The sequence below is a fragment of the Streptomyces sp. NPDC101234 genome, from assembly GCF_044767525.1.
GTDB lineage: Bacteria > Actinomycetota > Actinomycetes > Streptomycetales > Streptomycetaceae > Streptomyces > Streptomyces sasae.
Map to the genome: position 1 here is coordinate 1 of NZ_JBIWOA010000028.1, position 113,221 is coordinate 113,221.

Consider the following 113,221-nt stretch of genomic DNA (forward strand, 5'->3'; position numbering starts at 1 on the left):
CCGGCACCTGCACCACCTGCCACCAACCCCTGCCCAGAACAACCCCCACCAGCCAGAACCCGAGAGCCAGAGCAACTTAACGGAGTCCTACTAGGCGGTCATCCAAGCGATCGTCCAGGCGGTCATCGCCTTGCGCACACGTCCTGCCGGATCCGCTGGATCCGGCAGGAGGCATGGGCGGGCGGGGCTCCTACTTGGCGAGGAACGACAGCAGCGCCGCGTTCACCTCGTCGGCGTGCGTCCACAGCAGGCCGTGCGGGGCGCCCTCGATCTCCACGTACTCGGCCGACGGCAGCAGCGCGTGGAACGGCCGCCCGGTCGCGTCGATCGGCAGGATGCGGTCGCCGGTGCCGTGCAGGATCAGCGCGGGGACGTCGACCTTCGCCACGTCGGCGCGGAAGTCGGTGATCCACGTCGGCACGCAGGCCGCGGACGCGTGGGCGGAGGCACCGGCCGCCACGTTCCAGCTGTTGCGGAGGGCCTCCTCGCTGATCCGGCTGCCCAGCGTCTCGTCCAGGTTGTAGAAGTCCTGGTAGAACGCGGTGAAGTAGGCGTACCGGTCCTTGGTGACCGCGTCCAGGATGCCGTCGAAGACCGCCTGGTCGACACCGGTCGGGTTGTCGTCGGTCTTGAGGAGGAAGGGCTCCAGGGAGGCCAGGAAGACCGCCTTGGCGACCCGGCCGGAGCCGTAGGTGCCCAGATAGCGGCCGACCTCGCCGGTTCCCATGGAGAAGCCGACCAGGACCGCGTCGGTCAGGTCGAGTGCGGTGAGCACCTTGTCGAGGTCGGCGGCGAAGGTGTCGTAGTCGTAGCCCGTGGTCGGCTGCGAGGAGCGGCCGAAGCCGCGGCGGTCGTAGGTGATGACCCGGTGTCCGGCCGCCAGCAGGACCGGCAGTTGCTTCTCCCAGGAGTGGCCGTCGAGCGGGTACCCGTGGATGAGTACGACGGGCTGTCCGGTGCCGTGGTCCTCGTAGTAGAGCTCGATCGGCGCGCTGTTCTCTTCGCCAACGGTGATGTACGGCATGTTGGTTCGCCCTTCTTGCGTTCGGGAGCTCCAGCACATCACCGGTGCCGGAGCGCTGCCAGGCAGAAGCGCAGGCAGAAGTGCAGGCGGAAGTTCCGGTGAAGATCGTTTGTTGTAATTGTCACGATGACCAGACTTTCCTCTTCCGGCGTGCCTTCTGACGCCACCGCGTTCGGTGCGGTGCTGCGCTCCCTGCGCCGCGCGGCCCGGCTCACCCTGGAGGAGTTGTCGCACGCGTCCGGTGTCAGTGTCCGCGCGCTGGGCGACATGGAGCGTGGCCGCAGCCGGGGCCCGCAGCGCCGTACCGTCGACGCGCTCGCCGCCGCCCTGGAGCTGGACGTTGAGCAGCGGCAGCGGTTGCAGCGGCTGGCCGACGCCGGCCGGGAACGCGGCGGTACGGCAGCCCCGCCGTACCTTCTGCGCACGGTCGCGGACTTCACCGGGCGGGAGCAGGAACTGGCCGATCTGGCGGCGCTCGCCCGCGGCGGCCGTACCCGCGCGGTGGTCCTCTTCGGGCCGGGCGGCCAGGGCAAGACGACCCTCGCCGCACAGGCGGCACGGGAGCTGGCCGCCGAGCACTTCCCGGACGGCTGCGTCAGCGTGCAGCTGCACGGCATGAGCGACACCCCGCTGCCTGCCGCCGAGGCCCTGGTCCTGCTGCTGACGGCCCTCGGGCTGCCGCCCGACCGGATCCCGGTCGACCCGACGGCCCGCGAGGCCGTCTACCGGGCCACGCTCAGCACCCGGCGGGTGCTGGTCGTCCTCGACGACGCGGCCGACGAGGCGCAGGCCAGGCCGCTGCTGCCGGACGCGGAGGGAGGCTTCGTCCTCGTCACCAGCCGACGCCCGCTGACCGGCCTTGAGGGCGTACGACGGATCCGGCTCGGCGCGCTCAGCGGCAGGGAGTCGGCGACCCTGCTCGAACGCATCCTCGGCACGCCGCGCACCGACGGCCAGTCGGCGGCGATCGACCGCCTCGCGCAGCTGTGCGGGCATCTCCCGCTGGCCCTGCGGATCGTCGGCAACCGCCTCTCCAGCCGCCCAGCCTGGACCCCCGCCCGGCTGGCCGACCAACTCGCCGACGAGGAACGGCGGCTGGGCACCCTGGTCGCGGGCGACCTCGCCGTACGCGGCGCGCTCGCCCTCTCCTACCGTCAGCTCACCGCTCCCCGCAGACTGCTGCTGCGCCGCCTCGCCCTGCTCCCCGGCCATGACACCGGCCCCCACCTGGCCGCCGTACTCACCGGCGCCGACGACCAGTTCGCGGTCCAGGACGCCCTCGACCTGCTGGTCGAACGGGGCCTCCTGGAGGAGACCACGCCGGGCCGCTACGCCCTGCACGATCTCGTACGGCTCTTCGCGCGCGAGCAGCTGAGGGCCGAGGAGGAGCCGTCGGTCGTCGAGGCCACCGCTCTGCGCATGGCGGACTGGCTGCTGCGGTCGGCCTCGGCGGCGGGCCGCTGGTTCGAGGCACCCGGCGCGCCCGAACCGTGGCCCGGCGACACCCCCGCCTTCGCTCCGGTCTCGGCCGAGGAGGCGGAGGACTGGCTCGGCACCGAACGCGCCCACTGGACGGGCGCGTTGCCGCTCATGTCCGAGGCGGGGCGGTACGCGGAGATCCTGCACACGGCCCGCACCCTGTACTGGTTCTCCGACCGCTGGGACGCCTGGCCCGAGTGGCGCACCCTGTTCAGCTACGGTCTGCGCTCCGCCACCGCGCTGGGCGACCCGGCGGCCGAGGCCCACCAGCTCAACTGCCTCGCCTGGACGTACGCGGTGCGCGGCGCCTACGAGCAGGCCGAGGAACACGCCCGCCGCGCGCTGGAGCCGGCGACACAGGCCGGTGACACCGGACAGCAGGCCTGGGCCTGGGCCTACATCGCCGGAGCCTGCCTCAACCTGGACCGGCCCGCCGCGGAGGCGGTGCGGGTCGCCGAGGACGCCGTGCGGCTCTTCGAGGTGACCGGCGACCGGGCCGGGCTGGCCGTCTCCCGACGGCTGCTGGGCAGCGCCCTGCGGGAAGCCGGCCGCGCGGAGGAGGCGCTGGCCGTCCATCGGGGCCTGCTCGGGAGGGACGCGGGGAACGTGCCCGGTTTCCAGGAGTACGCGCAGGCGATCCTGCGCTATCAGATGGCCCTCGACCTGCTGGCCCTTCGCCGCTGGTCCGATGCGGTGGAGGCCTTCCGGGCCGGCATCGCCCCGGTCACCCACGGCGGCACCGTCCGCTTCAAGGCCCGTGCGCTCACCAGTTTCGCCACGGCCCTGGAACACTGCGGCGACCTGGCCGGAGCCCGCGCCCGGCTCGCCGAGGCACACCTGCTGTTCAGCGCGGCGGGCGACACGGCCGCCGCGGAACGGACGGCGGCCGAGCTCGAACGCCTCGCGGCCGCTCAGGCGGGTTGACGGCGATCACCCCGGCCGCCCGTACCGCCGTAGGCGGGGGCGACGAAGATGCAGCCGGCCCGCTAGGCCTCCTTTCGGCGTGGGCTCGTGATCACGAACGCCGCCACCAGGAAGGCGGCCAGCGCGACCAGCGCTCCGATGCCGAAGGCGCGGGCGGCGCCATGGGTGAGGATCTCGGCGGGCGTGCCGGCCGTGTGCCGGGTCACCGTGCCGTACACCGTGACCAGGACGGCGAGTCCGAGGGTGCCGCCCAGCCACTGCAGGGTCTGCAGCAGTCCGGAGGCGGCCCCCGCCTCCCGGGGCTCGATACGGGCGAGGATGGTCGCGTTCAGAGGCATGAAGCTCAGGCCGACGCCCGCGCCCAGCAACAGCAGCGGGCCGAGCAGCCCGATGGCGTAACCGTCGCCGGGCCGCAGCCGCCACAGCCAGCCGCCGGCGACGGAGAGCAGGACGATGCCGGTGAGCAGCAACGGCTTGGCGCCGAAGCGGGCCAGCAGCCGCGGCAGCACCCGCACCACCGCGAACATCGTCAGGGTCATGGGAAGGAACGCGAACCCGGCGCGCAACGGGCTGTACTCCAGGACCTGCTGGCAGATGAGGGTGAGGAAGTAGAAGGCGCCGAACATGCCCGCGGGCAGCAGCATGACGGTGAGATAGCCGCCCGCCCGGTCGCGGTCGGCGAACAGCCCGAGCGGCATGATCGGCTGACCGGCCCGGGACTCGATCAGGGCGAAGCCGAAGAGCAGCGCGACCGCGCAGCCGAACCCGAGCAGGGCCTGGGTGTCGCTCCAGCCCTCCTCGGAGACCCGGATGAACGCGTACACCAGCGAGGTCGTCCCGGCCGTCCCGGTCAGCGCGCCGGCCAGGTCGAAGCGGCCCGCGTGCCGCGGGGTCTCGGTCACGAAGCGGGGCAGGGCCAGGAACAGGGCGATGCCGATGGGCACGTTGATGAGCAGGGCCCAGCGCCAGGACGCCCACGAGGTGAGCATGCCGCCCAGGACCAGACCGGCGGAGCCGCCGATACCGGCCATGGAGGAGTAGACACTCAGGGCGTGATGGCGGCGCGGTCCCGGGGGGAAGTTGGTGGTGATCAGGGCCAGGGTGCTGGGGGCGATCAGTGCCGCGCCGACGCCCTGCAGGCCGCGTGCCGCGAGCAGCCAGCCGCCCGCTCCGGCGATTCCGCCGAGCAGCGAGGAGAGCGCGAACAGCAGCGCGCCGGCGCCGAGCGTACGGCGGCGGCCGACGATGTCGCCGACCCGCCCGCCGAGCAGTAACAGACCGCCGAAGGCGAGGGTGTAGGCGTTGAGCACCCAGGACAGGCCGGTGCGGCTGAACCCCAGGTCCTGCTGGATGTCGGGCAGTGCGACGTTGACGACGGTGGAGTCGACGCCGACCATCATGTACGCGGTGACGATGACGAGGAGGGCGGAGCGGAGCCTGGCGGGGTGCGCGGAGGCCGGCGGGGTACCGGCGGTGGTGGACGGGCTGGACGGGGCTGACATGAGCTTCTCCCGTTCTGGACGTCCCCGGATACCGACACCGACGCGGGCACGGACACGGGCATGGGCGCGTACGGGCAGGCGGACTGCCCGGGGAGCACACGGCGATAACCGGGGACTGTCTCCGTTTAGTGCTCGATAAGATACGGAGACGGTCCCCGGTTCGCAAGGAGTAACTGGATGACGCAGGTCAGGCCGATGCGCGCGGACGCTCGCCGCAATTACGAGCGATTGCTGCAGGTCGCCGTCGAGGCCTTCGCCGAGCATGGGGAGAACGCCTCGCTGGACGACATCGCCAAACGGGCGGGCGTCGGCTCCGGCACGCTCTACCGGCACTTCCCGACCCGGCAGGCGCTGCTGGAGGCCGTGTTCGTGGACCGGCTGGAGGGACTGGCGGCGAAGGCCGACGAGTTCGCGGCGGAACTTCCTCCGGCCGCGGCGCTGACGGAGTGGCTGAACGAACTGTGCGTCGCGACCATCCAGGTGCGCGGTCTGAAGGCCCTGCTGGGCTCGGCCGTCACGGACGGCAGTTCGGCCACGGTCACGGCCTGCGGCGTCACGGTCCGCGGCGCGGCGACCCGGCTGGTGGACGCGGCCAAGAAGGAGGGCACCCTGCGTCCCGACATCGAGCCGATCGAACTCCTGCGCCTGGCCCATGGACTGGCCACGGCCTCGGAACTGGCCGACGGGCAGGGCAGGGAGATCCGGCGCTATCTGTCCCTGCTCACGGAGGGGCTGCGGCCGTAGCGCCCACGGCCGCGCACCCGCTCCCGAGCTTTTCCTACAGCGCCTCGGCCCCCGGCTTCACCATGTTCCGTACCGTCCGGGCCTTCACGGACTGTCCGATCGCCGTCATGTCCCACTCCCCGGAGAACTGCCGGACGAGCTTGGCCATCATCACGCCCGTCTGCGCTTCCGCGTTGGTGAGGTCGAAGCGCACCAGTTCCTCGTCGGTCGAGGCGTCCAGGAGGCGGCAGTAGGCCTTGGCGACCTCCGTGAACTTCTGCCCGGAGAAGGAGTTGACCGTGAAGACCAGGCCGGTGACCTCCGGGGGGATCCGGCCGAGGTCGACCACGATCACCTCGTCGTCGCCGCCTCCCTCGCCGGTGAGGTTGTCCCCGGAGTGCTTGACGGCGCCGTTCAGGATGGACAGCTTGCCGAAGTAGCAGCTGTCGATGTGGTTGCGCTGCGGGCCGTACGCGATGACCGACGCGTCCAGGTCGATGTCCTTGCCGCGGAACGCCGGCTCCCAGCCCAGGCCCATCTTCACCTGGGCGAGCAGCGGGCGGCCGCCCTTGACCAGGGACACGGTCTGGTTCTTCTGGAGGCTGACCCGGCCCTTGTCGAGGTTGATCTTCCCGGCGCCGGGGGCGGGGGCGGCCGGCGCGGCGTCCGGCATCGGAGGAGCGGCGGGCGCAGCCGGCTGGACCGCGGGAGCCGGGGGTGCCGCCGCTGCCGGTTCCTCCACCGTCACGCCGAAGTCCGTCGCGATGCCGGCCAGTCCGTTCGCATACCCCTGGCCGACCGCGCGGGCCTTCCACGCGCCGCCCCGCAGATAGATCTCCACGACCACCAGGGCGGTCTCCGTGCCCAGTTGCGGAGGCGTGAACGTGGCCAGCACCGAGCCGTCGTCCGCGTTGCGGATCGTCGCCGTCGGCTCGATGCCCTGGAAGGTCTGGCCTGTGGCGTCGGGGCTCGCGGTGACGACGATCTTCTCGATGCCGGGCGGCACGGCGGCCGTGTCGACGGTGATCGCGTCCGGGGACGCACCGCCGCCGGAGCGGTACGTCACACCCGGGCCGTTCGGCTGGTTGTAGAAGATGAAGTCGTCGTCGGAGCGCACCTTGCCGTCGCCCGTGAGCAGCAGGCCCGACACGTCGAGCCGCACCGGGGCGGCGACGTCCACCGCCACCCGGGAGACGGGGAGAGGGATGTTCGAGCCAGGGGTCATAGCTGTCATGCCGGGTGAACGAACCACCTCGCTTTACCGTTCCCTTAAACTTCTACGGCACCACGACGATCTTCCGTCCCACGCCCGCCGCGAACTGCTCCAGCGCCTGCGGATAGCTGTCGAGCGGCAGCCGGTCGCTGATGAAGACCTCCGGGTCCAGGACCCCGTTCGCGAACAGCTCCGCGGCGCGTTCGTAGCTGTGCAGCACGGCCATGGAGCCGGTGATGGTGATCTCCTGGTTGTAGATGCGGTACGGGTCGATCGTGACCTGGGCCGCGTAGTCGGCGACGCCGAACTGCAGGAAGGTGCCGGCCTTCGACACCCGCTCCAGGCCGTCCTGGATCGCCGCCGCGTTGCCGGTCGCGTCGATCACCACGTCCCAGCCCTGCGGACGGTCCAGCTCGTCGGCGTTCGCCGCGGACGCCGAGACTCCGAGCCTGCGGGCGGTCTCCAGCCGGGCCGGGTTCAGGTCGACCACGTCGACGCTCGCCGCGCCGGTCCGCTTGGCCAGCTCCAGCATCATCAGGCCCATGGTTCCCGAGCCGTAGACCAGGACGTGGGCGCCGAGGCGGGACTTGAGGACGTCGTAGCCGCGCACCGCGCAGGAGAGGGGTTCGACCAGGGCCGCGTCCTGGGTGCGGACGTGCTCGGGGAGTTTCACGCAGTTGGCGACGGGGGCGACCGCGTACTGCGCGGCCCCGCCCGGGACCGTGACCCCGATCGCCGCCCACCGCTCGCAGAGGTTGTTGTGGCCGGCCCGGCAGTAGCGGCACTCGAAGCAGTACAGGGACGGGTCGACCGCGACCCGGTCGCCGATCGCCACCTCGGTCACCTGGGAGCCGACGCCGACCACCTCACCGGCGAACTCGTGTCCCGGCACGATCGGCAGCTTGGGCGCGAACTCGCCCTGGAGGATGTGCAGATCCGTGCCGCACAGGCCGCACGCGGCCACCTCCACGACGACCTCGCGGGGGCCCGGTGTCGGGTCCGGGACCTCGGTGACGACGGCGCGGCCCACGGACTCGATGACGGCGGCCTTCATTTGAGGGCTCCCAACGACAGGCCCTGGACCAGCTTGTCCTGGGCGGCGAACCCCGCGGCGAGCACCGGCAGGGAGACCACGAGCGACGCGGCGCACACCTTGGCCAGGAACAGGCCCTGGCTGGTGATGAAACCGGTCAGGAAGACGGGGGCGGTCTCGGCGACCACGCCCGTCAGGACTCGGGCGAACAACAACTCGTTCCAGCTGAAGATGAAGCAGATCAGGGCGGTCGCGGCGATGCCGGGCAGGGCGATCGGGGCGACCACGCGCCACAGGATCGTCGGCAGCCGGGCGCCGTCGATCTGTGCCGCCTCGATCACCGCGACGGGGACCTCGGCGAGGAAGGACTGCATCATCCACACCGCGATCGGCAGGTTCATGGAGGTGTAGAGGACGACCAGGAACCAGATGTTGTCCAGCATCCCGGTGTTCTTCGCGAACAGGTAGATCGGCAGCAGCCCGGCCACCACCGGCAGCATCTTCGTGGACAGGAAGAAGAACAGGACGTCCGTCCACTTCCGCACCCGCCGGATCGACAGCGCGTAGGCCGCCGGGAAGGCCAGGACGAGGACGAACAGGGTCGAGACAATCGACGCCACCGCCGAGTTGATCAGCGCCGGCCAGGGGCTGGCGCCGCCGCCCGCGCCGAAGAACTCGCGGTAGCCGTCCAGGGTGAGGGCGGCGCCGAAAGACGGCGGGTTGGTCGCCGCGTCCGCCTCGGAGTGGAAGGACGTCAGCGCCATCCAGGCGATGGGGAAGAAGAAGACGATGCCGGCCAGCCAGGCCACCAGGCCGATGCTCAGGCCCCGGTGCTTCCTGACGCGTAGGGCGAGGCTGCTCATGCGCGGGACGCCTCCTCTCGGAACAGGGACGACACCACGCGCAGGGCGAAGGTCGCGATGATGATCGAGCCGATGACCACCAGGACCCCGGCGGCCGAGGCGAGGCCGTTCTCGTGGGCCTGGTAGAAGCTCTGGTAGACGGTGTAGGGGAGGTTGGCGGTGCCGAGGCCGCCGGACGTGATCGTGAAGACCGCGTCGAAGTTCTGGACGATGTAGATGCAGCCCAGCAGGGCGCCGAGTTCGAGATAGCGGCGCAGGTGCGGAAGCGTCAGATGGCGGAAGATCTGCCACTCGTTGGCACCGTCCACCCGCGCGGCCTCGATCTGCTCGGGGTCCCGGCTCTGCAGCCCGGCGAGCAGGATCAGCATCATGAACGGCGTCCACTGCCACACCAGGGCGGCCTCGACCGCCAGCAGCGGGGTACTGGAGATCCAGTCGGGCTGCGGACCGCCGACATAGTGCAACAGGCCGTTGAGCAGGCCGTATTCGGGGTTGTAGAGGACGTGCTTCCAGAGCAGCGCCGCGGCCACCGGGACCACCAGGAAGGGAGCGATCAGCAGGGTGCGGACGATGCCCCGGCCGCGGAACCTGTTGTTCAGCAGCAGCGCGAGCGCGAGGCCCAGCACCAGGCTGACCAGTACCACCGTCACGGTGAGCAGCACGGTCGTCCAGACCGAGTGGCGCAGGTCCGGGTCGGTGAGGACCTGGCGGTAGTTGTCGACGCCGGTGAAGTGGCGGGCCTTCGGGTAGAGGGCGTTCCAGTCGAAGAAGGAGATGACCACCGTGGCCACGAACGGCAGCTGGGTCACGACGATCATGAAGACCAGGGCGGGCAGCAGAGGGGCCCGGGTGGCCCAGACGCGCAGGCGGGCCGAGGGCGGCCGCGAGGCGCGTGCGGGGGTCGCTGCGTAGGGGGCTGTCGTCGCGGTCATCGTCCCTCGTACTCCTTGGAGATCTTCTCGGCGAGCTGCTGGGACTTCTTGAGGGCCGAGTCGACGGACTGCCGTCCGGCGATGGCCGAGCTGATCTCCTGGGAGACCTTGGTGCCGAGATCGGTGAACTCGGGGATGTCGACGAACTGGATGCCGGGCGCGGGCCGCGGCTGCACGCCGGGGTCGTTCGGGCGGGCGCTCTCGATGGCCTCCTTGGTCATCTCCTGGAACGCGGCGGCCGACTTCACGTAGTCGGGGTTGGTGTAGGTCGAGGCCCGCTTGCCCGCCGGGACGTCGGACCAGCCGCTGGTCCGGCCGACCAGGTCCTCGTACTGCTTGCCGGACGCCCAGGACACGAACTTCCAGGCCTTGTCGGGGTTGCGGGAGGCCTTCTGGATGCCCCAGGCCCAGGTGTAGAGCCAGCCGGCGGACCTGGTCTGTTCGACGGGGGCGGGGACATAGCCGAGCTTGCCCTTGACCGGGGAGCCGTCCGCCTCCAGGAGGCCGGCCGCGCTGGTGGCGTCGTACCACATGGCGACCTTGCCCTGGGTCATGTTGTTGAGGCACTCGGCGAAGCCGGACTGCGGGGCGCCCGACTCACCGTGCTCGCGGACCAGGCCGACATAGAACTTCGTCGCGTTCTCGAACCCGGGCGAGGTCAGCCGGGCCTTCCAGTCCTTGTCGAACCAGGTGCCCCCGAAGGTGTTCACGACCGTGGTCAGCGGCGCCATCAGCTCGCCCCAGCCGGGCAGCCCGCGCAGACAGATGCCGCGCATGCCGGGCTGCGCGCCGTCCACTTTCGCGGCGAGGTCGGCGACCTGCTGCCAGGTGGGGTGCGCGGGCATCGTCAGGCCCTTCGCCGCGAACACGTCCTTGCGGTACATCAGGAAGGACGACTCGCCGTAGAAGGGCTGGCCGTAGAGCTTGCCGTCGCTCGCGGTCAGGGACTCGCGCATCGGCTGGAGGATGTCCTGCTCGTCGTAGCCCGGGTCCTTGGCGACATACGAGTCCATCTCGTGCAGCCAGCCGTTGCGGGCGTAGATCGGTATCTCGTAGTTGGACAGGGTGGCCACGTCGTACTGGCCGGCCTGGTTGGCGAAGTCCTGGCTGATCTTGTCGCGGACGTCGTTCTCGGGCAGGACGGTGAAGTTGACCTTGATGCCGGTCTCCTTGGTGAAGCGCGGCGCGAGCTTCTGGAGTTCCGTCATCTGGGGGTTGTTGACCATCAGCACGTTGATCGAGTCGCCGCCGGAACCGGACCCGCCCGCACCGACCCAGCAGCCGGAGAGCAGCGGGGCGAGCAGCGTCCCTGCGGCGGCCATGGCGAGGGTGACTCGCGGCCTCCGTCGGCTCGGGGTTCGCATGGATCGCTCCTGGAGGAATCGGGATATATGGGGCAGTGCGGGGTGTGGAAAGGCCTTCAAGGGGTGAGGGTGGCGGGTCAGACCCGGATGACCTGTGGGCCCAGCAGGGAGTAGCGGTGGGCCTCGGCGCTGGGGAGCAGGGTGCTCGTCACGATCGCCTCCAGGGCGCCGACCTCCGTGAAACGGCAGAAGCTGACGGCGCCGAACTTGGTGTGCACGCCCGCGAAGACCGTCCGGCGGGCAGCCCGGATGGCCTGGGCCTTGACCTCGCCGACGGCGGGATCCGGGGTGGTCAGCCCGTGCTCGCGCGAGATGCCGTTGGCTCCAATGTAGGCGAGATCGAGAACGAAACCGGCGAGCATCTTCGTCGTCCAGTGGTCGACGGTCGCCAGCGTGCCGGCCCGCACCCGTCCGCCGAGCAGCAGGACCGACATGTTCTCGGTCTCGGCGAGCGTGCCCGCCACCGGCAGCGACGCCGTGACCACGGTCAGCGGCCGGTCCGTCGGCAGCGCCTCGGCGATGAGCTGGGGGGTGAAGCCCTCGTCGACGAAGACGGTCTCGGCGTCGCCCAGCAGCTCGGCGGCGGCCGACGCGATCCGCCGCTTCTCCGGGACATGGCTGGTCGAGCGGAAGGCGAGCGTGGTCTCGAAGCCGGCGCTCTCGACGGGATACGCGCCCCCGTGGGTGCGGCGCACCAGGCCGTGGTCCTCCAGTGCGCGCAGGTCGCGGCGGATGGTCTCCTTGGCCACGCCCAGGGCGTCGGAGAGGGCGGTGACATCGACGGAGCCCGTGGCGCGCGCGACCCGCACGATCTCACGCTGGCGCTCTTCCGCCGTGTTCGTGCTCATCCCGTCACCCACTCCCTCGTGGAAACGCCGTGGAACCGCCCGTGGAACCGCCCGTGGAACTGGCCGTATGGCCGCCCGTGGGGGCCCGCGGAACTGCCCGTTCGGGCCATGCAGCAAGTTCTACAGCGGGTGCGCGACGCTGACCAGGCCTGTTGCGGGCCCGATACTGCCCGTGCGTGCCCGTTTGCCGGGCGCGGTGCCCGCCTCGGACCTGCGCGGCTGCCGGGGGAGGGGTGGGAGCGGGCGGCCCGGATGCCCGAATACGACGGCGGGCGGGCCCGTTCGGTGCCCGCCCGCCGTCGTACGTGACCGTTTTCCGCCGCCGCGTGTTTTTCAGTACGGCCGGATCAGTACGGCCAGATCGGCGGGTCGTTCACGAAGCGGCCGCCCAGGTGGGTGTGGGCCGGGTTCTCCGGGTCCAGCTCGCCGTGCTCGGCGATCAGCTTGGCTGCGTACTGTTCGGAGTCGTCCTGGGGTTCGTAGCCGAGCGCCCGTGCGCCGGCCAGGTCCCACCACAGGCGGGTGTTGGCGGAGGAGCCGTAGACGACGGTGTGGCCGACCTCCTCGGCGGTCAGGGCCGCATGGAAGAGCCGGGCGCCGTCGGCGGGGCTCATCCACACCGAGAGCATCCGCACGTCCGTCGGCTCGGCGAAGCAGGAGCCGATGCGGACGGAGACGGTCTCCAGGCCGTGCCGGTCCCAGTACAGCTGGGCGAGGTCCTCGCCGAAGGACTTGGACAGGCCGTAGAAGGTGTCCGGGCGGTGCGGGGTGTCGACCGGGATGAGCGGGTCGCCCGCCCGCGGGGCGAGGGTGTAGCCGACCGCATGGTTGGAGGAGGCGAAGACGATGCGCGGCACGCCGGCCTCGCGGGCGGCCTCGTACAGGTTGTAGGTGCCCTCGATGTTCGAGCGGAGGATCTTCTCGAAGGGTGCCTCCAGGGAGATCCCCGCGAGGTGCAGGACCGCGTCCACACCCCGCACGGCCTCTCGCAGCGCTTCCTTGTCGGAGAGGTCGGCGGTGATCGCGTCCGGCTCGCCCTCGACCGGACGCACGTCGAACAGGCGCAGTTCATAGCCGTACGCCGGGAGCAGGGACCGCATCAGAGTGCCGAGCCCGCCTGCGGCGCCGGTCAGCAGTAGCGTGCGGGGAGTGGGCATCCACGGTCTCCTTGACTTGGCGCCGGTCGCGTACATGCATGATATTCACATTCATGGACACGCTAAGGAGCTGGGGCGCATGGCGTCAAGTGTGCCGTGGAGTGCGGAAATCCGCTCGCATGTTGGTCGTTCGTCTCCTTGACCGGCCCTCGCGGGGGCTCGTAACGTGGTCGCGTTCATGAATATGGACGCCGATCAGAGACATGCATGGACAGGGAGCGCCCGTGACGCCAGCCCCTCTCGCCGCCCGGCTTCGTGACCCGCGCGGGCCGCTCTTCTTCCCCGTCACGGCCTACGGCCCCGACGGCTCCCTCGACCTCGACGCCTACCGCGAGCACGTCCGCAGGGGTGTCGAGGCCGGTGCCGCCGCCGTCTTCGCCTGCTGCGGCACCGGGGAGTTCCACGCGCTGCTGCCGGAGGAGTACGAGGCCTGCGTGGCCGCGGCCGTGACGGCGGCCGAGGGCCGGGTCCCGGTGGTCGCGGGCGCCGGATACGGCACCGCGCTCGCCGTGCGCTACGCGCGTCTCGCCGAGGCCGCGGGCGCCGACGGACTGCTCGCCATGCCGCCCTACCTGGTGGTCGCCGGCCAGGAGGGACTGCTGCGGCACTACCGGGAGGTGGCCGCCGCCACCGCTCTCCCGGTGATCGTCTACCAGCGGGACAACGCGGTGTTCACCCCGCCCACGGTCGTCGAACTCGCCCGCTCCAAGGGCATCATCGGCTTCAAGGACGGCCTCGGCGACCTGGACCTGATGCAGCGCATCGTCAGCGCCGTCCGCACCGAAGTCCCGGGCGACTTCCTCTACTTCAACGGTCTGCCCACCGCCGAACAGACCCAGCTCGCCTACCAGGCCATCGGCATCACCCTCTACTCCTCCGCCGTCTTCTGCTTCGTCCCGGAGATCGCCCTCGCCTTCCACGCGGCCCTGCGCGACGACGACCGGCCCACCCTGGAACGCCTCCTGGACGGCTTCTACCGCCCGTTCGTCGAACTCCGCGCGCAGGGACGGGGATACGCCGTCTCGCTGGTCAAGGCGGGCGTACGGCTGCGCGGCCTGGACGTCGGCGAGGTCCGCCCCCCGCTGCACGAGCCGGGCGAGGACCATGTGAAGCAGCTCGCCCAGCTGATCGAGCGCGGGTACGCACTGCTGGAGGGGGACGCGTGAAGGCGCCGGGAGAAGGGCGTATGAAGGCGTCGGCGTTCGTCTACCCCTGGGACGTCGACGGGGACCCGGAGGCCGCGGACCGTATCGCCGCGCTCGGCGTGGACCAGGTCACCCTCGCCTCCGCCTACCACTCCACCCGCGCACTGACCCCCCGCCACCCCCGCCGCCGTATCGTCACCGCCGAACACGCGGCCGTGTACTACCCGGCGGACGGCGACCGCTGGACGGGCCGCCGGCTCCGCCCGTACCCGGCGGGCGACTGGGCCCCCGGCGACGCCTACGGCGAGGCGGCCGAAGCCCTGCGCGGCGCCGGCCTCGAAGTGCACACCTGGGTGATCCTCGCCCACAACTCCCGGATGGGCGCCGAACATCCGGACACCTCGGTCGTCAACGCCTACGGCGACCGCTACCCCTGGGCCCCCTGCATCGCCCAGCCCGCCACGCGCGCGTACCTGACCGACCTCGCCGCCGAGGCCGCCGTACGCCCGGGCGCGGCCGGCACCGAACTGGAGTCCCTCGGCTGGTACGGCCTCCAGCATCTGCACGCCCACGACAAGACCGCGGGGATCCCGCTCGGCGACGCCGGCCAGTACCTGATGGCACTGTGCTTCTGCCCGACCTGCCGGGCCGGATACGGCGATCAGGGCCTGGACGCCGACGTGTTGGCCGCCGCCGTACGCGAGGCCCTGGAGCCGCTGTGGCGCGGCGCGGGTGACGACGCCGGCTGGCCGACCGTCGAGAAACTGCTCGGCGAGACGGTGGCGGCGGCCACGCGCGCGTGGCGGGACGGACAGGCCCGCACGCTCCAGGAGACGGCCGTCGCCGCGGTGCGGGCGGCGGCCCCCGAGGGCTTCCAGGTGCTGCTGCACGCCGACCCGGTGACCCACCACTGCGGAGCCAACGCCGGTGTGGATCCTGCCCACGTGCTCTCGGTCGCCGACGGAGTCGTGGTCCCCTGCGCGGGCGGTACGGCCCTGCTGGCGCCCTTCGCCGAGCACACGCGCCAGGACACGGTCCTGGCGGCCAACTTCACGGTCGTCTCCGGGATGGGCGGCAGCCCCGGCACCCTCGCCGCGGACGCGTCCCGGGCCCGCGAGCTGGGCGCGACCGAACTGCGGCTCTATCACGCCGGGTTGGCGTCCGACGGCGACCTGGCGGCGGTACGGGAGGCGCTGCGCTGAACCAGGGACCCGGCGGTGGCGAGCAGCGCACCGCCGAGGACCGCCAACAGCAGCCGCCGGTCGACGAGTTCGACGAGCGCGGCCCCGACCGCCAGTCCGATCACGTTCGGTGTGAACATCAAGGTGTCGGCGGTCGCGGTCGCCCGGCCCAGCGCGGCGGCCGGGATCTCCCGCTGTACGGCGGTGTAGGCGGCGATCAGCACACAGGGGAGGCCGAGGCCGCCGGCCAGGCTGCACGCCAGCAGCGCGATGTCACTCGGCACGGCCCGCCCCGCCACCGCCACCCCCGTCAGCGCGATGCCGTACGCGGCGAACCGCCGCTCACCGAGCCGCCGTAGCGCGGGCCCGGAGACCAGCCCGACCGCGACCGAGCCGACGCCCTGCACGGCGTACATCACACCGACATAGGCGGGGGAGCGGCCGAGGGCGGCGACCACGGCGTAGTTCAGGCTGCTGCCGAGCGAGGCGAGACACAGCGTGGCGCCACCGGCGCGGACCAGCGGGCGCAGGGCCGGGTGCGCCCACAGCAGGCGGGCGCCCTCGGCGGTCTGCCGCCGCCAGTTCCCGACGGCCGGCCCGGGGCGCTCCTCGCGCACCCGGAGCAGCGCACACAGCCCCGCCGCCAGTACGAAGGTCAGCGCGTCCAGCAGCGCCACGCTCGGCCCGCCGTACGCCGTGTACAGCGCGGCGCCGGTCAGCGGGGCGACCAGCTTCATGCCCTCCCGGGCGGTCATCCGCAGCCCGTTGAAGTCGCCGAGCAGGGCGGGGTCGACAGCGGTGACGACGAGGGCGGAGGAGGCCGCGTCCTCCACGACGCCCGCGGCGCCGTAGAGGAAGAGGACGGTGAGGAGCAGCGGGACGGAGCCGGGGGAGTCGACCGTCCAGAGGAGGAGAAGGAGGACGGCGAGGGCGAGGTTCGTACAGATCAGCAGGGGCTTGCGGCGGACGCGGTCGGCGAGCGTGCCGAGGACGGGGCCGGCGAGGGTGGGGGCCCAGAGGGTGGCGGTGCACAGGGCGGCGAGGCCGTTGGACCCGGTGAGGTCCTTGACCCAGACGCCCGACACCAGCCAGAGCGCGGAACTGCCGAAGCCGGACACCACGACACCGGTGAGGTAGAGGGTCGCGTTGCGGTCGCGGAGGAGACGGGTCACGGACCAGGAGGTGGTCGTCATGCCTGGTCATCGTGGGCCTAAGGCGGGGGCGCGGGGATCGGGAAGGTGCCCTATCCGGGGCGGCGGGGACGGCGGCGGGAATCCGTCGGAACCTGTCGGCAATGCCCATGGGACGTATACGGCGGCGACCCTGGCGTCGGCCCCATGCACAACATCGCACCGATTCTCATCGGTCTCGTCTACGTCCTTGTGATGTCCCTCATCCGCGAACCGCACCGGCGCCGCTTCAACGCGGTGATGGTGGCCGGCGCGGGCGCCGCGTACCTCAGCGGCGGCGGCCTCGGCGGCTGGGAGTTCGTGTTCACGTCCGTGGCCACGTATGTCGCGTACCGGGGCCTGGACTCCTGGACCTTCATCGGCATCGGCCGGCTGATGCACACGTCGTGGGACATCGTGCACGACATCAAGGGCTCACCGCTGATCCCGTTCTTCCTCGACTCGTCGTTCGGATGCGCGATCTGCGACCCGGTGATCGCGCTGTGGTGCTTCCTGGGCGGGGTGTCGGTGTGGCGGATCGATGAGTTTCGGCGCCCGCTCCGGTCCACCTGCCGAAGGCTACGACCGAATCGTCAGGAGGCACCGGAATGACCGGCACGACCATGATCGACCTCGGCCCGCAGGCGAGGATCGTGGCGGCGCTCGCGGAACGGGTGACGGACGAGCAGCTGGCGGCGGTGACACCGTGCCCGGCCTACGTGGTCCGGCACCTGCTGGGCCACCTGGCAGGACTCTCCGTGGCCTTCCGGGACGCGGCCCGCAAGGACCTGGGGGCGACGACCGCCACGCCTCCCGGCACCGTCACGCCCGACATCGGGCCGGGATGGCGGGCGGAACTGCCGAAGGCGCTCGACGAACTGGCCGAGGCCTGGCGGGACCCTTCGGCGTGGAGCGGTATGACCCGTGCGGGCGGGGTCGACCTGCCGGGGCAGGTGGCGGCGGCGGTCGCCGCCGACGAACTGGTCGTCCACGGCTGGGACCTGGCCCGCGCCACGGGCCTGGCGTACGTCCCCGACCCGGCGGCGCTGGCGGCGGCGTACGGCTTCCTGCAGATGGCGGCGCAGGGCGGCCGCGGTCCCTTCGGCCCGGTCGTGCCGGTACCGGAGACCGCGCCGTTGCTGGACCGCACGGTGGGACTGTCCGGCCGGGACCCGGGCTGGAAGCCGTAAAGGCATGGAAACGGTGAGCGGGCGGGGACCCGGATCCGTACTCTCCTCGCCATGCCACTGAGCCTCACCGTCCTCGGCACCGCCTCTCCGCACCCTCGTCCGGGCCGCCCGTGCTCCGGCTATCTGCTGCGGGGCGGCGGTGCCGAGGTGTGGGTGGACGCGGGCACCGGGACCTTCGCGGAATTGCAGCGGCACACGGATCCGGCGCGGCTGACGGCGATCTGGATCTCGCACCTGCACGCGGACCACAGTGCGGACCTGCTGGCCGCCGCCTACGCGTACGCCTTCGGCGGGATGACGCCGGCCGCACCGATCGTGGTGTACGCGCCGCAGGACTGCGCACAGCGGCTGGCGGCCTTCTTCGGCCGGCCGGACGTGGGCTTCCTGCGCGGGGTGTTCGACTTCCGGCCCCTGTACGACGGCCACATCGTCCAGCACTGGAACCTGCGGCTCGCCGCGCGGGCGGTCGCGCACGGCACGGAGGCGTACGGCCTGCGCGCCGAGTGCCAGGGAAGCGCGCTCGCGTACTCCGGGGACACCGGACCGTGCGACGCACTGACCGAACTGGCCGCGCGCGCGGACGTGTTCCTGTGCGAGGCCGACCTCGACGAGCATCGCGACGGCGAACGGGTGCATCTGACACCGGAGGACGCGGGGCGGGTCGCCCGGGAGGCCGGGGTACGGGAGTTGCTGATCACGCATGTGGGCCCGACGCTGACGCGGGAGATGGCGGCGGCCCGGGCGGAGGCGGTCTTCGGGCGTGGGACGAGTGTGGCCCGGGAGGGGGAGGCCAGGGGGATCTGATTCCCGAGGGCGGTCAGAGCGGCGCGCCGGCCGGGTCCAGCCACGACCGCAGCCCCCGTTGAGCCCTCTTCAGCACCTCACCCGGGAGCAGTTCGTCGGCTCGCTCGATCACCACGAGGTTCCAGTCCTTCCGGACGGCCGCGCCAAGGGTCACCCCACGTTCGCGCCGCAGGTACGCCACCGCCGACGCGAGATCCGTCACCGGGGGCGCCACCCCGTACCGGGCGAGCTTCCCGACGTACCGGTCCAGCCACTGCTCCCCCTCCCTCCCGACGGCCCGGGACAACGCGGTCCCGGCGTCACCGTCGAGAAAGACCATGACCGGGGAGACGGGCGCGAGCACGGTCGTCAGGTCGGTCATGAACGCGTCGATCGTGTCCTCGCCGTGCCCCATGGCCAGCAGCGTCGGCACGAACGGCACCAGGGCGTCGGCGACCACCACGTCAATGCCGCCCGCCCGGACCGAGTCGGCGAACTCGGCGGTCGCCGCGATCAACGTCTCCGCAGTGACGGTGCCGGTCGCCCCGAAAGCCTCGGCCACCGCGGCGAACTGCGGACTGGTCAGGATCTCCTCCTCACGGAAGTGGTCCACCCGCAGCCCCGCTCCGGTCAGCCATCGGGCCAGTCCGCCGCACAGCGTCGACTTGCCCACCCCGGGAGCCACTCCCCACACGGTGATCAGAACCGTCATGGCCGCCGAGCCCAGGCACTTCGGCCGCCATCGCCCACCACCTTTGTCAGAAGCATTGACGAAACACAGCCGTCCTCCTACCTTCATCCGCGTCGTACTTCGTACGTCATATATGAGACGCGATACGCGAGACCAGCTACGTAGGACCAGCTACGTCAGACCAGGTCCCCGGACCCGGTACGTGACCCCGAGAGGCGCGCATGACCTCTGTGCCCATGCCGATCCCGTCCCGCACGCAGTTCGTGCTGGACGCGATCAAACACCGCATCCTCACCGGACAGCTGACACCCGGTCAGGCTCTGGTGGAGACCGAGCTCGCCGCTCAGTTCGGGGTGTCCAAGACCCCCGTGAGAGAGGCGCTCAAGACCCTCGCCGGGACCGGGCTGGTCGTGATGAACCAGTACAAGGGCGTCACGGTGCGCATGGTGGACGCGGACATGGCACGCGAGGTCTACGACGTCCGGCTCCTCCTCGAACCCGAGGCGCTCAGGCGGGCCGTGCAGCGTGGCGCCTCCCTCGACGCCGCCCGCGACGCCCTCACCCGTGCCGACGACGCCACCGACACCGCCGAACGCTCCCTCGCCAACCGGGACTTCCACCGCGCCCTCTACCTCCCGTGCGGCAACCCGCTCCTCGGCCGGATGCTCGACGAGGTCCGCGACCAGGCCGCCCTCGTCTCCGCCGTGGCCTGGGCCGCGTCCCCGTCCTGGGAGCGCGAGGCCGACGAACACCGCGAGATCCTCCGGCTCGCCCTGGCCGAAGACGCCGACGGCGCCGCCCGCACCCTGCACGCCCACATCGCGTCCTTCGTCGAGCGCGCCTACCCCGAAGCCCAGGCAAAGGAAGGCCAGGAATGAGCAGCGTGGCATTCGAGACCCGACGGGCGGCCCTGGCCGACGTCGTGGCCATCCCGGTGACCCCGTTCGCCGAGGACGGCAGCGTCGACCAGGCTGCTCACCGGGCCCTGCTGCGCCGCCTCCTCGACGGCGGGATCCGCACCCTCACCCCCAACGGCAACACCGGCGAGTTCTACGCCCTCACCCCCCAGGAGCGGCAGCTCGTCACCGAGTCGACCCTCGACGAGGCCGGGGAGCGGGCCACGGTCCTCGTCGGCGTCGGGCACGACGTGCCGACCGCCGTCGCCTCCGCCCGGCACGCCCGTGAGCACGGCGCCCACATGGTCATGGTCCATCAGCCCGTCCACCCGTACGTCGCGCAGTCCGGCTGGGTCGACTACCACCGCGCGATCGCCGAGTCCGTTCCCGAACTCGGCGTCGTCCCGTACGTCCGCAACGCCCAGCTCGCCGGCGCCCGCCTCGCCGAACTCGCCGACGCCTGCCCCAATGTGATCGGCGTCAAGTACGCCGTCCCCGACGCCGCCAAGTTCGCCGCCTTCGCCCGTGACGCGGGGCTCGACCGCTTCGTCTGGGTCGCCGGACTCGCCGAGCCCTACGCCCCCTCCTACTTCTCGGCCGGCGCCACCGGCTTCACCTCCGGTCTGGTGAACGTCGCCCCGGCTGTTTCGCTGAACATGATCGAAGCGCTTCGATCCGGCGACTACCCGGCCGCCATGAAGGTCTGGGAACAGATCCGCCGCTTCGAGGAACTCCGCGCCGCCAACGGCTCCGCCGACAACGTCACCGTGGTCAAGGAGGCCCTCGCCGCACTCGGCCTCTGCCGCCGCGACGTCCGCCCGCCCAGCAGGCAGCTGCCCGAGGAAGAGCGCGCCGAGGTCGCCGCCATAGCCGCCGGATGGTCGATATGAACGCGCCGCGAGAGACGGGCAGCCCTCGCAAGGAGCCCGAGGAACTGCGCAGCCACCAGTGGTACGGCACCGACGGCCTGCGCTCCTTCAGCCACCGCGCCCGTACCCGCCAGCTCGGCTACCTCCCCGAGGAGCACCTCGGCAAGCCCGTCATCGCGATCCTCAACACCTGGTCGGACATCAATCCCTGTCATGTGCACCTCCGTGATCGGGCGCAGGCCGTCAAACGGGGTGTCTGGCAGGCCGGCGGGTTCCCGCTGGAGTTCCCGGTCTCCACCCTCTCCGAGACCTTCCAGAAGCCGACCCCCATGCTCTACCGCAACCTCCTCGCCATGGAGACCGAGGAACTGCTGCGGTCGTATCCCGTGGACGGCGCCGTCCTCATGGGCGGCTGCGACAAGTCCACCCCGGCCCTGCTCATGGGCGCCGCCTCCGTCGACCTGCCCACCGTCTTCGTGCCCGCGGGGCCCATGCTCCCCGGCCACTGGCGGGGCGAGGTCCTCGGCTCCGGCACCGACATGTGGAAGTACTGGGACGACAAGCGCGCCGGTCTGATCGGCGACTGCGAGATGACGGAGCTGGAGAGCGGCCTCGCCCGTTCCCCCGGCCACTGCATGACCATGGGCACGGCCTCCACGCTCACCGCCGCCGCCGAGGCCCTCGGGGTCACCGTGCCGGGCGCGTCCAGCATCCCGGCCGTCGACTCCGGGCACGACCGGATGGCCGCCAAGGCGGGGCTGACCGTCGTCGAGCTGGTGCACAAGGGCCGGACGCTCTCCCGGCTCCTCACCCCCGACGCCTTCGAGGACGCGGTCACCACCGTCCTCGGGCTCGGCGGCTCCACCAACGCCGTCATCCACCTCATCGCCATGGCCGGACGGGCCGGTGTCCGCCTCACCCTCGACGACTTCGACCGCATCGCCCGCACCGTGCCCGTCCTCGCCGACGTCCGGCCCGGCGGGCGGACCTACCTCATGGAGGACTTCCACTTCGCGGGCGGCCTGCCCGGCTTCCTCTCCCGCATCCCCGACCTGCTCCACCTCGACCGGCCCACGGTGTCGTACGACAGCTACCGCGAACAGCTCGCCGGCGCCCAGGTGCACAACGACGACGTCATCCGGCCCCGGGACAACCCGGTGGCCGCCGAAGGCGGAGTCGCCGTGCTGCGCGGCAACCTCTGCCCGGACGGCGCCGTCATCAAGCACATCGCGGCCGAGCGGCACCTGCTCAGGCACACCGGTCCCGCCGTGGTCTTCGACGACTACCGGACCATGCAGCGCACCATCAACGACCCGGACCTCGGCATCACCGCCGACACCGTGCTCGTCCTGCGCAACTCCGGGCCCAGGGGCGGTCCCGGCATGCCCGAGTACGGCATGCTGCCCATCCCCGACCATCTGCTGAAGCAGGGCGTGCGGGACATGGTGCGGATCTCCGACGCCCGGATGAGCGGCACGAGTTACGGCGCCTGTGTGCTGCACATCGCGCCCGAGTCGTACATCGGCGGCCCCCTCGCCCTCGTCCGCACCGGCGACTCCATCACCCTCGACGTCGAGGCGCGCATCCTCCGGCTCGACGTGGACGAGGAGGAGCTGGCGAAGCGCCGAGGCGAGTGGACGCCGCCGCCCCCGCGGTACGAGCGCGGTTACGGCGCGCTCTACGACCAGCAGATCACCCAGGCCGACACCGGCTGCGACTTCGAGTTCCTGGCCCGGCCGGGAGAAGTCCCGGACCCGTACGCGGGCTGACCCCCCTTCCCTCTGACGATCGTCGAAGCGCTTCAACCATGTGCATCTAGCAAGCGCTTCCTGTACCCGCTGTAAGTGCCCCATCGCGAACGGAGAACAGGTCATGGCCCAAGCCGCAGCCGTGGCGAAACCGCCCGTGCCACCCCGGCGGCGCCGTGCCTCCGCGACGCCGCGCAGGCTGCCGTATCTGCTGATCGCCCCGGCGGCCCTGCTGATGCTGGGCTTCATCGCCTACCCGGTGCTCAGCGTCTTCTACTACAGCCTGCAGAACTACAACCCGACCAAGCCCTGGCGGAACGGCTTCGCGGGCCTCGGCAACTTCACACAGGCCTTCGCCCACGACCCGCAGTTCTGGGACACACTGACCTTCAGCGCCAAGTGGGTCGTGGTGGAAGTCGGGTTGCAGCTGCTGTTCGGGCTCGCGCTCGCGCTGATCGTCAACCAGACCTTCGTGGGGCGGGCGTTGGGGCGCGCCCTGGTCTTCTCACCGTGGGCCGTCTCCGGTGTGCTGACCTCCGCGATCTGGGTGCTGCTCTACAACTCCCAGACGGGCATCACGCGTTACCTCGCGGACGCGGGGATCGGGTCGTACGGCACCAGCTGGCTCTCCGACACCTCGACGGTCTTCCCGGCCGCGGTGGTCGCCGACCTCTGGCGGGGCGTGCCCTTCTTCGCGATCCTCATCCTCGCCGACCTGCAGTCCGTGTCGAAGGACCTGTACGAGGCCGCCGAGGTCGACGGGGCGAGCCGGCTCAAGCAGTTCTGGCACATCACACTGCCGCACCTGAAGGACGCCATCGTCCTGTCCACGCTGCTGCGCGCGGTCTGGGAGTTCAACAACGTCGACCTGCTCTACACCCTGACGGGAGGCGGTCCGGCGGGGGAGACGACGACGCTTCCGCTCTACATCGCCAACACCAGCGTCGACGCCCACAACTTCGGCTACGCCTCCGCCCTGACCACGGTGGCGTTCGTGATCCTGCTCTTCTGCTCGGTCGTCTATCTGCGGCTGAGCAAGTTCGGAGGCGAGGCGAAGTGATCACCGAGATCGCCCCGGCGGAGGAGAAGCGCATGGCCGCCGCACCCGCCCGGCCGGGGAAGAAGCGCCGCGCCTGGGACGAGGCCCCCCGCTGGCAGATCTACCTCCCCCTGGGGATCTACCTCCTCTTCACCCTGATCCCCTTCTACTGGATCCTGCTCTTCGCCCTCCGCCCGGCCGGCTCCACCTCGCTCGTCCCGTGGCCGGTCACCTTCGACCACTTCCAGAAGGTGTGGACCGAGCGCAGCTTCGCCACCTACTTCACCAACAGCGTCTACGTCGGCATCGCGACCCTCGTCCTGACCACCGTCGTCGCGCTGGCCGGCGGCTACGCCCTCGCCCGGTTCGACTTCAGGCTCAAGCGCGGCTTCATGCTGGCCCTGCTCTGCTCCCAGTTCGTGCCGGGCGCACTGCTGCTGGTCCCGCTCTTCCAGATCTTCGCCAACCTGCGGATGATCAACTCCCTCGGCAGTGTCGTCATCGCCGAGACCGTCTTCCAGCTCCCGCTGTCGATGATCCTGATCAGCGGCTTCATCCGGAACGTGCCGTACTCCCTGGAGGAGGCCGCCTGGGTCGACGGCTGCAACCGGTTCACCGCCTTCCGGATCGTCGTACTCCCGCTGCTGCGGCCCGGGTTGATCGCGGTCGGCTCCTTCGCCTTCGTACACGCCTGGAACCACTTCCTCTTCGCGCTGATGTTCCTGTCCGACCAGAGCAAGCAGACCATCCCGGTCGGCCTCAACACCCTGATGAGCGCGGACAGCGTCGACCTGGGCGCGCTGGCCGCGGGCGGGATCATCGCCGCCGTACCGGTCGTGATCGTCTTCGCCTTCATCCAGAAGTGGCTGATCACCGGCTTCAGCGCGGGGGCGGTGAAGGGATGAGTGCTCCTGTGCGACACCCTGTGCGACACCTCATGCGACACCCCATGAGACACCTCCCTGGCCGACCGGGCCGGACGCTTACCCTGCACGCAAAGATCGGCAACGCAGGGGAGACCTCATGACCATCGACATCGTGCTGGCCGGAGCACGCGGCCACGGCCGCTGGCACCTGGAGAACATCCGGCGATTGCAGGAGAAGGGGGCCGTACGGCTCGCGGGCATCTGCGAGCTGACCCCGCTGGGCGCGGACGAACTGCCGGAGGGGCTCGGGCAGCCCGTCCAGTCCGGCGACTTCGGCGCGCTGCTCGACGAGACCGGCGCCCGTGTCGCCGTGATCTGCACACCGATCCCCACCCACACGGACCTGGCCCTGATCGCCGCCGAGCGGGGCGTGCACCTGCTCCTGGAGAAGCCGCCGGCGCCGTCGTACGCCGAGTTCCGGCGGATGGCCGACGGGGTCGCCAAGGCGGGTGTGGTCTGCCAGATCGGCTTCCAGTCGCTGGGTTCGCACGCCGTGCCCGCCATCCGGAAGCTGATCGCGGAGGGTGCCATCGGTGACGTGACGGGGGTCGGCGGGGCGGGCGCCTGGGCCCGGGCCGAGTCCTACTACCGGCGGGCGCCCTGGGCCGGCAAGCGGCGGCTGAACGGCGTGGACGTCGTCGACGGGGTCCTCACCAACCCCCTCGCGCACGCCGTCGCCACCGGCCTCGCCCTGCTCGGCACCGTCCGTGCCGAGGATGTCACCGGCATCGAGACCGAACTGCTGCGCGCCAACGACATCGAGTCCGACGACACCTCCTGCGTCCGCGTCAGCACCCCGCGCGGCCCCGTCACGGTCGCCGCCACGCTCTGCGCCGAGGAGCCGGGGGACCCGTATGTCCTGGTGCACGGCACCACCGGCCGGATCACCTTCTGGTACAAGCAGGACCGCGTGCTCGTGCAGCGGGCGGGCCACGGCCCGCAGGAGAGCGAGTACGGCAGCACGGACCTGCTGGAGAACCTCGTCGACCACCTCACCACCGGCGCCGAGCTGCTGGTCGAGCCGGACGCGACCGGCGCCTTCATGAAGGTCGTTGAAGCGATTCGACTGGCCGGCGACCCGGTCGCGCTGCCCGCCGACGCCTGGACCTTCCTGGCCGCGGAGGAGCGCCGGGTCGTGACCGGCATCGACGCACTGGTCGCGGCCTCCGCCGACACCCTCGCCCTCTACTCCGAGCTGAGCGCCCCCTGGGCCCCGCCGAAAGAGGTGAGCACATGACGGACAGCGAGACGAAGAGCCTGGTGCTGAAGGCCGCCGGGCGGCCGGTGGCGTGGTACGTGACGCACCACAGGCTCCCGGCCCGGCTCTCCCCGCGCCCCTACCTCCACCCCGTCACCACCCTGGCCGGCACGGCGGTCACCGAGCTGACCCCCGCCGACCACCTCCACCACCTCGGCGTCGGTGTCGCCGTTCCCGACGTCGAGGGGCACAACTTCTGGGGCGGCCGGACCTACGTCCGGGACCAGGGGCCGACCGAGCTGGACGACCACGGCACCCAGCGCCATGTGGCCTTCCAGCTCAGCGACCCGGACGGCTTCGTGGAGGAGCTGCGCTGGGTCGCCGCCGGCACCGACCTGCTGCGCGAACGGCGCACCGTCGCCGCCGTCGAACTCACGGACACCGCCTGGGCGTTGGACTTCACCTTCTCCCTCACCAACGTCACCGACGCCCCGCTCTCGATCGGCAGCCCCGCCACCAACGGCCGCCCCGGAGCGGCCTACGGCGGCTACTTCTGGCGGGCCCGCAAGGAGGCCTCGGCGCCGGACGTGTTCACGGCGGACCGGGCGGGCGAGGAAGCGGTGCACGGCAGGACCGCGGACTGGCTGGCGCTGGCCGGCGCCGACTGGACACTCGTCTTCGCCGGGGCCACCGAGGACACCCGCCGCGCCCCCTGGTTCGTCCGCGCCGCCGAGTACCCGGGCGTCGGCTCCTCGCTGGCGTCCGCCGAGCGGCTGCCGGTCCCGCCCGGCGAGACCGTCGTACGCCGCGTCGTCACCGTCGTCGCGGACGGCCGCCTCGGGCGCGGTGAGGCGACCGCACTGGTCCGGAAGGCGGTGACCCAGTGACGACGTACACCAATCCCGTCCTGAACGCCGACTGGTCCGACCCCGACGTCGTCCGCGTTGGCGACGACTTCTACCTCACCGCGTCCAGCTTCGGCCGCGCCCCGGGGCTCCCGCTCCTGCACTCCCGCGACCTGGTCGACTGGACCCTGGTCGGCCACGCCCTCGAACGCCTGGAGCCGGAGGAGCGGTTCGCCTCCCCGCGCCACGACTGCGGTGTCTGGGCACCCTCGTTGAGGCATCACGACGACCGTTTCTGGATCTTCTGGGGCGACCCCGACCAGGGCGTCTTCCAGGTCAACGCCCCCGAGATCCGAGGCCCCTGGACCCGCCCGCACCTGGTGAAGGAGGGCAAGGGGCTGATCGACCCCTGCCCCCTGTGGGACGACGAGAGCGGCGAGGCGTACCTCGTGCACGCCTGGGCGAAGTCCCGTTCGGGGATCAAGAACCGGCTGACCGGTCACCGTATGCACCCCGACGGCCTGTCGCTGCTCGACGCGGGCAAGGTGATCGTCGACGGGGACCGGATACCCGGGTGGTTCACGCTGGAGGGCCCGAAGCTCTACCGGCACGACGGCTGGTTCTGGATCCTCGCGCCCGCCGGGGGAGTGGCGACCGGCTGGCAGGGAGCCCTCCGCTCGCGGGGTTTCTTCGGGCCGTACGAGGAACGGATCGTCCTGGAGCAGCGGGACACCGACGTCAACGGACCGCACCAGGGCGGCTGGGTGCGGACCCCGGGCGGCGCGGACTGGTTCCTGCACTTCCAGCAGCGGGGCGCGTACGGCCGGGTGGTCCACCTCCAGCCGATGCGGTGGGGTGCGGACGGCTGGCCGGTGATCGGTGACGACGGCGCGCCCGTGGCCGTACACCCGAGGCCCGACCTGCCGGCGCAGCCGCCCGCCGCGCCCGCCACCGACGACGACTTTCCCGGCGGGCGGTTCGGACGGCAGTGGCAGTGGACGGCCAATCCCGGTGCGGGATGGGCCACCCAGCACTCGGGGGACGGGCTGCGGCTGGCGTGCGTGCGCTCGGGGGACGCGCACGACCTGCGGCGGCTGCCGCAGGTGCTGACGCAGCGGCTGCCCGGGACGCCGTGCGTGGTGGAGGTCGAACTGCGGCTGGACAGTACGGAGTCCGGTGCCCGGGCGGGCCTCGCGGTGCTCGGGGACGCGTTCGGCTGGATCGGCCTTGAGCGCGGGTCCGACGGGGGCGTACGGCTCGTGCACCGGTTCGCCGAGGCCGTCGCCGACCGCGAACGGGACGCCTCACCCGGCTGCCCGGCGCCCCAGGGACGGGCGCGGCTGCGGATCGAGGCCGGCGCGGGGGCGCGGTGCCGGTTCTCGTACGACGTGGGAGCGGGCCTCGTGCCCTCCGGCCCGGTGTTCGCCGCCACGCCCTGGCGCTGGGTCGGCGCCCTGCTCGGTCTCTTCGCCGCCGCACCCGAGGGGCCGGGCCATGCCGGGGCGGCCGCCTTCACGCACTTCCGGATCAGCGCCCAGTAGCCAGTCCTTCCGATGGGAGCCGCAATGACGCACCCCCATAGCAAGCGCTTGCCGAGACGGGGAGTCCTGGCCGCCGCGGCCGGTATCGGCGCCGCGATCGGGATCGGTCCGGTCCCCTCGGCCGAGGCCGCCGGCCGGCACCACCCGGCGCCGGACCGCCGCTGGTCCGACCGGGCGCACGGCTTCGCCTCCCTGGCCGGCGGCACCACCGGCGGCGCGGGCGGCAAGGCCGTCACGGTCACCGACCAGGCCTCCCTGGCGCGCTACGCGGCGGCCGAGGAGCCGTACGTCATCCGGGTCGCCGGGCCGATCGCGGTGGAGCCCTTCGGGTCGAACATCGTCGTGGGCTCGGACAAGACCATCGTCGGAGTCGGCACCACCGGCGAGATCGTGCACGGGGAGTTACACCTCAACGCCGGTACGCGCAACGTCGTCATCCGCAATCTGACGATCCGCGACTCCTATGTCGAGGGCGACCGGGACGGCAAGACCCAGGACTTCGACGCGATCCAGCTCGACACCGTCGACCACGTCTGGATCGACCACAACCACCTCACGCACATGGGCGACGGACTGATCGACCTGCGCAAGGACAGCCAGTACATCACCGTCCCCTACAACCGGTTCAGCCACCACAACAAGGCGTTCGGGATCGGCTGGACACCGAACGTCGTCACCCAGGTCACCATCGACCACAACTGGTTCACCGGGACGAAACAGCGCAACCCGTCCGCCGACAACTGCGCCTACGCGCACCTCTACAACAACCACCTCTCCCACCAGGTGGCCGACGGCGACCCGGTGTGGACGTACGGGAACTGGTCGCGCGGCCGCGACCGGATGGTGATCGAGAACAGCTACTACGACGGCGTCCAGCACCCCTACCAGGCCGATGCCACGGCCGAGTTGGTGCAGCGCGGGTCGATTCTCGTGAACACGGGCGGGCGGACCGACGAGTGGGGTGCCGCCTTCGGCCCGCGTGACTTCTACGACTACCGGCTGGACCCGGCCGCCGCCGTCCCCGCGCTGCTCAGGCGCTTCTCCGGTCCGCAGGCGCGGATCGGCCACTGACTCCCCCCACGACTTCATATCTCGATATCTCGCTGGATCCCGAAGAAGAGACCCAAAGAAGAGAGCCGATCAATGAAGAGCAGCATCCGCAGAAGCAGGCGTGCGGCCGTCGCCGTCGCCCTGGGCTCCGTGCTCGCGCTGACCGCCACCGCCTGCGGCGACGACGGCAGCGGCAGCGCGGGGGACAAGGGCGACGAGGGCTCCGGCAAGGGCACGATCACGTTCTGGGACAACAACGGCGGTGTCCGCACCGACGTCTGGAAGCAGATCATCTCCGACTTCGAGAAGCAGAACCCCGACATCAAGGTCAAGTACGTCGGCGTGCCCGCCGCGAGCGTCCAGTCCAAGTACGACACCGCCATCCAGGGCGGCGGACTGCCCGACGTCGGCGGGGTCGGCACCGCGATGCTCGCGGAGGTCGCCGCGCAGGGTGCGCTGGAGTCGCTGGACAGCCGGCTCTCCAAGAGCTCGCTGAACGGCAAGCTCAACGACAAGTTCCTGGAGAGCGTCAAGGCCGCGGGCGGTGACGGCAAGACCTACTCGGTGCCGACGTCCGCGAACAACGGCACGCTCTGGTACCGGACCGATCTGTTCGACGCGGCCAAGCTGGACGCGCCGACCACCTGGACGAAGTTCTACACGGCCGCCGACAAGCTCACCGACAAGGCGAAGAACAGGTTCGGGTACACGATCCGGGGCGGCGAAGGGTCGATCGCGCAGGCGCTGGACGCCACTTACGGGCAGAGCGGGATCACCTCGTTCTGGAACGGCGACAAGACCACCGTCAACGACCCGAAGAACGTCGCCGCACTGGAGAAGTACGTCGGGCTGTACAAGAAGGACACCCCGTCCGCCGACGTCAACAACGACTTCACCAAGATGGTCGCGCAGTGGGACTCCGGCACGATCGGGATGCTGAGCCACAACCTCGGTTCCTACGCCGATCACGAGAAATCGCTGAGCGGGAAGTTCAAGGGGATTCCCAACCCGACCCTGGACGACGGGACACGGGTGCAGGTCTCCAACCCCGTCGACGGTCTCGGGCTGTTCAAGTCCAGCAAGAACAAGGCCGCCGCCTGGAAGTTCATCGAGTTCGCGGCCTCCCATGAGTCCAACAGCAAGTGGAACGAGTCGGCGGGGCAGGTGCCGGCGAACAACGAGGCGGCGCAGGACTCGTGGGTCCAGGCGTCCGAGCCGACGAAGCTGGCCGCCGAGGCGCTGGGCGGGGCCACGACGAAGATCGTGCAGCTTCCTTACTATCTGCCGGACTGGAACACCATTTCCAAGGCCGACAACGAGCCGAACTTCCAGAAGGTGCTGCTCGGGAAGATGACGGCGAAGGAGTTCCTGGACACGCTGGCCGATCAGATCGACAAGGCGCAGGCGGACTGGAAGAAGAACCACTGAGGTCGGGTGGTTTCGGTGCGTGGGGGACTGGCGGTTGGTTGTGGCTGGTCGCGCAGTTCCCCGCGCCCCTAGGCAGGACACCTCAATCCCTGTGTGAAAGGCGACCCACGTGTCCCTTACGCGTAGACAGGTAACATCCGCGGCGCTTGCTGCCATTCCGCTCGCCGGCCGCGGTCCCGGGAGAAGTCACCGCACCCTCTATATCGCCGGTGATTCCACCGCCGCCCAGAAGACCGCCGACGAGGCTCCCGAGACCGGGTGGGGAATGGCGCTGCCGTTCTTTCTCCGGAACGACATCACCGTCTCCAACCAAGCCGTGAACGGCCGGAGTTCCAAGAGTTTCGTCGACGAGGGGCGCCTGGACGCCATCCTCGCCACGATCCGGCCGCACGATCTGCTGCTCGTCCAGTTCGCGCACAACGACGAGAAGTCCGCCGATCCGACGCGGTACACCGAGCCCTGGACGACGTACCAGGAGTACCTGCGGATGTACATCGACGGTGCCCGGGCGCACGGTGCCCGGCCCGTGCTGGCCACCCCGGTCGAGCGTCGCCGGTTCGACGCCGACGGCAACGCCGTGCCGACCCACGGCGACTATCCGGCAGCGATGCGCGCTCTCGCCGAGCAGGAGCACGTGGCGCTGCTCGACATCGAGGCGCTGTCGCTCGCACTGTGGCAGTCGCTCGGGGTCGAGGCGACCAAGACGTACTTCAACTGGACCGCCACCGAGCAGGACAACACGCACTTCAACCCGCCGGGGGCCATCGCCGTGGCCCGGCTCGTGGCGCAGGAGCTGCTGCGCACCCGGGTGCTGGCCCGGCACGACGTCATCCGGCTGCACAAGGACATACCGACCTCCTGGATCACCTGGCCACCCGCATAGCCGAGGAGAACCGCACAGTGCGTACACAGATATGTCATGGACGCGTCATTGGAACGCTGGCCGGCTGCACGGCCCTGGTGCTCGCCATGACCGGGACCGCCCAGGCCGCCGCCCCGCACCGGGCCGCGCCCGACCGGCAGGTACTGGCCGCGAACGACGGCTGGGGCTCGGCCACGACCGGAACCACCGGCGGGTCCGCCGCCGACTCCGCGCACGTCTACACCGTCACCACCTGGGACGAGTTCAAGGCCGCCCTCGCCGACGGCGGCAGCGCGCCGAAGATCGTCAGAGTCGTGGGGACCATCGACGCGGACGGGCCGAGCTGCGACTCGTTCGCCGTGCCCGGCTACGACTTCGCCGCCTACCTCGCCAAGTACTCACCGGAGGCCTGGGGGCGCTCCACCAACCTGGACAACGAGCCCGACGACAGCCCGGAGGGGCTGCGCCGCGCCTCCCAGGCCCAGCAGGACGCCTACATCAAGGCCTATGTCCCGGCCAACACCACGATCGTCGGTGTCGGCAAGGACGCCGGCTTCAAGGGCGCCAGCCTGCAGATCAAGGCCGTCGACAACGTCATCGTCCGCAACCTGACCCTGGAGAGCCCCCTCGACTGCTTCCCGCAGTGGGACCCGACCGACACCGCCGACGGCAACTGGAACTCCGAGTACGACGGCGCGGTGATCTACGGGTCCACGCATGTGTGGATGGACCACAACACGTTCACCGACGGCGACCACCCGGACAGCACCCTGCCCTATTACTTCGGGCGGATCTACGAGCAGCACGACGGTGAGCTGGACATCGTCAAGGGCGCCGACTACGTCACCGCCTCCTGGAACGTCTTCGAGGACCACGACAAGACGATCCTCATCGGCAACAGCGACAGCGCGTCGACCGCGGCCGTCGACCGGGGGCATCTCAGGGTCACCTTCCACCACAACCTGTTCCGGAACCTGGTGGAGCGCGCGCCGCGGGTGCGGTTCGGGCAGGTCGACTCCTACAACAACCACTTCGTCGCCGAGACCGGCTACGGCTACAGCTACGGCATCGGCATGGAGTCCCAACTCGTCGCCGAGCACAACGCGTTCACCCTCGCGGACGGGGTCAGCGCCGGCTCGATCCTGAAGAAGTGGAAGGAGTCGCCGCTCACCGCCGACGACAACTACGTCAACGGCGAGCTGACCGACCTCATCGCCGTCCACAACGCCGACGTCCCCGGCGAGATCCTCCAGTCCGGCACCGACTGGATCCCGGCCCTGCGCACGAGGATCGACCCCGCCCAGGCCGTGCCGCGCATCGTCGACTGCGGCGCGGGCGCCGGCCGACTGCGCTGACGCAGGACCGCTCGGGCCGGGGCGCCCGCAGGAACCCGCCCCGGCCCCACCCCCCCCACGGCAAGGACGTACCGCCACCCACCTCCGTCTCTGTCCCCGTCGCCAAGGAGCACCCGCATGTCCTCGCCCCACCTTCCCCTGTCCAGACGGGGTTTCCTGCTCGCGGGCGCCGGGGCGGGCGCCGCGCTCGGCCTGACCGCCCTGCCCGCGTACGCCGGTGCCCTCCCCGCGTACCCCACCGGTCGCCCCTTCGGGCGGTACGGGTCGCCCGAGCACCGCCGTACTCCGCAGACCCTGTACGTCGACCCGGACGGGCGCGGTGACTTCACCACCGTCCAGGCCGCCGTGACCGCCGCCACCGGCAGCGGCTGGACGCTGGTCCTCGCCCCGGGGGTCTACCGGGAGACGGTCGCCGCCGACACCACCCGCACCGGGGCCACCTGGATCGGCGCCTCGGAGAACCCCCGTGACGTCGTCATCGTCCACGACAACGCGGCCGGCACCCCCAAGCCCGGCGGCGGCACCTACGGCACCACCGGCTCCGCCACCGTCACCGTGCAGGGCGACGGCTTCACCGCCCGCTGGATCACCTTCGCCAACGACTGGCTGCGTGCCGACCATCCGGACATCAGCGGGACCCAGGCCGTGGCCGTCAAGGTGCAGGGTGATCGCAGCGCCTTCCACCACTGCCGGTTCCTCGGCCACCAGGACACCCTGTACGCGGACTCGACGGCCCTCGGCGTCTTCGCCCGCCAGTACTTCGCGCACTGCTACGTCGAGGGTGACGTCGACTTCGTTTTCGGGCGGGCCAGGGCGGTGTACGAGCAGTGCCACTTCCGCACCCTGAACCGGACCGACCTCGCGGCCGCCCCGTACGGGTTCGTGTTCGCGCCGTCGACGGCGGGCGCCAACCCGTACGGCTACCTGGTGTCCCGCAGCCGGATCAGCAGTGAAGCTCCGGACGGCTACTACAAGTTGGCCCGGCCCTGGGTGCCCAGCTCCGACACCACCGCCCGGCCCTCGCTCGTCGTCCGGGACTCCTGGCTCGGCTCCGGCATCGACGCCGTCGCGCCCTACACCGACATGTCGGCCGGCTTCCCCTGGCAGAACCAGCGCTTCGCCGAGTACCGCGACCTCGGTCCGGGGGCCGAGATCACCGTCGCCGGGAACCGGCCCCAACTCACCGACGAACAGGCCGAGTCCGCGACCCGGGAGACCTACCTCGGCGACTGGACCCCGTGGAAGGAGTGCTGACATGCCCACCCGACGCGCACTTCTCGCCGCCGGAGCCGCGGCGGCCATGGGGTCGGTCACGGGCTTCGGCCACGACCGCCGGGTCCTGCACGTCCGGCCCGGTGACTCCGTCCAGGCGGCCGTGGACGCGGTGTCCGGGCCGGGCTGGACGATCGTCGTGCACCCGGGGACATACCGCGAAGTCGTCAACGTGTCTGCGGAGAAGACCGAGTTGACCCTGTGCGGTGCCAGTCGCGATCCCCGTGCCGCCGTCATCGTCCACGACAACGCCAACGGCACGCAGAAGCCGGACGGTTCGGGGACCTACGGCACCGCCGGCTCCGCCACCTTCACCTCGGCGGCGGCCGGGCTGCGGGTCCGCGACCTCACCCTCGCCAACGACTGGCTGCGCGCCGACCACCCGGACATCACCGGGACCCAGGCCGTCGCCGCGTACCTGACCGGGGACCGCACGCATTTCGAGAACGTACGGCTGCTCGCCCACCAGGACACCCTGTTCGCCGACACCACCGGACTCGGCTCCTTCGACCGGCAGTTCTTCCACCGCTGCCACATCGAGGGCGACGTCGACTTCGTCTTCGGGCGGGCCAGGGCGGTGTACGAGCACTGCCACTTCCGCACCCTGCAACGGGACGTGACCTTCACGCCCAAGGGCATGGTGTTCGCCCCCTCGACCGCCCGTGCGAACCCGTACGGGTTCCTCGCCGTCCGCTGCCGGTTCTCCTCCGGCGCGGAGGACGGGGCGTACAAGCTGGCGCGGCCCTGGGTGCCGACGTACGAGACCTCCGCCTGGCCCTCGCTGGTCGTGCGGGACAGCCTCATCGGCCCCGGGATCGACCCCGTCGCGCCCTACACGAACATGCGGGACGCCTACCCCTGGCAGTCCATGCGGTTCGCCGAGTACCGCAACTCCGGGCCCGGCGCGGTGATCACCGTCCCCGAGAACCGGCCCCAGCTCACCGACGCCGAGGCACTGTCGCACACCCCCGCGGCCTACCTCGGCGACTGGAACCCCGTCCGCTCATCCTGATCGACTCACTCTGATCGACGAAAGGACCCGCACGTCATGCGTCGACTCAGCACCTTCACCGCACTCGCCGTGACCACGGCATCGCTCGGGCTCGCCGTCATGGCCACCCCGGCCCACGCGGCGACCGTCGTGGTCAGCAGCACCACCGACCTGACCAGCGCCATCAAGAACGCCACCGCCGGCGAGGTCATCCAGGTCCGCGGCGGCACCTACTACCCGACGGCCACCCTCCAGTCCACCGTCAACGGCACCTCCTCGTCGCCGGTCACGCTCACCGCGTACGGCTCGGAGACGGTCAAGATCGACGGTTCGTCGCTGCCCTCCGGCTCCTGGATCTTCAAGCTGACCGCGGACTACTGGAACGTCTCCAACATCACCTTCCAGAACTCCCCGGACAGCGCGGTCGTCTGCCAGTCCTGCACCGGGACGAACTGGACCAACATCAAGACCATCGACGGCGGCGACTCCGGCTTCACCCTCACCGGCGACGGCACGGTCAACAACACCGTGAAGAACCTGGACAGTTACGGCAACTACGACGCCGCCACACACGGCCAGAACGCGGACGGCGTCGCCATCAAGTTCGGCTCCGGCACGGGCAACCTGGTCACCGGCGCCCGCCTCTACAACAACTCGGACGACGGGATCGACCTGTGGTCGTTCTCCTCGCCGGTCACCATCGAGCACACCTGGTCCTTCGGCAACGGCGTCAACCGCTGGGGCGACTCCGCCTTCGAGGGCAACGGCAACGGCTTCAAACTGGGCGGCAACGGGGTGACCGTCGCCCATGTCGTCAACAACTCCGCCGCCTGGGGGAACGCCGGCAACGGCTTCACCGAGAACTCCAACACCGGCGCGATCGTCATCAACCGCACCACCGCCTACGCCAACTCCAAGTGGGGCTACTACTTCGCCACCAGCGCGGCCCGCCTCGGCAAGAACCTCGCGGTGAGCAACGGCAGCGGGCCGGTCACCAAGGGCTCGTCGGTGGTCTCGGCCGGCAACAACTGGGACTCCGGGATCTCCACCCCGTCCTTCGTCTCCACGGACGCGTCCACGACGTACAACTCCCGCAAGTCGGACGGCTCCCTGCCCGCGACGACCTTCCTGACGACGGGCAGTTCGACCATCGGCGCGACGATGAACTGAACCGGAGACCGGAGAGGACACCGAAGCAGACACCGAAGAAGACAAGGACAACCGGAACGTCTCCGTCCAGGGCGCTTGACCCGGTTTTTGCCTGCCGATGAGATATCGATCAGGCAACGGGTCTCGCGCCCACCCCGGTGACGCGCGTAGAACTCCTGTCATGCATAAGTCACTTCGGATCACGGCGATCGCGGCCGCCTGTGCCGTCGCCGGAGGCGTCGTCTACGGCGCCGGTGCGGCCACCGCCGGTCAGTCGACGGCGAACTCCACCCACGAGCCGTACAACATCGGGCTCCTGGTGAAGGACATCGACACCTACTACGGCACCACCGCCGACGCGGGCGGTGTGTACCAGGCGTCGCCGGACAGCCCGTACGCCAAGGACCTGGCGCGGATGGACGCGGCGGCCGAGCGCCAGATCGACCAGGCCGCACGCAAGGCCCACCACCGGGGCGAGAGGCCCGCGGTCGTCTTCGACATCGACGACACGCTGCTGCTCAGCCTCGACTACGAGAAGCGCTACAACTACACGTACAACTCGACCACGTGGGCCGACTACGTCAACAAGGCGGACCGGCCCGGCGTGTTCGGCAGCGCCGAGCTCGTACGGTACGCGGCGAGCAAGGGCGTCGAGGTCTTCTACAACTCCGGGCTCAGCGAGGCGCAGCGCACCGCCGCCGTCGAGAACCTGAAGAAGATCGGCGCCGACGTCAACCTCGACACCGCGCACATGTTCCTCAAGGACAAGGCCAACCCGCCGTCCTACCTGAACGCCTGCGCCACCCCGGGCACCTGGACCTGCACCACCGTGCAGTACAAGTCCGGCACCCGCAAGCACATCGAGGACGACCTCGGGTACGACATCGTCGCCAACTTCGGCGACCAGTACTCGGACCTCGACGGCGGTTACGCGGACCGCACCTTCAAGCTGCCGAACCCGACGTACTTCGTGTCGTAGCCGGAAGGACGGCAACCCTTTCCGGCCACGGCGGCGACTGGGAGACAGAAACGGGCCGGGGCGGCCCCTCCGGCCCGTTTCGCTCCCCCTCGTCAGTACGTCCCGCCAGGGGCGTCAAGGAAAGGAACGGCCAGTGCGCTTCAGCACCGGACGCCACCGCAGGACGCGTACCCTCTCGATCGCCGCAGCGGTGGCCGTCGCCGCGGGCGCGAGCGGCGTCTACCTCGGCCTGTCGAACGGCGGTGCCCAGGCCGCCACCAGCACGGTCACCGTCTCCACCACCGCACAGCTGGAGTCGGCCGTCGCGGGCGCCGCCGCCGGCACCGTCATCCAGGTGCGCGCGGGCACGTACTACCCGACCGCCACCCTCAAGTCGACGGTCAGCGGCACGAGTTCCGCGCGTATCACCCTTGAGGCCCACGGCACCGAGAAGGTGAAGATCGACGGCTCCAAGCTGCCCGCCGGCTCCTGGCTCACCGGGATCTACGGCAGCTACTGGACCGTGCAGAACCTCACCTTCCAGAACTCCCCGGCCCAGGGCTTCGTCGCCACCTCGTCGACCGGCGGTGTCTTCAAGAACCTGGTCACCGCGGACAACGGCGACTCGGGCTTCACCCTGCGCGGCGACAACACCGTGAACAACCTCGTCCAGAACCTGGACAGCTACGGCAACTACGACAAGGCGGGGCACGGGCAGAACGCCGACGGCATCGCCATCAAGTTCGGCTCGGGCACGGGCAACAAGGTCACCGGCGCCCGTCTGTACAACAATTCGGACGACGGCCTCGACCTCTGGCAGTTCTCCTCCCCGGTCACCATCGAGCACAGCTGGGCCTTCGGCAACGGCAAGAACCGGTGGAACGACTCCGCGTTCGAGGGCAACGGGAACGGGTTCAAGCTGGGCGGCGGGGGAGTCGCCGTCGCGCATGTCGTCAACGACAACGCGTCCTGGGACAACACGCTGAACGGGTTCACCGAGAACTCCAACACCGGGGCGATCGTGCTGAACCGGAACACCGCGTACTCCAACGGCGAGTCCGGGTTCTTCTTCCGGACGAGCAAGTCGCGACTGGCCCGGAACCTCTCCGTCAGCAACAAGGGCGGCCTTCGCACGCTCGGCTCCGCCACCGTCTCCGCGGCCAACAACTGGGACAGCGGGGTGGCCACGCCGGCGTTCAGGTCGACGGACGCGACGACCGCCTACGGGGCCCGTGGCTCCGGCGGTTCGCTGCCCGTCACGACCTTCCTGACCACGAGGTCCAGCACCATCGGGGCGACCATGAACTGAGCCCGCGGAGGGTTCATGGCCCGGTTCACAGTTCCCCGCGCCCCCGCCGCTTCTTCTGGGGGCGCGGGGAACCGTGTCCGGCCGGCCGTTGCGGGCGGCATGTTCCCGGACCTCACCACCGGGGGTCGTGCCGCCGCCCTCGCGGCCGTCGGGGCAGAGCCGGTTCGCCGCCGTGCGGCCGGGCTCGCCCGTCGGTACCTGGTTGCCGCCGCCCGGGAGAAGGTTGCCGCGTTCCCGGAACTTCTTTACGAGTCGCCGTCGGTTGTCGTGTGGGTGGCGAAGTCGCCGGTCACCGCGTACTGCTTGCCGTCCGCGCTTCCCGTGATCGTGTAGCTGTCGTCCTTGGCGTCGCGGCCGCCGCGCTCGTGGTTGTACTGGCCCGCGAACACCCACTGGCCGACCGCGACCTTTGCGTCCGGCTTGAGCGTCCATGTGTAGACCAGGAAGCCGTCCTGCTCGGCCACGGTCTGTGTGAAGTCGGTCTCCGGCAGCGAGCGCCAGGCTCCGCTGTTGGACACCCCGCCGGTCTGCGCCACCTTCAACTGTACGGTGAGCGCGGTCAGTTGCTGAGAGACCTTCAGTGTCACGTCGGACTGCGCCCAGAAGTCGTTGCTGTGCGGGTCCACCGAGCCGTCCGACCACAGCGGGCCGTCCTGCTCGCCCTTCGCGACCGGAGCCGTCGGGGTGGCGGAGGCCGTCGGGGGCGACGAGGGCGCCGAACTCGCCTTGGGGGAGCCGGACTTCGAGGGCGCGTGCGAGGGCGGGGCGGCCGAGTGGGACGGTGCGGGAGTGGCCGCGTCCGGGGTCCCGGAGGGCGTCGGCGACACCGCGACCGTCTTCTCGGTGGGCGTGTCCTTCACGGCCGAGGCGACCGCGTAGCCGCCGACCCCGAGGACAGCGGCGACGGCGGCCGTGGCGCTGACCACCCGGACCCAGCCGAACACGGCCGGAAGGGTGGCGCGATGGCCGGGGCGGGCCGCCTGCGGGGCCATGCCCCGCTCGACCCGGGCCAGGATGCGGGCGCGGTCGGGTTCGTGCGCCTCGGCCGCCTCGTGCAGCCGGGCGCGCAGCTCGTCGTGCACGTCCTGCTGCCTCATCGGTTCCTTCCTCCGCTCTGACCGGCACGCGGCGCCATCGCCGCGTGCACCCGCTGCGGAACACCCTGCTCGCCGAGGAGCTTCTGCAACTCGGCCATGCCCTTCGACGTCTGGCTCTTAACCGTACCCACCGAGATCCCGAGGGCGAGAGCGGTGTCCTTCTCCGACAGGTCGAACGCGTGCCGAAGCACCACACACGCCCGTTTGCGGAACGGCAGGCGGCGCAGCGCCCCCTGGACGTCCACCACTCCGGCGATGTCGGGGTTCTCGGTGCTCTCCTCGCGGTGCGACCAGAACAGGGCGATACGGCGCCGTTCGCGCACGGCGCTGCGGATGCGGGAGCGGGCCAGGTTGGCGACGACACCGCGGGCGTAGGCCACCGGGTGGTCGGCCGCGCGCACCCGGTCCCAGCGGTGCCACAGTGCCAGCAGGGCGTCGGCGGCCAGGTCGTCGGCGGCGTCCGACTCACCGGTCAGCATGTACGCGAGACGGGAGAGTTCGGCGTAGTGGCGTTCGAAGAAGGCATGGAACTCCACGGAGGCGGCGTCGTCGACGACTGTGCCCACGGGTGACCTCTTCTGTCTGGGTGTATGTCATGTAGATGACATGCGAACGGCCGGGGGTGCGCCCCGGCGGGAATCCGGAGCGTAGCAGTGATCGTTTCGTGTGCTCCGTACGGGGGTTCGGTGGTGGTGTGTCCGAGAGTACGACGATGGTTCGGTCCCTCGGAGCCGGTTGAGCCCGATTCCGTAACACGGGGAAAACCTGAAACAGGTTCAACGCGGGAACAATCCAGCCAGCATCCGCACACGTTCGATCAGGCAACGAGGAGTACGACCATGTCCGAGACGCAGAAGGTGGACCGCCCACAGGGCGCCGCGCCACCCGCCGGCAACAGCGTCGACCGGTTCTTCAAGATCTCCGAACGGGGGTCCACCTTCGGCCGGGAGATACGCGGCGGCTTCGCCACGTTCTTCACCATGGCCTACATCCTTGTCCTGAACCCCATCATCCTCGGCAGCGCCAAGGACAAGTTCGGACACAGCCTCGACACCGGCCAACTCGTCACCGCCACCGCGCTGGTGGCCTGTGTGATGACGATCATCATGGGCGTCGGCGGCAACCTGCCCCTCGCCATCGCGGCCGGACTCGGTCTCAACGCCGTCGTGGCCTTCCAGTTGGCGCCGCTGATGAGCTGGTCCGACGCGATGGGCCTGGTGGTCCTCGAAGGCCTGCTGATCTGTGTGCTCGTCGTGACGGGCCTGCGCGAGGCGATCATGAACGCCATCCCGCAGCAGCTGAAGCAGGCGATCGGGGTCGGCATCGGCCTGTTCATCGCGTTCATCGGCTTCGTCGACGCCGGTTTCGTCAGCCGTATCCCGGACGCCGCGGACACCACCGTGCCGGTGCAGCTGGGTGCCGTCGGCCGGCTCACCGGCTGGCCCGTACTGGTCTTCTGTCTTGGCGTGCTCCTGACCATCGCGCTGGTCGCGCGGAAGGTGAAGGGCGCGATCCTGATCAGCATCGTCACGATGACCGTCGTGGCGATCGTCATCGACTCGGTGGCCGACATCAAGAGCTGGGGCCTGACCACGCCGAAGATCCCGGACAAGATCGCGGCCGCGCCCGACTTCGGACTCGTCGGCCACTTCAACCTGTTCGGCGGCTTCGGCAAGGCCGGTGTCCTCACCGCCGTACTGCTGGTCTTCACCCTGATCCTGTCCGACTTCTTCGACGCCATGGGCACGATCGTCGGCATCAGCGCGGAGGCCGGGCTGCTCGACGACAAGGGGCAGGTGCCGGGCATCGGCCGGGTGCTGTTCATCGACGGTGCGGCGGCCGTGGCCGGCGGTATCGGCTCGGCCTCCTCCAACACGGCGTACATCGAGTCGGCGGCGGGTGTCGGCGAGGGCGCGCGGACCGGCTTCGCCAACCTGATCACCGGCGGGATGTTCGGGCTGGCCCTCTTCCTCACCCCGCTGCTCACGATCGTCCCGCTCCAGGCGGCGGCGCCCGCGCTGATCGCCGTGGGTTTCCTGATGATGACCCACGTCAAGCACATCGACTGGGACAAGTACGAGATCGCGATCCCGGCGTTCCTCACCATCGCCGCGATGCCGTTCACCTACTCGATCACGGACGGCATCGGGGCGGGGTTCCTGGCGTACGTGGTGATCAAGGCGGTGCTGGGGAAGGCGAAGGAGGTCAACTGGCTGCTGTGGGCCGTGTCGGCGTTGTTCCTGGTGTACTTCGCGATTGATCCGGTGGAGCAGGTGCTGGGCGTGAAGTAGAGCGCCTCGTAGGGGCGCGGGGCGGTAGCCGATATGCGGCTACCGCCGCGGGGGCGCGACCAGCCACGACGAAACCCGCAGCTGATCGCGCAGAGAACCCCTCAGTTCTTCAACGCCGCCTGCATCATCGCCTTGGCCACCGGTGCCGCCAGGCCGTTGCCGCTGACCTCCGACCTTGCCGCGTCCGACTGCTCGACCATCACCGCCACGGCGACCTCCTTCCCCGTGCTGTTCGACTTGCCGAAGGACGTGAACCAGGCGAACGGCGTCTTGCTGTTGTTCTCGCCGTGCTGGGCCGTGCCCGTCTTGCCGCCCACGGTGACGCCGGAGATCCGCGCGTTCGTGCCCGTGCCCTGCTCGACGACCGTCTGCATCGCGGACTGGAGCTGCTCGGCGGTGGAGGAGCTGACGATCTCCTTGGCGCTCGCGTCGTTGTCGTAGTTCTTGAGCACATCGCCGCCGCTGTCGGTGATCTGGGAGACCATATGCGGGGAGACCAGCTTGCCGCCGTTGGCTATGGCTGCCGAGACCATGGCCATCTGGAGCGGGGTCGCCGTGACGTCGAACTGGCCGATGCCGGAGAGGCCGGTCTGGGCCTTGTCCATGTCCTTCGGGTAGACGCTGGCGTAGGCCCGCACCGGGACGTCCAGTTTGTCGTCGTTGAAGCCGAACTTCTCGGCCATCGCCCGCACCTTGTCCTGGCCCAGGTCGACGGCCATCTTGCCGAAGACGTTGTTGCAGGAGTACTGGAGCGCCACCCGGATCGGGGCGTTCTCGCAGGGCGCCGAGGCGCTCTCGTTCGTCAGCGGCTTCGTGGTGCCCGGCAGGGTGTACGGGTTGGGGCTCACCGTCTTGTCGTCGACGTTCTTGTAGAGCCCGTCCTCCAGTGCGGCCGCCGCGACCACCAGCTTGAACGTCGAACCCGGCGGCAGCGGCTGGCGCAGCGCCCGGTTGGTGAGCGGCTTGTCGGAGTCGGCGTTCAGCGACTTCCAGGCCGCGCCGGCGGTGTTCGCGTCGGTGAGCGTGGAGGGGTCGTACGACGGGGTCGACACGACCGCGAGGATCTTGCCGGTCTTCGGGTCGATCGCGACCGCCCCGCCCTTCTTGTCGCCCAGGGCCTGGTACGCCGCTTTCTGGACGGCCGGGTCGATCGTCGTGATCACATTGCCCGGCTCGGCACGCTGGTCGGTAATCGTGTTCATGACGGTCTTGAGCTGGGTGTCGGTGCCGTTGAGCAGGTCCTGGTAGACACCCTCCAGCTGGGTCGGTGCGTAGGCCTGCGAGGCATAACCCGTCACCGCCGCGTACAGCTTGCCGTTCGTGTACGTGCGCTTGTACTTGAGATCGCTGCTGCCCGACGTCCGTCCCGAGCCGGTGATCGCCTCACCGGCCACGATGATGTTCCCCAGCGGCTCTGAGTACGTCTCGATGACGTTGCGCCGGTTGCTCTTGTCGTCCGCGAGGGCCTGGCCGTCGTAGAACTGCACCCATGTCGCCCTGACCAGCAGAGTGAGCACGAGCAGCAGCGCGAAGACGGACGCCCGCCTGATCGTCTTGTTCATCCCACTCGGACAGACGAGCGAAGGCGGGGTGCGCGTTCCCTGCGAACGGATTTCTCATCGTCCGTTCATTCGGGCGTGGGGTCAGAGCCGGCGGGTCGCCAGCGTCAGACGGTCCCGCGCGTCGAACAGGGCGTCCTTGATCATCTGCTCGTGGGCGGGGGTGAGACGGGCCACCGGGACCGAGCAGCTGATCGCGTCGCGGGCCGGGGTGCGGTAGGGGATCGCCACGCCGAAGCAGCGCAGCCCGAGCGTGTTCTCCTCGCGGTCGATCGCGAAGCCCTGCTCGCGGATCTGGTGGAGTTCCTCGATGAGCTTCTCGCGGTCGGTGATGGTGTGCTCGGTGAGCGCGGGGAGGGTCTCCGGCAGCAGCTTGCGGACCTGCTCGTCGGTATGGGTGGCGAGCAGCGCCTTGCCGAGCGAGGTGGAGTGCGCGGGGAGGCGGCGGCCGACCCGGGTGAAGGGGCGCAGGTAGTGCTGGGACTGACGGGTGGCCAGGTAGACCACGTTGGTGCCGTCGAGACGCGCCAGGTGGATGGTCTCCGTGGTGTCGTCGGAGAGCCGGTCCAGGGTCGGGCGGGCCGCCGCGACCACCTCGTCGCCGTCGATGTACGACGTGCCGACCAGCAGCGCCCGCACCCCGATGCCGTACCGGGTGCCGGTCGCGTCCGTCTCCACCCAGCCCAGCTCCACCAGCGTGCGCAGCAACATGTAGAGGCTGGACTTGGGATATCCGACGGCCTCCTGGACCGCCGCGAGGGAGTGCATACCGGGCCGGCCGGCGAAGTACTCGAGCAATTCCACGGTCCGCACCGCGGACTTGACCTGCGCCCCGCCGCCTGTCTCGCCTGCCGACATCGCCCTTGACCCCTTCGTTGGACGGGAAATAGTCTCCAACAGCATATTCATCATCAGAGACAGCGTTCAGTATATCGAACACCCCTGGTGAATGACCCGGATACTGCGGCAAGAAAACGCAACTCATGGAGGGACCCGCGGTGGCAGCAGCACCAGTCTGGAGTGTCGACCCGCGCACCGGGAAGCAGCGTGAACAGGTTGCGGTGGAGGCCACAGCCGAAGAGGTGGACACCGTCGTCACGGCCGCGCACGCCGTACGAGGCTCCCTCGCCGACCGCACGGTCCGCGCCGCCTTCCTGCGCTCGGCCGCCGCCGGACTCGACGCGGCCAAGGACCGGCTGGTCGAGGCCGCCGACGCGGAGACCGCGCTCGGTCCGGTCCGGCTCACCGGCGAACTCGCCCGCACCGTCTACCAGCTGCGGGCCTTCGCGGACATCGTCGACGAGGGCGCCTTCCTCGACGTCATCATCAACCACCCCGACGCCACCGCCACCCCGCCCATCCCGGACCTGCGCCGCTACAAGGTCCCGCTGGGTGTCGTCGCCGTCTACTCGGCCTCCAACTTCCCCTTCGCCTTCTCCGTCGCCGGCGGCGACACCGCGAGCGCGCTGGCAGCCGGCAACCCGGTCGTCGTCAAGGCCCACCCCGATCACCCGGCCCTGTCCGAGCTGGTCGCCAAGGTGCTGCGCCGGGCCGCCGCGGAGCACGGCATCCCGGAGGCCGTGCTCGGTCTCGTGCACGGCTTCGAGGCCGGCATCGAGCTGATCAACCACCCGCTGGTCGCCGCGGCCGGGTTCACCGGTTCCGTCCGGGGCGGCCGGGCACTGTTCGACGCGGCCGCCGCGCGTCCGGTGCCGATCCCCTTCCACGGCGAACTGGGCTCCCTCAACCCGGTCCTCGTCACGGAGGCCGCGGCCGCCGAGCGGGGCGGTGAGATCGGTGCCGGGCTCGCCGGGTCGATGACCCTGGGCGTCGGTCAGTTCTGCGTCAAGCCGGGCCTGGTCCTGGTGCCGGCCGGCGCGGGCGGTGACGGCCTGGTCAAGTCCCTCACGGACGCGGTCAGCGACACCGACGCGGGCGTCCTGCTCGACCACCGGATGCGCGACAACTTCATCGCCGGGGTCGCCGAGCGCGCCGGACTCCCCGACGTGGAGAGCCCGGTGACGCCGGGGGCGGGCGGCGAGCACACCGTCAGCGCCGGGTTCCTCTCGGTGGCGGCGAGCCGGCTGGCCGAGGCGGGGGCGTACGACCTGCTCCTGGAGGAGTGCTTCGGGCCGGTGACCGTGGTGGTCCGTTACGAGGACCGGGACGAGGCGACGGCGGTGCTCTCGCGGCTGCCCGGAAACCTGACGGCGACGGTTCACGTCTCCGACGGCGAGGCCACGGGGGAGGGGCTCGGGGCGGAGATCCTCGCGGAGCTCACACCGCTGGCCGGTCGTGTGCTGGTCAACGGTTGGCCGACGGGGGTGGCTGTGGCCCCGGCCCAGCAGCACGGTGGGCCGTACCCGGCGACGACGTCCACGTCCACCTCCGTGGGCGGTACGGCGATCGAGCGGTGGCTGCGGCCGGTGGCCTATCAGGGGGCGCCGTCGGCTCTGCTGCCGGCGGAGCTTCGCGACGAGAATCCGCTGGGGCTTCCGCGGCGGTTCAACGGGGTGCTGGAGCGGTGACGCCGTAGGGGTGCGGGTGCGGGTGCGGGTGCGTTGCCGAGTGCCGGTTCGTCGTGGTTGCTCGCGCAGTGCCCCGCGCCCCTGAGGTTCCTGGCCCCTGCGTCGGTTTCAAAGTACTCCTGACACAATCTGCCCATGGACCTGGAACTCCCCGAACTTCCTTTTGCTCTCCGTACTTACGGGCCCGACGGGCACTGGTTCTATGAGGACGGTGTGCTCACCGGGTGGGCCGGGGCCCGGCAGGACCGGTTTGTGTCGCCCACCGGGGAGGCGCTGGATCCCGCCTCCGACGCGCCCCGGCTGCTGGGGGCGCCCGAAGGGGACTTCCAGCTGATCGCCCGGGTCACCGTCGGGTTCGGTGCCGCCTTCGACGCCGGAGTGCTGTACGTCCACGTCGGCGACCGGGCCTGGGCCAAGCTCTGCCTGGAGAACTCCCCGGATGTGCCCACCGTCTGCACGGTGGTCACCCGCGGGCACTCCGACGACGCCAACTCCTTCACCGTGGAGGGAAGTTCGGTCTGGCTGCGGATCAGCCGGACCGGGCGGGCACTGGCCTTCCACGCCTCCCGCGACGGCAAGAAGTGGATCTTCGTACGGCTGTTCACGCTGGGCGGCGAGAAGGAGACGGAGGACGCGCTGGTCGGCTTCATGACCCAGTCGCCGATGGGGGAGGGGTGCGTGGTGACGTACGACCACATCGAGTTCAGGCCCGACTGGCCGGCCGATCTGCGCGACGGAAGCTGAGCGGCGGCGGCGCGGCCGGCACGGAACCGACGCGCGGGGAATGAATCGGGCTGGTTGAAGGTTCAGGTAGTTACAAGACGTCTTATCACTACCTGGAGAGCCGAAGACATGCGCGTCGAGATCTGGAGCGACATCGCCTGCCCCTGGTGCTACGTGGGCAAGGCCCGCTTCGAGAAGGCCCTTGCCGCCTTCCCGCACCGTGACGAGGTCGAGGTCGTGCACCGCTCCTTCGAGCTGGACCCCGGCCGCGCCAAGGACGATGTGCAGCCGGTGCTCGCCATGCTCAGCAAGAAGTACGGCATGAGCGAGGCACAGGCCCAGGCGGGCGAGGACAACCTGGGCGCGCAGGCCGCCGCCGAGGGCCTTGAGTACCGCACCCGGGGCCGCGACCACGGCAACACCTTCGACATGCACCGGCTGCTGCACTTCGCCAAGGAGCAGGGCCAGCAGGACGAGCTGATCCAGCTCCTTTACCGGGCGAACTTCGCCGAGGAGCGGTCCGTCTTCAGCGAGGGCACCGGGCGGCTCGTCGACATCGCCGTGGCGGCCGGACTGGACGCGGCGGCCGTGCGCGAGGTGCTCGCCGACCCGGGCGCCTACGCCGACGAGGTCCGCGCCGACGAGCGCGAGGCCGCCGAGCTCGGTGCGAACGGGGTGCCGTTCTTCGTCCTCGACCGGAAGTACGGGGTCTCCGGCGCCCAGCCCGCCGAGGTGTTCACCCAGGCGCTCAGCCAGGCGTGGGGTGCGCGCTCTCCGCTGAAGCTGATCGACGAGGGTGGAGCGGAGGCCTGCGGGCCGGACGGGTGCGCGGTCCCGCAGCACTGAGAAAGCCGCAGGCCGGGGCGGTCGTATAAGCGTCGCTTAGCGGTTCCACGTAAAAATCCGCAATGGACGGGGGGTTCCGTGGGCCGCAGAGTGGACCCATGGAGACCACGGAGACGTTCGAGAGCCTCGTCCGCGCCGAGTTCACCCCGAAGACCATCTTCCTCAACACCGCAAGCAACGGGCTGCTGCCCGCCCGTGCCGTGGCCGCCCTGCACGAGGCGGCGCTGCTGCGGGCCGAGGGCCGGCCACTGACCGCTCTGTACGAGGACGTGGAGGCCTGCCGGGCCGGGTACGCCCGGCTGGCCGGTGTCCCGGCGAGCCGGGTCGCGGCGGGTGCCTCGGTCGCCGCGCACACCGGTGTGATCGCCGCCTCGCTGCCGGCCGGCGCCGAAGTGCTCACGGCCGAGGACGACTTCACCTCCGTACTGAACCCGTTCCACGTCCGCGGCGACCTCAAGGTCCGCTCGGTGCCGCTGGAGCGCGTCGCCGAGTCCGTCCGTCCCGGCACCGCCCTCGTCGCGGTCAGCGCGGCCCAGTCGGCGGACGGGCGGATCGCCGACCTGCCCGCGCTGCGCGAGGCCGCCCGTGCGCACGGCGCGCGCACCTACGTCGACTTCTCCCAGGCCGCCGGCTGGCTGCCGATGGACGCCGACGCATACGACTTCACCGCCTCCGTCTCCTTCAAGTGGCTGCTCGGCCCGCACGGCGTGGCCTTCCTCGTGGTCCCCGAGGACTTCGGCGGGCTCACTCCGATGCTCGCCGGCTGGGTCGCGGGCGAGGAGCCGTGGGACAGCTGCTACGGCCCGGTGGCCGAACTCGCCCACTCCGCCCGGCGGTTCGACCTCACCCATGCCCTGTTCAGCTTCGCGGGCCTGCGCCGCTCGCTCGACCTGATCGAGGAACTCGGCGTGGCCGCCGTCCACGACCACGATGTGGCCCTCGCCGACCGGTTCCGCGCCGGGCTCGCCGCCCTCGGTCACGAGCCCCTGCCCGCCCCGGGCTCGGCGATCGTCTCGGTCCCCGGGCTCGGCGCCCGCCAGCCCGATCTGAGCCGGGCCGGCATCGAGGTCTCCAACCGTTCGGGCAACCTGCGCGCGGCCTTCCACCTCTACAACACGCCCGCCGACGTGGACCGCCTGCTGGCCGCCCTCGGGGGCTGACCGGCCGATCCCGGCGGATCCGACCCGGTCAGGCCCGCGTCGGTGCCGCGGACCGGTCAGGCCCGCGCCGTGTTCCCCGGGCACAGGTTGGCCTCGACCCGGCCGAGCAGACGGAGCAGCTGCTCGCGCTCGGCCGGGTCGAGGCCGGCGAGGCTCTCCTCCTCCAACGCGGTCCACACCCGCTCCACCTCGGTCAGCAGCCGGGTGCCGCACTCCGTGGCCTCCACCAGCACCGCGCGCCGGTCCGCCGGGTCCGGCAGCCGCCGTACCTGCCCGGCCTGCTCCAGCCGCTGGAGCATCTTGGTCACCGTGGAGGGGTCCAGGCCGAGCATCCGGATCAGGTCCGACTGCCGGGCCGGGCCCTTCTCCCACAGATACATCATCACCAGCTCCTGGCCCGGATAGAGGCCGAGCCCGCGCAGCAGCCCGGCGGCGGCGGTGCGGTGCAGCCGCGCCACCCGGCTCAGCGCATGGCTGACCGGACCGTCCTCGGCGGCGGCCGGCAGCGCACAGCCCTGTCCGGCCGCGTCCGCCGCCGGTTCCCTGGTGGCGTCCATCACCGCTCCCGTACCTCTCCGACTTCCGGTAACCGTCCTGGAAGCCTACTCAGACCTTCCCGGAGGAATTTAATTGGTCGACCAATGATTGGGGTAGGGTGACCGTGGTCGCATTACTTGGCCGACCAATTAAAGCTACCTCCGGGAGTCACCGTGACCACCGCCTTCGATCCGATCGACCTGCCGGGCCACCGCCTCGCCAACCGCATCGCCATGGCCCCGATGACACGCAGCCGTGCCGCCGAGGGCGGTCTGCCCACCGCCCTCACTGCGGAGTACTACGCCCAGCGCGCCTCCGCGGGCCTGATCGTGACCGAGGGCATCCAGCCCTCCGTCGTAGGCCAGGGCTACCCGGACACCCCCGGCCTGCACAGTGCCGAGCAGATCGCCGCCTGGCGCACGGTGACCGACGCGGTGCACGCCGCCGGCGGCCGGATCTTCGCCCAGATCATGCACTCCGGCCGGATCGGCCACCCCGACCTGCTGCCGGACGGGCTGGTCAACGTCGCCCCCTCCGCGGTCGCCGCCAGCGGCCAGGTGTACACCCACGAGGGACCGAAGGACTTCGTCGAGCCCCGCGAACTGACCGAGGGCGAGATCCACGCGACCGTCGCCGACTACGCGGCCGCCGCCCGGGCCGCCGTGGAGGCCGGCTTCGACGGCGTGGAACTGCACGGCGCCAACGGTTACCTGATCCACCAGTTCCTGGCCCCGGGCAGCAACCGGCGCACCGACGGGTGGGGCGGCTCCCCGGCCGGCCACATCCGGTTCGCCGTGGAGACCGTGAAGGCGGTGGTGGAGGCCATCGGCGCCGAGCGCACCGGCCTGCGCCTGTCCCCGGGCAACCCGCTCAACGACATGGACGAGCCCGAGCCCGAGCCGACGTACACGGCGCTGGTCGACGCGCTGGAGCCGCTGGGCCTGGCGTATGTGCATGTGATGGAGGTGCCTGGGCAGCGGGAGCTGACCACCGCGCTGCGCAAGCGGTTCAGCGGGGTGTTCGTCCTCAACCCGGCGACCGAGGGCCCGACCGGCCCGGAGGCCCTCGCACTCGTCGAGGACGGCACGGCCGACGTCGTCTCCTACGGCCAGCTGTTCCTCGCCAACCCGGACCTCCCGGCCCGGCTGAAGGCGGGCGGCCCGTTCAACTCCGCGAACCCGGCGACGTTCTTCGGCGGCGGGGCCGAGGGCTACACGGACTACCCGGCACTGTGACACGGGCCGGGGGCCGCCACACCAGGTGTGGCGGCCCCCGGGACGGACGACACGCTCAGCGGACGGGCGTGAAGTCCCTCGCGCCGATGAACTCGGGCCTGCGCACCGGCGCCGCGAACGGTTCCACCGCCGCGTTCTCCACGCTGTTGAACACGATGAAGACGTTGCTGCGCGGGAACGGCGTGATGTTGTCGCCCGAGCCGTGCATGCAGTTGCAGTCGAACCAGGTCGCCGAACCGGCCCGGCCGGTGAACAGCTTGATGCCGTACTCGCCCGCCATGGCGGTGAGCGCCTCGTCGGACGGCGTGCCCGCGTCCTGCATCTGCAGGGACTTCTTGTAGTTGTCCCTGGGCGTGGCGCCGGCGCAGCCCAGGAACGTCCGGTGCGAGCCCGGCATGATCATGAGCCCGCCGTTGGTGTCGTGGTTCTCGGTCAGCGCGATGGAGACCGACACGGTCCGCATGTTCGGCAGGCCGTCCTCGGCGTGCCAGGTCTCGAAGTCCGAGTGCCAGTAGAAGCCGCTGGCCCCGAACCCCGGCTTGACGTTGATCCGCGACTGGTGGACGTACACGTCCGAGCCGAGGATCTGCCGGGCCCGGCCGACCACCCGCTCGTCGCGCACCAGGTTCGCGAACACCTCGCTGATCCGGTGCACCTCGAAGACGGACCGGATCTCCTGCGACGCCGGCTCCACGACGGAGCGTTCGTCGGCCCGGATCGCCGGGTCGGCGATCAGCCGCTCCAACTCCTGCCGGTACACGGTGACTTCGTCGTCCCCTATCAGCTGCTCGACGGCGAGGAAACCGTCGCGCTCGAACGCCTCCAGCCGGTCCGTGGGGATCGGCCCGGGCGCGCCGGGCGCCGACCAGACGACCGGGTCCTTGCGGGGTGCGGTCACCTCGACCGGGCCACGGCTCGGGTACAGGTCGGTGATCGTGGTCATGGTCAGCCCTCCTCCGTCAGCAGGGGATAGACGCCGTTCTCGTCGTGGTCCTCCCGCCCGGTGACCGGCGGGTTGAACACGCAGATGCAGCGGAAGTCCTCCTTGACGCGCAGGGTGTGCCGCTCGTGCCCGTCGAGGAGGTACATGGTCCCGGGCGTGATCGTGTACGACGTCCCGGTCTCGCGGTCGGTCAGCTCGGCCTCGCCCTCGACGCAGACGACGGCCTCGATGTGGTTGGCGTACCACATCGACGTCTCCGTGCCCGCGTACAGGACCGTCTCGTGCAGCGAGAAGCCGACCCGCTCCTTCGCGAGGACGATGCGTTTGCTCTCCCAGGTCCCGGACGCGGACCTCACATGCCGGTCGGTGCCTTCGATTTCCTTGAACGATCGGACGATCACGGTGGTGTACAGCCTCCTTGCTCGATCCTGGTCAGGCGGTTTCCCGGACGGCCCGGGCGACGATGCTCAGCCCCTCGTCCAGCTCGTCCGGGGTGACGGTCAGGGCGGGCAGCAGCTTGACGACCTCGCTCTCCGGCCCCGACGTCTCGATGAGCAGCCCGAGTTCGAAGGCGCGTTTGGCGATCCGCCCGGCCCGCCCCTTCTCGTGGAACTCCAGGCCCCACACCAGGCCCCGCCCCCGGTACTCCTTCACGTCGGCGAGGTTCTCCTCGACGATCGCGATGAGCCCCTGCTCGATCTGCTCGCCCTTGGTCCGGGTCTGCTTCTCCATCGCCGGGCCGTCGCTCCAGTAGGTCTCCAGCGCGGCCGTCGCGGTGACGAAGGCGGGGTTGTTGCCGCGGAAGGTGCCGTTGTGCTCGCCCGGCTCCCACACGTCAAGCTCGGGCCGGAACAGGCACAGCGACATGGGCAGTCCGTAGCCGCTGATGGACTTGGAGACGGTGACGATGTCGGGGACGATCCCCGACTCCTCGAAGGAGAAGAAGGCACCGGTGCGCCCGCAGCCCATCTGGATGTCGTCGACGATCAGCAGCATGTCCTGCCGCTCGCAGAGGGCCTTGAGCGCACGCAGCCATTCGGGCCGGGCCACGTTGATGCCGCCCTCGCCCTGCACGGTCTCCACGATCACCGCGGCGGGCTTGTTGAGCCCCGACCCGTGGTCCTCCAACAGCCGCTCGAACCACAGGAAGTCCGGCACGGTCCCGTCGAAGTAGTTGTCGAACGGCATCGGCGTCCCGTGCACCAGCGGGATCCCGGCCCCGGCCCGCTTGAACGCGTTGCCGGTGACGGCCAGCGAGCCGAGGGACATCCCGTGGAAGGCGTTGGTGAACGACACGATCGCCTCGCGCCCCTTCACCTTCCGGGCGAGTTTGAGCGCCGACTCGACGGCGTTCGTCCCCGTCGGCCCCGGAAACATGACCTTGTACGGCAGGTCGCGCGGCCGCAGCACCAGCTCCTGGAACGTCTGCAGGAACGACCGCTTGGCCGTGGTCGACATGTCGAGGCCGTGGGTGACCCCGTCGCGTTCCAGATAGTCGAGCAACGCCCGTTTCAGCACCGGGTTGTTGTGGCCGTAGTTGAGCGACCCGGCACCGGCGAAGAAGTCCAGGTACCCGTGTCCGTCCTCGTCGTACATACGGCTGCCCCGGGCCTGGTCGAACACGGTCGGCCAGCCGCGGCAGTAGCTGCGGACCTCGGACTCAAGGGTCTCGAAGACGTTCAGGTCAGGCTGGGTGATGGTCACGGCGGGGCTCCTCAGTGCGATGTGGGGGTCAAGGGGCCGATGCGGTACAGGACTTCGGGGTCGTGCGGACCGTCGGGGAACTCCCCGGCCTCGAACAGCACCGAGCGCTCCACGGTGGCGCCGTGCCGGGTGGCGTACGAGGTGAACAGGCGCTCGGAGGCGGTGTTGCCGGGGGTGATGGTGGTCTCGACGGCGGTGAGCGGCCGTTCGGCGGCCACCCGCGCCGTCAGCCCGTCCAGCAGCCGCGCCGCGATACCGCGCCCGCGCTGCGTGGCGTCCACGGCCACCTGCCAGACGAGCAGGGTGTCCGGCCGGTCCGGCCGGCTGTATCCGGTCACGAACCCGACGGGCTCGCCGTCCGCGCCGCGTGCCACCGCCGAGGTGTCGGCGAAATCCCGGCACCACAGCAGATAGCTGTACGAGGAGTTCAGATCGAGGCTTCTGGAATCCTTTGCGATACGCCAGAGAGCGGCGCCGTCGGTCACCAGCGGGCGCTCGACGGTCAGGTCTGCTTGTGGGGCAGTCATGCGGATTGAATTTAGCGAGGCAAATACGAAAATGCACGGCGGGAGGTGTTGCCGCCTCGACTCGCCATGCCCTTATGTCCCGATATGTGGCACCATAAATCGGGCAAATGACCCGGTTATGTGGAGTGTGTCACAGGGTTGAAATCCGGATGAAATTCCGCCGGTTTAGCTCCGCAAAAAGCGGGCAGAAGAACTCGGGTAAGCCATCCGTCGAAAGAGAATTCGGAATTGCCGTGAATTCAGGCTCCGGTCATGCCGTCGATACGCTCCCGCAGGATGTCGGCGTGTCCGTTGTGCCGGGCGTACTCCTCGACGAGATGGACGAAAACCCACCGCAGACTGACCTCGACACCGTCCATCGGACCGCCGGTGATCCGTCCGGTGTCGTCGAGCGGCCGCCCCGCGCACAGCTCCCGCCCCCGCGCGATCTCCCGCCGCCACACATCGAGCGCCTCGCCGAGCCCGCGCCCGGGGTCGAGGGCGTACCCCGTCTCGTCCTCGTACACCGGAGGCACCTCGAGTCCCGCGAACACCCGCTGGAACCAGTTCCGTTCCACCTCGGCGAGATGCTGCACCAGCCCCGGCAGCGTCAGGGCGGACGGCTCCGCCAACGCCGTCCGCGCCTGTGCGTCGTCCAGGCCAGAGCACTTCAGCGCGAGCGTGGCCCGGTGGAAGTCCAGCCAGCTTTCCAGCATGGGGCGTTCGGCGCCGGTCATGAGCGGGATCGGACGGCCGTCGGGGAGCGTCCGGGGTGCGTCGGGGAGGGAGCGGGGCGCGTCGGCGGTCATGGGGCGAGGGCGGCACGGTGCCCTGTGCCACCCACCGCTTTCCGGCCTCCGCCGGCTTCTGCGCCGCTACCGCCAGGCGGACTCCACCGCCCGCCGAGCCCCCTCCAGGTCCACTGTCAGGCCCTTCTTCGCCAGCTCCGCCCCGAGCGCGGCCAGGCTCGACTGCACCACACCCACGGTCGCGTCGACCCCGTAGTGGTTGACCCGGATCATCTCCTTGGCCAGCGCGCCCCCGCCCGCGGCCAGCGGCAGCGTGCCGTCGCCCGCCAGGGCCCCGGCGGCCAGCTCCGACGCCACCACACCCGACGGCACCCGCAGGGTCGTGGCCACCGGTGCCGCGTCGGCCTCCTCGTACACGTACGGCTCCAGGCCACCGCCCAGGGCCACCGCCCCGGCCCGGGTCGCCAGCGCGGCCGTGCGGTGCCGGGCCATCACCGTCTCCAGCCCCTCCGCCTCGATCCGCTCGACGCATGCCTGAAGCGCCAGCATCTCCAGCTGCGCGGGCGCGTGCAGCAGCGCCTTGCGCCCGCCGTCGACCCAGCGCTCCTTCCAGTCCAGCAGGGAGAGGTAGGAGCGGCGCGGGGCGTGCGGGTTCGCCGCCATCCGGGCCCACGCCCGCTCGCTCACCGACACCGCCGAGACACCCGCCGGGCCGCCCATCGCCTTCTGTGCCCCGATCACGCACAGGTCCACGCCCCACGCGTCCGGCAGCACCGGCTCGGCGCCGACCGAGGCCACCGCGTCCAGATAGAAGAGGGCGCCCTGCTCGCGTACCGCCTCGCCGATCTCCGCGACCGGGTTGGTGTTGCCGGTGGCCGCCTCCGCGTGCACCAGGGAGACGAAGTCGATCTCCGGGTGCTGGGCGAACGCCTCCCGGATCTGCGCGGCCGTCACCGCCGTGTGGAACGGCACGGCGAGATCGATCACGGTCGCGCCGCAGTCCCGCAGCCAGTTCCCGAAGGTCTGCCCGTACGGACCGGTGATCACGTTCAGTGCGGTCGTCCCCGGCCCGGCCGTCGCCCTGATCGCCCCCTCCAGCGGCAGCAGCGCCTCGCCCTGCATGATCACGACGTCCTGGCGGGTATCCAGTAGCCGGGCCACCCGGTCCTCGATCGCGGCGAAGTGTGCGGCGCTCAGCGGGGGCAGGTCGAGGAAGGGGTGGGTCACGGCGGTGCTCTCTTCGCTCACGGAGGGGTGGATCAGAACGAGCGTAACCGGCACACCCCCGACGCCTCTGACCGGCGACTTCTTAGGCCGGACGGCCGTCCGGCCATCGGTTTGGTTTGAGATACCCAAACATCTCCTTATAATCGGAACCCGCAGAAACGGAATCCACAGCTCCACCACAGACTCACGGGAGGTCTTGTGACCACGCTCCTCGGGCGCCGCCGGGCTCGCGCCCTGGCCGCCGCCACCGCCGCGGCCGGGCTGGCCCTCGTGGCCGGCTGCACGTCGAGCGGCAACGGCTCCAGCGCCTCCAGGACGGCCGCGGGCGGGGTCGAACTCGTCAAGGCCGGCCAGCTCACGACCTGCACCCACCTGCCGTACCCGCCGTTCCAGTCGGAGATCGACGGCAAGGTGCAGGGCTTCGACGTGTCGATGATCGACCTGGTTGCCAAGAACCTCGGCGTGAAGCAGCAGATCCTCGACACGCCCTTCGAGAACTTCAAGACCGGCGCCTTCCTCAACTCCGGCGAGTGCGACCTGGCCGCGGCCGGCATGACCATCACCGCCGAGCGCAAGAAGAACGTCGACTTCTCCGACCCGTACTTCGAAGCCACCCAGGCCCTCCTCGTCGACAGGAGCAGCGGCATCACCTCGCTCGCCGACGCCAAGGCCAAGAAGGTCCAGCTGGGCGCCCAGGCGCAGACCACCGGCGAGGACTACGCCAGGAAGCAGGGCTTCGACCCGGTCTCCTTCGAGTCCTCCGACGCCGTCCTCAACGGCCTGCGCACCGGCCAGGTCAAGGCCGTCATCATCGACTACCCGGTGGTCCAGGGCTGGCTCAAGGACAAGGCCAACGCCAGCGACTTCCAGCTCGCCGGCAACATCAACACCGGTGAGCAGTACGGCTTCACGGTGAAGAAGGGCAACACCAAGCTGCTCGCCGCCGTCGACAAGGCGATCGCCGACGCCAAGGCCGACGGCACGTACAAGAAGCTGTACGAGAAGTGGATCGGCCCCTACGACCAGTCCGCGGCCTCTCCCTCCGCCTCATGACCACCACGGACGCGGAACTCCAGCCCCGCAAGAAGGGCCTGACCCGGCGTCAGAAGCGCAGCCTGTCGCGCGGGGTGCAGTACGTCGTCTTCGTCGCCGCCGTGATCGCCTTCGCGGCCGGCGCCGACTGGGGACGGCTGCAGAACCAGTTCGCCCAGTGGGGCATCGCCAGGCAGATGTTCCCGGACGTCATCACGCTGGCACTGAAGAACACCGTGCTGTACACGCTGTCCGGCTTCGTCGTCGGACTGGCCCTCGGCATGGTGATCGCGCTGATGCGGCTGTCCTCGGTGGGTCCCTACCGCTGGCTCGCCGGCATCTACATCGAGATCTTCCGCGGCCTGCCCGCTCTGCTGATCTTCATCTTCATCGGGGTCGCCGTACCGCTCGCCTTCCCCGGCACGGAGATCGTCGGCGGCACCTACGGCAAGGTCGCGCTCGCGCTCGGCCTGGTCGCCGCCGCCTACATGGCCGAGACGATCCGCGCGGGCATCCAGGCGGTTCCCAAGGGCCAGCTGGAAGCGGCCCGTTCGCTGGGCTTCTCGCCCGCCCGCGCCATGATATCGATCATCATCCCGCAGGCGTTCCGCATCATCCTCCCGCCGCTGACCAACGAGTTGGTGCTCCTCTTCAAGGACTCCTCCCTCGTCCTGTTCCTCGGTGTCACCCTGGAGGAGCGCGAACTGTCCAAGTACGGCCGCGACCTGGCCAGTACGACCGCCAACTCCACGCCCATCCTCGTCGCCGGCCTGTGCTACCTGCTGGTCACGATCCCGCTCGGCTTCGTCGTGCGCCGCATGGAGGCGAAGGCCCAGGAGGCCGTGAAGTGAGCGAGAAGCCTTCCACGGGGCGTCCCGAGATCCAGGTGAAGGGCCTGCACAAGTCCTTCGGCGACAACGAGGTGCTGCGCGGTATCGACCTGGAGATCGGCCAGGGCGAGGTCGTCTGCGTGATCGGCCCCTCCGGCTCCGGCAAGTCCACGTTGCTCCGCTGCGTCAACCTCCTTGAGGAGCCCACCGAGGGCCAGGTGTTCGTCGGCGGCACGGAGCTGACGGACCCGGACGTCGACATCGACGCCGTACGGCGCCGGATCGGCATGGTCTTCCAGCAGTTCAACCTGTTCCCGCACCTCACGGTCACCGAGAACCTCACGCTGCCGCAGCGCCGGGTGCTCGGGCGGGACAAGGCGCGGGCGGCGCGGGTGGCCGCCGAGAACCTCGAACGCGTCGGCCTGTCCGAGAAGGCGAACGCCTACCCCGCCTCTCTCTCCGGCGGCCAGCAGCAGCGGGTGGCCATCGCCCGCGCCCTCTCGATGGGCCCCGAGGTGATGCTCTTCGACGAGCCGACCTCGGCGCTCGACCCGGAGCTGGTCGGGGATGTGCTGGCGGTGATGCGGATGCTGGCGCGGGAGGGCATGACCATGATGGTGGTCACCCATGAGATGAGCTTCGCCCGCGAGGTCGCCGACCGGGTGGTCTTCATGGACGGCGGAGTCGTGGTCGAGGACGGCACACCGGACCAGGTGATCGGCAACCCCGCCCACGAACGCACCCGCCACTTCCTCTCCCGGCTGCTCGACCCGGCCATGGCCCAGGTGGAGGAGGAGACCCCGGAGTAGCCGCGCGGGGCCGGTTGTCAGTGCCGTGTGCCAGGGTCCGGTCATGGACGCACAGCACGTGGCACAGAGTTGGGACGAGACCGTCGCCCTCTTCGAGAGGCGCGGGCTGCCCGAGTCGTCGTACGAGAACCTCTACGAGGAGTCCTACGACGTCCACCCCGGCCCGGTCGCGATCGCGGGCGGTCTCGACCTGGACCTGGACGCGACGGCACCCTCCGGCGCCGGCATCGTCGTCGACGGTGACCTGACCGTCGAGGGCAGCATCGTCAACGTCGACGACGGCTGCCCGGCGGTGGTCGTCCTCGGCGATCTGCGGGCGGCGAACGTCTATCTCGAAGGCGACGCCAAGCTGCTGGTGCTGGGCAGCGTCACCGTGGACGCCTTCATAGGCAACATGACCGACAAACTCGTGATGATCCACGGCGATCTGCGCGCCAGGGCGACCGTCCTGTCGGGCGAGTTCAGCCCCGACCTCGTCGGCGGCACCCTGCACGGCGCGGTCGTCGCGCCCGCCTATCTCGACCTCGCCCAGGACGTCGACCCGGCCTCGGTCCTCGTCCCCGAGGTGCTGCGTGCCGACGGAGAGGACGACTGGCGCTCCTTCGACGCCCCGCGCGTACACGGCGGCCGGCTGCTGAACCGTATCGATGAGGGGCTCCCGGTCGTCCTAGGCTGAGGCCCATGAGCGATCAAGCGGTGCTGCACGTGAAGGGCCGGGTCCTTGTGGGACCCGAGGACGTCCGCGACGAGCTGTGGGTGGTGGGCGGTCGGGTCTCCTACGACCGTCCCGCCGGTGTACGTGACATCCGGACCGTCGAGGGCTGGGCGCTCCCCGGCCTGGTCGACGCCCACTGCCATGTCGGCCTCGGTCCGCACGGCCCGGTCGACACGGCGACCGCCGAGAAGCAGGCCCTCACCGACCGCGAGGCGGGCACCCTGCTGATCCGGGACGCCGGTTCACCCTCGGACACCCGCTGGGTCGACGACCGCGAGGACCTCCCGAAGATCATCAGGGCCGGCCGGCACATCGCGCGCACCCGCCGCTACATAAGGAACTTCGCCCACGAGATCGAGCCGGAGGACCTCGTCGCCCACGTCGCCCAGGAGGCCCGGCGCGGCGACGGCTGGGTCAAGCTGGTCGGCGACTGGATCGACCGCGACCTCGGCGACCTGGCGCCCAGCTGGCCCCGGGACGCCGTCGAGGCGGCCATCGCCGAGGCCCACCGGCTCGGCGCCCGGGTCACCGCCCACTGCTTCGCCGAGAACTCCCTCCAGGACCTCGTCGAGGCGGGCATCGACTGCATCGAGCACGCGACCGGCCTCACCGACGACCTGATCCCGCTCTTCGCCGAGCGCGGTGTCGCGATCGTCCCGACCCTCGTCAACATCGCCACCTTCCCGCAGCTCGCGGCGGGCGGCGAGAGCAAGTTCCCGCAGTGGTCCGCCCATATGCGCCGACTCCACGAGCACCGCTACGACACCGTCCGCAGCGCCTACGACGCCGGCATCCCGGTGTACGTCGGCACCGACGCCGGCGGTTCGCTGGCGCACGGCCTGGTCGCGGGCGAGGTCGCCGAGCTGGTCACCGCCGGGATCCCGCCCGTCGACGCGCTCGCGGCGACCAGCTGGGCGGCCCGCGCCTGGCTCGGCAGGCCCGGCCTGGAGGAGGGCGCGCCCGCGGACCTGGTGGTGTACGAGAGCGACCCGCGTGCGGACGTACGCGTCCTCGCATCCCCCCGGAGAGTGGTGCTGAACGGGCAGGTCGTGGAGTAAGAGAACGCCTGTGCCTGCCGGTTCGAATACATTCGCGGAATCTCCACTATTGAGTGAAGTAACGCAGGAATGCTGCCCGTTCACCCATAGTGCGTAATTCTTGGCGGGTCCCGAGCAAGTTTCCTCTGGGGGTCCCACCACCTTGAACAGCGACACCTTCCGCATGCCCGCACGCCGTCTCGCGACCGTCGCGGCGGCCACGGCCCTGGCCGTCGGTCCCGCGGCCCTGGCCGGAGCGGGCACCGCACACGCGACCACCGACCACGGTCACGCGAGTGCGGTCGTCCTCCGCACCGGTCTGGACGTCTCCCTCCTCAGCAAGACCGTGAACATCCCGCTCGCGCTCACCCTGAACGAGGTCCAGGCACCGCGCAGCGCCGACCGGACCGCGCTGACCGCCACACTCGACGGAGTGGACGGCGGCAAGCCGTTCAACGTCCTCGGCGCCACCGCCGCCGGCGCGAAGGCGACGGTCTCCGGCGGCCGTGCCGAGGCCTCGGTCCACCTCGCCCACGCCCGGCTGCACGTGCCGGGCCTGCCCCTGCTGTCCCTCGTCGAACTCGACGGGGTCACGTCCGAGGCCACCTGCGAGACCGGCAAGCGGCCGGAGGCCTCCACCCATGTGCCCGGTGCCGTCACGGTGCTCGGCAGGCGGGTGACGCTGAGCGCGGTCGGCCCCACCGACGTCAAGGTCCCCGGCGTCGGCGAGGTCCGCCTGGACCTGGCCAAGGCGGAGACGACATCGGGCAGGGCGGCGGCCAGCGCCCTCGTGCTCAAGGTCGCCGTCAACCCGCTGAAGCTGAACGTGGCGCAGGTGGAGGGGACGCTGACCCTGGCGAAGGTGACATGCGAGACGCCGTCGGATCCCGGGGATGCCGCGGCCCCCGCGGACCCCTCGGCCTCCGCGGACCCCTCGGCCTCCGCGAACTCCACGGACCCGGTGACTGACGTCAAGGTGCAGGGCGCCCCGGCGAAGGACCCGAAGCCCGACCCGACGAAGCAGACGAAGCTGGCGGAGACGGGCGGCGGTTCGGTGACGCCGTACATGGTGGGAGGCGCGCTGGCACTGGTCGCCGCGGGCGGAGGAGCGGTGACCCTGGTCCGACGCCGGCGATAGCGCCCCGCCAGGGGCGCGGGGCGGTAGTCGATTTGCGGCTACCGCCGCGCGGGCGCGACCAGCCACAGGCGACCCGCAGTCGCGAACCGGCCCGCAGTTCCCCTCTCAGCCGCGTATCAACACCAGCGCCTGATCGAACGCCTGCAGGAACCGATTCACCACCCCCCGGTCCCGCACAGCGATCCGCACCCACTCCTCGCCCAGCCCGGGAAACGTGTCCCCCCGCCGCACCGCATACCCCAACGCCCGCAGTTGCCGACGCACGGCGGCCGCCCCCCGTACCCGGACCAGCACGAACGGCCCCTCCGCGGGCCCCACCACCGACACCCCCTCCGGCGCGAACTCCTCCAGCCCCGCCACCAGATGGGCCCGGTCGGCCGCCCCCCGGTGCGCCGCATGCGCCGCCTCCGCCAGCGCGCGCGGCGCCACACACGCCTCCGCCGCCGCCAACGCCGGAGTCGACACCGGCCACAACGGCTGCGCCCGCTCCAACTCGGCGATGACCTCCGGCGCGGCCAGCACATAGCCGATCCGCAGCCCGGCCAGCCCCCATGTCTTCGTCAGACTGCGCAGCACCACAAGACCCGGCACATCGGTCCGCCCGGCCAGCGCCTCCCGCTCACCCGGCACCGCGTCCATGAACGCCTCGTCGACCACCAACGTCCGCCCGGGACGGGCGAGTCGGGCGATCGTCTCGGCCGGGTGCAGCACCGAGGTCGGGTTGGTCGGGTTGCCGATCACCACCAGGTCGGCGTCCTCCGGCACGGCCGCCGGATCGAGCCGGAACCCGTCGGCCTCCCGCAGCAGCACCCGGTCCACGGTGTGCCCGGCGTCCCGCAGCGCCGCCTCCGGCTCCGTGAACTGCGGGTGCACCACCACCGGCTGCCGGACTTTCAGCGCCCGTGCCAGCAGGACGAACGCCTCCGCCGCGCCCGCCGTCAGCAGCACCCGCTCCACCGGCAGCCCGTGCCGCGCCGCCACCGCCGCCCGCGCCGCCCGCCCGTCCGGGTAGGCGGCGAGAGCGCCCAGCGACTCGGCTATCCGCTCCCGCAGCCAGGGCGGGGGAGTGTCGGCGCGCACATTGACCGCGAGGTCGACGAGCGCGGAACCGTCGTCACGGACCTCCGCGTCACCGTGGTGCCGTAGATCGTGCGCCGGTCCGGAACCGTCCTCAGTGCGCATGAGCATGCCCACCATGATGGTGGTGCCCATGGCCGTGCGGGTGGCCTTCGTCGTCCGGGTGGAAGTGCGGCTGCTGCGGCAGGCCCACCTTGTCCTCGAAACCGGGCAGTGCGATCCGGTACACGCACGAGTCGCAGTTCATCCGCAGATCACCGGCGACCGCCTCCCGGTACCGCTCCATCACCAGGTCGAGCAGCTCCGGCTCCGGCCCGATGACGTCCGCCGAACGCACCTCGACCTCCGGGTGCGCGGCGGCCCAGCCCTCGGTCTGCTGCCGCACCCGGTCCGGCAGGATCCCGGTGAACAGGAAGTACGGGAGAACGACGATCCTGCGCGCCCCCAGTTTCAGACACCGGTCGAGCCCGCTCGGCACGTCCGGCGCGGCCAGCGACACGAACGCCGTCTCCACTCCGGCGTACCCGCGGCCCTCCCAGAGCAGCCGGGCCGCCTTGTGCACCTCGGCGTTGGCGTCGGGGTCCGTCGAACCCCGGCCCACCAGCAGTACGGTGACATCGGCGCGGTCCTGCGAGGCCCGCCCGGAACCGCCCAGCGCCTCGTCCAGCCGCCGCTCCAGGACCGACAGCAGCGCCGGGTGCGGGCCCAGCGGACGCCCGTAGGTGTACGAGATCCCCGGGTGCCGCTCCTTCTCCCGCGCCAGCGCGGCCGGGATGTCGCCCTTGGCGTGCCCGGCGGAGACCAGCATCAGCGGAACGGCCGCGAACCGTCGTACCCCCTGCTCCACCAGCTCGGTGACGGCATCCCCCAGCGGCGGCGGGGACAGCTCGATGAAGCCGCCGGCGACGGGCAGTTCGGGGTGGCGGTGCCCCAGCTCCCGTACGAAGTCACGGAACGCCTCGGCCCCGGCGTCGTCCCGGGTGCCATGGCCGGCGATGAGCAGGGCGGGCGGGGTGGTCACAGGGTCTCCTCGGAAGTGGGGTGGTACAGCAGGGCGTTGAGCGCGGCGGCGGCGACCGCCGAGCCGCCCTTCTCGGACACGTTGCTGACGGCGGGCAGCCCGCTCTCGCGCAACGCGGCCTTGGACTCGGCCGCGCCGACGAAACCGACGGGCAGACCGATGACGAGCGCGGGGGAGGCGTCCAGCGTCAGCAGCTCCTCCAGAGCTGTCGGCGCACAGCCGATCACCCAGAGGGCGCCGGGCCCGACCTGCTCGTACGCGAGACGGATCGCGTGCGCCGAACGGGTCAGGCCAGGACCGGACTCGGCATCCTTCAGCCGGCACACGGTCTCCCGGCGCGTGATGCCCGCCGCGACCATCTCCACGTCCACGACGACCGGCGCCCCGGCATGCAGCGCCGCATGCGCCTTCGCCAGGTCACCCTCGTCGGTCACCAGGTCGGCCGCGTACTCCAGGTCGGCCGCGGAGTGGATGACCCGCTCCACCACCGCCCGGGTCAGCGGCGGGAAGTGCGAGGTGTCCAGGCGGGACCGCAGCCGCCGGAAGGACTCCTGCTCGATGGGGTGGACCACACGGTTCACTTGGCGCCCTCCTCGGACGTCTGCCAGCGGTAGCCGCGCGGGGTGACCATACGCCCGGCGATGTTCCGGGTCGCCGTGTTGCCCACGGTCACGACCGTCATCATGTCGACCCACGCCGGGTCGAGCGCGCCCAGGGTGGTCAGCCGGCTCGACTCGTCGGGGCGCGAGGCGTTGCGTACGACACCGACGGGCGTCGTCGGCTCCCGGTGCCCGGCGAGGATCGCGAGCGCCTTGGGCAACTGCCAGTCGCGGCCCCGGGAGCGCGGGTTGTAGAACGTCACGACGATGTCCGCCTCGGCCGCCGCACGCACCCGGCGCTCGATGACCTCCCACGGCGTGTGCAGGTCGGACAGGCTGATGGAGACATGGTCGTGGCCCAGCGGCGCACCCAGGATCGCCCCGGCGGCGAGCGCCGCGGTGACACCCGGGACACCGATCACGTCGATGTCGTCCGACGCCTCGGCGAGCGCGGGGGAGGCCATGGCGTACACACCCGCGTCCCCGCTTCCGATCAGCGCGACGGCCTGCCCGGCACGCGCCTCGGCGACCGCGGTCCGCGCCCGCTCCTCCTCGGCCCCGAGCCCCGACTCCAGGATCCGGGTGCCCGGCCGGAGCAGGTCACGGATCTGGTCGACGTACTGATCGAGACCGACCAGCACGGAGGCGCGCCGGAGTTCGGCCCTGGCCCGCGGAGTGAGCAGATCGCGGGCGCCGGGTCCGAGCCCGACGACCGCGAGCCGGCCGCGGGCGGGACGCCGTACGACGGCACAGGTCGCCATGGCGGGCAGACCGTCTTCCCGCTCCGACTTCCGCTTCGGGACGAGGAGTTCGCCACCGCCGACGAGCGCGGCGGCCTCGGCGACGGACGGGGTGCCGACCGCGGCGAGGGGAGCGTCCGACGGGTTGGGGACCTGGACCTCGGCCAACTCCTCGGCGGGGTACGTCACTACGGGCACCCCGAGCCGCGCGGCCGCCTCGACGATCCCGGGTTCCCCGGCCTTGGCGTCCACGGTGGCGAGTTCGGCGACGCTACGAGGGGACAGCCCCGCGTCCCGCAAGGCCTCCTCGACGAGTCCGAGCACCTCGTCGGCGGGGGCACCCCGGGACGCGCCGACGCCCACGACCAGCGACGGCGGGCGCAACAGCACCTCGTTCCCGGCGGGTTCGACGGCGCGGTCGGTCAGCCGGACCGCGTACGCCCCCTCCTCGGCGAGCGGCAGCGGCGGCAGTGGCCACGGCAACTCGGCACGCAGCGCCACCGGTTCGCCGTCCAGCAGCGCCCGCGACACGGTCGCCACCGAGCCCTCGACGGGGAAGCCCAGGGTGTCCAGGCCCGGGAGTCCGACGGAGTCGGTCGCGGTGGTCACCACGGGCTGCGCGGCCAGCAACTCGCCCACCTCCCCGGCGAGTTCATTGGCACCGCCGCCATGTCCCCCGACCAGCGACACGGCGAACCGTCCGGCCTCGTCGACGCACACCACACCGGGGTCGGTCGTCTTCTCGCCCAGCAGCGGGGCGATCAGCCGTACCACCGCACCCGTGGCCAGGAAACACACCAGCTGCTCGCACTCCGCGAACGCGGACCGCACGGCGTCCCCGACGGGACCTTCGTACACCCGCGTACGGTCCGGCCACGCCACGGCCAGCCGGTCGCGCGCCGCCGCCCCCGCCGCGGTGGCGGAAATGAGGCCGATCACTGGTCAACTCCTTCGTCAGAAACGGGAATTCGCGTCCCCCACAGCAGGAACACGGGATTGGTCGCCGCCAGCCGGGTCACATCACCCGGCAGCGGCGCGAGGCGGGAGGACTGCAGCAGCACCCCGTCGCAGGAGAACCCGGCCCCGGTGAGCGCCGCGCGCGCCGCCGGTACCCGGTCCAGGGCGGCCATCGCCACCACCACCGTCCGCCGGGCTCGCAGCGCGCACGCGGTGACGACGGCGGGCAGCTCGGCCCCGCCGCCTCCGACGAACACGGCGTCCGGGACGGGGAGTCCGGACAGCGCCTCCGGCGCCGATCCGTGCACCACATCCACGTGGACGCCGTGCGCCAGGGCGTTGGCGGCGATCCGCTCCACCCCGTCCGCGGCCTTCTCCACGGCGACGGCGGCGGCGCCGAGCCGCGCGCACTCCACCGCCACCGACCCGGAACCCGCGCCGACGTCCCAGACCAGGTCGCCGAGCCGGGGCCCGAGCCGGGCCAGCGCCAGCGCCCGTACCTCGAACTTGGTGATCATCGAGTCGCGGTGCTCGAACTCCCGCTCGTCCAGGGCCCACCCGGCGGGCCCGGCCGGCGCCCCGGCGACCGTACGCACACCGCCGAGCACCCGTGCCTCATCGAGGCACAGCACCACGCTGACGTCCGGCCCCCAGTCCCGGGCGGCGGCCTCGGCGGGCGTGACCCACTCCACCCGCTCACCCGCGGACCCGAGCGCCGAGGCGACGACGAGAACACGCGCACCGGACGCCCGCGCCGAATCCGAATCCGAATCCGAATCCGAAGTCGAAGTCGAATCCGACGCCGAAGCCGAATCCGACGCTGCCACCGTCGCGGCCGGTCCCGCCGAGGGCTCGGCCGTGGACGAAGCGCTCAGCGCGGAGGAGACGTGTGCGGATCCGCCCGGCGGTGCGCCGAAGGCGTGCCGCAGTGCCGCCCCCAGTTCCGCCGGACCCGACCCCGGTCCTGTCAGCACCGCCACCTTCGGATGCGCCCGGCACACGTTCACGGCCGTACGCGGGTCCCGCCCGTGCGCGCTCACCACCACCGCGTCGTCCCAGGGCAGCCCGACCCGCGCGAAGGCGGCGGCGACGGACGACACCCCGGCCCGCACATCCAGCCGGTCCGCCCCGAACCGCTCCGCCAGCACCCGCACGATCCCGAAGAACCCAGGATCGCCGGAGGCCAGCACCACCACGGGCCGGTCCTTGCCGACGTACCCCTCGATGGTGTCGAGCGCGGGTGCCAGCGGCCCCAGGACGATCCGCGCGGCCTCCGCCGGCAGCTGTGCGGCGTCCAGGTGCCGCCGCCCGCCGACCACCAGCTCGGCCCCGGCCAGCACCTCGGGCGGAAGCGGCGCCCCCGTCCCCGTACCGACGACCGTGATCATGTACTCGCCCCGCGCTCACGCAGCGCCCGCCGGGCCTCGGGGTCGGCCTTGCGGAAGCCGTGGAAGTGGCCGGGGTGGTACAGGTGCGAGCGGGTGCCCTGGGCGTCCAGGGCCGGGCCCACCAGGAAGAGGGTGTGCTTCCAGAGCTTGTGCTCCTTGACCGTCTCCTCCAGCGTCTCGATCGTGCACCGCACGACCAGCTCCTCCGGCCAGGTCGCCTGGTACGCGACGACGACCGGCGTGGACGTCGGATAGCCGCCCTCCAGCAGCTCGCGCACCAGCTGCCCGCTGCGCGCGGCGGACAGGAAGACCGCCATGGTGGTGCCGTGGCGGGCGAACTCCCGCACCTCCTCGCCCGGCGGCATGGGGGTCTTGCCGCCCCCCAGCCGGGTGAGCACGACGGACTGCGCGACCTCGGGAATGGTCAGCTCGCGCTGGGCGAGCGCGGCGACGGCCGAGAAGGAGGAGACACCCGGCACGATCTCGACCTCGATGCCGATCCCGGCACACCGGTCGACCTGCTCCTGCGTACCGCCCCAGAGCGCCGGATCCCCGGAGTGGATCCGGGCGACCCGCAGCCCGTGGGCACGGGCCCGCTCGTACACGGCGACGACGTCTTCGAGGGACATCGTCGCGGAATCGAGGATCTCCGCGCCCTCACGTGCGTGCTGGAGGACCTCCTCCTGGACCAGGCTCGCCGCCCAGATCACCACGTCGGCCTCGGCGATCGCGCGCGCGGCCCGGAACGTCAGCAGATCGGCGGCGCCGGGGCCGGCACCGACGAAGGTCACCCTGCCCGGGGAAGCGTCGCCGGGAACGGTGGCGGAGGCGGCGGCATCGGCCATGAAATTTCGGTCCTCTCTGGACAAAGGGTGTTACGGGTGCAGCTGGATGTGCGCTGAGGCGGGTCGATCGGATACCAAGGCCCCATGGCGGTCTTCGTCGCGCTCGGCGCGTTCCTGATGACGCTGGCCGGCGGCTGGACGGCACAGCGCGTGACCGACCGTCGCCACCTGGTCCTGGGCCTGGCCGGCGGTCTGATGCTCGGGGTGGTCGGCCTCGACCTGCTGCCGGAGGCGCTGCGCGCGGCCGGCCGCGAGATCTTCGGGGTGCCGGCCGCCCTGCTCCTGTTCGTGGCCGGATTCCTCCTGGCCCATCTGGTCGAACGGACCCTCGCCGCCCGCCAGGCCGCCCACGGCGGGGACGAGCACGACCATCACCGCGCGCCCGAGGTGGGCCTGACGGCGGCCGGCGCGATGGTCGGCCACAGCGCGATGGACGGCGTGGCGATCGGCGCGGCCTTCCAGGTGGGCGGCGGCATGGGCACGGCGGTCGCGCTGGCCGTGATCGCGCACGACTTCGCGGACGGCTTCAACACGTTCACCATCACGAGCCTGTACGGCAACGCGCGCCGCCGGGCGATAGGCATGCTGGTCGCGGACGCCTTCGCACCGGTCGTCGGTGCCCTGTCCACGATCTTCATCACCATCCCCGAGACCGTTCTCGGCGGCTATCTCGGCCTCTTCGGCGGCGTCCTGCTCTATCTGGCCGCCGCCGAGATCCTTCCCGAGGCCCACCACGAACACCCGGCCCGTTCGACGCTGCTGTGCACGGTGGCGGGCGCGGCCTTCATCTGGCTGGTGGTGGGCATCTCGGGCTGACGTCCGGCCGCTCACAACTTCCCGCCTCTGCCGCCGTCCCGGCGCGGCGGCGCGATGAGCGTGGACAGGTACGGCAGCGGGGAGCCGTCGAGCTCGGCGGCGGGCCGGATGGACTCCTCGTCCAGCCCCAGCGCCGACCCCCACACGGCGTCGTCGACCCGCCCGGTCTCCCGCAGCGCCTCCACGACCGCACCGGCCTGCCGCCCGAACTTGTACGCCACGACCGTCCCCGGCCCGCTCAGCGCGTCCTTGAGCACCGCGGCACCCGCCGTCACCGGGACGAGGGTCAGCGGCTCGGTGCCCTCGGTCAGTACGGCACCGGAGCGGGCGGCGAGATCCTGCATGGCGGTGATGCCCGGCACGGTCTCGACGACCACGTCCGGCACCAGCTCGGCGATGGTCTGCGCGAGGTAGGTGAAGGTCGAGTAGACGTTCGGGTCCCCGATCGTCGCGAAGGCGACCGATCCATGAGCCCGCAGCAACTCGGCGACCTTGGCACCCGCCGCGTCCCAGGCGGCCTCCCGCCGCCCCCGGTCACTGCGCTCGTTGAGCGCGAACACGACCCGGACGACCTTCTCCTGGCCGACGTAGTGCAGCACGGTCGCCTCGGCACGCCCGCGCTCCCCGGTGTCCATGACCGGCACCACCACGACATCGGCGGCGCGCAGCGCATTGACCCCCTTGACGGTCACCAGCTCGGGATCGCCGGGCCCCACGCCGACTCCGACCAACCTGTTGCTGCTCATGACGTCCGGCACCTCTCCACGAACCTTCGGGCCACACCGGGCTCGGACGCCCAGTGCGTGTGCAGATAACTCGCGTGCACACCCTGCTGTACAAAACCTTCGACATGCGGCCGGGGCGTACGCACACCCCACGCGGGTGCCGCCCCCGCCCCCGGCTCCACCACGGTCCGATGGAACTCGTGCCCCCGCATACGCGTCCCGGCGACCGCCAGCACACTGTCCCCGACGGCGACGGCGTCCCGGTACCCGAGAGTCAGCCGCTCCGACATCCGCGCACGCGCGTCGAGCACGCCGCACATGGGCAGCCCGTCGAGCTCCCGGCACAGATAGAGCAGCCCGGCACACTCGGCGGCGACGGGAGCGCCGCGCTCGGCGAGTGCGGCGATCTCCTTCCGGAGCGCCTCGTTGGCCGACAGCTCACCGCCGTACACCTCGGGGAACCCACCCCCGATGACCAACCCGCGCGTCCCCTCGGGGAGTCGCTCATCCCGAACCGGATCGAACGCGACGACTTCGGCCCCGGCGGCGACAAGCAACTCGGCATGCTCCGCATAGGAGAAGGTGAAAGCCGCCCCACCCGCCACCGCGACCACAGGCCCGGTCCGCGCCCCTTCCAGCCTGTCTGGGGGTCCCCCCTCTGGGGGAGTTTGAGGACGAGGCCGTTCAGGCCGAAGCGGGGGTCCGGGGGCGGCAGCCCCCGAAGACGGGGTCGAAGGGGCAGCGCCCCTGGAGGATGGGACGGGTAGGGGCGGCGGGGGCGAGGAAACCAAGGCCTCAGCCGCATCCCAGGCCGCCGCCGACAACGCTCCCGCCCCCCGCGCCAGCCCCAGCAGCCCCTCCAGATCACACCCCCGCTCCACCTGCGCGGCCATCGCCGCCACCGCCTCGACCGCATCCCCCCGCCGCTCCGCCACCGGCACCAACCCCAGATGCCGCGACGGCGTATCCACCTGGGCCACCCGCCGCAGCACCCCGAACACCGGCACCCCGGCGGACTCCAGCGCCTCCCGCAGCAACTCCTCGTGCCGGTCCGACGCCACCTTGTTCAGGATCACGCCCCCGACCCGCACCTGCGGATCCCACGACGCGAACCCGTGCACCAGCGCCGCCACCGACCGCGACTGCGACGACGCGTCCACGACCAGCACCACCGGCGCGCGCAGCAGCTTCGCCACATGAGCCGTGGAGGCCAACTCGCCTTCGCCCGCGGCCCCGTCGTACAGCCCCATCACACCCTCGACGACGGCCAGATCGCAGCCGCGCGCACCGTGCGCGAACAGCGGGCCGATCAGCTCCGGCCCGCACAGGTACGCGTCGAGGTTCCGCCCCACCCGCCCGGTGGCGAGCGAGTGGTACCCGGGGTCGATGTAGTCCGGTCCCACCTTGTGCGGAGACACGGCGAGCCCCCGCGCGGCGAACGCGGCCATCAACCCCGTGGCGACGGTCGTCTTGCCGCTGCCGGACGACGGCGCGGCGACGACCAGCCGTGGGACGGAAAGGGAACTCACCACGACCTCACCACTCGATGCCCCTCTGCCCCTTCTGCCCCGCATCCATCGGGTGCTTGACCTTGGACATGTCGGTGACGAGGTCGGCGAGGTCGACGAGCTTCTCGGGCGCGTTCCGCCCGGTGATCACGACATGCTGCGTCCCCGGCCGGTTGCGCAGCACCTCCACGACCTCATCGGTGTCCACCCACCCCCAGTGCATCGGGTACGCGAACTCGTCCAGCACGTACAGCTGGTACGTCTCGGCGGCGAGGTCCCGCTTGACCTGCTCCCAGCCCTCCCGGGCCTTCTCCTCGTTGTCCATCTGCGCGTCGCGCTGGACCCAGGACCAGCCCTCGCCCATCTTGTGCCAGTCGACGGTCCCGCCCTCGCCGGATGCGCCCAGCACCCGCAGCGCGTTCTCCTCGCCGACCTTCCACTTCGCCGACTTGACGAACTGGAACACCCCGATGGGCCACCCCTGGTTCCAGGCCCGCAGCGCGAGCCCGAAGGCGGCGGTCGACTTCCCCTTTCCGATCCCCGTGTGCACCACGACGAGCGGCCGGTTGCGCCGCTGCCGGGTCGTCAGACCGTCGTCGGGCACCACACTCGGCTGTCCCTGCGGCATTACGCGGCCCTCCTCGAACGACCCTGAACGTCCTTCACCAGCCCGGCGATCGAGTCCGCCCGCAACTCGTCCAGCGTCACCGCCGTACCGCCCAGTTCACCCGCGAGCTGCCCGGCGAGCCCCAGCCGCACCGGCCCCGACTCGCAGTCCACGACCACGGAGGCGACCCCCTCGGCCGCGAACAGCCGGGCCGCCCGGCCGGCGAGCTCGACCGGCTCCGGACCGCCGGTGGCCCGCCCGTCCGTCACGACCACGACCAGCGCCCGCCGCGCGGGATCCCGCAGCCGCTCCACCCGCAGCACGTCGTGCGCCTTCAGCAGCCCGGCGGCCAGCGGGGTACGCCCGCCGGTGGGCAGCGACTCCAGCCGGACGGCGGCCGCGTCCACCGACGAGGTCGGCGGCAGCGCCACCTCGGCGGCCGACCCCCGGAAGGTCACCAGACCCACCTTGTCCCGCCGCTGGTAGGCGTCGAGCAGCAGCGACAGCACAGCGCCCTTCACGGCACTCATCCGCTGCCGCGCCGCCATCGACCCGGAGGCGTCCACCACGAACAGCACGAGGTTGCCCTCGCGCCCCTCCCGGGTCGCCTGCCGCAGATCGTCCCGGCGCAGCACCAGCCCCGGCCCGGACCGCCCGCGCGCCCGCTGATGCGGGGCCGCGGCCTGTACGGTCGCCGCCAGATGCAGCTTGGTCAGGGTGCCCCGGGGCCGCCGGGCCCCTGTGGTCCGCCCGTGCTCGGTCCGCGCCCGCGAACGCCGCCCGGCGGCCCCCTCACCGATCCCGGGCACGCTCAGCACCTTGGTCCGGAACGGCTCGGCGGCCCGTACGGCGGACTGCTCGCCCGCCCCGGAGGCCTGCGGCTCACCGCCCTCGCCCTCCTCGGGCCGCGCACCGCTGTCCCCGCCCCGCGGACCCTCGTCCGGGGCCGGCTGCCCGCCTCCACCGCCCGGCCCGCCGGGGTCGGGATCCGTGTCGTCCTCGTCCTCGCCGGAGAACTCCTCCAGCGTCTGGTCCAGCTTGTCCTCGTCGAGTCCCGGCGCGTCGAAGGGGTTACGGCGCCTGCGGTGCGGCAGCGCGAGCAGCGCGGCCTGCCGTACGTCCTCCGCCAGCACATCCGTCCGCCCGGCCCACGCGGCCAGCGCGGTCGCCGTCCGCGCCATCACGATGTCGGCGCGCATCCCGTCGACCTCGAAGGCCGCACAGGTCGCCGCGATCTGCCGCAACGCCCCGTCGCCCAGCCGCACCGACGGCAGCAACTCCCGTGCCGCCACGATCCGTTGCCGTACGGCGGTCTCCTCGTCGGCCCAACGCGCCGCGAAACCGGCCGGATCGTCGTCGTACGCGAGCCGCCGCCGTACGACCTCCACCCGCTGGTCGGGCTCGCGAGAGGCGGCCACCTCCACCGTCAGGCCGAACCGGTCGAGCAACTGCGGCCGCAGTTCGCCCTCTTCGGGGTTCATGGTGCCGACGAGCAGGAACTTCGCGGCGTGCCGCACCGACACGCCCTCGCGTTCCACGTACGACGCGCCCATCGCGGCCGCGTCCAGCAGCAGGTCGACGAGGTGGTCGTGGAGGAGGTTGACCTCGTCGACGTAGAGGATGCCCCGGTGGGCGTCGGCCAGCAGGCCCGGCTCGAAGGCCTTCACGCCTTCCGCCAGGGCCCGTTCGATGTCCAGCGCGCCCACGAGCCGGTCCTCGGAGGCGCCCACCGGAAGCTCGACCATCCGCGACGGACGGGACTCGAAGGCGCCGGGCTCGTGCGGACCGTCCGGGCAGGCCGGGTCCGGAGCGGCCGGGTCGCAGGAGAAGCGGCAGCCGGCGACCACGTCCACGGCCGGCAGCAGCGCCGAGAGGGCGCGTACGGCCGTGGACTTGGCGGTGCCCTTCTCGCCGCGCACCAGCACGCCGCCGACCGCCGGGGAGACGGCGTTCAGCAGCAGCGCGAGCCGCAGGTCGTCCTGGCCGACGACGGCGGTAAAGGGGAAGGGGGTGCTCACTGGTCGTCGCCCTCCAAGTCGCCTTCCAGCTCCAGATAGGTGGCGCGCAGCCGCTCCAGGGTGTCCGCGTCCGGCTCGGCCCACAGGCCCCGGTCGGCGGCCTCCAGGAGCCGTTCGGTGATCCCGCGCAGCGCCCACGGGTTGGACTTCTTCATGAAGTCCCGGTTCTCCGCGTCGAAGACGTACTCCGCGCTGAGCTTCTCGTACATCCAGTCGTCGACCACGCCCGCCGTGGCGTCGTAGCCGAAGAGGTAGTCGACGGTCGCCGCCATCTCGAAGGCGCCCTTGTAGCCGTGCCGGCGCATGGCCGCCATCCAGCGCGGGTTGACCACCCGAGCCCGGAAGACCCGGTGCGTCTCCTCTCCCAGCGTCCGGGTCTTCACCTGGTCCGGCGTGGCCGAATCGCCCACGTAAGCCTCGGGGTTGGCGCCGGTCAGATGGCGCACCATGGCGACCATGCCGCCGTGGTACTGGAAGTAGTCGTCGGCGTCGACGAGGTCGTGCTCGCGGGTGTCCACGTTCTTCGCGGCGACGGCGATCCGCTTGAACGCGGTCTCCATGTCCCCGCGCGCCGCCCGCCCGTCGAGCCCGCGGCCGTAGGCGTAGCCGCCCCACACCGCGTACACCTCGGCGAGGTCGGCGTCGGACCGCCAGTTGCGGGCGTCGATCAGCGGCAGCAGACCGGCGCCGTACGCCCCCGGCTTGGAGCCGAAGACACGGGCGGTCGCGCGCCGCCGGTCGCCGTGCTCGGCGGTGTCCTCGTCGGCGTGGGCCTTCACGTAGTTCCGCTCGGCGGGCTCGTCCAGTTCGGCGACCCTGCGCACCGCGTCGTCGATCAGCCCGACCACGTGCGGGAACGCGTCCCGGAAGAAGCCCGAGATCCGGACCGTGACGTCGATGCGAGGCCGGCCCAGCTCGTCGAGGGGGATCACCTCGAAGCCGGTGACGCGCCGCGAGGCCTCGTCCCACACCGGACGGCAGCCCAGCAGCGCCAGGATCTCGGCGATGTCGTCGCCCTGGGTGCGCATCGCGGACGTGCCCCAGACCGTCAGGCCGACGGACTTCGGGTACTCGCCGGTGTCCTGGAGGTAGCGCTGCACGAGCGAGTCCGCGAGCGACTGGCCGACCTCCCAACTCAGCCGGGACGGAATGGCCTTGGGGTCGACCGAGTAGAAGTTCCGGCCGGTCGGGAGGACGTTGACCAGGCCACGGGTCGGGGAGCCCGACGGGCCGGCCGGGACGTAACCGCCGTCCAGGGCTTTCAGGATGTGCCCGATCTCGTCCGTGGTCCGGGCGAGGCGCGGTACGACCTCGTTGCAGGCGAACTCCAACACCGCGACAGCTTCCGGGAGTTCGCTGCCGACGACCTCGCGCACGAGCGCACGGCTCTCGGCGGCGGCCCACTCCCGCTGCTCCATGCCCTCCGCGACCCGGCGGCACAGCTGCTCCAGCAGGTCGATCGCGTCGGCCGCCGTACGGGACGGACCCTCGACGAGATCCGACAGCTCGACCGGCACCTTCACCGGCGCCCCCGGCTCGGCCAGCAACTCCTTCTCGACCAGACCGAAATGCGTGGCGAAGGCGGCGCGCAGCCCGGGCAGCGCGTTCGCCTGCCCGCCCCACACCTGCGAGGCCCGCAGCACGGCCAGTACGAGGTTCACGCGCGGCTCGCCGACCGGCCCGCCGCCGAGAATGTGCAGGCCGTCGCGGATCTGCACATCCTTGATCTCGCACAGATAGCCGTCGATGTGCATGACGAACTCGTCGAAGTCGCCGTCGTCCGGCTGCTCGTCCACATGCAGGTCGTGGTGGAGCTCGGCCGCCTTGACCAGCGTCCAGATCTGCGCCCGTACGGCCGGCGCCTTGGCCGGGTCCAGGTCGGAGACGAGCGCGTACTCGTCGAGCAGCTGCTCCAGCTTGGCGAGGTCGCCGTAGGTGTCGGCACGGGCCATCGGCGGCACCAGGTGGTCGACGACCGTGGCGTGCCCGCGCCGCTTGGCCTGGGTGCCCTCGCCGGGGTCGTTGACGATGAACGGGTAGATCAGCGGCAGCTCGCCGAGGACCGCGTCCGGCGCGCAGCCGGCGCTCAGGCCGAGCCCCTTGCCCGGCAGCCACTCCATGGTGCCGTGCTTGCCCATGTGCACGATCGCGTCCGCGCCGAAGGAGTTGTCCAGCCAGCGGTAGGCGGCCATGTAGTGGTGCGACGGCGGCATGTCGGGGTCGTGGTAGATCGCGATCGGGTTCTCGCCGAAGCCGCGCGGCGGCTGGATCATGACGACGACGTTCCCGAACTGGAGGGAGGCGAGCACGATGTCGTCGCCGTCCACGTACAGGTTGCCCGGCGGTTCGCCCCACGCCTCCGTCATCGCGTCCCGCAGCTCCGGATCGAGCTTCTCGAACCACGCCCGGTAGTCCGCGAGCGGCACCCGGGCGGGCGCGGAGGCCAGCTGCTCCTCGGTCAGCCACTCGACGTCGTGTCCGCCGGCCTCGATGAGACGGTGGATCAACTCGTCGCCGCCGGAGGGGTATTCGGAGACTCCGTAACCGGCCGCCTTGAGGGCGTCAAGGACGCGCACCGCAGAAGCAGGGGTATCGAGGCCGACCGCGTTGCCGACCCGGGAGTGCTTGGTCGGGTACGCGGTGAAGACCAGCGCGACCTTCTTCTCGGCGTTCGGCTTGTGCCTGAGCCGGGCGTGCCGTACGGCGATTCCGGCGACGCGTCCGGCCCGCTCCGGGTCGGCGACGTACACCGGGACGTCGTCCGGGCCCTGCTCCTTGAAGGAGAAGGGGACCGTGATCAGCCGTCCGTCGAACTCCGGGATCGCGACCTGCATCGCCGCGTCCATGGGGGAGAGGGCGGCGTCCGACTCGGCCCAGGTGCTGTGCGAGGAGGTGAGGCAGAGTCCTTGCAGGACGGGAATGTCGAGGTCGGCGAGGGCGCCGATGTCCCAGGCCTCCTCGTCACCGCCCGCCGAGGCCTGGGAGGCGTGGGTGCCGCCCGCGGCCAGGACGGTGGCCACCAGCGCGTCGGCGCCCGCGAGGATCTCGTACAGCCCGGCGTCCGCCCCGCGCAGTGAACCGCAGTACACCGGGAGGGCGTTGGCGCCGTGCGCCTCGATCGCGTCGCACAGGGTGTCCACGAAGGCGGTGTTGCCGCTGAGTTCATGGGCCCGGTAGAAGAGCACGCCGACGGTCGGGCGGCCTTCGGCCAGGGGACGCTCGCCGTGGACGCCGTACTCCGGCATCTTCTGCGGCTCGTCGAACCCCTCACCGGTCAGCAGCACGGTGTCGGACAGGAACCGGGACAGCTCCAGCAGGTTCGCGGGCCCGCCCTCGACGAGGTACCTGAGGGCCTCGGCCACCACACCGGCCGGCACCGACGACTCCGCCATCAACTCGGCGTCCGGCACCGCCTCGCCGCCGAGCAGCACGGTCGGGATCCCGGCGGCCTTCAGCACGGCGAGCCCGTCCTCCCAGGCGCGCTTGCCGCCGAGCAGCCGTACGACGGCGATGTCCGCGCCCTCGACGAGCGCGGGCAGCTCCTCCGTGACGTCGACGCGCGTCGGATTGCCGATCCGGTAGTCGGCACCGGAGGCGGCCCGGGCCGCCAGCAGATCGGTGTCGGCGGTCGACAACAACAACACTGTGCTCATGCGGGCGCTCCCGGTGGAATGAAAGGCAGTCCTTGCGGCGCGCCCGACTCGATGAGCCGCCAGAGCGCGTCCGTGTCCGCGTGCTGTTCGATCAGGTCGCCGAGCCGGTCGAGCTGCTCCTCGCGCAGCGCGGCGAACGAGGTGTCGGGGGCCGGCACGAACCGGCGGCCCGCGGCGGCCGCCACCTCGCGCAGAAAGGCCCGCCGGAAACCGTCCGACTCCAGGGAGCCGTGCCAGTGGGTGCCCCAGGTCTGCCCGACCCGGCAGCCGTCCAAGAAGGGCTCCCCGCCGGTGACTTCGGCGACCCCGTGGTGGATCTCGTACCCCTCGACCCGCTCGCCGAGGGCCTCCCCGACGGGCCGGGTGAGTGTCTTCTCGCGGGCGAACCGGACGCGTACGGGCAGGATCCCCAGCCCGTCCACCTGCCCCCGCCGGCTCTCGACGTCGTCCTCGATGTGCTCGCCGAGGATCTGGAAGCCACCGCAGATGCCGAGGACCGGCCGCTGCTCGGCGGCCCTGCGCCGCAGCGCGTCCGCGAGGCCGCGCTCCCGCAGCCACTCCAGGGCCCGGACCGTCCCCCGGGTCCCCGGGACCACCACGAGATCGGCGTCGGCCAGCTCCTCCGGCCGGTCCACGAACCGCACCACGACACCGGGTTCGGCGGCCAGCGCGTCCACGTCCGTGAAGTTGGACATCAGCGGGATGGCGCACACGGCGACCCGCAGCACGTCCTCGCCGACGGGCGGGGCGGTGTTCGACTCACGGACGGTCCCGCGCAGGGAGACCCGGAGCCCGTCCTCCTCGTCGATGCCGAGGCCGTGCCGGAAGGGGAGGACGCCGTACGTCTGTCGTCCTGTCAGCCCGTGCAGCATGTCGAGGCCGGGCTCCAGCAGGGAGACGTCGCCGCGGAACTTGTTGACGAGGAACCCGGCGACGAGGGCCTGGTCCTCCGGCGAGAGCAGGGCGACGGTGCCGAAGAACGACGCGAACACGCCCCCGCGGTCGATGTCGCCCACCACCAGCACGGGGAGCCGCGCGTTGCGCGCGATCCCCATGTTCACGATGTCGGTCCGGCGCAGATTGATCTCGGCCGGACTGCCCGCCCCCTCACAGATCACCGCGTCATACGTGCCCCGCAACTCGGCGAGACAGTCGAGCACGGTCCCGAGCAGCTTCTGCTGCCGCCCGCCGTGGTATCCGCGCGCGCTCAGCTCACCGACCGGCTTGCCCAGCAGCACGACCTGACTGCTCTGCTCGCCACCGGGCTTGAGCAGCACGGGGTTCATCAGCGCGGTCGGCTCGACCCGGCAGGCCTGCGCCTGCATGGCCTGCGCCCGCCCGATCTCGGCCCCCTCGCGCGTCACGAAGGAGTTGAGGGACATGTTCTGCGCCTTGAAGGGCGCGACCTTGACGCCCTGTCGCACCAGCCACCGGCAGATACCCGCGGTGACGACACTCTTGCCGGCGTCCGAGGTGGTGCCGGCGACGAGAAGACCACCGTTCATGACGTACGTCCCTTCCGTCCCTTCGCGGCGAGGCGCGCGGCGACGGTCACGCCGAGCGCGAGCAGACCGACACGACGGGAGAGCCGTACCGCCCGCCGGATGTCCGCGACCTCCACGGCCCGCCCCTGCGTGTTCAGCACGGGCCGGTGCTCGACCCGTCCCGCATACGACAACGTCCCCCCGAGCCGCACCCCCAACGCCCCCGCGAACGAAGCCTCCACGGGCCCCGCGTTGGGACTCGGATGCCTGGCCGCGTCGGCCCGCCAGGCCCGTACGGCTCCACGGGCATCCCCACCGGCGGCCGTCGCCAGCACGGCCGTCAGCCGCGCCCCCGGCCACCCGGCGACGTCGTCCAGCCGTGCGGAAGCCCACCCGAACCGCCGGTACCGGGCCGACCTGTGCCCGACCATGGCGTCCAGGGTGTTGACGGCGCGGAACCCCACCAGCCCCGGCACACCGGCCAGGGCTCCCCACACCAGCGCGCCCACGACCGCGTCACTGGTGTTCTCGGCGACGGACTCCACGACGGCACGGGCGATCCCGTCGGCGTCCAGGGCCTGCGGATCCCGTCCGCACAGATGCGGCAGCCGGGCACGGGCGGCCTCGACGTCCCCCGCCTCCAGGGCCCGCCCGATGGTCCGCGCCTCGCGCGCGAGCGACGTCCCGCCGACAACCGCCCATGTGGCAGCGGCGGTCAGCGCGACGGAAGCGGTGGTCGACGGTCGTACGACCCGCTGGGCCACGGCCCCCAGAGCCACGGCGCCGCCGGCGCACACGGCGGTGTGCAGAGCGCCCCACCCGCGATCGTCCCGCCACAGCACCTTTTCCACGGCCCCGGCCGCCCGTCCGAACACGGCGACCGGATGCCCCCGGCGCGGATCGCCGAGCAGCAGATCACCGAGAAGGCCGGCGGCGGCGCCGTACGCGAAGACGCGATCGGCACCCATCGGCTCAGCCGGCCGTGGGGTCGGGGACGAGCCGGGTACTGAACCTCGATCGGCAGCCGCACATGGCGTTATGTCCTCACTCAGGGTGTCCGCGCCCTGGTTCGACGAGACCGGCGGTGAGAGTTCCTGGCTCCCGGGGCTACCTACCCCGGTGACAGTGGCGGGACCGCGCCGGATTCACACCGGCTTCCTCTCTTGCCGCCGTACATGGCTCCGGCAGTCCACCATGCCCCCGGAAGACCCGTCAACTTGCCGTTGACCTGCGAGGGGAGAGTGTGCGAAGGCCCACATCGGGTGCCCTGCGGGGCTCCTGGGACATGCCGAAGGCTCCTTCCCGAGCGGGTCGGGGAGGAGCCTTGTCGGTCGTGTCCGGGTCTCGGCGGCGACGGTCCCGGTCAGGCCTTCGCCACGATCAGGTGGATGCCGTACGCCACAGCTGCCGCGCAGGCCGCGAAGCAGACGTAGGCGGCCGTCACGGCCAGGGCCGCGGAGTTGCCCTGGGCCGTGGCGCGGGCGCGGGCGGAGAGGCCCTTGATGCCGAGGGTGAAGAGGGCCACCAGGCCCACGGTGGCCACGAGGCTGACGCCGAAGACGGAGCCGATGGCTGCCCAGTCGATGCTCATGTTGGTTCTTCCTCGGGGTCAGACGGTGGCGGCCGGGTCGGTCGCGGCAGCGGCGGCGGGGGAGGGGATGGTGGCCGTGAGGCCGTCGGTCACCGGGCCCGCGGGCGGGGGAGTGACCGCGGCGATCGCCGTGGTGACCACGCCGGCCGGTTCCTCGGCCGCGGTGTCGTTGACGTTGGCGCTGTCCACGACCTCGCGGCGGGAGAGCTTCCAGATCGCCGCGCCGGCGGCCACCAGGAAGACGCCGACGGCCGCCGTGCCCCAGTCGCCGAGGTCCGTCACGGACTCGGCGAGCGCGCCGACCAGTGCGGCCGCCGGGAGGGTGAGCACCCAGGCGACGAGCATGCGGGTCGCGGTGGACCAGCGGACGGTGCCGCCCTTGCGGCCCAGGCCCGCGCCCATCACCGAACCGGAGACGACGTGCGTGGTGGAGAGGGAGAAGCCGAGGTGGGAGGAGGCCAGGATGGCGGTGGCCGCGCTGGTCTGGGCGGCGAAGCCCTGCTGCGGCTGAAGGTCGGTCAGGCCCTTGCCCATGGTGCGGATGATGCGCCAGCCGCCGATGTAGGTGCCGAGCGCGATGGCCAGACCGGCGGAGAGGATGACCCAGGTGGGAGGGTTCGAGCCGGGGGCGATGGAACCGCCCGCGATCAGCGCGAGGGTGATGATGCCCATCGTCTTCTGCGCGTCGTTGGTGCCGTGCGCGAGCGAGACCAGGCCGGCGGAGGCGATCTGGCCGGCGCGGTAGCCCTTGCGGGTGGCCTCGTCGTCGGCGTTCTTCGAGAGCGCGTAGGAGAAGCGGGTGGAGAACATCGCCGCGAGACCCGCGACGACGGGGGCGGCGACCGCCGGGAGCAGGACCTTGGCGACGAGCACGTCGCCGTGGACGGCGCCGAACCCGGCGGAGGCGACGGTGGCGCCCACCAGACCGCCCATCAGGGCGTGCGACGAGCTGGAGGGCAGACCCACCAGCCAGGTCACCAGGTTCCAGAGGATGGCGCCGACCAGGGCGGCGAAGATGACCTCGGGACGAATGCCGTTCTCGTCGACGAGGCCCTTGGAGATCGTGTTGGCGACCTCCACGGAGAGGAAGGCGCCCACCAGGTTGAGCGCGGCGGACATGGCCACCGCGATCTTGGGCTTGAGCGCACCGGTCGAGATGGTTGTGGCCATCGCGTTGGCGGTGTCGTGGAAACCGTTCGTGAAATCAAACGCGAGTGCGGTTACCACCACAATCGCGAGGATCAGCGAGAAGTTTTCCATTTACCCAGGCAATCGTTCGAAGTCATTGGTTGTTGGACCGTAGGCAACCTGGGTGAACGGGAGGTGAACTGGGGTGGACTTGGGGGTGTCTATGACGGAGGGCCGTCATTCCGCTTACGGTCCGACGGCCCGGTCGCCGCTTGGCTGGTGGCCCTTGGCGAACGACCTCAGCCGGCTCGCCGACCCGTTGAAGAGATTCTGGTCACCCGGCAGGCTGCCGCTGTTGTCGTACTGCCAGAAGGTCCAGGACGACCATCCGGCCGGCAGCGCCCCGGCGTCCGCCGAGCCGTGCCGGGCGATCCACAGCGCGTGGTCGGCGGCGAAGGCGCTGCTGCCGCCGGTGCACAGGTTCCACCAGTGGGTGGTCGTGTAGATCACCGGCCGCCGGCCGGTCTCCCGGTGCAGTTCGTCGCTGAAGGACCTGATCCAGTCGACCATCCTGGCGCTGCTCATGCCGTAGCACTTGTGCTTCTTGTCGTACGGGTCGTACTCGACGTCGAGCGCGGGCGGCAGCGTCCAGCCGTCCGCGGTCCAGGTGCCGCCGTGGCTCACGAAGTACGCGGCCTGCTCGGCGCCCGACGACTTGTCCGGCAGGGCGAAGTGGTACGCGCCCCGCATGATCCCGGCGTCGCGTGCGCCCGCGTACTGCTGGTCGAAGTACGGGCTCTGGTAGGTGGTGGACTCGGTCGCCTTGATGTATACGAACTCGGCGCCCTTCGCCTTGACGCTCGGCCAGTCGATGTCCTTCTGGTGCGAGGAGACGTCATGCCCCCTCGGCAGGCTCCCGGCGGACGCCGGTGTCCCGGCGAACGCGATCGCGGTCCCCGCGGACGCGAGGGCGAGCGCCGCCACGGACGCCGCCAGGGTGCGGACGCGGACGCGGACGCGATGGCGATGGCGCCGACGGTGGTGGCGGGACGGAATGCGGTCACAGGCCATGTTTCCCCCCGGAATGGCAGCGTGTGCGAAAAATCGTCCAGAGATTATTGGAAGATCGGCGTATGATCGGCGATCTTCAGCCAAGGGTGGAGATAGAGCAGTTTGTGGCGATTTGCTCTCTACTGATCTCGGGATGTCCGGCCTAAAGTGCCCTCCCGTGCGGACCGGTTGGGGCGTCGGCTGACAGGATCGGGCCATGGGTGAGCAGTGGCGGGACGAGCGTGGCGGACGGGCCGGCCGGGGTGGCGAACAGGGTGTGCCGGAGCCGCGAAGGCGGGATGTGCGTGCGGAGGAGGCCGACGCCTGGCGGGAACTCGTCGCCACGGCCCGCCGCACGGTGACCGACGGACTCGTCGTCGGCACCTCCGGCAATGTCTCGGTCCGCGTCGGCGACACCGTGCTGGTCACGCCGTCGGGCGTGCCGTACGACCGGCTCGGCGCGGACGACGTGACGGGCGTGGACCTCACCGGCCGTCAGGTGCTCGGCGCCCTGGTCCCGACCAGCGAACTGCCCATGCATCTCGCCGTCTACGGCAGCACCGACGCCGAGGCCGTCGTCCACACCCACGCCGTCCACGCGACGGCCGTCTCGACCCTCGTCCCCGAACTTCCGGCGATCCACTACATGTCCGGGGCCCTCGGCGGCGCCGTCCGGGTTGCCCCTTATGCGACGTACGGCACCGAGGAGTTGGCCGAGAACATGCTCCGCGCCCTGACCGACCGCTCCGGCTGCCTCCTCCAGAACCACGGCACGATCACCTACGGCACGACCCTGACCCAGGCCTATGACCGCACCGCCCAGCTGGAGTGGATGTGCCGCCTGTGGCTGACGGCGTCCTCGGTGCCCGTCCTGACCCCGACCCTGCTGTCACCGGAACAGCTGGCGGAGGCTCGGGAGAAGCTGCGGGGATACGGACAGAAGAAGGGGTGAGTCCGGGGGCGGGCCCTCCTGCCCGGCGCGCCCTCGGGTTTCCTCCGCTGGCCACCACCCCGCTCCGCCCCGACACTGGACAGGTGCGCCCAGTCAAAGTCACGGCCGCCGCCGTCGGTGCCGTACTCGCCGCCGGTGCGGCCAGTGTGGCCGCCGGACGGTTCGCCAGTGGCGCCGCGCTCAAGGCGCCGCCGGGCCGGCCCCTGCCCACCGAACCCCGGCTCACCGTGCACGGCACCGCGGCCGGCCGCATCACCCTCACCCGGGACCTGGCCTCACTGCGCCCCGGCCGCTACGGCCTGGCCGGCGACGGCTCGCACGCGGTCGTCGGCGCCGTCCTGGAGTCCGCCGCGAACACCGCCGACACCGTCGTACGGCGGCTGGAACGCGTGACCCACGGCTCCCTCGAGACCGGCGACCAGGTCTGGCTCACCCCCAACGTCCACATCGGCGACCCGGGCGCGGCACTCGGCCTGGAGTGCGCGGACATCGACATACCCGGTGAACTGGGCCCGCTGCCCGCCTGGTTCGTGCCCGGCTACCGGGACACCTGGGTGATCGCGGTGCACGGCCTCGGCACCACCCGCGAGCTCGCCATGAACGTCATGGAGTTCCTGCATGCCCGCCGGCTGCCCGTCCTCGCCCTCGCCTACCGCGGCGACCTCGGTGCCCCGCGCCCTCCGGACGGCCTGAACCACCTCGGCGAGAGCGAGTGGCGCGACCTGGACGCGGCGATCCGCTACGCCGTCCGCTACGGCGCCCGCCGCGTCGTCCTGTACGGCTGGTCCACCGGCGCCACCATGGCGCTGCGCGCCGCCGTCCACTCGGCACTGCGCGACCGTGTCTCCGGGCTGGTCCTGGACTCCCCGGTGCTCGACTGGGAGGCCACCCTGCGCGCCCTCGCCCAGGCCCGGCACACCCCCGAGGCCCTGCTGCCGCTCGCGGTGCGCGCCGCCCAGGGCCGGGCCGGCCTGCACGCCGATCACGTGGGCGACCCCGTCGACCCGGCGCAGCTCACCGTGCCCACCCTGATCGTCCACGGCCCGGACGACACGGTGGCCCCCTGGACCTACTCCCGCCGGCTCGCCGCCCGGCGCCCCGACCGCGTCGCCCTGCACACCGTGCCGGACGCGCCGCACGGTGCGATGTGGAACGCCGACCCCAAGCAGTACGAGGAGCGGCTGCGCCGGTTCCTCACCCCGCTGATGTGATCCTCACCGCATCCCCGGCCGCTCCCGGGCGCCTTCTCGGCACGGGCCGGAAGCCCTGATTCCATCCGGTTCCAGAGGTTCCGTTTAAGGCTGTATCACTGGCCTGAACATGTCTCCCCGCCTCCCGTCGACCGCCGTGCGTTGGCCAGCCCCGTAGCCCGCCGTGACATTCCGTTTGGGTTTTCGGACCGTCAACCGGAAGACTGCACCCGTGACGTCCCGTATCCCGCGCGACTCAAGGCTTCGACTCGTCCGAACGCGACCCCTGGCCGCCGCCCCCCGAGCGATGAACCAGCGGCCCGCGCGCCGCCCCGCACCCCGCCCGCCCGAGGGCACCCCGGCCCCCGCCGAGCTGGCCAGAATGGCTCGCTCCGGGCTGGCCGGAGCGGCCCGCGTCGCCCACTGGGCCGACGCCGCCCTCGGACCCGGCAGCGACGGTGCGACCGCCGACGGCAAGGCCACCCTCTCCGAGGCGACCGCCGAACGCGCGGCCGGTGATCTGGGCCTGACCGCGGCTCAGGTGCGTGCCGACTGGGACACCGCCCGGCTCGCCGGCCTGGTCGAGGTGCACGGCGAGACCGCGCGCCCCGGCTGGCGCCTGCGCGCCTGGGACCGCGACGACAGCGCCGTGCTGCGCGGCTGGGTCGCCCTCTTCGACGCCTGGTCGCTGGCCCACCCGGAGCCCGCCGAGTTCGAGGCCGCCGCCGTCGCCGAGGTCGTCTCGGCCATGCCCCAGGTGCTCTCCTTCCTCCAGCTCTCCGCCGGGCCCGTCCCGGTCGAGCAGCTCCTGGACCTGCTGCGGCAGCGGGTCACCGAACTGCGCACCGAGCGTTGCGAGGTGCCCTACGAGACGGAGAACGGGTCCGGGTCCGCCGGTCCGGTCGCCGCGCTGCGCTCCGCCGACGCCGACCCGGCGGACCGCGCACCGGCCGAGGACCCCGCCCCCGCCGAGGGCGCCGAACTCGCCCCCCTCCTGGACTGGTCCCTGCACGCCCTGGCCTCCGTCGGTGCGCTGACCTGCGGCGACGCCCAGGCCACCCTCACCCCGCTGGGCAGCTGGGCGGTCTGGGTCAAGCTGGAGCAGATCTGCGTGGCCGCGCAGAGCCCCGCCGGGAACATCGAGGTCGCCGCCGAGGAGATGCTCCGCGGCTGCGCCCAGCTCCGCCCCAACGCGGCCCGCGCCGAGTACCGGGCCTGGCTCGCCGCCCGCCCCGTCGGCAGCGCCGTCGGCGAACTCGTCGACGCCGCCCGGGGCGAGGACGCCCTGCTGCGCGGCCTCGCCTTCGAGGCGCTGCGGGTCGTCGGCGCCCCCGCCGAACCCGACGTCCGCGCGGTCGTCGAGGAGCCGACCCTGCGGCCGTACGCCCTGCTGTGGCTGGCCGAGCACGACGGGGTCGACCCGGAAGACGCCCACGAGGTCCTCACCCGCGAAGAGGCCACCTGGCTCTGGGTGGACACCGCCGCCGCGGTCGCCGACCACGGCGAGGCGCCGATGCTCGTCCGCCACCTGGAGTCGGCGCTGCAGCCGACCGTCCCCGCGCTGCTCGACGAGGTCCGCGCCGTCGGCCACCCGCGCACCGTGCAGGTCCTGGTCGCCCTCGCCGCCGCCCACCCCGACCCCGCGCTGGCCAAGGCCGTCCGCCGGGCCGCCTTCCAGGTGCACACCGGCGGATGAGCGCGGGCGCGGGGACGACGGCGGGTCAGCCGGCTATCTCCGGGGCGTAGGTGCCGAAACTCCAGACGTTGCCCTCGACGTCCCGGGCCATGTAGTCCCGCGAGCCGTAGTCCTGGTCCGTCGGGGGCATCAGGATCTCGGCGCCGTGGTCCACGGCCCGCTGGTGGTGAGCATCGACGTCGTCCACGACGATGTACACCCCGGTCGGGCCCGCGCCCTCCATGGCCGCGTCGAAACGGCCGCCGCGGCCGCTGGAGCCCAGCATGATCGCGCCGTTGCCCTGTACCAGCTCGGCGTGGAGCACCCTGCCGTCCTCGCCCTCGTACACCGACAGCTCGGTGAAGCCGAAGGCCTCCGTCAGCTGCTTGATCGCCGCCTTCGCGTCCGCGTACAGCAGCGACGGATAGATGCTCGGCCGACCGCCGGTCGTGCCTGCCATACCGATCACTCCCTTGTGTGCCGGTCCCCCGAAAGCCGTCGTTCCGGCCTGCTGCACAGTTTTGCACCCGCCACTGACAACGCCCCGGGCCCGCGCGGTCCGTGCAGGCCGACGGCTCAGGGGCGCCGCCTTCGGATCGCGCCGCCCTCGTGTCCTCGCGGTGATCATCCCGGCCCGGACGTGCCGTACGTCACGGCCCCGCCCTGCTCGTCGCCCGGCCCCGCGCACACGGCGCCCGGACCGCCCAGCTCGGCGCCGTGGACGACCTGCGCGGGGACCGCCCCGCACCGCGCGTTCCCTGGGCGACGACCGCCCCGTCACGGGCCCCCTCGAACGCCCGCACGCAGAAAAAGCGCTTGCGCCGCCCCGTTAGACTTGCCGCATGGCCATTCTCCTCGCGCATTAGACGGCGGGAACGTCCTCAGCCGCCCACCCGTCAATTTCCGTACGCCCTGGAGTCTGTCCGTGATCTCCGCCTCCGGTATCGAGCTGCGCGCCGGTGCCCGCATCCTCATCGAGAGCGCCACCTTCCGCGTCGCCAAGGGCGACCGCATCGGCCTGGTCGGCCGTAACGGCGCCGGCAAGACCACCCTCACCAAGGTGCTGGCCGGCGAAGGCATCCCCGCCGCGGGCACCGTCACCCGCTCCGGCGAGGTCGGCTACCTCCCGCAGGACCCCCGCACCGGCGACCTGGACGTCCTCGCCCGCGACCGCGTCCTCTCCGCGCGCGGCCTCGACGTACTGATCCGCAAGATGCGCGAGAACGAGCAGCGCATCGCCAACGGCCAGGGCGCCACCCGCGAGAAGGCGCTGAGGCAGTACGAGCGCCAGGAGACCGAGTTCCTCACCAAGGGCGGGTACTCCGCCGAGGCCGAGGCCGCCACCATCGCCGCCGCGCTCAACCTGCCCGACCGGGTGCTCGGGCAGCCCCTGCACACCCTCTCCGGCGGTCAGCGCCGCCGTATCGAGCTGGCCCGCATCCTGTTCTCGGACGCCGACACCCTGCTGCTCGACGAGCCGACCAACCACCTCGACGCGGACTCGATCGTCTGGCTGCGCGACTACCTGAAGACCTACCGCGGCGGCTTCATCGTGATCTCCCACGACGTCGACCTGGTCGAGACGGTCGTCAACAAGGTCTTCTACCTGGACGCCAACCGTTCCCAGATCGACGTCTACAACATGGGCTGGAAGCTCTACCAGCAGCAGCGCGAGGCCGACGAGAAGCGCCGCAAGCGCGAGCGCGCCAACGCCGAGAAGAAGGCCGCCGCGCTGCACTCCCAGGCCGACAAGATGCGCGCCAAGGCCACCAAGACGGTCGCCGCGCAGAACATGGCCAAGCGCGCCGACAAGCTGCTGGCCGGCCTGGACGCCGTCCGCGCCTCCGACAAGGTCGCCAAGCTCCGCTTCCCGGAGCCCGCGCCCTGTGGCAAGACCCCGCTGACCGCCGAGGGCCTGTCGAAGTCGTACGGCTCGCTGGAGATCTTCACCGACGTCGACCTCGCCATCGACAAGGGGTCGAGGGTCGTCATCCTCGGCCTCAACGGCGCCGGCAAGACCACCCTGCTGCGGCTGCTCGGCGGTGTCGAGCGGCCCGACACCGGCGAGGTGATCGAGGGCCACGGCCTCAAGCTCGGCTACTACGCCCAGGAGCACGAGACCCTCGACCCGGAGCGCACGGTCCTGGAGAACATGCGCTCGTCGGCCCCCGACATGGACCTCGTGGAGGTCCGCAAGGTGCTGGGCTCGTTCCTGTTCTCCGGCGACGACGTCGACAAGCCGGCCGGGGTCCTCTCCGGCGGCGAGAAGACCCGTCTCGCCCTCGCCACCCTGGTGGTCTCCGCCGCGAACGTCCTGCTCCTGGACGAGCCCACCAACAACCTCGACCCGGCCAGCCGCGAGGAGATCCTCGGCGCCCTGCGCACCTACAAGGGCGCGGTCGTCCTCGTCACCCACGACGAGGGCGCGGTCGAGGCGCTCCAGCCGGAGCGGATCATCCTGCTGCCGGACGGCGTCGAGGACCTGTGGGGCGCCGACTACGCGGACCTGGTGGCCCTCGCCTGAGAACCGATCCCGTCGTCCTCGCTTGATCGAATGCCTGATCCACTGGCTATGGATCATTCGGCCTATCGGTGATCCATCATCTGTGTGAGATCTCCTCGTACCGAGGTGTGTCCTACATCGATTTCGCGGCCGATCCCTTTGTCGACAAGGGATCGGCCGCTCTCCATGTCTGACCTGGTACTTCACGGAAGAGCCCGTTCGGCCCTATGGACAACCCTCATCGGAATCACGGATTCCGTATGTGGGGATGCGCTCCTGTCGTCACAACGATGTCTCACGGACCTTGCCGAATGGGTGGCCATCACGCCCCGGAGGGGTGATCATGAGGGGACCAGAGCGCACTTCCCATGAGGAGGCACGGGTGGCCGAGACTCTGAAGAAGGGCAGCCGGGTGACCGGCGCCGCGCGCGACAAGCTCGCGGCAGACCTGAAGAAAAAGTACGACTCCGGTGCGAGCATCCGGGCACTGGCCGAGGAAACCGGCCGCTCGTATGGCTTCGTCCACCGGATGCTCAGCGAGTCGGGTGTCACGCTGCGTGGGCGTGGCGGGGCGACGCGGGGCAAGAAAGCCGCGTCCTGACCCCGGGCGGCCCATCGGCTTCGATGGTGGCCACCCGGTCGGTCGTGTGATCGGCCGGGTGGTTACTGTGCAGTCACTTAGCATGCCGTACGGCACTGCATGATGACCGCACCCACCGGAGGCGCCCCATGGCTTCGCCCGACCAGGACCTCGCTCCTGCACTCGACAAGGACGGCGTACGGCTCACCGTCGACGACGCGCTCGCCACGGTGACGCTGACCAATCCGGCCAAGCGCAACGCCCAGAGCCCCGCACTGTGGCGGGCGTTGGCGGAAGCCGGGCGGTCACTGCCGGGGTCGGTCCGGGTCGTCGTGCTGCGTGGTGAAGGCCAGTCCTTCTCCGCGGGCCTCGACCGGCAGATGTTCTCGCCGGAAGGGATCCCGGGCGAGCCGACCTTCATCGAGCTCGCGCGCCGCGACGACGCCGGGCTCGACGCGACCATCGCCGAATACCAGGAGGCGTTCACCTGGTGGCGGCGCAACGACATCGTGTCGATCGCCGCCGTGCAGGGCCACGCCATCGGGGCCGGCTTCCAGCTGGCTCTCGCCTGTGACCTGCGCGTCGTCGCCGACGACGTGCAGTTCGCGATGCGCGAGACCAGCCTGGGCCTGGTGCCGGACCTGACCGGCACGCACCCGCTGGTCTCGCTGGTGGGCTACGCCCGCGCGCTGGAGATCTGCGCGACCGGACGCTTCGTCCAGGCCGAGGAGGCGGTGGCTTCCGGGCTGGCGAGCGTGGCGGTGCCGGTGGGTGAACTCGACGCGGCGGTGAGCGACCTGGCCGGCGCGCTGCTGGCCGCGCCGCGGGACGCGGTGGTGGAGACCAAGGCGCTGCTTCGGGGTGCGGGCGGTCGTACGTATGACGAGCAGCGGGCTGCCGAGCGGCAGGCGCAGGCCCGGCGGCTGCGGGACCTTGCGGGGGTGGCCGAGTAGGTTCACCGCGGGCCGGTGGGGGCTGGTCGCGCCCACGGGGCGGAGCCGCACATCGATACAGCCCCGCGCCCCTGAAGGGACGCTTTCAGCCGACGCTCGTCACCAGTACGGCCACCGTCGGGCGATCGTCCAGGGCTGCCCTGACCGCCGTACGGACCTGCCGGGCCACCTCCACGGCCCGCAGGCCGTCGTCGGCCAGTGCCACCTCCACCCGCACATGCCGGCGCGGCAGTGCGGCGTCGAAATGGATCTCACGGCTCAGCGCGCCCGTGACCCGGTCCACCCCCGGCACCGCCAGCGCCGCCGCCGTCACCCGCGCCCCGTCCGGATCGGCGCCCTCCCGGACCGACGGCGGCCGCGGCGGACGTACGACCCCTGCCTGCGCCGTGTCCTCCTCCAGCAGGTCGGTCACCCGCAGGTCGATCTCGGTCACCGTCAGCCCGAGCCGTACCGCAGCCGCCGACAGAGCCCGGCGCAGCCCGGCCGCCGTCGTCGGCAGTGGCTCCGCGGCCGTCGCCGCGAAGTCCGCCGACAGACGCAGCGGTCCCGGCGGCACCGCACCGGGCGGTGGCGGTACGACGGGCTCCTGAACGTCCTCCGGGTCCGCCGGCGCGATCCGCACCGCACCCAGCCGCACGCCCCGAACCTCGCCCGCCGCCCGCCGCACCACCGCGTCGGCCGCCGCCTCGGTGAGCCACGCCCCGTCGCCCGGCCCGCCCAGCGGAAGCAGCCTGCCGAAACCCAGGGGGTGCCGTACCGCGTCTGTCCATCGGTCCGCCGTCATTGCTCCAGCCTGCCGCATCCCCGGGGCATGACAGGGCATCCGCACTTACGGTGGTCGCAGGACGACGACCGGAAGGGACGCACGGCGATGAGCGAGACGGCGGCCGAGGCAGAGAAGGACCCCACGGCAATCACCCGCAAGACCACCAGGCGCGGCGGTGGCGATCCGTCCACCCGGGGGCGGACGACGATCGCCGACGGGGTCGTGGAGAAGATCGCCGGGCTGGCCGCCCGGGACGTGGTCGGTGTGCACGCGATGGGCAGCGGACTCGCCCGCACCTTCGGCGTCGTGCGCGACCGGGTGCCCGGCGGTTCCAAGTCCGTGACCCGGGGTGTGAAGGCCGAGGTCGGCGAGGTGCAGACCGCGCTCGACCTGGAGATCGTCGTGGACTACGGCGTGTCGATCGCCGACGTGGCCCGCGCGGTGCGGGAGAACGTGATCGCGGCCGTGGAGCGGATGACCGGGCTCGAAGTGGTCGAGGTCAACATCGCGGTGAGTGATGTGAAGCTGCCGGAGGAAGAGGAAGAAGAGCCGGAGTCCCGGCTTCAGTGACCGTTGGGCTTCAGTGACCTTCGAGGGGAGCGCACCATGGGTTTGGCCGTGGTCGGCATGATCGCCGGCATGGCGCTGGGCTTCGCCGGGTACTTCGGCGGGTTCGGCGCCTTCCTGCTGGTGGCGGCGCTGGGGGCGATCGGGTTCGTCGTCGGCCGGTTCGCGGAGGGGGACCTGGAACTCGGCGAATTCTTCCGCAGCCGAGACGACCGGCGTGACCGGCGGCGATGACCTCCGCGATGCCCTCCGCGAGCGGTGAGACACCCGGTGGCCCGGCGGTCGTGGCGCCCGGCGGGCGGGGCGCGCTCCGGATCGCCGACCGGGTCGTGGCGAAGATCGCCGCACAGGCGGCCCGCGAGGCGCTCGGCGCCCTTCCGAAGGACGCCGTGCCCCCGCACGCCACGGTCGTCGTCCACCATGAAGCCGCACGCGTCCGTGTCCACCTCGAACTGGACTACCCGTCGGACATCGGCGCCCGGTGCGCGGCCGTGCGTCGGCATGTGGTCGAGCGGGTAGGCGCGTTGGTGGACATGGAGGTGCCGGAGGTCGTCGTCCACGTCGAACGGCTGCACCCGGCCCAGACCCCGGGGAGGGCGTGATGAGCACCGAACAGACACCGGTCATGGACAAGCCACCACCGGCGGAAGCGCCCGCGCACACCCACGAGGCCCGCTTCTGGTCCCCGCGCCGCGCCCCCGCGGTCCTGGTCGCACTGCTCACCCTCGTCGTCGCGGGCGCCTTCCTGTACGACATCACGGCCGTCCGGGCCCACCACCCCGCGATGCGCTGGCGCCGCGAACTGGCCCGCCAGCTCGCCCGGCGGCCCCTCGACGACACCTGGGTCCTGGTCGGTGCCGGCATCGGCTTCGCCCTGGGCCTGTGGCTGCTGGTCCTGGCCGTCACGCCCGGACTGCGGGACCTCCTGCCCATGCGCCGTACCCACCCCGACGTCCGCGCCGGACTGCGCCGCGACGCGGCCGCGCTGGTGCTGCGCGACCGGGCCATGGACATCTCGGGCGTACGCCGGGTACGCGTACGGCTGCACCGCTCCCGCGCCCATGTCCTCGCCGTCTCGCACTTCCGCGAACTCGACGAGGTCCGGACCGACCTGGAGACGGCCCTGACCGAGGCGATCCGCAGCCTGGGCCTCGCGCGTCCGCCCAAGCTGACACTGCTCGTGCTGCGACCCGGCAAGAAGGGGTGACGTCATGCTCAGCGCGGTCAACCGCGTACTGACCGGCCTGGCAGGCCTCCTGCTCCTCGCCCTGGGCGGCTCGGTCCTGGCCGTCGGCCTCGGCGCCCCGGCCCCGTCCTGGTGGATCCACCACGGCCGTCACGACGTCCTGCTCACCACCGCCCAGCGCACCCACTGGCGCGCCGCGAGCTGGTGGTGGCCGACGGTCCTGGCGGCACTGGCCGTCGTGGTCCTGCTCTCCCTCTGGTGGCTCACCGCGCAACTGCGCCGACGCCGCCTGACGGAGGTCCTGGTGGACACGGGAGACGGCGAGGGCGCGCTGCTGCGCGGCAGGGCCCTGGAGACGGTCCTGGCGACGGACGCGGCCCACCAGCACGGCGTGGCCCACGCCCAGGCGGTCCTGAGGGGCACCCGGACGGCACCGCAGGTGAGGGTCTGGCTCCAACTGGAGCCGGACGTGTCACCGGGTGCGGCGCTGGACGACCTGACGGCCCAGGCTCTGGCACACGCCCGGGACTCGGCGGCTCTGAAGAGACTCCCGGCGGAAGTACGACTGACGTCGGTCAGACACCGTGCGGAGAGGGTGACCTGAACGCCGCTCGGGAGGCCGGCCTGTTCGGGGCGCGGGGCTGTAGCGATATGCGGCTCCGCCGCGTGGGCGCGACCGGCCCCCACGACCCGCACCCGGCGAGCGACCGTCAGAACCCGTGCCTCAGCCCCCCGTCGACCGGCACCATGATCCCCGTCAGATAGGACGCCGCCGGAGACATCAGGAACGCCGCCACCCGCCCGAACTCCTCCGGCGCGCCGTACCGCCGCAACGGAATCCGCGACTGGTTCGCGACCCGGGTGGCCTCCGGGTCGGCGGACAGCGCATCCAGCTCCCGTACCCGATCCGTGTCGATCCGCGACGGCAGCACCCCCACCACCCGGATCCCGCGCGGGCCCAGCTCGTCCGCCAGCGACTTGGCGAACCCGGCCAGCCCAGGCCGCAGCCCGTTCGAGATCGTCAGCCCGGGAAGCGGCTCGTGCACGGACGCGGACAGCACGAACCCGATGACACCGCCCTCCTCCAGTTCCTCGGCCGCCGTGCGGGCGAGCCGCACCGCTCCCAGGAACACCGACTCGAAGGCGGTCCGCCACTGCTCGTCGGTGTTGTCGGCGACGAACCCGGCCGGAGGCCCGCCCACGCTGACGAGAATGCCGTCGAAGCCCCCGAAGAGATCACGCGCGACCGCGATCAGCCGCGTCGGCGCATCCGCGTCCGCGTTGTCGACGGCGACACCGACCGCGTTCGGCCCCAGTTCGGCCGCCGCCTCGGCGACCCGCTTCTCGTCCCGCCCGGTCACCACGACCTTCGCCCCGTCGGCGACCAGCTCACGCGCGGTCGCGTTGCCCAGTCCACGGGTCGCTCCGGTGACGACGTACACCCGGTCCTTCAGTCCAAGATCCATGGCCCCTATCCTGCCTGCTCGCCACCGAACAGCGTGAGGGCGGTGTTCACCAGCCCGATGTGACTGAACGCCTGCGGGAAGTTGCCCAGCTGACGCCCCGTCTCCGGGTCGTACTCCTCGGACAGCAGGCCCACGTCGTTGACGAGCCCCACCAGCCGTTCGAACAGTTCCTTCGCCTCGTCGGTGCGGCCCGTCATGTGCAGCGCGTCGGCGAGCCAGAACGAGCACGCCAGGAACGCGCCCTCGCCGCCCGGCATCCCGTCGACGCCGATCGCGTCCGTGTCGTAGCGGCGCAGGAACCCGCCGTGGCCCAGGTCGTCGCGGATCGCGTCCACCGTGCCGACCACCCGGGGGTCGTCCGGGGGCAGGAAGCCGACGCGCGGGATCAGCAGCAGCGAGGCGTCGAGTTCCCGCGATCCGTAGTACTGCGTGAAGGTGTTGCGCTTCCGGTCGAACCCCTTCTCGCACACCTCGCGGTGCACCTCGTCGCGCATCGTGCGCCAGGTCTCCAGCTCACCGCTGAGCTCCGGGTAGTCCTCCAGGGTCTTCACCGCACGGTCGGCGGCCACCCACACCAGCACCTTGGAGTGCACGAAGTTGCGGCGTCCGCCGCGCACCTCCCACAGTCCCTCGTCCGGCTGCCGCCAGGCCTTCTCCAGGAACTTCATCAGCGCGCACTGGATGGACCACATGTGCGGTTTGGTGGACAGGCCCGCGCTACGGGCCAGCGACAGCGAGTCCATGACCTCGCCGTACACGTCCAGCTGGAGCTGGTCGACCGCGTTGTTGCCGACGCGCACGGGGCTGGAGTCGGCGAAGCCTGGCAGCCAGGCCAGTTCGAACTCGGGCAGCCGGCGTTCGCCCGCGAGGCCGTACATGATCTGCAGGTCCGCCGGGTCGCCGGCGACCGCGCGGACCAGCCAGTCGCGCCAGGCCTCCGCCTCCTTGTGGTAGCCGGCGGACAGCAGGGCGCCGAGGGTGAGCGTGGAGTCGCGCAGCCAGCAGAAGCGGTAGTCCCAGTTACGCACCCCGCCCAGTTCCTCGGGCAGCGAGCTGGTGGCGGCGGCGACGATGCCGCCGGTCGGCGCGTAGGTGAGCGCCTTGAGGGTGATCAGGGAGCGCACGACCGTGTCCCGGTAGGGGCCGGCGTAGGTGCAGCGGGCGGTCCAGCGCCGCCAGTCGGTGACGCTGGTGCGCAGCGCCTCGTACGGGTCCACGAGCGGCGGCCGCTGCTGGTGCGAGGGGTGCCAGGTGAGCACGAACGCGACCCGCTCGCCCGCCGCGACGGTGAACTCCGAGTGGGTGCCGAAGTCCTCGCCCCAGGTCCGTACGGAAGGATCGCTGCGCAGCCACACCGAGTCCGGCCCGGCGACGGCGACCCGGTGCCCGCCGGAGCGCCGCATCCAGGGAGTGACCGAGCCGTAGTCGAAGCGCAGCCGGAGCAGGCTCTGCACGGTGACGCGGCCGCTGACGCCTTCGATGACGCGTACGACGTCGGGGGCGCGGTCGCGCTGGGGCATCAGGTCGGTGACCCGGACCGTGCCCTCGTCGGTCTCCCACTCCGTGTCCAGGACCAGGGTGCCGATCCGGTAGGCGCGCCGGGTGCAGGTGGTGGCCCCCCTGGGGGCGATCCGCCAGTGGCCGTGGTTCTCGTCGCCCAGGAGCCTGGCGAAGCATGCGCCGGAGTCGAACCGGGGCAGGCACAGCCAGTCGATGGAGCCGTCCCGGCCGACCAGAGCCGCGGTCTGTTCGTCGCCGATCAGGGCGTAGTCCTCGATGCGTCGGTCCACGGGACCCGGTTTCCCGGTCGGCCCGGGGGCCAATCAGGGGGTGGGCCGGGGGAGTGACGCGGCACTCGTGTCACGGGCCGGCCCCGCGGCCTCAGACGGCGGCCGGTTCGGCCTCCTCGGCCGGTTCCTCCTCCGCCGCCTCGGCACGCGCGCGTGCCTCGCGGCGGACCAGCACGAAGAAGCCGTAGGGGACGCCCGCGGCGAACAGCCACCACTGGATCATGTACGCGTAGTTCAGCGGGGCGTCTTCCTTGCCCGGGTCGGAGATCTGCTCCGGGGTGTCGCCCTTGGGCTGCGGCGCGGTCTGCTCGATGTAGCCGCCCAGCACCTGCTTGCCGAGCCGGCGCGCCTGCTCCTCGCTGTTGATCAGCATGATCTGCCGGTCGGGCAGGCCCTTGATGTCCTTGATGCCGCTCGCCGCGGTGGTCTCGTCGGGCATCAGCCGGCCCTGGACGGTGACCTGGCCGGCGGGCGGTGCGGGAATCTTCGGGAAGGCGGTCTGGCTCGGGCCGTCCGCGGAGATCCAGCCCCGGTTGACCAGCAGCACCCTGCCGTCCGCCAGGACGAACGGGGTGAGGACGTGGTAGCCGACCTCGTCGTCGGAGTTGGTACGGCGGCGGACGACGACCTCGTCGGCGGTGTCGAAGGTGCCGGTCGCGGTGACGGTGTGGTACCGCTCCTTGCGGGTCACCGCGTGCCCCGGCTCGGTCACCTGCTCCACGGGCACCGGCTTGGCGTTCAGTGCCTCGGCCACCAGCTGGTTACGGGCGCTGCGCTCCTCGTACCGGTGCTTCTGCCAGAACCCCAGTCGGATCATCGTGGGGATGAGAAGCAGCGAGACCAGGGCGAGGATCACCCACTGCCGGGTCAACAGGAAGCGGTACACGAAGAAAGACCGTACCCCTCATGTGCCGGCCCGCTGCGGGAGGGTCCCCCAGAGGGCCGACACATCTCCGCCTCGGCGGTCACGCGTGGCGCCGGTCACACGCGGTCGACGATCCCCGCCTTCCCCGCCTCGCGGGCACAGTGGGCGCCGCAGTACCACTGGTTGTCGGCCTCGACGCCCTGGCCGATGATCGACACCTTGCAGTGCTCGCAGAGCGGGGCCATGCGGTGGATCGCACAGGAGAAGCAGTCGAAGACATGGACCGCGCCCTGGGCGTGCACCTCGAAGGTCATTCCGTAGTCATTGCCGCAAACTTCGCATTTAGCCATGCGCCACAGCGTGGGCGGTCGTCCTCGCGCGGGCGAGTGGGCGCGGGGCGAGTCGCACGGCAATCACCCGTCCGTACGGTCCTGCCGCGCCGTCACTTCTCCTTGGCCGACGCCACGTCCCGCAGCAGCTGCCCGAAGGCCGCCTCGTCCATGACCGGGGTGCCGAACTGGCGGGCCCTGACGACCTTCGACGTACCCGAGTCGGGGTCGTTGGTGACGAGCAGGCTGGTGAGCCGCGAGATGCTCGTCGACACGTGCAGACCTGCCTCGACGGCCCGGTCCTCCAGAAGCTCCCGGTCGGTCGAGGTGTCCCCGGAGAACGCCACCCGCATGCCCTGCCTGAGCGGCTTGCCGTCCTCGTACCGCCCCGGGTTCGGGTACGGGCACGCCGGCCGCTTGCGGGACGGGCGCCAGCTGCTGGTGGGCCGGTAGCCGCCGCCGTAGCCCCCGCTCGCCTGCTGCCCGATCCGGGGCGTCTCCGACCACTCCGTCAGCGGCCGGCACTCCAGGAGCGGCAGCCGTACGTTCCCCGTCGCCGCGGCCCGCAGGCTCGGGCGGAACGCCTCCGCGAGCACGCGCGCGTCGTCCAACGCGTGGTGCGCCCGCCGCTGTACGACACCGAAGTGCGCGGCCAGGGTCTCCAGCTTGTGGTTGGGCAGCGGCAGGCCCAGCTCCTTGGAGAGCGCGATCGTGCACAGCCGCTGCCGTACCGGGGCCTCGGCCTTCGCGCGCGCGTACTCCCGCGCGATCATCTGCCAGTCGAAGACCGCGTTGTGCGCGACCAGCACCCGGCCGTCGAGCCGCGCCGAGAACTCCTCCGCGATGTCCGTGAAGAGCGGCGCCCCTTCGAGCGTCTCGCTCGTCAGCCCGTGGATCCACACCGGACCCGGGTCGCGCTCGGGATTGACCAGCGTGTACCAGTGGTCCTCGACCTCGCCGCGCTCGTCCAGCCGGTAGACGGCCGCGGAGATTATCCGGTCGTCCCGGGCCAGTCCGGTGGTCTCCACGTCAACGACCGCGTACCCCTTGGGATACGCGGCCGGCCACGGGGTGCCGGGGGACACTGCGGTCGTACGGTCTTCGAGCATGGTCATTGAGGATACGGGCCCCGGCCGACTGTCCGGTCCGTCAGGTCGCCCGGTGCAGCCGCCCGTTCGAATGTCCTGATTGCCCTTCGCGTGGCTATGGACCTTTTCGCCGCCCGGTGCAAGCGTGCACCCCGCCCGGCGCGCTGACGCGACGACGGGCGGTGGCCGACGGAAGGGCGGTACGGCGGATGGCACGCGTACGGTACGGCGCTCGGACCGGGGCTGAGATCGCGGCCGCGCGCACCACGAAGCTCCCGGACGTCTGGTCCACCGGCGTGGTGGCCGTCTGGGAGACCGACCCGGACGCGGTCGCGGCCGTGCTGCCGCCTCCGCTCAAGCCCTCCGGCCGGCCGCTGGCCCGCGTCAACATCAGCAAGGTCGAACTGCCCGGATACCCGCTCGGCGCGGGCTCGTTCGCGGTCGCCGCCGCGCACGGCGCGGTCGAGGGCTGGTACCCGCTGGTGATGCCGATGACCCATGAGCGCGCCCTCACCGGCGGCCGCGAGGTGTTCGGCGAGCCGAAGAAGCTGGGCGAGGTGACGGTCGAGCGGACCGGCCCGGACATCCGTGCCGCCCTCGCCCGGCACGGCGTCGCCTTCGTGGAGGTGCGCGGCACGGTCGACGGCCCGCTGCCGCTGCCCGAGCCCGCCCCGAAGACCGACTTCTACTTCAAGTTCCTGCCGGCGGTCGACGGTTCGGGCTTCGACGGCGACCCGCTCCTGGTGCACTGCGTCCGCGCGGAGAAGGTCCGCCGGCTGGAGCGTGTGACGGGGGAGGTGATCCTCCGCGAGTCCGCGTACGACCCGGTCGCCGACCTCCCGGTGGTGCGCCTGCTGGACATCACCCTCGGCGAGAAGACCAGCGACCAGCGTGGCCGGGTCGTCGAACGGGCCGACGCCCAGGCCCTGTTGCCGTACGTCCACCAGCGCTACGACGACCCGCGCCAGATCCACGACGCGCCCCCGGAAGGGAGCGGGAGCTGATGGAACTCCGTGCCGGACAGGTCGCCGTGGTCACCGGCGCGGCGAGCGGGCTGGGGCTCGCGATGGCCCGGCGGTTCGCCGCCGAGGGGCTGAAGGTGGTCCTCGCCGACGTCGAGGCCGCCGCGCTGGACAAGGCCGCCGACGGCCTGCGCGCGGAGGGCGCCGACGTGCACGCGCGCGTGGTCGACGTCGGCGACCGCGAACAGGTCCTGGAACTCGCCGAGTCGGCGTACGGGACGTTCGGCGCGGTGCACGTGCTGTGCAACAACGCCGGGGTCGGCTCGGGCGCCGAGGGCCGGATGTGGGAGCACGAACCGAACGACTGGAAGTGGGCGTTCGAAGTCAATGTGTGGGGTGTCTTCCACGGCGTACAGGCTTTCCTGCCGAGAATGATCAAGTCGGGTCAACCCGGTCATGTGGTCAATACGTCCTCCGGCGACGGCGGTATCGCACCGCTGCCGACGGCCTCCGTCTACGCGGTCACGAAAGCGGCCGTCGTCACCCTCACCGAGTCCCTGTACGCCCACCTGAAGGCGGAGCACGCGCGCGTGGGCGCCTCGGTGCTCTTCCCGGGGCCGCACATGCTGCGCACGGGACTGTGGGAGTCGCACCGCAACCGGCCCGCCCGGTACGCCAAGGAACGGCCGCGCAGGACTCCGTACCGCAGCCTCGACCAGTGGGAGGCGGCGATGCGCGCGGCGGGCAAGGAGGTCCGCTTCACGCCCGTCGAGGAGGTCGCGGAGTTCGTCGTGGCGGGCATCCGCGCGGACCGCTTCTGGCTGCTGCCGCCCGGCGGGCACAGCGACGCCCAGATCCGGGCGCGGGCCCGCTCCATGCTGGACCGGACGAACCCGTCGTACCTCGAAAGCTTCATCCTGGACTGAGCATCTGGACCGACAGGGAGCTGTCGTGACGTCGTCTGACGACCCGTATCTGATCATCTCCTCCGACTGCCACGCCGGGCTGCCCACCGAGGAGTACCGGCCCTATCTGGACGCCCGGTTCCACCGGGACTTCGACGAGTTCCTCACCGGGCGCGACCGCCGCCGGGAGGAGATGACCCGGCTCGGCATCCGCAACGAGGCGTTCGCCACCAAATGGTTCGAGGACAACGAGGAGGGGCTGCGCGGGGGCTGGGACACCGCGCAGCGCCTGAAGGAGCTGGACGGCGACGGGGTGGCCGCCGAGGTGGTCTTCCCGGACGCCGACGCGGTCGACAGCCGGACGGCGGCGCCCTTCGGGGTGGGCCTCGGCCTGTCCGGCGACCAGGACCCGGAGCTGGGCATGGCGGGCGCCCGGGCCCACAACCGCTGGCTGGCGGACTTCGTGTCGGAGCACCCCGAACGGCACTGCGGGGTCGCCCTGCTGCCCGTCACGGCACCGACGGACCGGGTCGTCGCCGAGGTGTACCGCGCGAAGGCGTCCGGCCTCGGCGCCCTGATGATCCCCTCCATGTGGGTCGACAAGGAGCCCTACCACGACCGCCGTTACGACCCGGTCTGGGCCGCGGCGGCCGAGTGCGCGATGCCGGTCCTCACCCACTCCGGGGCGGCCCCGCGCCACGAGTACGGCGATCATCTCGGCATCTACGTCAGCGAGGTGACGTGGTGGCCGGCCCGTCCGCTGTGGTTCCTGCTCTGGTCCGGCGTCTTCGAACGCCATCCCGGACTGAAGTTCGGTGTCGCCGAGTCGGGCTGCTGGTGGCTGCCGAACCTGCTGTGGTTCATGGACCGCCTCTACCTCGGCGCACACGGCGGCAAGAAGCTCTCCCCCTTCGAGGAGCTGAGGCGCCCGCCGCACGCGTACCTGGACCGGCAGGTGTTCGTCTGCGCCACCAACACCAAGCGCCGGGAACTCGCCCAGCGCTACGAGATCGGCGTCGACAACATCCTCTGGGGCAGCGACTTCCCCCACCCCGAGGGCACCTGGCCCGACACGCGCGCGTGGCTGCGCCGCACCTTCCACGACATCCCGGTGACCGAGACCCGCCGGATGCTCGGCCTCGCGGCGGCCGATGTCTTCGACTTCGACGTGGACCGCCTGACCCCGCTCGCCCGCCGTATCGGCCCCACCCCCGCCGACCTCGGCCAGCAGGCCGACCAGGCGGCGGTGGAGGCCTCCTGGGCCCGCTCGCGCGAGGTGGGCCGCCACTGGCTGACGGACAACGACTTCCCGACCCTGGGGGTGACGCGGTGACCGACCGCTACACGGTGATCTCGGCCGACTGCCACGCGGGCGCGGACCTCCTCGACTACAAGCCCTACCTGGACAAGCGCCACCACGACGACTTCGACGCCTGGGCGGCGACCTACGTCAACCCCTACGAGGACCTGCTAGCCGACTCGGCCGACCGGAACTGGAACTCCGCGCGGCGGCTCGCGGAGCTGGAGGAGGACGGGATCGTCGCGGAGGTGATCTTCCCGAACACCATCCCGCCGTTCTTCCCCTCCGGCTCCCTGATGGCCCCCGCACCGACGGCGGCCGAGTTCGAGCGCCGGTGGGCGGGCCTGCGCGCCCACAACCGCTGGCTGGCGGACTTCTGCGCCGCCGCGCCCGGTCGCCGGGCGGGTGTCTTCCAGATCCTCCTCAACGACGTGGACGAGGCCGTGAAGGAGATCCGCTGGTCGGTCACGGCGGGCCTGAAGGGCGGCCTTCTCCTGCCCGGAACACCCCCCGGCTCGGGCCTTCCCGAACTCCACGCGCGCGTGTACGACCCGATCTGGGCCGTCTGCGCGGAACTCGGCGTGCCCGTCAACCACCACGCGGGATCGGCGTCCCCGCCGCTCGGCGACGAACCCGCCGCCCGCGCGGTCTTCATGGTGGAGACGACCTGGTTCTCGCACCGCGCGCTGTGGCACCTGATCTTCGGCGGCGCCTTCCGCCGTCACCCGGACCTGAGACTGGTCCTCACCGAACAGGGCTCCGGCTGGATCCCGGGGGTCCTGGCCATGCTGGACTACTACCACGGCCGCATGCTGGCGGCCGCGACGAGGGCGACGACCGCCGAGTCGAAGTTCGGGGTGGGCCTCGCGGAGTCGATGGGCGAGCCGCCGTCGTCGGTGTGGCAGGAGAACTGCTTCGTCGGCGCCAGCTTCATGCGTCCGCACGAGGTGCCGCTGCGCGACCGCATCGGCCTCGACAGGATCATGTGGGGCAGCGACTACCCGCACGACGAGGGAACCTATCCGTACACGAGGGAGGGCCTGCGGTTCGCTTTCGCCGGCGTCCCACGCGCCGAACTCGCGGCGATGCTGGGCGGCAACGCGGCCCGCGTCTACGGCTTCGACCTGGACCTCCTGGACCCGGTCGCGGCGAAGGTGGGACCGACGGTGGCCGAGATCGCCGAGCCGTTGCCGGACCCGCCGGCGGACGCGACCAGCCCGGTGTTCGCACGGGGGGCCTCGGTACGGGTCTGGTGACGTCGGTGCGGCGGAAGGACACCTCGGGGTGCGATCCTCCCTGCTGTGACGGAACCAACGCACGACAACGAGGCCCATGGGGGAGCCCTCGGCTCCCGGCTCAACTGGCTGCGGGCGGCCGTACTGGGTGCGAACGACGGCATCGTCTCGACGGCGGGGATCGTCGTGGGTGTGGCAGGGGCGACGGGCGACCGGAACGCGCTGCTGACGGCGGGCCTGGCGGGGCTGCTCGCCGGGTCGATGTCGATGGCGGCGGGCGAGTACGTGTCGGTGTCCACCCAGCGCGACTCGGAACTGGCCGCACTGGCGTTGGAGAAACGCGAACTGAAGGAGCAGCCGGAGGCGGAGCTGGAGGAGCTGACCGAGCTGCTGGAGCGGCGGGGCCTGTCGCGGGAGGTGGCCCGGGAGGCGGCCGCCCAGCTGACGGAACGGGACGCGCTGAGGGCACACGCGCGCGTGGAGCTCGGCATCGACCCGGACGAGCTGACCAATCCGTGGCACGCGGCGCTCGCCAGCTTCCTGGCGTTCACGGTGGGGGCGCTGCTGCCACTGCTGGCGATCGTGCTGCCACCCGCCGACTGGCGGCTGCCGGTGACGGTGGTGTCGGTACTGGCGGCGCTGGTCCTGACGGGATGGAGCAGCGCGCGGTCGGGCGCCGCGGCGGTGGGCCCGGCGGTGCTGCGGAACGTCGCGGGCGGGGCGCTGGCCATGGGGGTCACTTATGCGGCGGGGAGCCTGCTGGGGGCGGTGGGGGTATGAGGGTCAGTCGATGGTGAGGCGGTCCGGGGGGAAGAGCTCGGTGCCTCGGACCTGGTCGCAGGAGTAGAGGTCGATCTTGAGGTGGGACAGAGGCGCCAGAGGGGTCAGATCGATGGGGCCACAGTGCGAGAAACTGACGAGTTCCAGGGTGGGCAGCTCGGCGAGGTCGGAAATGTGGTTCACATGCTCAGTCTTGCTGAGATGGACCTCGGTCAGTCCCTGGTGGCACAGCACGTCGGCGAGGTCAACGACGGGCACGCCGATTATCTGGAGCTTCTTCAGAGGAGAGAACGGACCAGCCGAAAGGAAATGACGCCACTGCCGCTCCTTGTTGACTGAGAGCCATTCCAGAGAAGTCAGCGATTCAAGGCCGGCCAGTTCCATGTTGTGCGCCTCCAGGAAGAATCCGATACCCGTGAGTCGAGGCGCGAAACTCAGCTCGCCCACGCTTGTCTCCGTGGCCGCGAAGTCGAACGTCAGATGGCGGAGATCCGGTAGTTCGGTCAGGGGCGAAAGTGAGAGCTTCGTGGCAGGTCGGTATACATGCAACTCGGTGAGAGGAAGCCCGGAGAGAACGCTGAGATCGGTGACGGCCTTGCAGCCGTCGATGGTCAACATCCGAAGATGTGGCAGCTTTCCAAGCGGCGAGAAGTCGCGGATCACGTCATTGTCTATCAATCCCAGGAACTTGAGGGGCGTATGCGCGAGGACTGCCGGTCGAATAACGTGGTCACCTTTCAGGAACAAGTCGGTGAGGTGGGGAAGGCGCGGCAGAAGCGCGATTTGCTCGGCGTGCTCCATGCTGAGCATGTCTTCAGACGTGACGGCGCCGTCAAGGATCGCCTCGAAATACTCGATGGTGTCGAACGTTGACCAGGCGGAGTTGAGTTCGGAGCGTACGAGCCGCCGCTCATCGGAACGGAATCGGGTCAGGATCCCCAGCGCAGGGTTCCCCCCGATCAACCGCGCCGTACGTACCACCCCCGCTGCTTCCCGCGCCGTCAACCCGTCAGGCCCCGGTAACAGCTCCAGAACCAGTTCCCCGACCCGCGCAAGGGCTTCCGCCTGCTCGAACGACCGCGGCGGCAACAACTCCCCCGTCCTCGCCTCCACCTCCCGCCTCACCTCGGGCTCCAGCTCCGGCGCATGCTCCAGACTCGCCGCGGCCAGCAGTACCAGCCGCTCCCGGTACTTCCGCACCTTCTCCGCCCGACGCAACAACTGCCGTAGCAGCCGCGTCCGTTCCTCCACGCGCGCGTGCCCCACGGCCATCCGTACGACGTCGTCCCACTGGTCGTCATGCGCGTTGCGCACCAGCACCCCGAAGTCCCGCGCCTCCACCGCGGCCTTCGCACCCAGGTAGTCCTGAAAGGTGCGGTGGACGAAGTCGAGGTACCCCGGCACAGGCTCCCGGAGCAGTCCGCTACGGATCAGCAGATGCGAGAAGACCTGCCCCGCGTCCCCCTGCTCCCGCACCTGGGGCATGGCCGCGAGCCACTCCTCCAGCATGCCGACGACTTCGTCCCGCGCCGCCTCCGCCTGCCCGTTCCGGATCATCCAGTAGGCAAGCCGCTGCAACAGCGCGGTCTGCTCGTCCCGCGACAGGGAGACCCCCTCCACCGAGGCGATCTGCCGCTCCGTGTCCCGCCGTACCAGCAGCATGTCGAGGGCCGCGTCGTACAACTCCTTCCGCGCCCGCGGCAGCCGCATCCGCCGGTCCCGGTTCAGCGCACACAGCAGCGCACACATCAACGGGTTCGTGGCCAGCCGCCCGAGATCCCGCCGCGTCGCCACCGCCTCGTTCAGGCTCGCCTCGTAACGGGCGAGCAGCTCCGACTCGGCGGCCTCCGCCCCGCACTCCAACCGCGCCGCGTCATGCCAGTGGCGTAAGAACGCCCTGATGTCGTCCCGCTCCATTGGCAACAAGGTGTGCGCGGTGAACCCCAGCCCGGCCGGCCAGTCCTCCGGAACCGCGGACGGCCGTGTCGTCACCACGTACCGCGCCCGGGGGAACGCGGTGACCAGCGACCGCAGCCAGTTCTCCGTGCGCTCGCGCAACCGCGCCGGCACCTCGTCGACGCCGTCCACCAGGACCAGCGCCCGGCCACTCACCAGGAGCCCCTCGACCCAGCCGTCGGGAGCGCCCAGCGGCACCCCCGACGCGGACAGAAAGTCCGCCGGCATCGGCAGCCCCTCCGGCGTACGGAACGACCGCAGACGCAGCACGAACGGCACGCACCGGTTCCAGTCCGCCAGCTCCGCCCCGAAACTCTGCCGCGCCGAGTTCAGCGCCAGCCACTGGAGCAACGTGGACTTGCCCGACCCCGCCGGCCCCCGTAACAGCAACCGATGCCCCGCCGTCGCAAGCGCCTGTTCCACCTTCACCGGCGTCGGCGGCGCCTCCGGCATGCCCTCGCGCCGGGGTTCGTAGTGCCGCTCTCCGCTCACCGCGAGGCTCAGATAGGCCGTCTCAAGCGACCACTCGGCCCGCCGTCGACCACCGAGCGTCACCCCGAACAGCTCCAGCCGCGCGTGCATGGAGGCGACGTATTCCGCGTACCGCCCCTCGAAACCGGCCGCGCCCCTGCCCCCGCCCCCGGCCCAGGACCCGGCCGCCTCCCTTTCCCGCAACAGCCTCCCGGTCCTCCGGGTCTGCTCCACCGCCGCCCGCGCCGCGAAGGACGGATGTGTGGTGAGCTGCTCCACCAGGTGCTCGCAGCACAGGCCCAGCAACTCCTCGTACAGCCCCTGCGCCCGCTCTGCCAAGTCCGCCACCGGCCGCCGCAGTTCTCCCGCCAGCCGCTCCGGGTCGAGGTCCGCGGCGAACAGCCGGGGCGCGTCCAGCGCGTCCGCCGCCGCGAACGTGTCCTGTACGGCCGTCACCGCCGCGAGCCGCTCATGCTCCGGCAATCCGGTGTACGCCCCCTCGATGCGCCCGCCCAGCACCCGAGCCAGTCGATCCGGCTCCGCCGGCCTCGGCAGCGGTCGTACCGGATCCGGCACCAGACCCGCCCCCGGCGCCCGCGTGAGCAGGGACTTCGCGACCGTCTGGGCCACCGTCGACGCCAGCCGGACCAGCACCACCTCAAGACCCTGCATTCCCCGGCCTCCCCCTGTCGCCGCCCTCGGAATCGTAGGTCCGGCGGCCCACCCGTTGGCAGAGGTCGCCAACAAGCAAGCGCATACCGCCGGTCATACTTGTGGGTAACAACGTCTAGCCCCAGCCGACCAGCGGTTCTACGGTGCCTGCATGCCGAACCTGCCCGATGTCGTGCTGTGGTCGATACCCGCCTTCGTGCTGCTCGCCGTGATCGAGGTGATCAGCTACCGCATCCATCCCGACGACGACGCCGAGGGATACGAGGCCAAGGACGCGGCCACGAGCGTCGGCATGGGACTCGGGTCGATCTTCTTCGACTTCGTCTGGAAGATCCCGATCGTCGCGATCTACACGGCGATATACGAGCTCACCCCGCTGCGCGTCCCCGTCCTGTGGTGGACGGTCCTGCTGATGCTGTTCGCGCAGGACTTCCTCTACTACTGGTCCCACCGCGGCCACCATGTCATCCGCCTCCTGTGGGCCTGCCACGTCGTCCACCACTCCAGCAAGAAGTTCAACCTCACCACCGCGCTGCGCCAGCCCTGGACCTCGCTGACCGTCTGGCCGTTCTACGTCCCGCTCGTCGCCGCCGGTGTGCACCCGGCCGCGCTCGCCTTCTGCTCCTCCGCGAACCTCGTCTACCAGTTCTGGATCCACACCGAGCGCATCGACAAGATGCCCAGGTGGTTCGAGTTCGTGTTCAACACGCCGTCCCACCACCGGGTGCACCACGCCTCCCAGGGCGGGTACCTGGACCGCAACTTCGGGGGGATCCTCATCATCTGGGACCGGCTGTTCGGGTCCTGGGTGCCGGAGCTCGAGCGGCCCGTGTACGGGTTGACGAAGAACATCGACACGTTCAACCCGATCAAGGTGGCCACCCATGAGTACATGGCCATCGGCAGGGACCTGAAGGCCGCCCGAAGCTGGCGGGAGCGGGCCGGGCGGGTGTTCCGGGGGCCGGGCTGGGCGCCGGCGGCCGTCGTGGAGCAGACCGAGGAGTCCGTGGCCGCGTGAGAGCACCCCGGGTGCTGCTGGCCGCGTTCGTCCTGGCCACGGCCGTCGACCTCGTCTCCCTCCTCGTCGGCTTCCGCGCCGGGCATCTGGCCGCCAAGCCGCTGCTCATGCCCCTGCTCGCCGCGTACGCCGCCCGCGCGGGCGGCCCGCGGCTCCTCGTCGCCGCCCTGCTGTGCGGCTGGGGCGGCGACGTCCTGCTCCTCTCCGACACCGGTCCCGCCTTCATGGCGGGCATGGCCTCCTTCGCCGCCGGACACGTCTGCTACCTGGTCCTGTTTCGCCGCTGCGGCCCGCCACGCGCGCGTGCGCGTCTCCTCGCCCCCGCCTACGCCGCCGCTCTCGTCACCCTGGTCGTCCTGCTGTGGCCGGACCTGCCCGCGGGCCTCCGCGTCCCCGTCGCCGGCTACAGCACGCTCCTCACCGCCATGGCGTACACCGCGGCCGCCCGGCTCCGCCCGGCCGCGGCGCTCGGCGGCGCGCTCTTCATGCTCTCCGACACCCTCATCGCGACCGGCGTCGCCGACTGGCCGCAGCTGCCGAGGCCCGACTTCTGGATCATGCTCACCTATGCGGCCGCGCAGTTCCTGCTGGTCCGGGGCACCCTCGACGCGCGACCGGCACCGGTCACGGCGTACCGTGAAGTGCGCTCTGCCACCCCTTGAGCGCACTCACGACACCGCACGAGAAGGACCCTCGCCATGCGCGCCACCACCATCCACGCCCCGTACGACATGCGCGTGGAGGACGTACCCGAGCCCGTGGTGCAGCTGCCCACCGACGCCGTCGTACGGGTGCTGCGCGCCTGTATCTGCGGCAGCGACCTGTGGGCCTACAAGGGCGAGTCGGCCCGGCAGCCGGGCCAGCGCATCGGACACGAGTTCCTCGGCGTCGTCGAGGACACCGGCTCCGAGGTGGGCACGGTGAAGCGCGGGGACCTCGTGGTCGCCCCCTTCATGTGGTCCGACGGCGTCTGCGACTACTGCCGGGAGGGCCTGACGACCTCCTGCGAGCACGGCGGCTTCTGGGGCGCCGTGGGCTACGACGGCGGCCAGGGCGAGGCCGTGCGGGTCCCGTTCGCCGACGGCACCCTGGTCCGGCTCCCCAAGGACGCGGCCTCCGACGACCACCTGCTGTCCGCCCTGCTGACCCTCTCCGACGTGCTCGGCACCGGCCACCACGCGGCCCTCGGCGCGGGCGTCCGTCCCGGTGCCACGGTCGCCGTCGTCGGGGACGGCGCGGTCGGTCTGTGCGCCGTGCTGGCCGCCAAGCGGCTGGGTGCCGAGCGGATCATCGCGCTCGGCCGGCACGAGGTCCGTACCGACATCGCGCGCCGCTTCGGCGCCACCGACGTCGTCGCCGAGCGCGGGGACGCGGCCGTGGAGGCCGTCCGCGCGCTCACCCGCGGTCAGGGCGCGCACTGCGTCGTCGAGGCCGTCGGCACCGAGCAGTCCATGCGGACGGCCGTCGACATCGCCCGGGACGGCGGCGCGATCGGTTTCGTCGGCGTGCCGCACGGCAGCGGCACCGGACTGGACCTCGGCGTCATGTTCGACCGGAACATCGCCCTGCGCGGCGGTGTCGCCCCGGTCCGCGCCTACATTCCCGACCTGCTGCCCGACGTCCTCGACGGCACCATCGACCCGTCGCCCGTCTTCGACCTGACCGTCGGCATCGAGGGCGTGCCCGACGGCTACAAGGCGATGGACGAACGCACCGCCCTGAAGGTGCTCGTCACCAACGGCTGAATCACGGCTGGATCGACTGCTTGATCAACGACTTGATCAACGGCTTGATCAACGTCCGGCTCCATACTTGATCAAGTCCATCTGATCGGCAGCGGCAGCGCCGTCAGCACCCCCGACACCGCGACCACCACCCCCAGCACGGCCACCTCGGCCCGCGCCGGGACGTACGCGGTCAGCGGATCGGCAGCACGGCGCAGCCGGAACCGTGCCCACAGGGCGAGCGCGGCGACGGCGGCGACGAGGACCACCTTGGCCAGCAGGGTGCGCCCGTACGCCGTCGTCGTCAGCTGGTCCAGGATCGTGCCCGCGGGCATCCGCCGCAGCGAACTCCACACGCCCGTCGCGGTGATGGCCGCCAGCAGCACGGCGGCCACGCGCGCGTAGAGCCCGAGCAGCGCGGCCCCGGCCTCCCGGCCGTCCCACCGCCGCAGTGTGCGCAGCGCGTGCAGCAGACCGCCCACCCACAGCGTCGCGCACGTCAGATGCACCAGCGTCAGCGCCGAGCCGAGCAACGGACTGTGCTCCGGCGCCGGATGAGCGCGCAGCGCCTCGGCGACGGCCACCGCGGCCAGCGGCCACACCTGGGAGGCCGGGCGGCGCGAGCGGGCGCACAGCCCGGCCAGCAGAAAGGCGTTGACCTCCAGCAGCGCCAACTTGCCGTCGCGCGACCGGTACAGGCCGCCCACGTCGATGTCGGCGAGACCGTGCGGCACCAGGTTGCCCGTCGACACGACCGAGGCCAGCCCCAGCGCGGCCGCGAAACCGGCGCCGGCCGCGAACACCGCCCAGCTGTACGGCCGTTCGGCCGGGGCGTCCGGCAGCCGGCGGGCCAGCCGGTCCACGAACAGCTCGCCCGACGACGCACACAGGGCGGCGAACATCACCCCGCGCAGCAACGCGATGCCGCTCACCCCCGGCGCCGCCGCCTCCCCGGTGTCGTGCAATGCGACGGACGGCCCGAGCAGCGGCACCAGTGCGGCCAGAGCCACCAGGACCAGGACGGCGACGGCCCGGCCGGTCCCGGGACGTCCGGCGGGGCCGCGCGCGGCCACCTCGGCGGTCGGTCGTGTCAACGTCACCCCATGATCTCCACCAGCCATGACAGAACCGGGCAACCAAAGGAAAACAGCTGACGGTACGGCAATCCACCTATTCGTACGTTTCCGGCCACACCGGGATGCGCGGTCGTCCCCTGGCGGCTACGCCCAGCGCGCCGGATCCGAACCCCACGGCACGGGCGGTCGTGCCCAGTCCGACGGGCCGCCCGTGAAGGACAACGGCGGCCGTGCGTACCGCAGTCGCCCCAGCGCGCTGTCCGTCTCGGCGAGCCAGGCGTCCGGGCCCTCGTACGGCTCACCGGCCTCGGTGCCCGGCTCGATCTCCGCCATGAGCCACCTCGCGGTGCGCGCCAGGGCCAGCCGCACGAACCTGCTGCCGCCGTCGTACGACTGCTCGGTCAGCGCCCGCAGTACCCCCGCCGCCAGCAGGTACCCGGTGCCGTGGTCCAGCGCCTGAGCGGGCAGTGCGCCCGGCCGCTCCGCCGAACCCTCGACCTCCGCGATGCCGGTGGCCACCTGGACCAGACTGTCGAAGCCGCGCCGCCCTCCCCACGGCCCGTACGCGCCCCACGCCGACACCTGGGCCACCACCAGTCCGGGCCGCCGCGCGGCCAGCGCCTCGGGGGAGAGCCCGAACCGGTCCAGGGTGCCCGGCCGGTAGCCGGTGACCACGACGTCCGCCGCGGCCAGCAGTTCCTCGAAAGCCGCCCGGCCGGTCCTCAGGTCGAGCGTCGCCGACCGCTTCCCGAAACCCGTGTCGGCGTGCTGGTCGGGGAGTTCGGGCAGCCATGGCGCGTCCAGGCGCAGCACGTCCGCGCCCAGCAGCCCCAGCGTGCGCGTCGCGACCGGGCCGGCCAGCACCCGGGTCAGATCCAGGACGCGCAGCCCGGCCGCGGGCAGCAGGGGAGAGGCGCCGGCGTCGAGCGGTGCGAGCACGCGCGCGTGCGCGGCGTCCAGCCTGCCCCGCTCGACCAGCGGACGGGCGGCCACCTCGGCGGCCTGCTCGTGCCCGGACCACTCCTTCGGCGAGCGCAGCGCCACGGCGAGCCCGCCGCTGCCGTAGACCGCGTCCTCCACCTCCGGTGCGGTCCGCTCGGCGATCCGCGCCGCCACGTCCTCGACCGCGGCATCCTCCGGCAGTCCCAGCGCGCTCAGCAACCGTGCCCTGTGGTGCGGGTAGTTGGCGTGGGTGCGCACCCAGCCGTCGGCGGTGCGCCAGAACCGGGACAGCGGGGAGAACTGCACGGGAGCCCGCCCGTCGACCAGTACCTGCCGCTCACTGGTGAACGCGGCCGCCACGGCCCCGTCGTCCACCCGGACCTCCGGCACCTCCGCCGCCCCGGTCCGCCGTGCCCCCAGTTCGGCGGCGGCCAGCGCGCACACGCCGACACACGCGCGTGCGAGCTGCTGTACCGGAAGGTGTGCTTGGAGTGTGCCCTCACGTGCCACGGTCGTGATCCGCGCGGGCAGCGACGGATCGCCGCCCAGCGCGGACCATGCGTAGTTGATTCCAGTCATGACTGCACTATGCATTATTGATTGAATCAATATATGGACGCGCCCCGAAGTCATCGGTCAACCCGGGGCGTGTCCGGCCGCTACCGGGTCACCGCGGCCAGCGCGTCGGCCGTGCCCCAGCCGTAGAAACCGTTGTGGTTCTTCGAGCCCTGGCACACTGCGTCGATCTTGCCGTCGCCGTTGATGTCGTACGGGTCGGTGCACGGCGTGGCGGTCGCCTCGGTGTACAGCAGGGCCTTCACCAGGGCGGGGGAGGCATGCGGATGGGTTGACTTGATCAATGCGGCGACGCCCACGACATGCGGGGTCGCCATCGACGTTCCCGCCATGTAGCCCCACCTGCCGCCCGGCAGCGGACCCAGGATCAGACCGCTGGTCGCCGGAGGTTCCGGCGTCTGGTAGGCCGTCGCGTCGCCGCCGGGCGCGGCGATGTCGATGACCCCGAGGCCGTAGTTGGAGAAGGAGGACTTGAGGCCCTTCGCGCCGGTCGCCGCGACCGTGACGACGCCCGGCAGCTGGGTCGGTATGTCGAAGCACTTGTGCGGGTCGATCACCCGGTCGCGCGGTGTGCCGTCGTTCGGCGACACCGGGTCGGTGATCGAGTCGGAGGCCAGGTCGTAGCTCTCGTTGCCGGCCGCCGCCACATTGACGGTGCCCTTCTTCTCCGCGAACAGGGAGGCCCGGGTGATGGCGTCGACGAGCGCCTTCTGGTCCGGGTCGTCGACGCAGTTGAAGTACCAGGGGTCGGTGTAATAGCTGTTGTTGGTGACGTCGATGTGGTGCTCGGCCGCCCAGACGAAACCGCAGACCACGGCCTCGGTGTAGAAGTAGCCCGCCGATGTGGCGACCTTGATGCCCGCCACCTTGACGCCCGGCGCCACGCCGGTGATGCCGATCCCGTTCTTGGCGCCCGCGATCTCACCCGCCACGTGCGTGCCGTGCGGGCTCTCGGTCGAGCTGGGCCGCCAGGCGCCGTACGTCGTGTCCGGCTTGCCCGAGACACAGTTGGTGGACGCGGCCGCGTCGAAGTTGGGGGCGATGTCCGGGTGGGTGTCGTCCACGCCGGTGTCGATGACGGCGACGGTGACCTTCGGGCTGCCCAGGGTCACCTCGTGCGCCTTGTCGGCCTTGATGGCGGGCAGATCCCACTGCAGCGGCTCC

General features: G+C 71.4%; 104 protein-coding genes, 1 pseudogene and 1 riboswitch (1 of these 106 cut by a window edge). Of the genes and pseudogenes, 56 read left to right on the forward strand and 49 right to left on the reverse strand.

Translation table 11 applies throughout. The features are described from left to right. Positions 1-190: 190 nt before the first annotated feature. The gene (locus tag ACIRR9_RS38935) at positions 191-1,024 is read right to left on the reverse strand and encodes an alpha/beta fold hydrolase (RefSeq protein ID WP_403762241.1); all 834 of its coding nucleotides are present in this window, start codon (positions 1,022-1,024) and stop codon (positions 191-193) included. 150 nt (positions 1,025-1,174) lie between these two features. Between ACIRR9_RS38935 and ACIRR9_RS38940 the strand changes: the two genes are divergently transcribed. Continuing rightward, the gene (locus ACIRR9_RS38940; RefSeq protein ID WP_403762244.1) at positions 1,175-3,427 is read left to right on the forward strand and encodes an NB-ARC domain-containing protein; all 2,253 of its coding nucleotides are present in this window, start codon (positions 1,175-1,177) and stop codon (positions 3,425-3,427) included. A gap of 62 nt (positions 3,428-3,489) precedes the next feature. Here the strand turns inward: ACIRR9_RS38940 and ACIRR9_RS38945 are convergent, their stop codons facing one another. After that, positions 3,490-4,929 (reverse strand): MFS transporter, encoded by a 1,440-nt coding sequence (locus ACIRR9_RS38945; protein WP_403762247.1) that lies wholly within the window; start codon positions 4,927-4,929, stop codon positions 3,490-3,492. Between the two features lie 177 nt (positions 4,930-5,106). Between ACIRR9_RS38945 and ACIRR9_RS38950 the strand changes: the two genes are divergently transcribed. After that, positions 5,107-5,673 carry a TetR/AcrR family transcriptional regulator gene (locus ACIRR9_RS38950; RefSeq protein ID WP_403762250.1) on the forward strand — a complete coding sequence of 189 codons (567 nt, stop codon included), beginning with the start codon at positions 5,107-5,109 and terminating at the stop codon, positions 5,671-5,673. Between the two features lie 34 nt (positions 5,674-5,707). On the opposite strand, the gene ACIRR9_RS38955 is transcribed toward ACIRR9_RS38950, so the two are convergent. The 7 genes from ACIRR9_RS38955 to ACIRR9_RS38985 form a co-directional block, all read right to left on the reverse strand. Continuing rightward, a complete protein-coding gene (locus tag ACIRR9_RS38955; protein ID WP_403762252.1) occupies positions 5,708-6,877 on the reverse strand; it encodes a TerD family protein in 1,170 nt (389 codons plus the stop codon). Positions 6,878-6,929: 52 nt separating this feature from the next. Beyond that, on the reverse strand, positions 6,930-7,919 hold the full coding sequence (locus ACIRR9_RS38960; RefSeq protein WP_403762255.1) for a zinc-dependent alcohol dehydrogenase family protein: 990 nt from the start codon (positions 7,917-7,919) through the stop codon (positions 6,930-6,932). Then, positions 7,916-8,761, reverse strand: a complete 846-nt coding sequence (locus ACIRR9_RS38965; protein WP_403762258.1) for a carbohydrate ABC transporter permease — start codon at positions 8,759-8,761, stop codon at positions 7,916-7,918. The genes ACIRR9_RS38960 and ACIRR9_RS38965 overlap by 4 nt, the downstream gene beginning before the upstream one ends. Beyond that, entirely contained in the window at positions 8,758-9,693 is a 936-nt protein-coding gene (locus tag ACIRR9_RS38970) for a carbohydrate ABC transporter permease (RefSeq protein WP_403762261.1), read from the reverse strand. The genes ACIRR9_RS38965 and ACIRR9_RS38970 overlap by 4 nt, the downstream gene beginning before the upstream one ends. Continuing rightward, complete coding sequence (locus ACIRR9_RS38975) at positions 9,690-11,057, reverse strand: ABC transporter substrate-binding protein (RefSeq protein WP_403762264.1); 1,368 nt, start codon at positions 11,055-11,057, stop codon at positions 9,690-9,692. The genes ACIRR9_RS38970 and ACIRR9_RS38975 overlap by 4 nt, the downstream gene beginning before the upstream one ends. Before the next feature lie 77 nt (positions 11,058-11,134). Next, on the reverse strand, positions 11,135-11,905 hold the full coding sequence (locus tag ACIRR9_RS38980; protein ID WP_403762267.1) for a DeoR/GlpR family DNA-binding transcription regulator: 771 nt from the start codon (positions 11,903-11,905) through the stop codon (positions 11,135-11,137). 347 nt (positions 11,906-12,252) lie between these two features. Further along, positions 12,253-13,062 (reverse strand): NAD-dependent epimerase/dehydratase family protein, encoded by an 810-nt coding sequence (locus ACIRR9_RS38985; RefSeq protein ID WP_403762270.1) that lies wholly within the window; start codon positions 13,060-13,062, stop codon positions 12,253-12,255. Positions 13,063-13,286: 224 nt separating this feature from the next. Between ACIRR9_RS38985 and ACIRR9_RS38990 the strand changes: the two genes are divergently transcribed. Beyond that, a complete protein-coding gene (locus ACIRR9_RS38990) occupies positions 13,287-14,228 on the forward strand; it encodes a 5-dehydro-4-deoxyglucarate dehydratase (protein ID WP_403762273.1) in 942 nt (313 codons plus the stop codon). A gap of 20 nt (positions 14,229-14,248) precedes the next feature. After that, the gene (locus ACIRR9_RS38995; protein ID WP_403762276.1) at positions 14,249-15,409 is read left to right on the forward strand and encodes a hypothetical protein; all 1,161 of its coding nucleotides are present in this window, start codon (positions 14,249-14,251) and stop codon (positions 15,407-15,409) included. Here the strand turns inward: ACIRR9_RS38995 and ACIRR9_RS39000 are convergent. Beyond that, positions 15,352-16,581 (reverse strand): MFS transporter, encoded by a 1,230-nt coding sequence (locus ACIRR9_RS39000; RefSeq protein WP_403762279.1) that lies wholly within the window; start codon positions 16,579-16,581, stop codon positions 15,352-15,354. The two genes, ACIRR9_RS38995 and ACIRR9_RS39000, sit on opposite strands and share 58 nt — an antisense overlap. Positions 16,582-16,725: 144 nt before the next feature. Between ACIRR9_RS39000 and ACIRR9_RS39005 the strand changes: the two genes are divergently transcribed. The 3 genes from ACIRR9_RS39005 to ACIRR9_RS39015 are packed head-to-tail and all read left to right on the forward strand — an operon-like array spanning position 16,726 to position 18,551. Further along, entirely contained in the window at positions 16,726-17,169 is a 444-nt protein-coding gene (locus ACIRR9_RS39005) for a DUF6010 family protein (protein WP_403762282.1), read from the forward strand. Beyond that, complete coding sequence (locus ACIRR9_RS39010; RefSeq protein ID WP_403762285.1) at positions 17,166-17,747, forward strand: TIGR03086 family metal-binding protein; 582 nt, start codon at positions 17,166-17,168, stop codon at positions 17,745-17,747. Before ACIRR9_RS39005 ends, ACIRR9_RS39010 begins: the two co-directional genes overlap by 4 nt. 51 nt (positions 17,748-17,798) lie before the next feature. After that, a complete protein-coding gene (locus tag ACIRR9_RS39015; protein ID WP_403762288.1) occupies positions 17,799-18,551 on the forward strand; it encodes an MBL fold metallo-hydrolase in 753 nt (250 codons plus the stop codon). 13 nt (positions 18,552-18,564) lie between these two features. On the opposite strand, the gene ACIRR9_RS39020 is transcribed toward ACIRR9_RS39015, so the two are convergent. Further along, a complete protein-coding gene (locus tag ACIRR9_RS39020; protein WP_403762291.1) occupies positions 18,565-19,242 on the reverse strand; it encodes a hypothetical protein in 678 nt (225 codons plus the stop codon). A 200-nt stretch (positions 19,243-19,442) separates the two neighbouring features. Between ACIRR9_RS39020 and ACIRR9_RS39025 the strand changes: the two genes are divergently transcribed. From ACIRR9_RS39025 to ACIRR9_RS39105, 17 genes and pseudogenes are all read left to right on the forward strand, one after another. Then, positions 19,443-20,099, forward strand: a complete 657-nt coding sequence (locus ACIRR9_RS39025; protein WP_403762293.1) for a GntR family transcriptional regulator — start codon at positions 19,443-19,445, stop codon at positions 20,097-20,099. After that, positions 20,096-21,007, forward strand: coding sequence for a dihydrodipicolinate synthase family protein (locus ACIRR9_RS39030; RefSeq protein WP_403762296.1), 912 nt, complete (start codon positions 20,096-20,098; stop codon positions 21,005-21,007). Before ACIRR9_RS39025 ends, ACIRR9_RS39030 begins: the two co-directional genes overlap by 4 nt. Then, positions 21,004-22,755: an L-arabinonate dehydratase gene (araD, locus tag ACIRR9_RS39035; protein WP_403762298.1), complete on the forward strand. Its 1,752-nt coding sequence runs from the start codon at positions 21,004-21,006 to the stop codon at positions 22,753-22,755. Before ACIRR9_RS39030 ends, araD begins: the two co-directional genes overlap by 4 nt. Before the next feature lie 103 nt (positions 22,756-22,858). Beyond that, entirely contained in the window at positions 22,859-23,794 is a 936-nt protein-coding gene (locus tag ACIRR9_RS39040; RefSeq protein ID WP_384572213.1) for a carbohydrate ABC transporter permease, read from the forward strand. Further along, on the forward strand, positions 23,791-24,678 hold the full coding sequence (locus tag ACIRR9_RS39045; protein ID WP_403762301.1) for a carbohydrate ABC transporter permease: 888 nt from the start codon (positions 23,791-23,793) through the stop codon (positions 24,676-24,678). Before ACIRR9_RS39040 ends, ACIRR9_RS39045 begins: the two co-directional genes overlap by 4 nt. Positions 24,679-24,796: 118 nt before the next feature. After that, positions 24,797-25,936 carry a Gfo/Idh/MocA family oxidoreductase gene (locus ACIRR9_RS39050; RefSeq protein ID WP_365337389.1) on the forward strand — a complete coding sequence of 380 codons (1,140 nt, stop codon included), beginning with the start codon at positions 24,797-24,799 and terminating at the stop codon, positions 25,934-25,936. Next, on the forward strand, positions 25,933-26,784 hold the full coding sequence (locus ACIRR9_RS39055; protein WP_403762304.1) for a PmoA family protein: 852 nt from the start codon (positions 25,933-25,935) through the stop codon (positions 26,782-26,784). The genes ACIRR9_RS39050 and ACIRR9_RS39055 overlap by 4 nt, the downstream gene beginning before the upstream one ends. Beyond that, positions 26,781-28,283, forward strand: a complete 1,503-nt coding sequence (locus tag ACIRR9_RS39060) for a family 43 glycosylhydrolase (protein WP_403762307.1) — start codon at positions 26,781-26,783, stop codon at positions 28,281-28,283. Before ACIRR9_RS39055 ends, ACIRR9_RS39060 begins: the two co-directional genes overlap by 4 nt. A 24-nt stretch (positions 28,284-28,307) precedes the next feature. Further along, a pseudogene (locus tag ACIRR9_RS39065) lies at positions 28,308-29,348 on the forward strand (polysaccharide lyase family 1 protein); the annotation flags it as partial. A gap of 78 nt (positions 29,349-29,426) precedes the next feature. Further along, a complete protein-coding gene (locus ACIRR9_RS39070; RefSeq protein WP_403762310.1) occupies positions 29,427-30,761 on the forward strand; it encodes an ABC transporter substrate-binding protein in 1,335 nt (444 codons plus the stop codon). A 109-nt stretch (positions 30,762-30,870) separates the two neighbouring features. Next, a complete protein-coding gene (locus tag ACIRR9_RS39075; protein WP_403762313.1) occupies positions 30,871-31,644 on the forward strand; it encodes a rhamnogalacturonan acetylesterase in 774 nt (257 codons plus the stop codon). A 17-nt stretch (positions 31,645-31,661) separates the two neighbouring features. Beyond that, positions 31,662-32,978, forward strand: coding sequence for a polysaccharide lyase family 1 protein (locus ACIRR9_RS39080; RefSeq protein ID WP_403762316.1), 1,317 nt, complete (start codon positions 31,662-31,664; stop codon positions 32,976-32,978). Between the two features lie 117 nt (positions 32,979-33,095). Beyond that, on the forward strand, positions 33,096-34,232 hold the full coding sequence (locus ACIRR9_RS39085) for a pectinesterase family protein (protein WP_403762319.1): 1,137 nt from the start codon (positions 33,096-33,098) through the stop codon (positions 34,230-34,232). A 1-nt stretch (position 34,233) separates the two neighbouring features. Next, on the forward strand, positions 34,234-35,262 hold the full coding sequence (locus ACIRR9_RS39090; RefSeq protein WP_403762322.1) for a pectinesterase family protein: 1,029 nt from the start codon (positions 34,234-34,236) through the stop codon (positions 35,260-35,262). Positions 35,263-35,298: 36 nt separating this feature from the next. Next, a complete protein-coding gene (locus ACIRR9_RS39095; protein WP_403762325.1) occupies positions 35,299-36,411 on the forward strand; it encodes a chondroitinase-B domain-containing protein in 1,113 nt (370 codons plus the stop codon). A 160-nt stretch (positions 36,412-36,571) separates the two neighbouring features. After that, on the forward strand, positions 36,572-37,369 hold the full coding sequence (locus ACIRR9_RS39100) for an HAD family acid phosphatase (RefSeq protein ID WP_403762328.1): 798 nt from the start codon (positions 36,572-36,574) through the stop codon (positions 37,367-37,369). Between the two features lie 133 nt (positions 37,370-37,502). Further along, positions 37,503-38,657, forward strand: coding sequence for a right-handed parallel beta-helix repeat-containing protein (locus ACIRR9_RS39105; RefSeq protein ID WP_403762331.1), 1,155 nt, complete (start codon positions 37,503-37,505; stop codon positions 38,655-38,657). A gap of 245 nt (positions 38,658-38,902) precedes the next feature. Here the strand turns inward: ACIRR9_RS39105 and ACIRR9_RS39110 are convergent, their stop codons facing one another. Both ACIRR9_RS39110 and ACIRR9_RS39115 read right to left on the reverse strand, forming a co-directional pair. Then, entirely contained in the window at positions 38,903-39,754 is an 852-nt protein-coding gene (locus tag ACIRR9_RS39110; RefSeq protein WP_403762333.1) for a hypothetical protein, read from the reverse strand. Continuing rightward, positions 39,751-40,320, reverse strand: a complete 570-nt coding sequence (locus tag ACIRR9_RS39115) for a SigE family RNA polymerase sigma factor (protein WP_403762336.1) — start codon at positions 40,318-40,320, stop codon at positions 39,751-39,753. The genes ACIRR9_RS39110 and ACIRR9_RS39115 overlap by 4 nt, the downstream gene beginning before the upstream one ends. Positions 40,321-40,593: 273 nt before the next feature. Here ACIRR9_RS39115 and ACIRR9_RS39120 point away from each other — a divergent pair, with 273 nt between their 5' ends. After that, on the forward strand, positions 40,594-42,045 hold the full coding sequence (locus tag ACIRR9_RS39120; protein WP_403762339.1) for an NCS2 family permease: 1,452 nt from the start codon (positions 40,594-40,596) through the stop codon (positions 42,043-42,045). A 101-nt stretch (positions 42,046-42,146) separates the two neighbouring features. Here ACIRR9_RS39120 and ACIRR9_RS39125 read toward each other — a convergent pair whose 3' ends face one another. Beyond that, on the reverse strand, positions 42,147-43,607 hold the full coding sequence (locus tag ACIRR9_RS39125) for a peptidoglycan D,D-transpeptidase FtsI family protein (RefSeq protein WP_403762342.1): 1,461 nt from the start codon (positions 43,605-43,607) through the stop codon (positions 42,147-42,149). An 81-nt stretch (positions 43,608-43,688) separates the two neighbouring features. After that, on the reverse strand, positions 43,689-44,462 hold the full coding sequence (locus tag ACIRR9_RS39130) for an IclR family transcriptional regulator (RefSeq protein ID WP_123978118.1): 774 nt from the start codon (positions 44,460-44,462) through the stop codon (positions 43,689-43,691). A 140-nt stretch (positions 44,463-44,602) separates the two neighbouring features. Here ACIRR9_RS39130 and ACIRR9_RS39135 point away from each other — a divergent pair, with 140 nt between their 5' ends. From ACIRR9_RS39135 to ACIRR9_RS39150, 4 genes are all read left to right on the forward strand, one after another. Beyond that, entirely contained in the window at positions 44,603-46,132 is a 1,530-nt protein-coding gene (locus ACIRR9_RS39135; protein ID WP_384572256.1) for an aldehyde dehydrogenase (NADP(+)), read from the forward strand. Between the two features lie 135 nt (positions 46,133-46,267). Beyond that, positions 46,268-46,876, forward strand: a complete 609-nt coding sequence (locus ACIRR9_RS39140; protein ID WP_403762346.1) for a DUF1349 domain-containing protein — start codon at positions 46,268-46,270, stop codon at positions 46,874-46,876. Between the two features lie 108 nt (positions 46,877-46,984). Then, positions 46,985-47,701 carry a DsbA family oxidoreductase gene (locus ACIRR9_RS39145; RefSeq protein WP_403762349.1) on the forward strand — a complete coding sequence of 239 codons (717 nt, stop codon included), beginning with the start codon at positions 46,985-46,987 and terminating at the stop codon, positions 47,699-47,701. A 98-nt stretch (positions 47,702-47,799) separates the two neighbouring features. Beyond that, positions 47,800-48,861: an aminotransferase class V-fold PLP-dependent enzyme gene (locus ACIRR9_RS39150; protein ID WP_403762352.1), complete on the forward strand. Its 1,062-nt coding sequence runs from the start codon at positions 47,800-47,802 to the stop codon at positions 48,859-48,861. A gap of 56 nt (positions 48,862-48,917) precedes the next feature. On the opposite strand, the gene ACIRR9_RS39155 is transcribed toward ACIRR9_RS39150, so the two are convergent. Then, positions 48,918-49,418: a MarR family winged helix-turn-helix transcriptional regulator gene (locus ACIRR9_RS39155; RefSeq protein WP_403762355.1), complete on the reverse strand. Its 501-nt coding sequence runs from the start codon at positions 49,416-49,418 to the stop codon at positions 48,918-48,920. A 153-nt stretch (positions 49,419-49,571) separates the two neighbouring features. On the opposite strand from ACIRR9_RS39155, the gene ACIRR9_RS39160 reads away from it, so the two are divergent. Next, a complete protein-coding gene (locus ACIRR9_RS39160; protein ID WP_403762358.1) occupies positions 49,572-50,633 on the forward strand; it encodes an alkene reductase in 1,062 nt (353 codons plus the stop codon). Between the two features lie 55 nt (positions 50,634-50,688). On the opposite strand, the gene thpD is transcribed toward ACIRR9_RS39160, so the two are convergent. The 6 genes from thpD to ACIRR9_RS39190 form a co-directional block, all read right to left on the reverse strand. Continuing rightward, entirely contained in the window at positions 50,689-51,576 is an 888-nt protein-coding gene (gene thpD / locus ACIRR9_RS39165) for an ectoine hydroxylase (protein WP_403762361.1), read from the reverse strand. Positions 51,577-51,578: 2 nt separating this feature from the next. Then, on the reverse strand, positions 51,579-51,977 hold the full coding sequence (locus ACIRR9_RS39170; protein WP_360517087.1) for an ectoine synthase: 399 nt from the start codon (positions 51,975-51,977) through the stop codon (positions 51,579-51,581). A 31-nt stretch (positions 51,978-52,008) separates the two neighbouring features. Then, positions 52,009-53,280 (reverse strand): diaminobutyrate--2-oxoglutarate transaminase, encoded by a 1,272-nt coding sequence (gene ectB, locus ACIRR9_RS39175; RefSeq protein WP_403762364.1) that lies wholly within the window; start codon positions 53,278-53,280, stop codon positions 52,009-52,011. Between the two features lie 11 nt (positions 53,281-53,291). Then, positions 53,292-53,807: a diaminobutyrate acetyltransferase gene (ectA, locus tag ACIRR9_RS39180; protein WP_403762367.1), complete on the reverse strand. Its 516-nt coding sequence runs from the start codon at positions 53,805-53,807 to the stop codon at positions 53,292-53,294. A 239-nt stretch (positions 53,808-54,046) separates the two neighbouring features. Next, entirely contained in the window at positions 54,047-54,595 is a 549-nt protein-coding gene (locus ACIRR9_RS39185) for a DinB family protein (protein ID WP_403762370.1), read from the reverse strand. 66 nt (positions 54,596-54,661) lie between these two features. Further along, on the reverse strand, positions 54,662-55,762 hold the full coding sequence (locus tag ACIRR9_RS39190) for a pyridoxal-phosphate-dependent aminotransferase family protein (protein WP_403762560.1): 1,101 nt from the start codon (positions 55,760-55,762) through the stop codon (positions 54,662-54,664). Positions 55,763-55,960: 198 nt separating this feature from the next. On the opposite strand from ACIRR9_RS39190, the gene ACIRR9_RS39195 reads away from it, so the two are divergent. The 6 genes from ACIRR9_RS39195 (at position 55,961) to ACIRR9_RS39220 (ending at position 61,323) form a co-directional block, all read left to right on the forward strand. Then, on the forward strand, positions 55,961-56,815 hold the full coding sequence (locus tag ACIRR9_RS39195; RefSeq protein WP_403762373.1) for an ABC transporter substrate-binding protein: 855 nt from the start codon (positions 55,961-55,963) through the stop codon (positions 56,813-56,815). After that, positions 56,812-57,645, forward strand: coding sequence for an amino acid ABC transporter permease (locus ACIRR9_RS39200; RefSeq protein ID WP_403762376.1), 834 nt, complete (start codon positions 56,812-56,814; stop codon positions 57,643-57,645). Before ACIRR9_RS39195 ends, ACIRR9_RS39200 begins: the two co-directional genes overlap by 4 nt. Beyond that, on the forward strand, positions 57,642-58,433 hold the full coding sequence (locus ACIRR9_RS39205; RefSeq protein WP_403762379.1) for an amino acid ABC transporter ATP-binding protein: 792 nt from the start codon (positions 57,642-57,644) through the stop codon (positions 58,431-58,433). Before ACIRR9_RS39200 ends, ACIRR9_RS39205 begins: the two co-directional genes overlap by 4 nt. A gap of 43 nt (positions 58,434-58,476) precedes the next feature. Then, a complete protein-coding gene (locus tag ACIRR9_RS39210) occupies positions 58,477-59,109 on the forward strand; it encodes a hypothetical protein (protein ID WP_403762381.1) in 633 nt (210 codons plus the stop codon). 5 nt (positions 59,110-59,114) lie between these two features. Further along, a complete protein-coding gene (locus tag ACIRR9_RS39215) occupies positions 59,115-60,206 on the forward strand; it encodes an amidohydrolase family protein (protein WP_403762384.1) in 1,092 nt (363 codons plus the stop codon). Positions 60,207-60,348: 142 nt separating this feature from the next. Continuing rightward, positions 60,349-61,323: an SCO1860 family LAETG-anchored protein gene (locus ACIRR9_RS39220; RefSeq protein ID WP_403762387.1), complete on the forward strand. Its 975-nt coding sequence runs from the start codon at positions 60,349-60,351 to the stop codon at positions 61,321-61,323. Between the two features lie 105 nt (positions 61,324-61,428). Here the strand turns inward: ACIRR9_RS39220 and cobC are convergent, their stop codons facing one another. From cobC to cobM, 6 genes are read right to left on the reverse strand one after another with little or no spacing between them, the layout of a single operon-like run. Further along, positions 61,429-62,505 carry an Rv2231c family pyridoxal phosphate-dependent protein CobC gene (gene cobC / locus ACIRR9_RS39225; RefSeq protein ID WP_403762564.1) on the reverse strand — a complete coding sequence of 359 codons (1,077 nt, stop codon included), beginning with the start codon at positions 62,503-62,505 and terminating at the stop codon, positions 61,429-61,431. Continuing rightward, entirely contained in the window at positions 62,495-63,421 is a 927-nt protein-coding gene (locus ACIRR9_RS39230; RefSeq protein WP_403762390.1) for a sirohydrochlorin chelatase, read from the reverse strand. The genes cobC and ACIRR9_RS39230 overlap by 11 nt, the downstream gene beginning before the upstream one ends. Then, a complete protein-coding gene (locus ACIRR9_RS39235) occupies positions 63,418-64,002 on the reverse strand; it encodes a precorrin-8X methylmutase (RefSeq protein ID WP_384569028.1) in 585 nt (194 codons plus the stop codon). The genes ACIRR9_RS39230 and ACIRR9_RS39235 overlap by 4 nt, the downstream gene beginning before the upstream one ends. Then, positions 63,999-65,699 (reverse strand): precorrin-3B C(17)-methyltransferase, encoded by a 1,701-nt coding sequence (cobJ, locus tag ACIRR9_RS39240; RefSeq protein ID WP_403762393.1) that lies wholly within the window; start codon positions 65,697-65,699, stop codon positions 63,999-64,001. The genes ACIRR9_RS39235 and cobJ overlap by 4 nt, the downstream gene beginning before the upstream one ends. Continuing rightward, positions 65,696-67,105, reverse strand: coding sequence for a precorrin-6y C5,15-methyltransferase (decarboxylating) subunit CbiE (gene cbiE, locus ACIRR9_RS39245; RefSeq protein ID WP_403762396.1), 1,410 nt, complete (start codon positions 67,103-67,105; stop codon positions 65,696-65,698). The genes cobJ and cbiE overlap by 4 nt, the downstream gene beginning before the upstream one ends. Then, positions 67,102-67,950, reverse strand: a complete 849-nt coding sequence (cobM, locus tag ACIRR9_RS39250; RefSeq protein ID WP_403762399.1) for a precorrin-4 C(11)-methyltransferase — start codon at positions 67,948-67,950, stop codon at positions 67,102-67,104. The genes cbiE and cobM overlap by 4 nt, the downstream gene beginning before the upstream one ends. A gap of 84 nt (positions 67,951-68,034) precedes the next feature. Here cobM and ACIRR9_RS39255 point away from each other — a divergent pair, with 84 nt between their 5' ends. Continuing rightward, on the forward strand, positions 68,035-68,766 hold the full coding sequence (locus ACIRR9_RS39255) for a ZIP family metal transporter (protein ID WP_365337321.1): 732 nt from the start codon (positions 68,035-68,037) through the stop codon (positions 68,764-68,766). Positions 68,767-68,777: 11 nt separating this feature from the next. Here ACIRR9_RS39255 and cobI read toward each other — a convergent pair whose 3' ends face one another. The 10 genes from cobI to ACIRR9_RS39305 all read right to left on the reverse strand — a co-directional run bounded on the left by cobI (position 68,778) and on the right by ACIRR9_RS39305 (position 82,551). After that, positions 68,778-69,524 (reverse strand): precorrin-2 C(20)-methyltransferase, encoded by a 747-nt coding sequence (gene cobI, locus ACIRR9_RS39260; protein ID WP_365337319.1) that lies wholly within the window; start codon positions 69,522-69,524, stop codon positions 68,778-68,780. Continuing rightward, on the reverse strand, positions 69,509-71,065 hold the full coding sequence (locus tag ACIRR9_RS39265) for a cobyrinate a,c-diamide synthase (RefSeq protein WP_403762404.1): 1,557 nt from the start codon (positions 71,063-71,065) through the stop codon (positions 69,509-69,511). Before ACIRR9_RS39265 ends, cobI begins: the two co-directional genes overlap by 16 nt. Further along, a complete protein-coding gene (gene cobO, locus ACIRR9_RS39270; protein ID WP_403762407.1) occupies positions 71,028-71,627 on the reverse strand; it encodes a cob(I)yrinic acid a,c-diamide adenosyltransferase in 600 nt (199 codons plus the stop codon). Before cobO ends, ACIRR9_RS39265 begins: the two co-directional genes overlap by 38 nt. Further along, positions 71,627-73,624, reverse strand: coding sequence for a putative cobaltochelatase (locus tag ACIRR9_RS39275; RefSeq protein ID WP_403762410.1), 1,998 nt, complete (start codon positions 73,622-73,624; stop codon positions 71,627-71,629). Before ACIRR9_RS39275 ends, cobO begins: the two co-directional genes overlap by 1 nt. Beyond that, a complete protein-coding gene (gene cobN, locus ACIRR9_RS39280) occupies positions 73,621-77,277 on the reverse strand; it encodes a cobaltochelatase subunit CobN (RefSeq protein ID WP_403762413.1) in 3,657 nt (1,218 codons plus the stop codon). The genes ACIRR9_RS39275 and cobN overlap by 4 nt, the downstream gene beginning before the upstream one ends. Next, positions 77,274-78,782 (reverse strand): cobyric acid synthase, encoded by a 1,509-nt coding sequence (locus ACIRR9_RS39285; protein WP_403762416.1) that lies wholly within the window; start codon positions 78,780-78,782, stop codon positions 77,274-77,276. Before ACIRR9_RS39285 ends, cobN begins: the two co-directional genes overlap by 4 nt. Next, entirely contained in the window at positions 78,779-79,729 is a 951-nt protein-coding gene (locus ACIRR9_RS39290; protein WP_403762419.1) for a cobalamin biosynthesis protein, read from the reverse strand. The genes ACIRR9_RS39285 and ACIRR9_RS39290 overlap by 4 nt, the downstream gene beginning before the upstream one ends. Before the next feature lie 99 nt (positions 79,730-79,828). Continuing rightward, positions 79,829-79,971, reverse strand: a riboswitch (cobalamin riboswitch). Between the two features lie 153 nt (positions 79,972-80,124). Then, positions 80,125-80,352 carry a hypothetical protein gene (locus ACIRR9_RS39295; RefSeq protein ID WP_365337305.1) on the reverse strand — a complete coding sequence of 76 codons (228 nt, stop codon included), beginning with the start codon at positions 80,350-80,352 and terminating at the stop codon, positions 80,125-80,127. 18 nt (positions 80,353-80,370) lie between these two features. Further along, the gene (locus tag ACIRR9_RS39300; RefSeq protein WP_403762422.1) at positions 80,371-81,612 is read right to left on the reverse strand and encodes an anion permease; all 1,242 of its coding nucleotides are present in this window, start codon (positions 81,610-81,612) and stop codon (positions 80,371-80,373) included. Positions 81,613-81,726: 114 nt separating this feature from the next. Next, positions 81,727-82,551 (reverse strand): lysozyme, encoded by an 825-nt coding sequence (locus tag ACIRR9_RS39305; protein WP_403762425.1) that lies wholly within the window; start codon positions 82,549-82,551, stop codon positions 81,727-81,729. Between the two features lie 196 nt (positions 82,552-82,747). On the opposite strand from ACIRR9_RS39305, the gene ACIRR9_RS39310 reads away from it, so the two are divergent. The 3 genes from ACIRR9_RS39310 (at position 82,748) to ACIRR9_RS39320 (ending at position 86,368) form a co-directional block, all read left to right on the forward strand. Beyond that, positions 82,748-83,482 (forward strand): class II aldolase/adducin family protein, encoded by a 735-nt coding sequence (locus ACIRR9_RS39310; RefSeq protein WP_403762428.1) that lies wholly within the window; start codon positions 82,748-82,750, stop codon positions 83,480-83,482. 83 nt (positions 83,483-83,565) lie between these two features. Then, positions 83,566-84,693 (forward strand): alpha/beta hydrolase family protein, encoded by a 1,128-nt coding sequence (locus tag ACIRR9_RS39315; protein WP_403762431.1) that lies wholly within the window; start codon positions 83,566-83,568, stop codon positions 84,691-84,693. A gap of 286 nt (positions 84,694-84,979) precedes the next feature. Further along, positions 84,980-86,368: a hypothetical protein gene (locus ACIRR9_RS39320; RefSeq protein ID WP_403762434.1), complete on the forward strand. Its 1,389-nt coding sequence runs from the start codon at positions 84,980-84,982 to the stop codon at positions 86,366-86,368. Positions 86,369-86,393: 25 nt separating this feature from the next. On the opposite strand, the gene ACIRR9_RS39325 is transcribed toward ACIRR9_RS39320, so the two are convergent. Beyond that, positions 86,394-86,807: a VOC family protein gene (locus ACIRR9_RS39325; RefSeq protein ID WP_123978152.1), complete on the reverse strand. Its 414-nt coding sequence runs from the start codon at positions 86,805-86,807 to the stop codon at positions 86,394-86,396. A gap of 465 nt (positions 86,808-87,272) precedes the next feature. Here ACIRR9_RS39325 and ACIRR9_RS39330 point away from each other — a divergent pair, with 465 nt between their 5' ends. The 3 genes from ACIRR9_RS39330 to ACIRR9_RS39340 all read left to right on the forward strand — a co-directional run bounded on the left by ACIRR9_RS39330 (position 87,273) and on the right by ACIRR9_RS39340 (position 90,383). Beyond that, positions 87,273-88,871, forward strand: coding sequence for an ABC-F family ATP-binding cassette domain-containing protein (locus tag ACIRR9_RS39330; protein WP_403762437.1), 1,599 nt, complete (start codon positions 87,273-87,275; stop codon positions 88,869-88,871). 361 nt (positions 88,872-89,232) lie between these two features. Next, the gene (locus ACIRR9_RS39335; RefSeq protein WP_046727957.1) at positions 89,233-89,451 is read left to right on the forward strand and encodes a helix-turn-helix domain-containing protein; all 219 of its coding nucleotides are present in this window, start codon (positions 89,233-89,235) and stop codon (positions 89,449-89,451) included. A gap of 128 nt (positions 89,452-89,579) precedes the next feature. Continuing rightward, positions 89,580-90,383, forward strand: coding sequence for an enoyl-CoA hydratase/isomerase family protein (locus tag ACIRR9_RS39340; RefSeq protein ID WP_403762440.1), 804 nt, complete (start codon positions 89,580-89,582; stop codon positions 90,381-90,383). Positions 90,384-90,468: 85 nt separating this feature from the next. Here the strand turns inward: ACIRR9_RS39340 and ACIRR9_RS39345 are convergent, their stop codons facing one another. Next, on the reverse strand, positions 90,469-91,167 hold the full coding sequence (locus tag ACIRR9_RS39345) for a nucleopolyhedrovirus P10 family protein (protein ID WP_403762443.1): 699 nt from the start codon (positions 91,165-91,167) through the stop codon (positions 90,469-90,471). Between the two features lie 87 nt (positions 91,168-91,254). Between ACIRR9_RS39345 and ACIRR9_RS39350 the strand changes: the two genes are divergently transcribed. From ACIRR9_RS39350 to amaP, 5 genes are read left to right on the forward strand one after another with little or no spacing between them, the layout of a single operon-like run. Next, on the forward strand, positions 91,255-91,719 hold the full coding sequence (locus tag ACIRR9_RS39350; RefSeq protein WP_123978156.1) for an Asp23/Gls24 family envelope stress response protein: 465 nt from the start codon (positions 91,255-91,257) through the stop codon (positions 91,717-91,719). Positions 91,720-91,755: 36 nt separating this feature from the next. Next, complete coding sequence (locus ACIRR9_RS39355; RefSeq protein WP_123978157.1) at positions 91,756-91,950, forward strand: hypothetical protein; 195 nt, start codon at positions 91,756-91,758, stop codon at positions 91,948-91,950. A gap of 8 nt (positions 91,951-91,958) precedes the next feature. Further along, on the forward strand, positions 91,959-92,318 hold the full coding sequence (locus ACIRR9_RS39360; protein ID WP_403762446.1) for a hypothetical protein: 360 nt from the start codon (positions 91,959-91,961) through the stop codon (positions 92,316-92,318). Beyond that, on the forward strand, positions 92,318-92,923 hold the full coding sequence (locus ACIRR9_RS39365) for a DUF6286 domain-containing protein (protein WP_403762449.1): 606 nt from the start codon (positions 92,318-92,320) through the stop codon (positions 92,921-92,923). The genes ACIRR9_RS39360 and ACIRR9_RS39365 overlap by 1 nt, the downstream gene beginning before the upstream one ends. A 4-nt stretch (positions 92,924-92,927) precedes the next feature. Then, on the forward strand, positions 92,928-93,506 hold the full coding sequence (gene amaP / locus ACIRR9_RS39370; RefSeq protein WP_403762452.1) for an alkaline shock response membrane anchor protein AmaP: 579 nt from the start codon (positions 92,928-92,930) through the stop codon (positions 93,504-93,506). A gap of 106 nt (positions 93,507-93,612) precedes the next feature. On the opposite strand, the gene ACIRR9_RS39375 is transcribed toward amaP, so the two are convergent. The 5 genes from ACIRR9_RS39375 to ACIRR9_RS39395 form a co-directional block, all read right to left on the reverse strand. Next, the gene (locus tag ACIRR9_RS39375) at positions 93,613-94,368 is read right to left on the reverse strand and encodes an SDR family oxidoreductase (protein WP_403762455.1); all 756 of its coding nucleotides are present in this window, start codon (positions 94,366-94,368) and stop codon (positions 93,613-93,615) included. Positions 94,369-94,373: 5 nt separating this feature from the next. After that, the gene (locus ACIRR9_RS39380; protein ID WP_403762458.1) at positions 94,374-96,158 is read right to left on the reverse strand and encodes a glycoside hydrolase family 15 protein; all 1,785 of its coding nucleotides are present in this window, start codon (positions 96,156-96,158) and stop codon (positions 94,374-94,376) included. A 91-nt stretch (positions 96,159-96,249) separates the two neighbouring features. Next, positions 96,250-97,044 (reverse strand): SURF1 family protein, encoded by a 795-nt coding sequence (locus ACIRR9_RS39385; RefSeq protein WP_384568957.1) that lies wholly within the window; start codon positions 97,042-97,044, stop codon positions 96,250-96,252. Between the two features lie 95 nt (positions 97,045-97,139). Continuing rightward, positions 97,140-97,373 (reverse strand): hypothetical protein, encoded by a 234-nt coding sequence (locus tag ACIRR9_RS39390; RefSeq protein WP_123978164.1) that lies wholly within the window; start codon positions 97,371-97,373, stop codon positions 97,140-97,142. 92 nt (positions 97,374-97,465) lie between these two features. Further along, on the reverse strand, positions 97,466-98,461 hold the full coding sequence (locus tag ACIRR9_RS39395; RefSeq protein WP_403762461.1) for a DEDDh family exonuclease: 996 nt from the start codon (positions 98,459-98,461) through the stop codon (positions 97,466-97,468). A gap of 188 nt (positions 98,462-98,649) precedes the next feature. On the opposite strand from ACIRR9_RS39395, the gene ACIRR9_RS39400 reads away from it, so the two are divergent. The 5 genes from ACIRR9_RS39400 to ACIRR9_RS39420 are packed head-to-tail and all read left to right on the forward strand — an operon-like array spanning position 98,650 to position 103,622. Next, positions 98,650-99,444 carry an acetoacetate decarboxylase family protein gene (locus ACIRR9_RS39400; protein WP_403762464.1) on the forward strand — a complete coding sequence of 265 codons (795 nt, stop codon included), beginning with the start codon at positions 98,650-98,652 and terminating at the stop codon, positions 99,442-99,444. After that, the gene (locus tag ACIRR9_RS39405) at positions 99,444-100,328 is read left to right on the forward strand and encodes an SDR family NAD(P)-dependent oxidoreductase (protein WP_403762467.1); all 885 of its coding nucleotides are present in this window, start codon (positions 99,444-99,446) and stop codon (positions 100,326-100,328) included. Before ACIRR9_RS39400 ends, ACIRR9_RS39405 begins: the two co-directional genes overlap by 1 nt. 25 nt (positions 100,329-100,353) lie before the next feature. Further along, complete coding sequence (locus ACIRR9_RS39410; protein WP_403762470.1) at positions 100,354-101,640, forward strand: amidohydrolase family protein; 1,287 nt, start codon at positions 100,354-100,356, stop codon at positions 101,638-101,640. Continuing rightward, positions 101,637-102,863, forward strand: a complete 1,227-nt coding sequence (locus tag ACIRR9_RS39415; RefSeq protein WP_403762473.1) for an amidohydrolase family protein — start codon at positions 101,637-101,639, stop codon at positions 102,861-102,863. The genes ACIRR9_RS39410 and ACIRR9_RS39415 overlap by 4 nt, the downstream gene beginning before the upstream one ends. A gap of 45 nt (positions 102,864-102,908) precedes the next feature. Beyond that, complete coding sequence (locus tag ACIRR9_RS39420) at positions 102,909-103,622, forward strand: VIT family protein (protein WP_365337264.1); 714 nt, start codon at positions 102,909-102,911, stop codon at positions 103,620-103,622. Between the two features lie 3 nt (positions 103,623-103,625). Here ACIRR9_RS39420 and ACIRR9_RS39425 read toward each other — a convergent pair whose 3' ends face one another. Beyond that, positions 103,626-106,706, reverse strand: a complete 3,081-nt coding sequence (locus ACIRR9_RS39425) for an NACHT domain-containing protein (protein ID WP_403762476.1) — start codon at positions 106,704-106,706, stop codon at positions 103,626-103,628. Positions 106,707-106,872: 166 nt separating this feature from the next. On the opposite strand from ACIRR9_RS39425, the gene ACIRR9_RS39430 reads away from it, so the two are divergent. The 3 genes from ACIRR9_RS39430 to ACIRR9_RS39440 are packed head-to-tail and all read left to right on the forward strand — an operon-like array spanning position 106,873 to position 109,484. Beyond that, a complete protein-coding gene (locus ACIRR9_RS39430; protein ID WP_403762479.1) occupies positions 106,873-107,739 on the forward strand; it encodes a sterol desaturase family protein in 867 nt (288 codons plus the stop codon). Further along, positions 107,736-108,401, forward strand: coding sequence for a lysoplasmalogenase (locus tag ACIRR9_RS39435; RefSeq protein ID WP_403762482.1), 666 nt, complete (start codon positions 107,736-107,738; stop codon positions 108,399-108,401). Before ACIRR9_RS39430 ends, ACIRR9_RS39435 begins: the two co-directional genes overlap by 4 nt. A 36-nt stretch (positions 108,402-108,437) precedes the next feature. Beyond that, positions 108,438-109,484 (forward strand): zinc-dependent alcohol dehydrogenase family protein, encoded by a 1,047-nt coding sequence (locus ACIRR9_RS39440; RefSeq protein ID WP_384568931.1) that lies wholly within the window; start codon positions 108,438-108,440, stop codon positions 109,482-109,484. A gap of 71 nt (positions 109,485-109,555) precedes the next feature. On the opposite strand, the gene ACIRR9_RS39445 is transcribed toward ACIRR9_RS39440, so the two are convergent. The 3 genes from ACIRR9_RS39445 to ACIRR9_RS39455 form a co-directional block, all read right to left on the reverse strand. Continuing rightward, the gene (locus ACIRR9_RS39445; protein WP_403762485.1) at positions 109,556-110,563 is read right to left on the reverse strand and encodes a CopD family protein; all 1,008 of its coding nucleotides are present in this window, start codon (positions 110,561-110,563) and stop codon (positions 109,556-109,558) included. A gap of 120 nt (positions 110,564-110,683) precedes the next feature. Further along, a complete protein-coding gene (locus tag ACIRR9_RS39450; RefSeq protein ID WP_403762487.1) occupies positions 110,684-112,060 on the reverse strand; it encodes a CoA transferase in 1,377 nt (458 codons plus the stop codon). Between the two features lie 80 nt (positions 112,061-112,140). Continuing rightward, on the reverse strand, positions 112,141-113,221 hold the 3' portion of the coding sequence (locus ACIRR9_RS39455) for a S8 family peptidase (RefSeq protein ID WP_403762490.1). The gene runs 446 nt beyond the window's last position; 1,081 of the gene's 1,527 nt are visible here — the last part of the coding sequence; its start codon lies off the right edge, out of view — the gene reads right to left on this strand; its stop codon occupies positions 112,141-112,143.

Bases quoted from the DNA above. Each gene is read 5' to 3' on its own strand.
- ACIRR9_RS38935 (WP_403762241.1), bottom strand. From the start codon at position 1,024: ATGCCGTACATCACCGTTGGCGAAGAGAACAGCGCGCCGATCGAGCTC.
- ACIRR9_RS38945 (WP_403762247.1), bottom strand. From the start codon at position 4,929: ATGTCAGCCCCGTCCAGCCCGTCCACCACCGCCGGTACCCCGCCGGCC.
- ACIRR9_RS38950 (WP_403762250.1), top strand. From the start codon at position 5,107: ATGACGCAGGTCAGGCCGATGCGCGCGGACGCTCGCCGCAATTACGAG.
- ACIRR9_RS38955 (WP_403762252.1), bottom strand. From the start codon at position 6,877: ATGACCCCTGGCTCGAACATCCCTCTCCCCGTCTCCCGGGTGGCGGTG.
- ACIRR9_RS38960 (WP_403762255.1), bottom strand. From the start codon at position 7,919: ATGAAGGCCGCCGTCATCGAGTCCGTGGGCCGCGCCGTCGTCACCGAG.
- ACIRR9_RS38965 (WP_403762258.1), bottom strand. From the start codon at position 8,761: ATGAGCAGCCTCGCCCTACGCGTCAGGAAGCACCGGGGCCTGAGCATC.
- ACIRR9_RS38970 (WP_403762261.1), bottom strand. From the start codon at position 9,693: ATGACCGCGACGACAGCCCCCTACGCAGCGACCCCCGCACGCGCCTCG.
- ACIRR9_RS38975 (WP_403762264.1), bottom strand. From the start codon at position 11,057: ATGCGAACCCCGAGCCGACGGAGGCCGCGAGTCACCCTCGCCATGGCC.
- ACIRR9_RS38980 (WP_403762267.1), bottom strand. From the start codon at position 11,905: ATGAGCACGAACACGGCGGAAGAGCGCCAGCGTGAGATCGTGCGGGTC.
- ACIRR9_RS38985 (WP_403762270.1), bottom strand. From the start codon at position 13,062: ATGCCCACTCCCCGCACGCTACTGCTGACCGGCGCCGCAGGCGGGCTC.
- ACIRR9_RS38995 (WP_403762276.1), top strand. From the start codon at position 14,249: ATGAAGGCGTCGGCGTTCGTCTACCCCTGGGACGTCGACGGGGACCCG.
- ACIRR9_RS39000 (WP_403762279.1), bottom strand. From the start codon at position 16,581: ATGACGACCACCTCCTGGTCCGTGACCCGTCTCCTCCGCGACCGCAAC.
- ACIRR9_RS39005 (WP_403762282.1), top strand. From the start codon at position 16,726: ATGCACAACATCGCACCGATTCTCATCGGTCTCGTCTACGTCCTTGTG.
- ACIRR9_RS39010 (WP_403762285.1), top strand. From the start codon at position 17,166: ATGACCGGCACGACCATGATCGACCTCGGCCCGCAGGCGAGGATCGTG.
- ACIRR9_RS39015 (WP_403762288.1), top strand. From the start codon at position 17,799: ATGCCACTGAGCCTCACCGTCCTCGGCACCGCCTCTCCGCACCCTCGT.
- ACIRR9_RS39020 (WP_403762291.1), bottom strand. From the start codon at position 19,242: ATGACGGTTCTGATCACCGTGTGGGGAGTGGCTCCCGGGGTGGGCAAG.
- ACIRR9_RS39025 (WP_403762293.1), top strand. From the start codon at position 19,443: ATGACCTCTGTGCCCATGCCGATCCCGTCCCGCACGCAGTTCGTGCTG.
- ACIRR9_RS39030 (WP_403762296.1), top strand. From the start codon at position 20,096: ATGAGCAGCGTGGCATTCGAGACCCGACGGGCGGCCCTGGCCGACGTC.
- araD (WP_403762298.1), top strand. From the start codon at position 21,004: ATGAACGCGCCGCGAGAGACGGGCAGCCCTCGCAAGGAGCCCGAGGAA.
- ACIRR9_RS39040 (WP_384572213.1), top strand. From the start codon at position 22,859: ATGGCCCAAGCCGCAGCCGTGGCGAAACCGCCCGTGCCACCCCGGCGG.
- ACIRR9_RS39050 (WP_365337389.1), top strand. From the start codon at position 24,797: ATGACCATCGACATCGTGCTGGCCGGAGCACGCGGCCACGGCCGCTGG.
- ACIRR9_RS39055 (WP_403762304.1), top strand. From the start codon at position 25,933: ATGACGGACAGCGAGACGAAGAGCCTGGTGCTGAAGGCCGCCGGGCGG.
- ACIRR9_RS39070 (WP_403762310.1), top strand. From the start codon at position 29,427: ATGAAGAGCAGCATCCGCAGAAGCAGGCGTGCGGCCGTCGCCGTCGCC.
- ACIRR9_RS39085 (WP_403762319.1), top strand. From the start codon at position 33,096: ATGTCCTCGCCCCACCTTCCCCTGTCCAGACGGGGTTTCCTGCTCGCG.
- ACIRR9_RS39090 (WP_403762322.1), top strand. From the start codon at position 34,234: ATGCCCACCCGACGCGCACTTCTCGCCGCCGGAGCCGCGGCGGCCATG.
- ACIRR9_RS39095 (WP_403762325.1), top strand. From the start codon at position 35,299: ATGCGTCGACTCAGCACCTTCACCGCACTCGCCGTGACCACGGCATCG.
- ACIRR9_RS39100 (WP_403762328.1), top strand. From the start codon at position 36,572: ATGCATAAGTCACTTCGGATCACGGCGATCGCGGCCGCCTGTGCCGTC.
- ACIRR9_RS39110 (WP_403762333.1), bottom strand. From the start codon at position 39,754: ATGAGGCAGCAGGACGTGCACGACGAGCTGCGCGCCCGGCTGCACGAG.
- ACIRR9_RS39120 (WP_403762339.1), top strand. From the start codon at position 40,594: ATGTCCGAGACGCAGAAGGTGGACCGCCCACAGGGCGCCGCGCCACCC.
- ACIRR9_RS39125 (WP_403762342.1), bottom strand. From the start codon at position 43,607: ATGAACAAGACGATCAGGCGGGCGTCCGTCTTCGCGCTGCTGCTCGTG.
- ACIRR9_RS39130 (WP_123978118.1), bottom strand. From the start codon at position 44,462: ATGTCGGCAGGCGAGACAGGCGGCGGGGCGCAGGTCAAGTCCGCGGTG.
- ACIRR9_RS39140 (WP_403762346.1), top strand. From the start codon at position 46,268: ATGGACCTGGAACTCCCCGAACTTCCTTTTGCTCTCCGTACTTACGGG.
- ACIRR9_RS39145 (WP_403762349.1), top strand. From the start codon at position 46,985: ATGCGCGTCGAGATCTGGAGCGACATCGCCTGCCCCTGGTGCTACGTG.
- ACIRR9_RS39150 (WP_403762352.1), top strand. From the start codon at position 47,800: ATGGAGACCACGGAGACGTTCGAGAGCCTCGTCCGCGCCGAGTTCACC.
- ACIRR9_RS39155 (WP_403762355.1), bottom strand. From the start codon at position 49,418: ATGGACGCCACCAGGGAACCGGCGGCGGACGCGGCCGGACAGGGCTGT.
- thpD (WP_403762361.1), bottom strand. From the start codon at position 51,576: ATGACCACGATCACCGACCTGTACCCGAGCCGTGGCCCGGTCGAGGTG.
- ectA (WP_403762367.1), bottom strand. From the start codon at position 53,807: ATGACTGCCCCACAAGCAGACCTGACCGTCGAGCGCCCGCTGGTGACC.
- ACIRR9_RS39185 (WP_403762370.1), bottom strand. From the start codon at position 54,595: ATGACCGCCGACGCGCCCCGCTCCCTCCCCGACGCACCCCGGACGCTC.
- ACIRR9_RS39200 (WP_403762376.1), top strand. From the start codon at position 56,812: ATGACCACCACGGACGCGGAACTCCAGCCCCGCAAGAAGGGCCTGACC.
- ACIRR9_RS39210 (WP_403762381.1), top strand. From the start codon at position 58,477: ATGGACGCACAGCACGTGGCACAGAGTTGGGACGAGACCGTCGCCCTC.
- ACIRR9_RS39215 (WP_403762384.1), top strand. From the start codon at position 59,115: ATGAGCGATCAAGCGGTGCTGCACGTGAAGGGCCGGGTCCTTGTGGGA.
- cobC (WP_403762564.1), bottom strand. From the start codon at position 62,505: ATGCGCACTGAGGACGGTTCCGGACCGGCGCACGATCTACGGCACCAC.
- cbiE (WP_403762396.1), bottom strand. From the start codon at position 67,105: ATGATCACGGTCGTCGGTACGGGGACGGGGGCGCCGCTTCCGCCCGAG.
- cobM (WP_403762399.1), bottom strand. From the start codon at position 67,950: ATGGCCGATGCCGCCGCCTCCGCCACCGTTCCCGGCGACGCTTCCCCG.
- ACIRR9_RS39255 (WP_365337321.1), top strand. From the start codon at position 68,035: ATGGCGGTCTTCGTCGCGCTCGGCGCGTTCCTGATGACGCTGGCCGGC.
- ACIRR9_RS39265 (WP_403762404.1), bottom strand. From the start codon at position 71,065: ATGCGGGGCAGAAGGGGCAGAGGGGCATCGAGTGGTGAGGTCGTGGTG.
- cobO (WP_403762407.1), bottom strand. From the start codon at position 71,627: ATGCCGCAGGGACAGCCGAGTGTGGTGCCCGACGACGGTCTGACGACC.
- cobN (WP_403762413.1), bottom strand. From the start codon at position 77,277: ATGAGCACAGTGTTGTTGTTGTCGACCGCCGACACCGATCTGCTGGCG.
- ACIRR9_RS39285 (WP_403762416.1), bottom strand. From the start codon at position 78,782: ATGAACGGTGGTCTTCTCGTCGCCGGCACCACCTCGGACGCCGGCAAG.
- ACIRR9_RS39290 (WP_403762419.1), bottom strand. From the start codon at position 79,729: ATGGGTGCCGATCGCGTCTTCGCGTACGGCGCCGCCGCCGGCCTTCTC.
- ACIRR9_RS39295 (WP_365337305.1), bottom strand. From the start codon at position 80,352: ATGAGCATCGACTGGGCAGCCATCGGCTCCGTCTTCGGCGTCAGCCTC.
- ACIRR9_RS39300 (WP_403762422.1), bottom strand. From the start codon at position 81,612: ATGGAAAACTTCTCGCTGATCCTCGCGATTGTGGTGGTAACCGCACTC.
- ACIRR9_RS39305 (WP_403762425.1), bottom strand. From the start codon at position 82,551: ATGGCCTGTGACCGCATTCCGTCCCGCCACCACCGTCGGCGCCATCGC.
- ACIRR9_RS39310 (WP_403762428.1), top strand. From the start codon at position 82,748: ATGGGTGAGCAGTGGCGGGACGAGCGTGGCGGACGGGCCGGCCGGGGT.
- ACIRR9_RS39320 (WP_403762434.1), top strand. From the start codon at position 84,980: ATGAACCAGCGGCCCGCGCGCCGCCCCGCACCCCGCCCGCCCGAGGGC.
- ACIRR9_RS39325 (WP_123978152.1), bottom strand. From the start codon at position 86,807: ATGGCAGGCACGACCGGCGGTCGGCCGAGCATCTATCCGTCGCTGCTG.
- ACIRR9_RS39340 (WP_403762440.1), top strand. From the start codon at position 89,580: ATGGCTTCGCCCGACCAGGACCTCGCTCCTGCACTCGACAAGGACGGC.
- ACIRR9_RS39345 (WP_403762443.1), bottom strand. From the start codon at position 91,167: ATGACGGCGGACCGATGGACAGACGCGGTACGGCACCCCCTGGGTTTC.
- ACIRR9_RS39350 (WP_123978156.1), top strand. From the start codon at position 91,255: ATGAGCGAGACGGCGGCCGAGGCAGAGAAGGACCCCACGGCAATCACC.
- ACIRR9_RS39355 (WP_123978157.1), top strand. From the start codon at position 91,756: ATGGGTTTGGCCGTGGTCGGCATGATCGCCGGCATGGCGCTGGGCTTC.
- ACIRR9_RS39360 (WP_403762446.1), top strand. From the start codon at position 91,959: ATGCCCTCCGCGAGCGGTGAGACACCCGGTGGCCCGGCGGTCGTGGCG.
- ACIRR9_RS39365 (WP_403762449.1), top strand. From the start codon at position 92,318: ATGAGCACCGAACAGACACCGGTCATGGACAAGCCACCACCGGCGGAA.
- amaP (WP_403762452.1), top strand. From the start codon at position 92,928: ATGCTCAGCGCGGTCAACCGCGTACTGACCGGCCTGGCAGGCCTCCTG.
- ACIRR9_RS39375 (WP_403762455.1), bottom strand. From the start codon at position 94,368: ATGGATCTTGGACTGAAGGACCGGGTGTACGTCGTCACCGGAGCGACC.
- ACIRR9_RS39390 (WP_123978164.1), bottom strand. From the start codon at position 97,373: ATGGCTAAATGCGAAGTTTGCGGCAATGACTACGGAATGACCTTCGAG.
- ACIRR9_RS39395 (WP_403762461.1), bottom strand. From the start codon at position 98,461: ATGCTCGAAGACCGTACGACCGCAGTGTCCCCCGGCACCCCGTGGCCG.
- ACIRR9_RS39400 (WP_403762464.1), top strand. From the start codon at position 98,650: ATGGCACGCGTACGGTACGGCGCTCGGACCGGGGCTGAGATCGCGGCC.
- ACIRR9_RS39405 (WP_403762467.1), top strand. From the start codon at position 99,444: ATGGAACTCCGTGCCGGACAGGTCGCCGTGGTCACCGGCGCGGCGAGC.
- ACIRR9_RS39430 (WP_403762479.1), top strand. From the start codon at position 106,873: ATGCCGAACCTGCCCGATGTCGTGCTGTGGTCGATACCCGCCTTCGTG.
- ACIRR9_RS39440 (WP_384568931.1), top strand. From the start codon at position 108,438: ATGCGCGCCACCACCATCCACGCCCCGTACGACATGCGCGTGGAGGAC.
- ACIRR9_RS39450 (WP_403762487.1), bottom strand. From the start codon at position 112,060: ATGACTGGAATCAACTACGCATGGTCCGCGCTGGGCGGCGATCCGTCG.